General features: G+C 67.8%; 38 protein-coding genes (1 of these 38 cut by a window edge). 15 read left to right on the top strand and 23 right to left on the bottom strand.

From position 1 onward, the window contains the following. The first annotated feature begins 6 nt into the window (after window positions 1-6). A complete protein-coding gene (locus ON41_RS33265; RefSeq protein ID WP_063709997.1) occupies window positions 7-516 on the top strand; it encodes a carboxymuconolactone decarboxylase family protein in 510 nt (169 codons plus the stop codon). A 55-nt stretch (window positions 517-571) separates the two neighbouring features. Here ON41_RS33265 and clpX read toward each other — a convergent pair whose 3' ends face one another. The 6 genes from clpX to ON41_RS33235 form a co-directional block, all read right to left on the bottom strand. Continuing rightward, the gene (clpX, locus tag ON41_RS33260) at window positions 572-1,852 is read right to left on the bottom strand and encodes an ATP-dependent Clp protease ATP-binding subunit ClpX (RefSeq protein ID WP_040752249.1); all 1,281 of its coding nucleotides are present in this window, start codon (window positions 1,850-1,852) and stop codon (window positions 572-574) included. Between the two features lie 291 nt (window positions 1,853-2,143). After that, the gene (locus tag ON41_RS33255) at window positions 2,144-2,812 is read right to left on the bottom strand and encodes an ATP-dependent Clp protease proteolytic subunit (RefSeq protein ID WP_040752247.1); all 669 of its coding nucleotides are present in this window, start codon (window positions 2,810-2,812) and stop codon (window positions 2,144-2,146) included. A 29-nt stretch (window positions 2,813-2,841) separates the two neighbouring features. Further along, a complete protein-coding gene (locus tag ON41_RS33250) occupies window positions 2,842-3,429 on the bottom strand; it encodes an ATP-dependent Clp protease proteolytic subunit (RefSeq protein ID WP_051163064.1) in 588 nt (195 codons plus the stop codon). 198 nt (window positions 3,430-3,627) lie between these two features. Beyond that, window positions 3,628-4,998 (bottom strand): trigger factor, encoded by a 1,371-nt coding sequence (tig, locus tag ON41_RS33245; protein WP_083905820.1) that lies wholly within the window; start codon window positions 4,996-4,998, stop codon window positions 3,628-3,630. Between the two features lie 105 nt (window positions 4,999-5,103). Beyond that, window positions 5,104-5,667: an FKBP-type peptidyl-prolyl cis-trans isomerase gene (locus ON41_RS33240; RefSeq protein ID WP_246461712.1), complete on the bottom strand. Its 564-nt coding sequence runs from the start codon at window positions 5,665-5,667 to the stop codon at window positions 5,104-5,106. Window positions 5,668-5,921: 254 nt separating this feature from the next. After that, window positions 5,922-6,662, bottom strand: a complete 741-nt coding sequence (locus ON41_RS33235; protein WP_040752239.1) for a TetR/AcrR family transcriptional regulator — start codon at window positions 6,660-6,662, stop codon at window positions 5,922-5,924. A 94-nt stretch (window positions 6,663-6,756) separates the two neighbouring features. Between ON41_RS33235 and ON41_RS33230 the strand changes: the two genes are divergently transcribed. Continuing rightward, a complete protein-coding gene (locus ON41_RS33230) occupies window positions 6,757-7,458 on the top strand; it encodes an NAD(P)-dependent oxidoreductase (RefSeq protein ID WP_040752237.1) in 702 nt (233 codons plus the stop codon). Here ON41_RS33230 and ON41_RS33225 read toward each other — a convergent pair. Then, window positions 7,452-8,921, bottom strand: a complete 1,470-nt coding sequence (locus tag ON41_RS33225; protein ID WP_040752294.1) for a sensor histidine kinase — start codon at window positions 8,919-8,921, stop codon at window positions 7,452-7,454. The genes ON41_RS33230 and ON41_RS33225 overlap by 7 nt on opposite strands. 160 nt (window positions 8,922-9,081) lie before the next feature. Further along, window positions 9,082-9,555 (bottom strand): NUDIX hydrolase, encoded by a 474-nt coding sequence (locus ON41_RS33220; protein WP_040752292.1) that lies wholly within the window; start codon window positions 9,553-9,555, stop codon window positions 9,082-9,084. Between the two features lie 192 nt (window positions 9,556-9,747). On the opposite strand from ON41_RS33220, the gene ON41_RS42005 reads away from it, so the two are divergent. The 5 genes from ON41_RS42005 (at window position 9,748) to ON41_RS33195 (ending at window position 56,730) form a co-directional block, all read left to right on the top strand. Further along, window positions 9,748-11,403 (top strand): WXG100 family type VII secretion target, encoded by a 1,656-nt coding sequence (locus ON41_RS42005; protein WP_040752236.1) that lies wholly within the window; start codon window positions 9,748-9,750, stop codon window positions 11,401-11,403. Window positions 11,404-11,407: 4 nt separating this feature from the next. Continuing rightward, window positions 11,408-11,824, top strand: coding sequence for a YbaB/EbfC family nucleoid-associated protein (locus ON41_RS33210; protein WP_051163055.1), 417 nt, complete (start codon window positions 11,408-11,410; stop codon window positions 11,822-11,824). Between the two features lie 144 nt (window positions 11,825-11,968). Next, complete coding sequence (add, locus tag ON41_RS42000; RefSeq protein WP_157185726.1) at window positions 11,969-54,061, top strand: adenosine deaminase; 42,093 nt, start codon at window positions 11,969-11,971, stop codon at window positions 54,059-54,061. Between the two features lie 334 nt (window positions 54,062-54,395). Then, window positions 54,396-55,889, top strand: coding sequence for an MFS transporter (locus tag ON41_RS33200; RefSeq protein ID WP_040752233.1), 1,494 nt, complete (start codon window positions 54,396-54,398; stop codon window positions 55,887-55,889). Between the two features lie 175 nt (window positions 55,890-56,064). Further along, complete coding sequence (locus ON41_RS33195) at window positions 56,065-56,730, top strand: hypothetical protein (RefSeq protein ID WP_157185725.1); 666 nt, start codon at window positions 56,065-56,067, stop codon at window positions 56,728-56,730. 36 nt (window positions 56,731-56,766) lie between these two features. Here the strand turns inward: ON41_RS33195 and ON41_RS33190 are convergent, their stop codons facing one another. Then, entirely contained in the window at window positions 56,767-56,976 is a 210-nt protein-coding gene (locus tag ON41_RS33190; RefSeq protein ID WP_040752229.1) for a DUF397 domain-containing protein, read from the bottom strand. Continuing rightward, window positions 56,966-57,856, bottom strand: a complete 891-nt coding sequence (locus tag ON41_RS33185) for a helix-turn-helix domain-containing protein (RefSeq protein ID WP_040752289.1) — start codon at window positions 57,854-57,856, stop codon at window positions 56,966-56,968. The genes ON41_RS33190 and ON41_RS33185 overlap by 11 nt, the downstream gene beginning before the upstream one ends. Window positions 57,857-57,866: 10 nt before the next feature. Between ON41_RS33185 and ON41_RS41995 the strand changes: the two genes are divergently transcribed. From ON41_RS41995 to ON41_RS33165, 5 genes are all read left to right on the top strand, one after another. Continuing rightward, window positions 57,867-58,466 (top strand): hypothetical protein, encoded by a 600-nt coding sequence (locus ON41_RS41995; RefSeq protein WP_157185724.1) that lies wholly within the window; start codon window positions 57,867-57,869, stop codon window positions 58,464-58,466. Continuing rightward, window positions 58,463-58,669 (top strand): hypothetical protein, encoded by a 207-nt coding sequence (locus ON41_RS33180; protein ID WP_040752228.1) that lies wholly within the window; start codon window positions 58,463-58,465, stop codon window positions 58,667-58,669. Before ON41_RS41995 ends, ON41_RS33180 begins: the two co-directional genes overlap by 4 nt. A 92-nt stretch (window positions 58,670-58,761) precedes the next feature. After that, entirely contained in the window at window positions 58,762-59,445 is a 684-nt protein-coding gene (locus ON41_RS33175; protein ID WP_157185723.1) for a hypothetical protein, read from the top strand. 90 nt (window positions 59,446-59,535) lie between these two features. Continuing rightward, window positions 59,536-60,447 (top strand): hypothetical protein, encoded by a 912-nt coding sequence (locus ON41_RS33170; RefSeq protein WP_157185722.1) that lies wholly within the window; start codon window positions 59,536-59,538, stop codon window positions 60,445-60,447. A 273-nt stretch (window positions 60,448-60,720) separates the two neighbouring features. Beyond that, the gene (locus ON41_RS33165) at window positions 60,721-61,053 is read left to right on the top strand and encodes a hypothetical protein (protein ID WP_040752223.1); all 333 of its coding nucleotides are present in this window, start codon (window positions 60,721-60,723) and stop codon (window positions 61,051-61,053) included. Between the two features lie 353 nt (window positions 61,054-61,406). Here the strand turns inward: ON41_RS33165 and ON41_RS33160 are convergent, their stop codons facing one another. Further along, window positions 61,407-61,898, bottom strand: coding sequence for a hypothetical protein (locus ON41_RS33160; protein ID WP_040752221.1), 492 nt, complete (start codon window positions 61,896-61,898; stop codon window positions 61,407-61,409). A 219-nt stretch (window positions 61,899-62,117) separates the two neighbouring features. Further along, window positions 62,118-67,052 (bottom strand): NAD-glutamate dehydrogenase, encoded by a 4,935-nt coding sequence (locus ON41_RS33155; RefSeq protein WP_051163053.1) that lies wholly within the window; start codon window positions 67,050-67,052, stop codon window positions 62,118-62,120. Window positions 67,053-67,447: 395 nt separating this feature from the next. Between ON41_RS33155 and ON41_RS42810 the strand changes: the two genes are divergently transcribed. Further along, the gene (locus ON41_RS42810; protein WP_051163051.1) at window positions 67,448-68,428 is read left to right on the top strand and encodes a transglycosylase SLT domain-containing protein; all 981 of its coding nucleotides are present in this window, start codon (window positions 67,448-67,450) and stop codon (window positions 68,426-68,428) included. A 7-nt stretch (window positions 68,429-68,435) separates the two neighbouring features. Here the strand turns inward: ON41_RS42810 and ON41_RS33145 are convergent, their stop codons facing one another. The 3 genes from ON41_RS33145 to ON41_RS33135 all read right to left on the bottom strand — a co-directional run bounded on the left by ON41_RS33145 (window position 68,436) and on the right by ON41_RS33135 (window position 72,530). Next, window positions 68,436-70,970, bottom strand: a complete 2,535-nt coding sequence (locus ON41_RS33145) for a helix-turn-helix transcriptional regulator (protein ID WP_040752220.1) — start codon at window positions 70,968-70,970, stop codon at window positions 68,436-68,438. A 136-nt stretch (window positions 70,971-71,106) separates the two neighbouring features. Next, complete coding sequence (locus ON41_RS33140; protein WP_040752218.1) at window positions 71,107-71,676, bottom strand: dihydrofolate reductase family protein; 570 nt, start codon at window positions 71,674-71,676, stop codon at window positions 71,107-71,109. A gap of 122 nt (window positions 71,677-71,798) precedes the next feature. Next, window positions 71,799-72,530, bottom strand: a complete 732-nt coding sequence (locus ON41_RS33135) for a MerR family transcriptional regulator (RefSeq protein ID WP_040752217.1) — start codon at window positions 72,528-72,530, stop codon at window positions 71,799-71,801. 136 nt (window positions 72,531-72,666) lie between these two features. On the opposite strand from ON41_RS33135, the gene ON41_RS33130 reads away from it, so the two are divergent. Then, window positions 72,667-73,011, top strand: coding sequence for a DUF1707 SHOCT-like domain-containing protein (locus ON41_RS33130; RefSeq protein WP_051163050.1), 345 nt, complete (start codon window positions 72,667-72,669; stop codon window positions 73,009-73,011). Between the two features lie 7 nt (window positions 73,012-73,018). Here the strand turns inward: ON41_RS33130 and ON41_RS33125 are convergent, their stop codons facing one another. Next, window positions 73,019-75,460: a serine/threonine-protein kinase gene (locus ON41_RS33125; RefSeq protein WP_040752281.1), complete on the bottom strand. Its 2,442-nt coding sequence runs from the start codon at window positions 75,458-75,460 to the stop codon at window positions 73,019-73,021. A gap of 242 nt (window positions 75,461-75,702) precedes the next feature. Here ON41_RS33125 and ON41_RS33120 point away from each other — a divergent pair, with 242 nt between their 5' ends. Continuing rightward, window positions 75,703-76,773, top strand: a complete 1,071-nt coding sequence (locus ON41_RS33120) for an SPFH domain-containing protein (RefSeq protein ID WP_040752279.1) — start codon at window positions 75,703-75,705, stop codon at window positions 76,771-76,773. Between the two features lie 7 nt (window positions 76,774-76,780). Here ON41_RS33120 and ON41_RS33115 read toward each other — a convergent pair whose 3' ends face one another. The 7 genes from ON41_RS33115 to ON41_RS43255 all read right to left on the bottom strand — a co-directional run. Then, window positions 76,781-77,530 (bottom strand): hypothetical protein, encoded by a 750-nt coding sequence (locus tag ON41_RS33115; RefSeq protein ID WP_040752216.1) that lies wholly within the window; start codon window positions 77,528-77,530, stop codon window positions 76,781-76,783. Then, window positions 77,527-78,564, bottom strand: coding sequence for a hypothetical protein (locus ON41_RS33110; RefSeq protein ID WP_040752214.1), 1,038 nt, complete (start codon window positions 78,562-78,564; stop codon window positions 77,527-77,529). Before ON41_RS33110 ends, ON41_RS33115 begins: the two co-directional genes overlap by 4 nt. Before the next feature lie 126 nt (window positions 78,565-78,690). Then, entirely contained in the window at window positions 78,691-79,044 is a 354-nt protein-coding gene (locus ON41_RS33105) for a helix-turn-helix domain-containing protein (protein ID WP_040752213.1), read from the bottom strand. Continuing rightward, window positions 79,044-80,768, bottom strand: coding sequence for a type VII secretion protein EccE (gene eccE / locus ON41_RS33100; protein WP_051163048.1), 1,725 nt, complete (start codon window positions 80,766-80,768; stop codon window positions 79,044-79,046). The genes ON41_RS33105 and eccE overlap by 1 nt, the downstream gene beginning before the upstream one ends. Before the next feature lie 50 nt (window positions 80,769-80,818). Then, complete coding sequence (gene mycP, locus ON41_RS33095; RefSeq protein WP_040752212.1) at window positions 80,819-82,174, bottom strand: type VII secretion-associated serine protease mycosin; 1,356 nt, start codon at window positions 82,172-82,174, stop codon at window positions 80,819-80,821. Continuing rightward, the gene (eccD, locus tag ON41_RS33090; protein WP_040752210.1) at window positions 82,174-83,697 is read right to left on the bottom strand and encodes a type VII secretion integral membrane protein EccD; all 1,524 of its coding nucleotides are present in this window, start codon (window positions 83,695-83,697) and stop codon (window positions 82,174-82,176) included. Before eccD ends, mycP begins: the two co-directional genes overlap by 1 nt. After that, window positions 83,694-83,946, bottom strand: partial view of a MinD/ParA family ATP-binding protein gene (locus ON41_RS43255; RefSeq protein ID WP_040752209.1) — the 3' end only. Its footprint extends 1,253 nt past the window's final position; the window shows 253 of its 1,506 coding nt (coding positions 1,254-1,506); the start codon falls outside the window, past its right edge; its stop codon occupies window positions 83,694-83,696. The genes eccD and ON41_RS43255 overlap by 4 nt, the downstream gene beginning before the upstream one ends.

Raw genomic sequence — 83,946 nt, 5'->3', positions numbered from 1 at the left:
CGGTTGATGTACTGGTATATGAAGCGGCGGTTCGGGGAGGTGCCGGAGCCGTTCGCGGTGGCGGCCAATCATCCGGGGGTGATGGTGGCCAGTGCCGTGCACGAGGGGCTGGCAGAGAGGGCCACCGGGGCGGTGCCGTCTCACATTCGGGAGATCGCGGTGTATCGGGTGGCGTGGACGGTCGGGTGCTCGTGGTGCGTGGACTTCGGGGCCATGCTGATGCGGCTGGACCATCTCGATATCGACAAACTCGAGCACATTGCGGACTACGAGACCTCGCCGTCGTACAGCGAGGACGAGCGGGCCGCCATCGCGTACGCCGACGCCATGACCGCCACCCCCACGACCGTCACCGACGAACAGGTCACGGATCTGCGGCGGCGGTTCGGGACGGACGGGGTCGTGGAGCTGACCTATCAGATCGCCCTGGAGAACTCGCGGGCGCGGACGTATTCGGCGCTGGGGATCACGGCGCAGGGGTTCAGTACGGATTCGTGCCGGGTGCCCTGGGCGTGAAATGCCGTCAGCCCACCGCGATACACGCGGTGGGCTGACGATCGGGGAGAAAGACTCAGGCCGACTTCTCGCGGCGTTCCTGCGGCTGGCGCTTGCGCGGGACGATGGTGGGAAGCACGTTGTCGTTGACGGTGTCGCCGTTCACGACCACCTTGGCGACGTCGTCGCGGCTGGGGATGTCGTACATCACCGGCAGCAGCACTTCCTCCATGATGGCCCGCAGACCGCGAGCGCCGGTGCCGCGCAGGATCGCCTGATCCGCAACGGCTTCCAGCGCGTCCTGGGTGAATTCCAGGTCCACGCCGTCCATCTCGAAGAGCCGGACGTACTGCTTGACCAACGCGTTCTTCGGCTCCGAGAGGATGCGGACCAGCGAATCCTTGTCCAGGTTGGTCACCGAGGCCACTATCGGCAGGCGGCCGATGAACTCGGGGATCAGGCCGAACTTGATCAGATCCTCCGGCATGACCTCGGCGAAGTGATCGGCGGTGTCGATCTCGCTCTTGGAGCGGACCTCCGCGCCGAATCCGATGCCGCGCTTGCCGACCCGGTCCTGGACGATCTTCTCCAGACCGGCGAAGGCACCCGCCACGATGAACAGCACGTTCGTCGTGTCGATCTGGATGAACTCCTGGTGCGGGTGCTTGCGACCACCCTGCGGCGGCACGCTCGCCTGGGTGCCCTCGAGGATCTTCAGCAGGGCCTGCTGCACGCCCTCGCCCGACACGTCGCGCGTGATCGACGGGTTCTCGCTCTTGCGGGCGATCTTGTCGACCTCGTCGATGTAGATGATGCCGGTCTCGGCGCGCTTGACGTCGTAGTCGGCGGCCTGGATCAGCTTCAGCAGGATGTTCTCGACATCCTCGCCGACGTAGCCGGCCTCGGTCAGCGCCGTGGCGTCGGCGATGGCGAAGGGGACGTTCAGCATCTTGGCCAGGGTCTGGGCGAGGTAGGTCTTGCCGCAGCCCGTGGGCCCGAGCATCAGGATGTTGGACTTGGTCAGCTCGACCGGCTCGTTGCGGCTGTCGCGCCCCTTGTCACCCGCCTGGATGCGCTTGTAGTGGTTGTAGACCGCGACGGCCAGGGTGCGCTTGGCGGTGTCCTGCCCGATCACGTACGCCTCGAGGAAGTCCCGGATCTCCGCCGGTTTCGGCAGCTCGTCGAGTTTGACCTCGCTGGACTCGGCCAGCTCCTCCTCGATGATCTCGTTGCACAGATCGATGCACTCGTCGCAGATGTACACCCCTGGTCCCGCAATGAGCTTCTTGACCTGCTTCTGGCTCTTTCCGCAGAACGAGCACTTGAGCAGATCGCCGCCATCACCGATGCGCGCCATCTCGTGGGTCCCTACTTCCTTGTCCGCGTGCAACCGTCTGTCCAGCTGCCGACAAGCCGCCTTCCGAACAACGCTACCTGTCACACATCGATCGGTGTCCGACCCGATCGGATTTTCAACGAATTTCGGCAGTGTCGCTCGGGGGTTCGATCGTCTCGACAACCTCTGAGCAAAGGTCCCTAGAGTGACCGTACCCGGTCCGTCGGACGGAGGTCGACAACTCGAGCATGTTTCTCATGTGAGCCTTCCGCCGAGTGCGTGATTCGCGTCCGCGACGGAAGGCCGCACGGGTCACTTCTTCTGAGCGCTGAGCTTCCGGTACTCGAACACCTGGTCGATGATGCCGTAGTCCTTGGCCTCGTCGGCCGTGAGGATCTTGTCGCGGTCGGTGTCCTTGCGGATGGTGTCGGCGTCCTTGCCGGTGTGGCGCGCCAGCGTGGTCTCCATCTGCCGGCGCATGCGCTCGATCTCGGCGGCCTGGATCTCCAGATCCGACACCTGGCCCTGGATGCCACCCTCCAGCGACGGCTGGTGGATCAGCACGCGGGCGTTGGGCAGGCAGGCGCGCTTGCCGGGCGTGCCGGCGGCGAGCAGCACGGCGGCGGCGGAGGCGGCCTGGCCCAGGCAGACGGTCGCGACATCGGCGCGGACGTACTGCATGGTGTCGTAGATGGCCATCAGCGCGGTGAAGGAGCCACCGGGCGAGTTGATGTACATCGTGATGTCGCGGTCGGGATCCAGGGACTCCAGCACCAGCAGCTGCGCCATGATGTCGTTGGCCGAGGTGTCGTCGACCGTGGCGCCGAGGAAGATGATGCGCTCCTCGAACAGCTTGTTGTAGGGGTTGGACTCCTTGACGCCGAAGCTCGAGTGCTCGATGAACGACGGCAGGATGTAGCGTGCCTGCGGGCCGGCCGGGGCCGTTCCGGACAGGCCGGCGCTGGGTTCGATGACAGTCATCTTCGTCTCCAAAGTCGGTGTGGTGTGAGCTACTCGGCGGAGCCGTTGGCCTGGGACGCGCGGGTGATCACGTGGTCGATGAACCCGTACTCCAGCGCCTGCTGGGCCGTGAACCAGCGGTCGCGGTCGGCGTCCTGGGTGACCTGCTCCACGGTCTGGCCGGTGTGCTGCGCCTGCAGCTCGTTCAGCTCCCGCTTGGTGAGCGCCAGCTGCTGGGCGTAGATGGAGATGTCCGCGGCGCTGCCGCCGATTCCGGCCGAGGGCTGGTGCATCATGACGCGCGTGTGCGGCAGCGCGTAACGCTTGCCGGGGGCGCCCGCGGTCAGCAGGAACTGCCCCATCGAGGCGGCCATGCCCAGGCCGTAGGTCGAGATGTCGGACTCGACCAGCTGCATGGTGTCGTAGATCGCCATGCCCGCGGTCACCGAGCCGCCCGGGGAGTTGATGTACAGCTTGATATCGCGCGTCGGGTCCTCCGCCGACAGCAGCAGAATCTGCGCGCAGAGCCTGTTGGCGATGTCGTCGTCGACCTGGGTGCCCAGGAAGATGATCCGCTCCCGCAGCAGCCGCTCGTACACCGAATCACTGAGGTTGAGACCAGCAGTCGCGGATGTCATGACCGGCCCCGCCTGATTGATTGTCACGTATTCCTGCCCTCTCTCACCGGCTCGGTGCTGTGCGCACGGCCTCTTCTGATTCGCTGTCACAAACCCTAACGAAGCAGGGCGGCACCGAACTCCCGGTACCGCCCTCTTCTGCTCACAGCGCAACCCCGGCAACCATCGTGTCGAATGTCGCGCTGCGGTGGCACTCGGTTATTCGGCGCTCGCCTCGACCTTCTCCGGCTCCTCGGCCTCGGAATCGTCGGGGCTGCCGAACATCTCGGCGGTGTCCACGGTGTTGCCGTCGGTGTCGGTCACGGTGACCTGGCCGACGATCGTGGCGAGCGCCTTGCCGCGGCGCACGTCGGAGAAGATCGCGCCGAGCTGGCCGGCCTGCTGCACCTGCTGGATGAACTGCTCGGGCGACATGCCGTAGCGCTGCGCCTGGAACAGGATCCGCTCGGTGAGCTCCTGCTGGCCGACCTCGGTGTTCTCGGACTCGGCGATGGCGTCCAGCAGCAGCTGGGTCTTCACCGACTTCTCCGCGGACTCCTTGGCGTCCTTGTCGAACTCCTCGCGGGAGGAACCCTGCGCCTCCAGCGCTTCGGCGAACTTGGCCTCGTCGTGGTCGAAGCCGTGGACGGCGTCGTGCACCACGGCGTCGATCTCGCCCTGGACCGCGCCCTCGGGCAGCGGCACCTCGGTCTTCTCCAGCAGGGCCTCGAGCACCTTGTCGCGGATCTCGCCCGCCTGCTCGACCTTCTTGCCCTGCTCGACCCGCTTGCGCAGGTCGTCCTTCAGTTCGTCGATGGTGTCGAATTCGCTGGCCATCTGGGCGAATTCGTCGTCGGCCTCCGGCAGCTCGCGCTCCTTGACCGAGTTCACCTTGACGGTGATGACCGCGTCCTTACCGGCGTACTCGCCGGCGACCAGGGTCGAGGTGAAGTCCTTGGACTCCTCGGCCGACATGCCGGTCAGGGTCTCGTCCAGGCCCTCGATGAGCTGGCCCGAACCGACCTCGTGCGACAGGCCGGTGGTCGAGGCCTCCTCGACCTCCTTGCCGTCGACGCTGGCCGCCAGGTCGATGGAGACGAAATCGCCCTCCTGGACCGGACGCTCGACGCCCTTCAAGGTGCCGAAGCGCTGCCGCAGGGACTGCAGCTGCTGCTCGATCTCGTCGTCCTCGATCGAGATCGGGTCGACGGTCACCTCGATGCCGGAGTAGTCGGGCAGGGTGATCTCGGGGCGGACGTCGACCTCGGCGGTGAACGCCAGCTCCTCGCCGTCCTCGATCTTGGTGATCTCGATCGCCGGCTGGCCGATGACCTTCACCTCGGAGGTCTGCACGGCCTCGCCGTACTTGTTCGGCAGCGCGTCGTTGACGACCTGCTCGAGAATCGCACCCCGGCCCAGCCGCGCCTCCAGCAGCTTCGCGGGGGCCTTACCCGGCCGGAAGCCGGGGATGCGCACCTGCTGGGCCAGCGCCTTGTACGCCTTGTCGAAGTCCGGCTTCAGCTCCTCGAAGGGCACCTCGACATTGATGCGGACCCGGGTCGGGCTCAGCTGCTCGACGGTGCTCTTCACGGACATGCTCCTTGTTCGTTGTTCTCTGAATTGACGTCGTCGGTTCCCCCCGATCGCATCCCGCCCAGCCTAGTCGACCTGGGCGAGCGGGCTGCAATCGGACCTCTAGCCTCCGACCTTCACCGCATCGGTGACGAACACCAAGGTCTCGTTGGGCTTCACCCCGTTGCCGCCCCGGCCGTAGCCGAGGTCCGGGGGGATGATCAGCAGGCGGCGGGTGCCCTCGGTGATCCCGGCCAGGCCCTGGTCCCAGCCAGGGATGACCTCGCCCGCGCCGAGGGTGAGCGGGAACGGCTTGCCGCGATCGAAGGAGCTGTCCAGCTTCTGGTGATCCGACCAGGTGACCAGCGTGTAGTTCATGGTGACCGGCTGCTCCGGCTGCGCGGCCGGGCCGGTGCCCACGACCAGATCCTTCGTGATCAGCTGCTTGGGCGGATCGCAGTCGTCGGGGATGGTGATGGTCGGGGCTTCGCCGAAGCCGCCGGTGGTCTGCACGTCGTCGGCGGTGCATTCGCGGCCGTGCGTCTTCGGCGCGGCCTGCGCCTGCGAACTCGCCCCCGACGCGACGGTGGTCGTCGCGGTGTCGCCCGACTCGTCGTCACCGCCACAGGCAGCCAGCGCCAAGGCGGCGGCCGCGACCATTCCCGTCGACACGATCCTGCCCATCATGCGCATCCCGCGCTCCTCCTCAGTTCCGCAAGCCGCCACCGACGGCGGTCGCCGCCGCGCCGAACCTACACGGCGTGCCGTGGTGTGTGCAGTCCAGCCGGGGTTCCCGGCCAAAAGCATGCCGGGAAAACGAAAAGGGCGCTTCACGCGCGAGCAACTCACCTGATTCCAGCGGGCAACCCTCCCTATTCCCAGCGGGCAACCCTCCCTATTCCCAGCGGGCAACCCTCCCTATTCCCGGCGGGCAACCCCCTTCATTTCCCGGCATGCTTTTGGCCGGGATTCTCAGGTGGCGTCAACCCCAAGGCGCGGATGAGGTGGGTGATCTCCGTGCGGTAGAGCTTGTCGGGGTTGGTGGTCTGGGCGCGGAGGTGGCCGAGGATCTCCAGGGAGACCAGGCCGTGCAGGTGGCCCCAGATGCGGAGGGCGATCGCCAGGGCGGCCGGGGGAAGGCCGGGGAATTCCGCGCGCACGAGGTCCACCAGGTGTGGGTCGAAGTCCGACCATTCGAAACCGTGGTCGGCGTATCCGCTCGCCGCGGACGGCCACGCCCCGGCGGCCAGGCCGGCGAGTCCGGCGCACACCCGATGCGCGGCCTCGGGCGCCGCACCGCCCTCCGGCGCGCGGTAGCCCGGCACCGGATCGCCGTAGATCAGCCGGAAGCCCTCGGTGTTGGCCAGCGACCACTCGCGGAACGCGCACGCCCACGCCATGATCCGGCCCGCCGCGTCGTCCCGCGGGCGCTCGTCGCGGGCGGCGATCACCGCCTCCGCTAGTTCGTCGTACACATCCCGGATCAGCGCCGTGACCAGATCGTCGCGGGTCGCGAAGTAGCTGTAGACGGCGTTCGGGGTCATCCCCATCTCGCGGGCGATCGCCCGCAGCGTGATCGCGCCCGGACCGCCCTCGGCCATCAGCCGCAGGGCCGTCTCCTTGATCTCGGCCGTCGTCTCGGCCCGCCGTCGCTCCCGCCGAGTCGGCGCCACGCTGCTCACGCCGCAACCTTACCTGCCGTGAAATTATTGGGCGTTGCGCAAACACTTCACGCTGTATAGTTTTCTCACATCGTTAGATCTACTGAGGAGAACGATGTTCATCGGCATCATCGGCGCCACCGGCAATATCGGGCAGAAGGTCGTCACCGAGGCGCTCGCGCGCGGCCATCACGTCCGGGCATTCACGCGCGACCTCGCCCGCGCCACCACCACTCACCCGAACCTGACCTGGGCCGAACTCGACATCTTCGACAGCGCGGCCGTCGCGGCCCAGCTTCCCGGGCTCGACGTCCTGCTCAGCGGTTACCAACCGGGCAATGCCGCAAGGGATTTCGCGGATACGGTCGCGAGATCGGTGGCCGATCCGGGCGTGCACGTCACCGTCGAGAACTCGCTGCTGCGAGCCTTGCACACCCATCCCCGCACCCGGCTGATCGTGATCGGCGGCGCCGGGAGCCTGGAGTTCGAACCGGGACGGGTCCTCGCCGACCACGACGAACGCCTGCTCCCACTGCTCGAGAGCATCGGATTGCCGAAGGAGTACGCAGCGGCCGTGCGTGGCGCGCGCGACGGGCTGAACGTGCTGCGCACCTCGAATCGGCTCTGGACCTATCTGAGCCCGGCCGAGCAGATCGGCCCCGGCGAGCGCACCGGCCGCTACCGGGTCGGCACCGACCAGCCGGTGGTCGACGCCGACGGCCGGAGCCGGATCTCCTACGACGACGCCGCCGTGGCCCTGCTCGACGAGATCGAGGCGCCGCGATTCATCCAGCGCCGATTCACCATCGGTTACTGACGCCTCGCGGACTCCTGCGCCGACTCGCGGGGTAGCACCACGGTGAAGGTCGCGCCCGCGCCGGGCTCGCTGTGCACGGTGACGCGGCCGCCGTGGGCGGTGACCAGGGCCTGGACGATCGACAGGCCGAGGCCGGTGCCGCCGCTGGCGCGGGTGCGGGAGGTGTCGGTGCGATAGAAGCGCTCGAAGACCTTGGCGGCGGCCTCCTCGGACAGGCCCGGACCTTCGTCGGTGACGTCGATGCGTACCTCGTCCGCGGCGGGGGTGAGGCGGACCGTGACCGGCGTGCCGGGCGGGGTGTGGGCGAGGGCGTTGCCGAGCAGGTTGCCGAGCACCTGGCGCAGCCGGTCGGCGTCGCCCCGGACCTCCAATGTGCCGGTGCCCGAGGCGATGTCGAGGGAGATGGGACGGGACGGCGCGCCGGATTCGCGGGCCGCCATGGCCTGCGCGCTGTGCACGGCGTCCCCGGCCAGCGACAGCAGGTCCACCGGCTCCCACTGCAGCGGGCGCTGCGCGTCCAGCCGGGCCAGCATCAGCAGATCCTCGACCAGCAGGCCCATCCGCTCGGCCTCGGCCTCGATGCGCTGGAGCACCAGCCGCGGATCCTGGCTCGCCCCTTGGCGATACAGCTCGGCGAACCCGCGAATCGTGGTCAGGGGGGTGCGCAATTCGTGGCTGGCGTCGGCGACGAACTGCCGCATCTTGGCCTCCGAGCGCCGGGCCGCCTCCTCCGACGCCTCGGTCGCCGCGACGCCGTGCTGGATCTGCGCCAGCATCGAATTCAGCGACTGCGCCAGATGATCCACCTCGGTGTCGACGTCGCGCACGGGCACCCGGCGGCTCAGATCGCCGGCGGCTATGGCGGCGGCGGTCTCCTCCACCTGCCGCAGCGGCCGCAGCCCGCGCCGCACCACGACGTACCCGCCGACCGCGAGCAGCAGCAGCGCCACCGCGCCGGTGCCCGCCTCGAACACCAGCAGCCGCGTCACCGTCTCACGGTTGTCGTCCAGGGACAGCGCGATGGTCGTGGAGCCGTACTGGTTGGCGGTGGTGAGCACCCGCCACCGCGTCGACGAGCCGTCCGCCGACCCGACCGTCACCGGATCGCCGACCGGCACATTCGACAGGTCGGGCCCGTCCGCGGGCACCGGGCGGCCGATGTCGTAGACGGTGCCCTCGGGAGATTTGCGCAGTTCGTAGAACCGCCGGGGCTGATCGGTGGACAGCGGCTCCCGCGGGGGCGGGCCCGGCATATCGGACGGCACCCAGAGCGTCCCCTGATCGGTGGTGATCTGCCGCATGGGATGCGGCTGCGCCCAGCTGTGCGCCGAATCGTAGAGCTGCTCGTCGGTGCGCTGGGTCAACGATCGCGACAGCGCCGAGGTGACCGCCACCCCGGAGGCCACCAGCACGATCGCGGCCAGCGTCACCATGGCGACGACGAGCCCGATCCGCAGCGGGATCGCCGACACCCGCCGCGCCAGCGTCCGCCGCACACTCACCGGTCCGCCCGCGTTCTCCCGGCCGGGAGGACCACACCTGCACTCGTCACGCACCCCATCTCTACCGGGCGAAACTGGGAGATCGCTGCAAGTGGCCTGGGCGTTTCCTCCGTACCCCGGCTCAGCCGCCGGTCAACCGCTCGGCGAGGCGCTCCAGAAACGGCCGCTGCCCTTTACCCAATTTGTCCCGCGCGGTGTCCAGATCGAACCACTCGGCCCGATCGATCTCGGGGAACTCCTGCATCCGCCCGGACCGCGGCGGCCACTGCATCTCGAACGTCCCCGGATTCACCCGCGCCGGATCCAGCTCCCCCTCCACGGCCCACACCAGCACCTGCTTCTTACTCGCCCCGCTCCCGTACCGGACCTCCCCCAGCTCGATCCACGCCCCCTCCGGCACCGGCAACCCCAGCTCCTCCGTGAACTCCCGCCGCGCCGCCACCCGCGAGTCCTCGCTCTCCGGCTCGTACTCCCCCTTCGGAATAGACCAGGCCCCCAGATCCTTCCGTGACCACAACGGCCCACCCATATGCCCCAGCAGCACCCGCACCTCGGGCGCACGGCGGAACAGCAGGACTCCGGCGCTGTATTTCATGGTGGCAGTCTGCCGCATCGCTCGGGCGTCACCGGGCCGACATCTCAGCACATTCCCACGCACGAGAAGACGGGATATGCACGGAGCGGACACACCGGAGGACAATCGTCTCTCCGCGACATCGTCCGGATGTCCGGGACAAGCATCGGTACAGGCACATCCGCGGCGAGTGCCACGACAGCGGGAGCGCGTGTGGGTCAGTCGTTGCACGTCGATCCGGACGAGTTACGCAACGCCGCCGATGAACTCCGCGCGCTCGCCGACGAGACGGCACGGGTGGTCGCGGAGCTGAAGGCCGATCTCGCCCGCGAGGGCGAATGCTGGGGCGACGACGAACCCGGCAAGATGATCGCCGAGTCGTATGTGCCGGGCGCGGACCAGGGCATGGCGGGATTCGAGAACCTCGTTCAGAACATCGACGCTACGAGTTCGAACCTTCGCAGCACCGCCGAGACCTTCGAAACTCAGGATCGTAACGCCGGCAACGGCATTCGGAATTCGACGCCGGATGCCGGGGCTCCCGCAACGACGTATCCGTCCCCGACCAACCAGGCGAACAGCGGTAGCACGCCGGACCAGCGATCACCCGGCGCCGGGCAGACACCGGAACAGTCCGGACAGTCGGGCACCGGGTCGCCGACGCCCGGCGATGCCGCGGCGAACGCACAGCAGCCCGCCGCACAGCAGCAGCAACCCGCGGCACAACGTCCCGCGGACTCATCCGACGGCTCCGATTCCCCCGGTGACGATTCCGGCAACAACCCGGACAGCTCCGCTCCGAATGCGACCGGATCGGACAGCCCTGGCGGTGGCTCGGACCACAACCCCTCCCAGCCCGGAACGTCCGGCCCGAACCCCACGGCCGCATCGACACCGCCGACCTCACCCTCCGCGCCGTCGTTTCCGGGGGCCGGTGGAGGCGCAGGCGCCACGGCCACGCCGAGTTCCCGGCCGAAGAGTCCCTCGAAGGCGTACGGTCCTGCCGCACAACAGAATTCCGGCGCGCCGTCGCCGAAGTCCGGCACCGGAACGCCTTCGGAACAACAGTCACCGCCACGGCCCGCGCAGCCCCGACGTCCCGCCGCGCAGAAGCCTTCCCCGGCACCCGAGAAGCGCAAGAACCCCACACGGAAACCGCCGCCGCGGCCGCTCACCGACGACGAGGCGATGCGGATCGTGACGGCCATGGCGGTCCGGCACAACCTGCAGATCATCGGATTCGAGGCGGCGGCGATCTCCGTGCCGACGGCCCAGGAGATCGCGGACGCCGTCGACTCCGTACTCGGCAAGTACTCGATCGCGCTGCACGGCATCGAGATCGCGGACATCGCCTCCGCACTGTCCGGCGTCGAGAACCGGGCGGAGCCGACGGCGCCGGAGCCGGAGCCGTGGATCGTCCTGGAGCGTCGCGCCGTCGCGGATCCCGGCGCGCGTTCCGAGCGTGACCGCGTCCGGGCACTCCCGGCCGAGAAAATCCCTCGCCAGGTGTACGCACGGATGCTGCGTGAATTCGGCCGGGTCATCGACATGGTCGGCGGGTTGCGGGCGCGACGGACGGTACAGCGCGCGCTGATCACCGAGTATCTGCGGGTCACCGGCGCCGACCGGCGGACGCTGGCGCATGTGACGAACGGCTACCGGCGCTGGCGAAGCCAACTCGGCGACGGGTGCTTCAGCGACGGCGTGATCGAACCCGGCAGCGCACTGGCCGATGCGTTCGCCACCGTCGAGCAGGGTGGCGTCCAAGCACCCGGCCCGGCCAAGGTGCTGCACCGCTTGCTGCTGGTCATGGCGCGGTTGGACATGGGAAAGGCGAACGGGACGCCGTGGGATTCCGGAAAGGGATGAGCCGATGGACCGGTGGAAACGCGAGGGCCTGCGTTCGGCCAACAATGGATTGCGCAATCAGGTGGAGCAGCTGGTCGACTCCTACGAAGAGCAACAGTCTCGTCTCACCGAGATCCACCGAGAGCTGGAAACCCTTCGCCTGCAAGCGGGTTCGTCCGATGGATCGGTCGGGGCGACCGTCGACGCCAACGGCGTTCTCACGGATCTGTCGCTGACTCCGGCCGCACTCCGCAGGACACCGGACGAACTCGCCCGCTCGATCGTGCAAGCGACGCAGGAGGCCGCCCGACAGGCTCGGGAACGGAGCGAGAAGGCGGCCGCGCCGGTAGCGGCCGCACTCGACGACGAACCCGACCTCACCGACATCCTGGGCGAGGGGCCCACGCTCCGCGATATCCGCGAGTTCTTCCGGGGCCCGTGATCGAGGTGCCGGACGACGAACCCACCATTCCCGGAACTGGGAACACTCGCGCTCGGCAGGAGAATTCCGCTGTGCTGGTTCGGTTGACGGTGGCGGGGTCACGAACGCCCCTGCCCGCCGCCGGATAGCGGGACCGCTCCGGCGATGCCGCTATATCTTCCCTCGTGGTTACCCGAACAGGTCGTGACGTGCGTGGCCGGCCATTTCCCGGTCGGCGACGAAGACGCGATGCGCCGGCTCGGCGACTACTGGTCCGACAAAGCCGAATGGTGCCGAGAACAGGCGAAGATCTACGACGCCAAGGCCGCGCAGCGCCACCAGATCCAGGGACGTACCGGCGACGCGGTCGAGGAGGCGTACCAGAACCTCGCGCAGCACTTCCGCTCCCAGGCCGATCACATGGACACCCTGGCCGAGCAACAGTACGAGGGCGCCAACGGCCTCGAGATGCAGAAGTGGACGGTCATCGGATTCGCGGTGATCCTGGCCTGGACGCTGGCGCACGCCGCGATCACCTTCGCCGTCGGCGGAGCGATGGAGGCCTATGTCGCCAAGATGCGCACCGATACGGCGCTGCGGTGGGCCTGGTCGAAGATGTTGCAGTACCTCTCCGGGCAGAGCGCCAGGCTGGCCGCCGAACGCGGCGCACTCCGGCTGGCAGGGAAGATGGTGGTGATCGGCGCCCTCCAGGGCGGTGGCATCAACGCCGTGGTTCAGCTGAAGCAGATGGACGACGGCCACCGCGACACGTTCGACGGGAAGGCGGCAGGCATCGCCGGAGCCGCCGGTGGGCTCGGCGGCGGTGCCGGCATGCTCTTCGGCCGGTGGTTCGGAGGCCGTTGGGTCATACCGGCGACCACCGCCCTGGCCGAGAAGGCCGGCAGTACCGGCATGCGGGTGCTGGTCCAGGTCGGCGGCACAGCCGTGGTCGGCGCCGGTGGCGGCGTCGTCGGTGGTCTGGTGGGCGCCGGCGCGGCGCTCGGGTTGTCCGGTGAGGATCTCACCTTCGAGAATTTCACCGAGGGGCTGATGCCCGCCGTGACGGGTGGATTCATCGGCGCCGCCGCGCACGGTGTCGCGGGCATTCGCGCCGGCGCGCAGTCCGCCGCGGCCACAGCCCCACGGGTCGCGGACTTCTCGGAGGGCGACAGCCTCGCCGTTGCCTTGGCGGCGCGCGGGCTGGACGCCTCCGATCTCAAACCGTACAAACCGCCCCCGAGCGAAAAGCCGATGGGGCTCGAAGAATTCATGGCGCTGGCCGAGCCGGACGCCACCGGAAACCGGCCCGTCCAGTCTCCCGCCCTCAACAAACTCGACTGGAAACCGGCCGGACGGCAGAATGCACTGCCGGACAACGTGAATCCGGTCAAGAATGTCGACTATTCCCCCACTCCGACCGCGGAGGGGGCGAAGCCGGCCACGTCGAAACCATCGGCACCGCAACCCACTCCACTTCGAGACGCCGTTGCGGCGCATGTGGGGTCGGAGAACGGAAGCGCTCCGAAGCAGACTGCCGACGGCGCGGCGGTTACGGCTCCGGGCAATCCGCACCCGGCGGACGGCGAGGTGGGTGGCGCCCGTCCTACAGCCGACGGCGACGGCGCACACGCGGGCCCCGGAACCGTCACGGCGACGTCGCGTCCCACCGACTCGGAAACCGCACCCGGCGCCGGGCAGTCAGCCGGCCGCGCGGACACGGGTAGCGGCCAAGACGGCCCGGTGAGCGCCCCGAAAGCCATTGACGGTGCGGGACGTGCCGCCGAGTCCGCCGTCGGCGCCCCGGCCGACGCCGAGGCCGCCCCCGGCGCGGCACGAGGGCGTAATGACGGTGGTGCGAGCGAGATTCCCGGGCAATCCGACGAGTTGCCCTCGGGAGCCGGGTCGCCGATCCGCCAGCGCGAAGGCGCGGAGGAAGGCGGGGCGGGGACAAAAGAGGGATCGGCACAACAAGTTCCAGCCGATACAGAGAACTCGCCGGGCCTCCGCTCGGCACAGGAACCGACTCGGGTCGTCGACTCCGAACACACCCCAGCCGCGCAAACGGAAGGCACGACGCCGAAGGCGTCAGAGCAGAACCGGGCACCCACCGCAACGGCCGTGGAGGAGCCCGAGGTATTCGTGACGCAATCCGGCGAACCCGGTCGCGGTACCGGCGGCGAGCGGCCCGCCGCTGCCGCCGGGCAGCGATCGGCAGGGAAAGCGGCGCCCGGCGAAGGGCGCACCGCCGCCGGATCGGAGCCGGGCCCTGCCGCAGGAAGCGGCCGTCCACGTGTCTCCGCTCCGAAAACCACTGCGGGAGAACGTCCTCCGGCGGTAAAGCTCGAGGAGACACCGCCCGCCGGTGGCGCGAAGCGCGCGGGCACAGCTGAGACAGAACACGCCCGCGCGAAGGACGGGGACTCAGGGGCGAAGGCCAAGGATCATCCCGGCTCCACCGGCACACGCGAAAAACCCGAACCGGCGCCCAAACCTGCCGAAGAGGACGGTCTCGGGAAGCAGTCCAGGGACGAACCCGAGGCCACCGATACGGGCAAGGACACGAAGGCGGGACGCGCGGACGAGGACGGTGAACCCGAACCGCAGCACGCGCGCGGGGACGACGACGGCACTACGCAGCAGGGCGAAGAGAATCCCGATTCCGGCGTCAATTCGGCCAAGGCGCTCGCGGAGGCGTATCGAGCCGAGGCCGACGACATACTCGCGGAATACGGTTCCCGGGATTGGAGCACGGTCTCGGACAGGGAATTGCAGCGGATGCTGTTCGGCGCCGACGACCGTGAGGCCGTCCTGGCGGTGATCGAAATCATCAATCGCGGCGACGGCAAGGTGCTCCGGTGGACCCAGGTGATGGGAGTGCTGGCTGTACGCGACGGCCACGTGGGGAGAATGCAGGCGGGCGAGGGCAAGACGCTGGTATTTCAGGCCGGATCGGCATTGCGAGCCGCCCAGGGCAAACCGGTGCGGGTACTCACCACCCTCGACACCCTCGCCCTCGAGGCATACAACATCGGCCAGAAGTTGTTCGGGAAGTACGGATTCGACATCCGCCTCATGAACCCGGACCATCCTTACGCCGAGGTGGACGAGGGCAAAGCCACGATCTCCTTCGGCACCCTGAACGCGGACGGCTTCGGCGAACTGCGCGGCAACATCGCGCCCGGAAGAATCAAACAGGTCGACGAAATCGACGCGGCCGTGAAGGGTTCGGTCTTCATTCTGTCCGAGGGCGCCGGTGAATCGGCGCCTCCGGAAATAGCGGCGCGGGTCACGGACGCGCACGACTTCCTCCAGCGGGCCGTGAAGGCCGGGCTACTGAACGAGTCCGATTTCGTTCGCGCTGCCGGGGCGAGCGAGGACCACACCACGTTGACCGGAAGCGACCGCGGGAAAGTCGAAAACATCCTCGGTCGCGACCTCACCGGGAAGATCGAGAAGATCATCGGCCGTATGCCGAGCGAGGCCGAAGCGCACCGGATTGCCATGACCGCAACCGCCGAGTGGAGGTACACCGAGAACGACCATTACGTGGTCTGGCATCACAAGGACCTCGGGCCGAAGTACCTGACCGACAGCGCCGGTAATCCCATGATCCGCGACGGCAAGAGGGTGCTGAATCCGGAATCACACAAGATCTACATCATCGACCAGACCACTCACAAGGTGATGTTCGATGCGGAAACCTCGACCGAGAGTCGCTGGAACGGTGGGCTGGCGCAGGCCGTCGAGGCCAAACACGGCATCGAGATCCGGAACGATCCCGCCAGCTCCAAGTCCGTCACCGTGCGAGAGCTGTTCGCCTCCGAGAAATGCGACGAATTCAGCGGTCTGTCGGCTACCACCGACAACGCCGACGCAGAGCTGAGGCAGATCGGGACGGAATCCACGGACGGCGCAGGCAAGCCCGCGCGGCAGATCATCGATATCCCCCGCTTCAAGGAGTCCCAGCTGGTGGGCGCCGACCCCTCGAACGACATCGTCGTCGGCACCCAAGGGGAGAAGGCCACGGCGATGGCCGACAACATTGTCGGAATTCAGCCGGACCGCCGCCCGGTGCTCGCGATCTGCAACCGCAACAGCGAGGTGTCCGCACTCTCCGCGGAGCTGACCAGCCGCGGCATCGAACATGTTGCCGTCGATGCGAAATGGTTCCTCGAGCACGGTGTCACCGCCGAAGCCGATCTGCTGGCGATCTTCAAGAAGGCCGGTGAAGAGGGCCACGTGCTGGTGATCAACCGGCAGGGAGGCCGCGGCGTCGACATTCCCATCAGCCCCGAGGTCAACGACCGCGGCGGGCTGCACGTCCTGCTGTCCAGCCGGTCGGCCGAACACCGCGACATCGATATCCAGGCCGAGAATCGGACGGCTCGCAGCGGCGGCAAGGGCAGTGTTCAATACTTCACCGCCTTGGACGATCCCCTCTACGCCGGCAGTCCCGAGGCTCAGATCTCCGTCATCAGATACACCGCCGCCGCGGCCCAGCACGAGTCCGCGGTCGCCAAGCACGCGGCCGCGGTCGCCGAACACAACGCCGCACCCACGGCGGAATCCCGGGCGAGACTCGAGGCCGCCAAGAACACTCTCGACGCCAGCCGGAACAACCTCGCCATGGCGGAGAAGGACATTCGCGGGCTGGTGTCGAAGCTTCAGCCCTCCGGCGTTGTCCACCCCACCACCGACGCTGCCTCCGCCCATCGGCCCAACGCGCCACCTGCCTCCGGCCGGACCCCCGCCGACTCGGCCCCGGGGCAACGGCAGGATCAACCACCACAGCAACCACCACAGGTTTTCGCGGGTGCCAAGCCCGGCACGGGTGTGCCGGGCACGCCCGCCGTCGGTATGCCCGCAGCGACCGGGAACCCTGCGGTGAACATGCCGGCCCCCGCGACGGCCGCACCTGCCGCGGCCGTCGCCGCCGACGCGGCGAATGCGCCCGGGGCTCAGCGCGCCTCTGGCCCATTGGTGACGGCTATGGCCGATCAGCAGGCCGCGGCGGCTGCGGCAACGCCTGGTGCACAGGCCGATCCCGCGACCGTAGGCCCGGCAACCGGCAATCAGCCCGCCTCCGCCACGGCCACGAATGCGATCGGCCTCGCAGCGGGGACACCGGCGCCGCACACAGGCGCGGCGGACGCTCGTAATGCGATTGGCGACAGAGCCTTTCAGAATGTCCTCGGTGTGCTGCAGACGCCGGCCGAACAAGCGAATTCCCCCTTCGCACCGCTCGTGCAGGTCGCCAACTCGGCGGCGCACGCACATACCGGGATACAAGCCACCGGCAACGACGGCCTGTCCACGCCGGCGCGAAATTTGCTGCACAACAGCCTGAATCGCCTCGCCCCGGAACAACAGCAACTCGTCGCCGAGGCGGCGGAGACGCTGCGGCAGGGGAACGAACTCACCGCCGCCCATACCGCCGCCATCGCCCAGCTGGGCGGGCAGGTACAAACGCTGGTCGAGAGCGGTCCGCAGCACGCGCAGGATCTCTCGGCCGTCGAGGCCGAAGTACTCACCTTCATCGCGAACGATATGTCGCTCGACGGCATCTGCGCCGCACTGGGTACGACGCCGAAGGCGGTCCGCGGTCACATCTCCCGGGCGGGAATGAAGCTCGGTACCCGAGGCGCCGTCGCGACGATGGCCGCGGCGCTGAGCCGCGGGCAACTCGCCGTCGGCGCACCCGACCACAGCCGCCCGCTGTCGAATGTGGTCTCCCAGGGCATCCTCACCCCCCGCGAGGTCGAGGTGCTGGAGTTGGCGACCGTGGGCCTGTCGACCACGGCCATCGCCGACCAGTTGTCGATCACCAAGGAAGCCGCCGACGCCCACCTCGCACACGCCGGCCGCAAACTCGGTGTCACCGGGCTGATTCCGACCGTGGTGCAGGCGGTGCTGCAACGCGCCGTCGCCGGTGCGGTACCGGAGGTCTTCGCACCGCAGCCGCAATCGCGACGCGCGGCGCCCGCCGCCCCCGACGTCCCGAATCCCGCGCCGGTAGCGGAGACGGAGCAGCTCACCAAGCAAGCCATCGCCGCCGAACTGTTCGAGGCGTACGGCGTCGAGGTACTCGGCATGGACAAGTCGAGCATCTCCGTGGCCACGGCGCTGACGATCAGGAACGCCATCATGGACGCGTTCGACGAGGACCCGTCCATCCGTCTCGACGTCATCCTCGTAGCGGACATGGCGGGGAAGACCGGCGCTGTCATCTGGGACGCCGCGAGCATCCTGGACCAAGCCCCGGTCGTCATGGTGCTCAACGAGAATCTCTTCGGCCGGCCCGAGGAGTTCCGCACCGCCATGGACAAGCAGGTTCGCAAGGGACAGCTGAATGCGCCGACCGGTGACCCGGTGTACGACTCCATCAGCCACGAGATGTCGCACCTGCGCGACGGTGCCGCTCGGCTCGGCCAGTACGCGAAATCGGTGGAGGCGCGGGCATTCGGCTTCCTGTATTCGCATTTCAAGGACTTGCAGGCGGCCGGTTCCCTTCCCCGGGACGCCCAGTTCGACGAGTGGATGGACCAGCTCGACTCCTACAGCCGCGGCAAGAAAGCGCAGCGCCCGGACGATCGGCTGTTCGCGGCCTTCGAAGCCTGGAGAAACGGATTCGACAGCCGGCAATCCTTCGAGCGGTGGGCGCGACACGCGGGGCTGTCGCTCCAGGACGGCGAGGTCGAGCTCGAACCGCTCTACCGGACGTGGCTGCAACTACTCGACCCCGGCTCCTACGAACGGATACTCGAGGGTGAGCCCGGATCGAAAACGGACCTCGGCGAGAGGCCCGTCTTCAACCCGGCGGAGGCGCTGGCCGAGGCGAACAACGCCTTCGGCCGGAGCGCACCGAAGGACTTCACCCACCCGGCCTACGCCCTCCAGGCGCTGCTGCGCGGCGTCCCGGTCGCCGAGGTCTGGCGAAATGCCGAGCGCCGCAACGCCCTTGCCGCCAGGCGCGCGAACGATCCCGGCCTCGCCCCGGTCGCTTCCACCTTCCGGCCCAGCGCAGCCCCGGGCGGCACCGCGGAGCAACTCGCCCGGGCGTGGCGCGCCATGTCGGCCCAGGACCGCGAGGCTCGCGCCACCGACGCATACCCGTTCCTGAGACCCGGTGGGCCCCAAGGCTTCGTCCTCAACGAACTGTCCCGGCTCGAAGGTGAGCACCGCAAATCCATCGAACCCGCCCCTGCTCGACCGACAAGGAATTCGGCCGCGGCGAAAGCACAGGAGCGATGGAAGGGCAGGTCGGCACTTCCGCCGGAGCTGTGGGAGCAATCTGGTGTAACACCGACGCGGAGAATCGATCCCGCGGCCATCGACATCGGCGACGACTCCGAGGCGTCCGGCGTCGCACCGGCACCCGCCCTGGGATCGCCTGGCGCACGCGTGCCCAGAACCGCCTTTCGGCAATTGCTCGAGCGATACGTCGCACAGGGTCGCCGAGACGAGGCAATCGCTGTGCTGCGGCGCCAGTTCGGCGACAAGGTGTTTCGGTGGATATCGACAGCTTTCGCCGAACCGCGAGTGGCACAGGAAATCGCGGACGAAGCGTTTGCCGCCAGTGTCGATCGCCTCGCCCAGATCCCCGACCGGGACGTCGAGGCCTGGGTGGTGTTCATTGCGCGTAACCTCATGCCCAAGCACGCCGAGTTCGCGCGGCTGCGGCAGCGCATCCAGCAAATTTTCACCGAAGCCGGCGGCGCTGAGGAACTCCGGCAACCGCTGGCCGAGGCGACGACATCGGAACTGCGACGCGCCCTGGCGGCACTGAACGACACGCAGCGCGCGAGGCTTGGGCGCTTCCGGGCCGGCGATGCCGCACAACGGGTGTCTCCAGGCACCGTGGTGGCGCGGGACCACGCACTGTGGTCCGCCGTGCAGGCGTTCGTGGTCGCCGTCGCCGCCGAACAGGGTGTGCATTCGAGCCCCCGGGCCGGATCAGCGGAGCGCCACGAGGACGGCGGAGAACATCACCAGCTCACCGCACGGCAGGTCGAACTGCTGCAACTGCTCGCCCGAGGATGGGTGAGCAGCGCCATAGACAACCGGTGGCACGAACCACCCAAAACGGCCGAGCGAGAATTGGCTGCCGTGGCCAAGCAGTTCGGCGTACCGAGCCGGGGGCCACGAGTAGTAGCGGAGGCGATACGCAGAGGGATTGTCGACAGCCCGCACAGCGAATCGGCCGCAACCGAACTGAGCCCGAGAGATATCGCTCTCGTCGAGCTTGCGGCCGAAGGTAGAGCCAATCCTGAAATTGCGAAACTCATCGGACGAACACCCGCAGCAGTGGGAGAATATTTCAGAGACATTCGCGCCGTGCTGGGTGCGAAAACCCGTTCGGAGATGGTGGCTCTCGCCATTACCGAAGTCGACTCCCGAGTGGGAGAATCCACACCGGATCGCCGACAGGCAAGGTTACGGAAACTCTTTCCGCCGCCGCCACCCGTGCCGAGTAAGCTGCCGGACCCGGATGATCCCCGCTATACCTCGATCGGTCAATGGCTGAAGGCCCTGCGACGCTATTTCGATATGACGCAGGCAACATTCGGCGATCGCGCGGGAACAGCGCCATCCACTGTCTCTCGTATGGAACGGGGCCTGTCGAAGCCGCGAGTCGTCGCGCTCCGGACATTGCGGGACAACCTCGGACTCCCGAACAAGGTACTGGTAAGAGCACTCGAGCGCTTCTATGCGCGCCCGAATGCCAAGGTAGTCGATCCGGCGGTGCAGAACCTGTTCTGGAAATTGGTCGCCACCCGGCCGGGATCTCGCGAGGAAGGCAAACTCCAGGCTGAGATATTCAATAAATACGCGTGGATCGCCCGGGCCTCGGCTCCGGGCTGGGCCGAATCGAACGAGCACCGCAAAGATCTCGCGCAACTGGCCGCTCACGAAATATCCATCGCCATACTGAATTTCGCACCGGTCGACGATTTCAACGACCTGGCATGGTCGGCCGCCCGATATGCCTGCATGGACGACTATTTCGAGCGCCGTTTCCCGGACATGGACGCGAGCACCCGGAAGCTCGTCATCCGAGTGGAGAAGTACCTGCGGTCCTTCGACGAACCGGATTCGATCCCGGACACCCAGGCCGCGCAGTCGCTGAACCTCGAACTCTCCCAGATCTCCCGAGCGCGCGCGATTCTCGAACAGCGTTTGGCCGCGATTCAGCCACTCTCCGAGAGTATTTCGGCCACACTGCGCCGGGCGCTGTCGGATCTGCCCGACCACGAACTGGCGGAACACGTCGTACGATTGCATCTCTACGAGGCGCTCCCGCTGACACGGGTAGCGAGACGTCTGGGAATCTCATCGAAACGAGTCGAGGCCATCCTCGGCGTGGCCGTGCCGAAACTCCGGACCGCATTCGCCGAACTCGATCCCACCACGTCGGTTGACGAGGACCACGGGCGGACGACGCCCGGCCCCCGCATCGACCCCGTCGCCATCGATCTCGACGAAGACGACGAATCCCCGGGGCCGGATGTCCACGTCACAGATATCGTCGCCGGCGACAACGAGAAAGCCGAACTGGTGGAACACCGACTCGGCGCGCTGCTCGACGGCTGGTCGGAACCCGATTACATCCGCCGAATCGCCGAAGCCGTCTCCGCGTCCATTCGGTGGGGGCAGGGAAACATCTCCGTCGCCGCCGAACTCACCGAAGGGCAACTACACGTCCGGCTCGTCGACGTCACGGGTGACCGCAGTTACGTGCAAGTCGACTGGCGGCTCGGGCCGACGCCGGGTCCAGTGGAAAGGGCTGCTCGACAACCCGTCGCGAGGTCGTCGAAGGCGATCGATACCGATCGCCTGCTGGAGATGTACGGGGACGGCGAGACGACCGTGGAGCCGTCGGCAGAACCCGATCTCGACAGCCTGATGGAGGCATTCGGAGAAAGGACGGTGAGCGAGGCTCAAACAGACCAGCGCGGGCTGGACGAGTGGCGCGCGATCGCGGCACGGCTCGGCGAGGCGCATCCTGGACTCGGCCGCGACGTGCTCGACGCCGTGAGGTTGGCTGTCAGCGAATTGGTCACCAATGCCCAGACGCACCTGCGAAGCAACGCGCGCCGTCACAACCTCACGCCGGTGGAAGTCGTCGAGATCACCGTGTCCGGTACCGGGGCCGACCGCACGGTGAGTATCAGGGTCGAGAACGATATGGCGCCCGGAACCGCCGAGAAATTACCGCCATGGACCGACAGCGAACAGAATTCGGATCGCGAGGGCGGGCGCGGCACCCAGCTCGTGATCGCCATGAGCACCGTCGCCGTCCGGCGAATCACCTTCAGCAGCGACAAGAACACCATCGAGCACTCCGTCGAATACTGGGAGACGCCTCCCGCGGGTGATGTCGCAACAGCCCACAGCCGAGGCGCGAGAAAGAACGCCGCCACCGATCCGGGCTCGAGTTCCGGCCCCCGGATCGACCCCGTCGCTATCGATCTCGACGACACCCATGACAGCAGTTCCGGCCTAGCAGGTCCACGCGAGGGCGAGCCCGGCTCACCGATTGTGGGTACCGACCGAGATGTCAATCAGGCGATCGCCGCCCAGCTGTTCAAGACCTTCAAGATCGAAGTGCTGGGGCTGGACAAGCCCGGGATCACGGTCGAAACCGCCGTATCCATCCGTAATGCGGTGACCGACGCGCTGGGCGAGGATCCGCGCGCGCGTCCTGCGGCGATCGTGGTCACGCCCATGGACGAATCGACCTACGCCCTCGCCATTCCGGTGCTGGGGACCTCGGAACTCGTCATCTTCCTCAACGAGACCTACTTCGCCGATATCGAGCGTTTCGCGGCCACCAGAGCCGTCGATGTCGAGGAGGGCTTCGCCGCAGCGCCGACAGGCGATCCGGTCTACGACACCCTCCGCCACGAGCTGGCGCACGGACGAGACGCGGTCGAGACTCAGATGTGGATCCCGACGTCGATCGATCCCGCTCTCTACGCACAGCTTGTGGAGCAGCGACGTCGGGGAGCCCTCCCGGCGGACGCCCGGTTCGACCGGCGGGCAGACTATCGGAATCAGCTCGTCCCCAGAGCGTTCGGCTTCCTGCACGAATACTTCGTGGGATTGCGTAATCGGGGACACCTGCCGGCGGACGCTCGTTTCGACCACTGGTTGAACCAGCTCGACAAATACAGCACGGCGTGGAAGGAAGAGCCGAGAAACGCCGCCTACCGTCCCGGCGACGAACACCACCCGCAGCCGGATCAGTGGGGCCGCCGGGCGGTCTTCAATCCCGTGGAGGCGATGGCCGAGGCGGCCAATTCGTTCGGTAACGCCGCACCCGCCGACCCTACCCACCCGGTGTACGCGATGCAGGCGCTGCTGAAAGGCCGCACGGTCGACGAAGCACTCGACGACGGTCCATCGAACGCCGCGACTCCGCCCGCCGGTCGAGGTTCCGTTCCGGACGGTGCGGAAAGCGCCGCGAGTGTCGCCCCTGACGGTGTCCTCGCCACGGTGATCGGAGCGTGGCGCGCGATGGACCCCGATGCGCGGGCCGCGTACGGGGACTTGGAACCGGAGCTGGTGGTCACCACAGAGGACGGCTCGCCGATCTTCGTCCTCGACGACGTCGCGGAGCAGCTGGAACAGCAGTCGTACCGCCGTGCCGCCGAGGATCTTTCACCTGTCGATCGGGAGTACGAGGCGGCACTGCGGCGTCGGCGACCGGTGGACTGGAAGAAGTGGACCGCAGGCGCGCAGGTCGTGTTGATCGGCGAGGCCCATACGCATGCGTCCGGCCGGGCATTCCTCGCAACCCAGGCCGCCGCGATGCGCGCGGCGGGTGTGACCCATTACTGCATCGAGGCGCCACCGCATCCGGCCTTCGACGCGTTGAACGCCGGGCTGCCGGCCGACCTCGCCGGGGTCCAGGCAGGTCCCGGAATCAACAGCGGATGGACCGAGGTAGTCGCGGCGATGGCGGCGGCAGGGATCACGATCGTCCCGGTCGACGTGCGCAATCCGAGTTCGCCACACGGAAACCCGCGGCGGGACATTCGGGAAGCGCACATGGCCCGAACGATCGCCCGAATCGCCCGTGACAATCCAGGAGGTAAGGTCGCCGTCCTGATCGGATCCCTGCACCTGATCGATGACCAGCGGGTCTGGGCGAAGGCGACCGGCTGTTTCACGCCGTCCGTGAACGCCCGGCTCCGAGCCGAAGGCCATACGACGATATCGGTCGAGTTGCGCGGGTTCGATATAGACGGCCGGGGGGTCGTCGCGAGGACGGCGGAGCGGCTCGGCGTGCGCAACACGACCTTCGCCGCCGATATCGGCCGAAGCGAACCTCGACAATCCGGTTGGCGCCCCGACGCTGTACTCCATGTGGGGCAGGAATCCTCCTGGCAGGCCGGATCGGTTCCGGTCGGCTCCCGAGACGAGTCGTCGCCGCGCCCGTCTCGGCCGGGCCGGGTTCAGGCGGTACAACGGTCCGCGACCGCCGTCGGCGACCTCCGCCTGTCGATGCGGCCCAGTGGCGACGTCGCCACCGACGCGGAGCAGGCGAACGCGCTGCGCGATCGGATTCGGATCCTGATGCAGGGCTGGGCGAACCGCGAACACGCTCGCACCACCGTGCACATGGCCGGCTTCATCGCCTCGATGTACGTCACTCTCTGGGGCGGGGCCCAGTTCACGTTGGCAACCGAAGGCCCAGTCGGTAATCGAACGCTGCGGGTGTCCGTCGCCGACCCCGGAGACGCCCCGCCCTCGTCCACGGCGCAGTACTGGAAAGATGCTCCCCTGGGCCAGCTCCATTTCCTGGCGCACCGATACGGTCAGGAGGAGTCGGCCGGATCGACCGTGACCTGGTTCGAATTCGATGAGGCCGGGCCGGATTTCGCACCGGCCGGACTCGAGGCGGTACACGGCAGGGACAGGGAAACGACCGCCCCGGAGGCCTTCGATATCGAGCACCTGCTATCGATTCGCGCTGCTTTCGCCACGAGAGGCGCGGCGGCCGATCCGATGCTGGATCGTGTGGTCGGCCTGCTCGATGAGTTGCTGGCGGCGCGGCGCGGAGGGGACACGCCGGTCGCGGAAGAGCGGCTGCGGTGGCTCGAGCAGTTGGCGTATCAGGTGTCGGGGTGGCTGCGACGCTCGGACGAGGCGGCCGCCGCCGCGTACCAGGAGGGCCTGGGAGAAGGGACATCCGCCGTCCTGCGGGCGCGGCAGGAGGCCACGGAGATCCGGTTGGGAACGGCGCTCGCCGCGTTCTCGGACGTCTGGGACAGATTCCATGCGCCGCCCGAGGACAGCCCGGGACGGCCATCGGAAGACTTCCGCCCCGGCGAACTCCGGCGGCTGCGGGAGGTGGCCGAAGCGATCTTCGCGGATGTGGCGTGGGCGAGCGGTGTGGTCGAGAAGACCGATACCGCCGACCGCGAGACGCAGGCCGAGGCCACGCGGCGCTACGACATGTTGAGCAATATGTCGGAGCATCTGGAGCGCCTGCTGGCCTTCGCGGAGAATCCCGATCGAGCCAAGATCAGCCCGGCACGGCTCACACTGCTGGTCGATCACTTCCGCGCCGTCTCGGAACTGCTGGCGGCCGGGCAAGCCCGCGACGAAGCCGCCACCCGTGTCGCGGCGGCGACCGAGCGGGAACAACTGGTCGCCCAGGCCACCGAGAACCACGCGATAGCCGACCGCGCGATTCGCGATATCGCGGAAAGGCTCGGCGCACCACAGGATCACGCGCCTCAGGATCGCCCGGTCCAGCCGGTCGCCGAGGGACGGTCCACCTACGTTGCCGCCGATCCGGTCGCCGGAACCGATACGCCGACGCCGCTTACCGACACGGGCCGGACCTCGCGGCAGTACGTGGAAGCGAACCTGCGGCAAGAGAGCGTGGGTTCGGTTGCAGCAGTGAGTGATAAGGGGCTGCACGACAAGAACGAAGACGATTTCGCCCTGCTCACGACGACCGTCGGCGGCGAAGAGTACACCGCGATCATCGTGAGCGACGGCACGTCCAAACCGGCAGGCGGCGAACGCGCCTCCGCCGCCGCCGAGCAGGCCGCACACGACCACATCATCGCGGCCCTGCGGCAAGCCGATCGGGACGGCACGCTCGATCCGCCGGCGGTGGTGCGGGGAGCCGTGGCCGCCGCCCAGGACGCGGTCCTCGCCCTGGCGTCCGAGTACACGGGCGCAAGCAAGCCACCCGCCTGCACGATCGTGGTCACGCTCGCGGGAGCGGGCAAAGTCACGGTGGACTGGGTGGGCGACAGCCGCGCGTACTGGGTACCGCTCGACGGACGCCCGCCCGTCCAGCTGACCAGGGACGACTCGAAGGTCCAAGATGTGATGGCCAGTTTCGGGTGGTCGCGCGAGGAGGCGGAACACTCCCCGATCGCCCAGGGACTCCGCTACAGCCTCGGCCGACCCCTGGATGGGCTGGAGTCGCACACGAAGACGCTGGACGAGCTATCGGGCGAGGGCGTTCTCCTCGTGACGACGGACGGCATGTGGGGTGCGATCAGCCCGGACGACCCCCGGCCCATCGCCGCCGTCCTCCTCGAATCGCTGGCACGAACTCCTGGCGACCTGCCCGCAGCCCTCCGCGCGCTCGTCCGAACCGCCATCGAAGAAGGCACGGATGACGACATCACCGTCGCCGCCTCATTCGTCCGGGTCGCACCCCAACCGAACTCCCCAGCACCATCATCGCCGTGGAAGCAGGGCGGAAATTCCGGCCCCCGCATCGACCCCGTACCCATCGACCTCGCCGACGACGAGTCCGAGTCCGAGGATGCCTCAGGAGGCGCCTCTGCCACCGAGAACCCATGGAGCCGAACCACACCCACACAGAGCGACGGCGACACCACAACTCCTCCGCAGCGGCCGGACGATGCCGCCGCCAGGAATGCGCAGGACACGGAGGGGCCGGCTCGCGGCCGAGATCTGCTTCACCTGCTGAACTATCATGCGGCCGATTCCGAGGTCGCCGCCGCACCGGTCGGCGAAGAGGATCCCATCGAGGATCCGGCCATGACCTATATAGCCCGAGCCCAGGGATTCGATTCCTTGCCGGCATCGGCCGAACCGGGGGTGATCGATGCCGCCGTCGCCGCCGGGTGCCAGGAGTTGTTCCGCGGCATGCGCGATTCGCGCTACACCGAAGCGTTCACCGGCGGCCGCTATCTGACCGGCATACCCACCAGTTCTTCTTTCGGTACCGGCATCTATGCGAGCACCGATCGCGAAGTAGCACTCGGCTACGCGGACGAGCAACCCGAAGGTGTCACCCGGATGGCGTTGCGGCCGGGTGCGCGAACGATCGGATTTGCCGATCTACGGGCCGAGATGAACACGGAGATCGCCCTTCTCGACAGTGAGGAGAGCACACTCGCCGCTCGGGAACAGACCACAGATGTGCGGAGCCGCCGCGCGAGCCTGCGCACACAGCGGGAAATTCTCTCCGACCCAGGCCGTTACGCGGCCGTCCGCGGCTACGACGCGTATTACGTGCGCGAGTCGGGCGCGGCCGACGTCTGGGTCATCCTGAACCGGTCGGCAGTCTTGGTCGAAACAGAACCCGCCCCCACCCACGCCGCCGCGTCCCGTCCCCGCATCGACCCCGTCGCCATCGACCTCGACGATGACAACTCCCTTCCTTCGGCCCAGGAACTGGTGCGGGATCGGCGGCGGCTGGCCCGATTGCGCGCGGAGCGCGACAGTTTGCGAATACGGCTCGGAGAGTTGGGGGGCACTGCGCTGCGGCCGTTCACCGCGAAATCGCTCGAACTGCTCCACCTCGGCCTGTTGAACCAACGCCGCACCGGTGCGAGATCGGCGGCCGCGACCGATCACGCGATCGATTTGGTCGAGCGCTTCAAGGAACTCGACGCGCTTGTCTCCGCAGCCGACGAAAGCCTGCGCGCTCAGGGGGTCGAACCCCGTGCTCAGGAACCGCCGACCGGAACCCAGCGGTTCGACTACCGCCCTTCGATGTCCGACGAGGAATTCGACGCTCTCTCGACGGCGGAAAAACACGCCGTCGCGAAGGCCGAATTGTCTCAGGGCGCGGTCGATTTCGACGATCCCGCCGACGGGGTAGCCTACGCCAGGAAGACCTTGGACGTAGCCCGGCAACCGGCCGAGCGGGTCGACGCGGTGCGATGGGCCAAGCGGGATTCGACGGGAACCAGCCTGTTCGGCTATTCGACCGTCAACACCTATCTGGCCACGCCGCGTGAAGACCGGGCGGACGATGACACGACCGCCCGGAATGTCGTGCACATCGACACCGCGGTCATGGCCAATCAGACCCGCGACGACGTCTGGATCGTGGCCCCGTTCGAACCGGACGAGGTCGATCCCGAGAATCTCGCCGACATCCGCGGCAAGGTCCACACCCAGCACGGATACCTACACGGCGAGATCGGCACCGTCCCGTCGGCCCGATTGCAGGACTCCGACCGCCGTTACCTCCGCGTACCCGCCGGCACGCCGATGGTCGGCACCGAGGTCATCACGGGCGTTCCGGAGGTCCTCGCCATCCACGGCCTCCGCTACGTGATAACACGCGCCTTCGTCGACGACGGCTTGGTGCACGTGTACGGGTACGTCCTCCTCGACGAGATCAACACCGCCACACCGGCACCCGAGCGCCCGGACGGCGAGTCGAAGGGCCCCCGCATCGACCCCGTCGCCATCGACCTCGACGACGACGGCGAGGACACGACGAGGTCCGCGGACACCCCCTGGCAGCGGGTCGGCGCGGCGTCGCCCGCCACGCCATGGGGCGGATCCGCCGAACGCGGTTCTCCGGAGAACGGCGGCGCACGTGGTTCCGATCCCGAAGAACTGCTCCGGCAGATCAGGCGCCATCTCGACGCCGGTGCGCGGGATCGCGCCGCCGCACTGATCCGTACGGAGTTCGGGGCCGAGATCGGCCGCCACATCGAACGTTTCGGGCTGCAGGCGATACCGGGTGTGATGGACGACGTCTGCACCGCCGTGGTCGCGCGTTTCTCGCAGATCGGCACGCACACCGTCGCGGAGTGGACGGATATCGTCGCCCTGAACGTTCTGTCGCAGCAACGCGGAACCGCCGTTCTGTGGCGCCGCGTCCGCGACTTCCTCGCCCGCGCCGACCTGGCCGCCGCGGCTCCACTGGTGCGGGCCTGGGACGCGGCGCGGATAGCGGATGTGCGGCGGGCGTTGGACACACTGCCGGCGCATCGCAGACAGCGCCTCGTCGAGGCATTCGCGCCGGCACGGCGCAACGGTGCACAGGCGCCCACCAACGTCCTCGCGGACGACCCGCACGCGCTGTGGTTGGCTGTCCGGGAGCTGGGATCGGCGGTCGCCGCCGCCGCGGGCGTGCGGGCCGATCTCTCGACACCGCGCAGTTCGTCGTCGGCCGACACCGCGACCGTCACCCCGGTGGACGAGGGCGACGTGGTTGCGGTCGACCGGTACAGCCGTGAGAGAGCTGTCCTGAGCCTGATCTACCAGGGGCTCTCACACCGGCAGATCGCCGGAGAGCTCGGTCTCAGCACGTCGACGGTCGAGAAATACCAGAAGAGCGCGTTGGAGACATTCGACGCCGCCAACGTGATCGCCGCCGTGATGAACGCCAGGCGACAGGAAATGATCGACGAGGGCGCCCCGTCCCCTCGTCCGGCCGGTCCGGTCGGGCTCTCCCGCGAGCAGAAACAGTTGCTCCTGCTCATGGCGGAGGGGCTGACCGACACCGAAGTCGCGGCCCGCCTGGGCATCTCCGTGTCAGGGGTGGTGACGCGACGGGCAGCGATCGGCGAGAAACTCGGTGAGACCAGACGAATCCCGATATTCATGGCGGCCCTCCGACTCGGACTCCTCGAACCGGCCCTACGGGCGGGCATGCCGACGGTGGAGATGACCGACGAAGCGCGGTTGACGCTGATCGAAGCGGTGTGGGACCACGAGCCGGCGCTGCTGGAATCCGCCCTGCCGACGTCCGCCCGCCAACGGACCCTACTCGTGGACTACCTGATACAACGACGCTCGGTCTCCGACATCGCTTCGGAGACACGGAAGAAGACGAGGCAGGTTCGCCGGAGCCTGCATCGGCTCGCGCGCCGGTTGGCCACGGCGCTGTCCGAGGAGACAGTGGAGCGATACCTGAGCAGCGGACCACTGCGGCGGGCCACCTATGCGGACGTCGCCCGGGAGACCGGCGTCCACGAATCGACGGCCAAGAGTGTTCTCGGTGGCCGCCGCGAAACGAGCCCCGAGACGACGAAGCGGATACAGGAGGCGGCTCGCCGCCTCGGGGTGGGCCCGGGGCGCCCGGGAATCGTCGCCGACGGTGACGAGGAGTCGGCCGAGACCCCCGTTCCTATCGTCCGCGACGACACCGAGCGAGTCCCCTACCAGCGCCGTGGCAAGGAATTGCAGATCGTCCGCGCGGCGTCCGCCGCCCAGCTCGAGCGTCTGATCCCGGTCCTGAGCGAGGGTGACCGGGCCGTGGCGAAATCGTTGTTCCTGGGAGGGAAGTCGATCCCCGCTACCGCCGCGGATCTGGACAGGCCCGCCGCCTCCATCCAGCAACGTCAACACGACATCGCGGTTCTGCTGGCGGCACTGCTCACGACGACCAACTGGGAACTGCTCCTCGTCGAGGCGGTCCAGGCGCACGATCCGGGGGCGCTGGAACCGTCCTTCGCCACACTCACGCCGCTCCAGCGCTGGTACGCGAATCGCTATCTGGTGCGGGGAGAGTCGCCGGTCGATATCGCGACCGCCCGGAGCATCAAATCGGAAACGGTCAACAAACTACTGCGGCGCATAGCCCAACTGCTGGTCGCGGACCTCACGCCCGCGGTGGTGCGGCGTTACTTCGATCGGGGCCCGCTGCGCCGGGTGACGGTGGCGGATGTAGCGGATCGCGCCGGGGTAGCCGAGAGCACCGCACGGCGCGTGCTCGGCGGAGGCCACGCGGATCCCGCGACCGCGCAACGAATTCGGGCCGAAGCCGCACGACTCGGTTGGTCGAGCACAAGGCCCGGCGTCGTCGCCGACGGTACGAACGGGAAGTCGCCGGTTCCGGTGGTGAGCGACGGCATCGCCGGAAAAACGCGCCGGGGGCGCGCCTTTCGGACCATTCGGGCCGCCGACCCGGAATTGCTGGCGGAGTGCCTCATGCGGCTTCCCGCGGAACTCCGGGAGGGCGGCCCCCTGCTGTTCTCCGACGAGCTGAGCATCGAGGAGAAATCGCGCGCGCTGGGACTGTCCCCGGCTCGCATCGCCCAACTGCGTCAGATCGCCGCTCCCCGGTTGGCGACGCTGCTGTCCACCGGCGCGCTGCTGACCGACGGCTCGGCGTTGTTCCTGATCGAGGCGGTCGCGGCCCAGTCTCCGAACGTGCTGGCGGCGGGCTACTCCCAGCTGTCACCGATCGAGTGGCAGTGCGCCGATCTGTATCTCGTACAAGGTCTTTCACAGGCCGAGGTGGCCGCGGCGACAGGCCGCACCGAAAACGGTGTCAAGAACACGCTCTACCGGATCGCGCACGTCCTTGCCGGGGAACTCCCGCCGGAGGTGGTGCGACAGGTGCTGGACCGTGGTGTGCTGCGCCGCGTCACGCTCGCGGATGTGGCCGACCGAGCGGGGGTCAGCAGATCGCGCGCCGAATGGATCCTCAACGACCGCGGAAACGCGAATCCTGAAACCGCGCACCGGGTGCGGACGGCCGCCACGGAGCTCGGGTGGACGCCGCACCGCCGGGGCATCGTGATCCAGACCGAGGCAGGTGTCGAACCTACCGGCGTCCCCGCGTACGTCCGGGCCTGCCTGGTCCAGACGATCCGCGCCGCCTGGGCGGTCGGCTTCGACGGCGCGGCGATTCCCGCCGACGGCGCCGACACCTGGGACGACCTCGAACGGGGACTGGGCCGCTTCACCCGAATCCGCAAGTCGGGCCGCACGGTTCCGGTCGGCGCCCTCACCCGCGTCATCGATACCCTCGAAGATCCGGACAACGGCATCGGCGCTGTCGCCTTCGTCATCGACGATGGGCATACCGCCCACAGCTTCCTCGCCGTCTCGGAAGGCAAGGGCAAGACTCTCGTCTTCGACACCAATGTCCCCGCACCCGTCACAGCGCCCGGCGAGCGGCAACCGGCCCGGCGCACACCCCGCGTCCGCGATCTCGACCAATGGTTGCGGGACTTCCCCGGCACCTTCCCCACCATCGCCGACGCCTTCGCTCTCGAGTTCATCACGGACGCCGAGGGCCGTCTGCGGCCCGAACCGGCGAAGGTCCCGGACGGCCCCACCGACGAACAACGTCAGCACAGCATCCTGGGCAAACCCCGGGACGACGCCGACGGCGCGCTGCAACGGGCCCGCCGCAAGGACCCGGCGGCGTACCAGGAGTTGCGCGAGCGATACGGGCCGGAGTTGTTCGCGAAAGTCCGTGCGGAACTGGGGATTCCGAAGACCGCCGTACCGCCCGAGATGCGGCCGCTCCTTCGAGTGGCGCAGGGGCTCAACCGGATGGCGTTCCAGATCGCGGAGCGGCATCGGTGGCGTGTGGAGCGGACCGATCCGGTCGAGTGGTTGCACGGCATCGTCGGAAATCTGGTGGCGGGCTGGTTCGAGTTGAACGCCACGCAGCGTCAGCACGTCGCCGAGGGCCTCGCCGCGCAGCAACGCGGCGAGAACGTCACCGTCGTGCAACGGGGCGCTCTCGACAGGCTGGTTCAGGCCGGACAGCACGATCTGGAGGCCGAGGACAAGCATCCGAGCGGTGTCCGTCTGACCGCGCCGACCGACAGCGGCCTGACGAACCGTCAGTTCGTGATACTCCAGATGATCGCCGCGGAGCTGACAGCCGCCGAGATCGGGGAGGAGCTGGGGATCTCGACGAAAACCGTCGGCGTGTACACGGCCCAGCTCCGCCAGAGGTTCGGCGCGCGCACCCGTTCCGAAGTGGTGTACCTGGCCCTGAGCACGGGCGTTCTTCCGGCTTCGAATCCCGCCGACGCCGACTCACGGGTCGGCGCGGGGCCGCAGCTGAGCAGCCGGGAGATCCACTTGCTCACCCGGGTCGCCCACGGCGACACCAGCGACGACATCGCACAAGACCTCGAGATCCACCCGCGGACAGTGGATGATCAGATCGCCTGGGCCGGTCGCAAACTCGGCGCCGCCCGCCGGCCCGGAATTGTGCTGGCAGCCGTCCGTACCGGCCACCTCGAACTCGCCGACCCCGCCGACGCCGTCCCGGGCACCGCCCCGCTACGGTTGGCCAACTACGAAATCGATGTCCTCACGCGGGTCGCTAACGGCGAGACCAGTAAAGACATCGCCGAGGCGCGGGGCCTGTCCTCCCTCGTCGTCGACGACTACCTGATGCGCGTCGGTCGTAAGCTGCGGGTACACAACCGGGCGGCGATGGTGGCCGTCGCGATCCGCAACGGCCTGCTGCCCGGCAACACCGTCGCGCAGGGGCGGATCCCCGATCTGACCGCCGCCGAATACGACCTGATGGTACGAGTCGCGAACGGCGAGACGAACATCGAGATCGCGGACGGTCTCGAAACGACCTCCGGCAGGGTGGAATCCGCCCTCACCCGTCTTCGCCGCAAGCTCGGCGCCCGCAACCGTCCGGAATCCGTGGCGATCGCTTTCCGCACCGGAATCCTGTCGAGTACCGCCGAGACCGACGCGCCATTCGTGACGTCGGCGGAACTGCGCGAGCGGTACGGGCTCGACGTGTTCCGGCACATACTGTCGCTGCTGGGGGTGCCGACGGCGCCCGGCGGCCGACGCAGCGAACGGATCGCCCGCGCGGTGCGGCTGGCCATGGAGATCAACGACGAGGTCTTCGGATTCTCCGTGATCCGCCGGGACGGCGACATAGCCCGGGTGTGGAGTGCCGCACGGGCGATCACGGAGGAACTGTGGTTCCATCCACTGCGCGCGGAAATTCTGGCGATCCTGCGCGCCGACGGGATCGTGGAATCGGACCCTCGATATCGTCGGATGGCCGGCATGGACATCACCGAGCTGGGGCGGTACCTCGACCGGCTCGGGCCTACCCAGCGCTGGGTATTCCTGGAGGCCGCCGACCACCTGCGGTCGGGCCGGACCACCGATTCGCTGTCGCGCGCGGCGAAGAACGCGCTGGCGCGGGCCGCGGACGCACCGATCGAACCGGACGGCTCGGTCCCGCTGCCTTCCCGGTCCACCATCGCGGTGGAAAACCGCTCCACCACAGAGCATCCCAGTCTTTCCGATGATGAGATATCGGTGCTCGCCCTGGTCGCGAAGGGGCTCTCGCACAGCGAGATCGCCACCATGCTGACGCTGCCGCGCCGCCAGGTCGGCACCGTCATGCAGTCGATCGCGGCGAAACTCGGCACCTCGCAGTGGGCCGAGATGTTGGAGGTGGCTCGGACGCGGGGGATCGAGCTGAGCACCGACGCGCCCTCCCGGCCCGGGAGCGACAGCGCCGGCGGATTCGGCCTCTTCCGCGGCGCTCTCGCAAAGGCTCTCACAGCGGGAACCGTGACTGCGGGTCCCGCCGCGGTGCTGGCCGAGGCCACCCCCGAACAGCTCACGAAGGCCACGCTCCAGCTCACCTCCGCCGAGCGGAAGGTACTGGCAGCGCTGCGGGCCGCACAACCGCTCGGCCGGCATCCGGATGCCCGGACGGCGGTCGCGGCAGCCCAGCGTCTGGTAGCGATTCTCGCGACCGAGCAGCGAATACTCGACGTCCGCCTGGCACAGGCGGTGGCGGAAGCCTCCCAGCAACGACTGGAAGCAGCGATGGACCGCCTCGCACCGCAACGGCGCGGGGCTCTCCGCAGCGTGTTCACCGGCAAGCTGACCATCGAAACCCTGGCGTCCCGAGCCGGATTCCGCGACGAGACCGCGGCCGCGTTGTTTCTCGCGAGTTCCGTCCGGCAGCTCGGCAGACATCTCCTCGGCATGCCGGTCACCGAACCCACACGCGACGAACGTTCGCGTGCAACGTCTTTCGCGCCGGATACGGCACACCGACCGGCCGCCCGAGACCGGAGCGAGGAAACCGCCTTCCAGCGCGGCCGTCGTGAGGCCGAGGAGGAACGCCGGGCCGCCGCCCGGGGTGTCACCGACGCGGATATCGCTCTGCTGAGGGCCGTCCTGGCCCGGCTGTCCGCCTGGTCGGCAACCGAGCGTGGTGACACATCCGGACCCCGTATCGACCCCGTCGCCATCGACCTCAGCGAGGAGGTGCCCGAACCGACGCCGGCCGGAACGTCTCCCTGGCAACGAGCCACCCCCGAACCGGCCGCCACACCGTCGACCCGATTCGACGTGGACGAATCACACGTCAGCACCACTACTCGCCAACCCGACACCGATACCGCGCTGCGTCGCGCGCGGCGCAACGACAGGGATGCCTTCCGCGAGCTACGCGAGCGATACGGACGGCGAGCCCTCGCGCAAGTACTGGCCGAGCTAGGTCTTCCGCCGGCGGCCGTCACTCCGCAGGCACGGCCGCTGGTGCTGGTGGCGCAGGAGCTCAACCGCATGGCTTTTCGGATCGCTGAGGAACGCCTGTGGCGTTCCGATGCCGACACCGATGTCGAGGAATGGTTGCACGGCATCGTTGCCGACCTGGTGTCCGTGTGGTCCGGGATGGATGCCGCCCAGCGCCGGAACGTCACCGAGGCATTGAACGCGAGAGCGCGCGGCCAGGCCCCCACCGAGGTGCAACGCGTCGCGCTCGACCGGCTGGCCCAGGCCGGTCGGCACGTTCCCGCTGCCGAGGACACGCAACCGCTCACCATCGAGACGACGGCGCCGGTCGCAAGCGGCACAAACCTCTCGCCCGAAGGCCCCGAGTCCGCCTCGCCACCGCCTGCCGGATCCGCGGAACTGCGTGCGCGACACGGGCTCGACGTATTCCGGTATGTGCTGTTCCTCCTGGGGGCGCCGACGGCGACCAGTGGTTGGCGGAGCGCCCGCACGGCGCGCACCGTGCAGCGGGCACTGGGCATCAACGACGAGGTCTTCCGGCTCTTCGAGACGAGCCGCGAGGGCGATACCGTCGACCGATTGCGCACGGCCGCACACGACATCGTGGAGAAAACGTGGTTCCGTCCGCTTATCGCGGGGATTCTCGCGGCGATGGCTGCCGACGGAGTCGCGGAAACGGACCCCCGATATCAGCGCGCGGCCGAGATGAGCATGACCGAATTGCGGCAGCGTCTCGACAGCGCGGCGCCCAAGACGCGGTGGAATTTTCTGGAAGCCGCGGACCGCCTGGGTTCCGGCGCGACGGTCGACTCGCTGTCGGGCCGGGAGAAGACCGGCTTGGTACGAGTCGCGGCCGCCCCGTTCGAGCCGGACGGCTCGGTATCGCAGCCTCCTGCGCCTTCGAGCAGGATCGGCGAATCAGATTCCGCCACAGCGCGTCCCCGCCTTTCCAGCCGCGAGATCGAAGTACTCGCCCTGGTCGCGCAAGGCCTCGGCGGCAGCGAGATCGCGCGAATGCTGTCGCTCACGCGCTTCGGGGTACAAGCCGTGATGCATTCGATCGCGGCGAAATTCGGCACCGTCCACTGGGCGGAGATGCTGGAGGTGGCGCGCGGCAGGGGGATCGAACTGACCGCCGACACCGAAGCGAATCGTAGGCGCCGGCAGTTGATCGACGACTATGTCGCGCAGGGCGAGCCGGACCGCGCGGTCGAGTTGGTGTCCGTCGACGAATTGATCGAGGCGTTGGCCGAAAGCACCATCGTCGACCGTTTGCCACCGATCATCCGGGAGGCGCTCGCCAACGATGTGCCGGCGCTGAGGCACGGTATCGAGGAACTCTCCCCGGCGCATCGGCGGCTTCTCACCCTTCGTATCGGGCTCGGAATGTCGGTCGAACACACCGCGAAGGCATTGGGCCACACCACGGGCGTGGTGCGCGGGTCCCAGCACGTGGTTTTCCTCCAGCTTGCTCAGCTGATGGAGGCCCGAGCGGGCAATAAGCTGCCGACGGTGGTCCCGGAGACGCGGGGCGGGGATCGCGAATTGGTTCGGAGCGCCTCGCGGAAGGACCTCGTACTTGCCATCGCCGAACTCGACAACGCCGCCTATCAGCAGGCGCTGACACTGCGATTCGTACGCGGTCTTACCCGCGCGCAAGCCGCTGCCGAGGCCGGGACCGGAATCAAGAATTTCGATAAGCGAGAACTCCGCGCCATCCGTGCCGTCGCCCGACGACTGCCCGCAATCCCCACCGCCGCGGTAGTCCAGAACTGCGCCATCCACATGAGTCGCGTCCACCGCGCACTCGGACTCAGCACCACGCCCGAGCCCGACGACACCAACCAACGCTGGAACGCCCCCGACAACTGGCGCATCACCGAAGAAACCCTCGGCGCACAACTCCTGCCGATGGAGAACGGGACGACCGATCCCGTCGCCTACGCCGTCGAAAAGATCCGGGACGCGGACAACGGGATCGACAGAGCCGCAGTCACCGTCGGCAATCACATCCACTACATCGTCCAGGTCGAAGACCAGATCCTCGTCTTCGACACCCTGATCGACACGTCCGCCGACAACACGCCGCACGTCCGCAACTACGACGGCGACGAGACCGGCGAGAACAGGTGGGAGCCGACCTACGACCCCGGCGCACAAGCCTTCGCCGCCTTCTACGAGACCACCGACGGCATCCTGGCACCCGCCGAAGAGCAGCTTCCCGACCACGAGCACACGCAGCACCCCGGAAAGCTTCTCGGCCGATCCGGCGACGACGGGGAGGCGAAACCCGGCTCGAATCCGGCGAGCGAACGCGGCCGGGCCGACGCGCCCCAGCCCGGTTCGACTCCATGGCGCGAGACCCCCTCGCCCGCGCCGACGGGGTCCAGTCCCTGGAAGCGTGCTGAGCAGGCCCCGGCGCAGAACCGGGACAGTCACCCCGATTCGCCTGGGCGTGAGGAGGATTCGCCCACCGAAAGCATTCCCGAATCCGGTGTGCGCATCGATCCCGTTGCCATCGATCTCGGCGAGGAGGACGACGGCGTGGCACGGTCGGCCTCCACGCCGTGGAGCGGAACCCGTCCTCGTTCCCGGACGCAGCCGGGCGAAGCGGCTCCGGCCGATCAAGAGGCGGAAGGACGGCAGCTGCGGCACGGTGTCGCGTCCGCGTACCGAAGGCTCGAAAAGGTCGACACGTCGGATCCGGTCGCCGAAGCGCTCTCTCGGGCAACCGCTTCGCGATTCGACGAGCACTTCCTGCGGCTGAGCCCGATCCAGCGGCACACCCTGATGCTGCGCTACCAGCGCAGTCTGTCGCCCGCGCAGGCCGCTGCCGTCCTGAACGCGCAGCACCCGACAATCGCACCGCTCGATGCCCAGGCGGTGCGGACCTCGGCGGCAGGCGCGCTGCGCCGACTGGCCAGGTCGCTGGCGCACGAGAACGCTGTGCCGGGAACGCGCGACAACCTGACCGATCACGAGCTGACGGTCCTCCGATTGTTGGCCCAGGGATTGTCGAGGCCGGCCATCGGTGCCCGGACCGGCTGGTCGCTGCCTACGGTGGACGCACACACCGGGCAGATCGTGCGGAAGCTCGGCGTCGCGAATCGGGTTGCGGCAATACCGGAGGCGGTGCGCCGGGGTCTGCTGGATATCTCGGACCTTCCCGCGATGCCGGAACCGGCCATATCCGAATTGCCCGCCGTCACACACACAATGCTGAAACTGGCCGCGAAGGGCTTGTCGTCCCGCACGATCGCCCGATTGCACCCGGCTACCCGGAATCTGGTCAGGGGGAAGGACAACGTGCGGCGGCACCTGGAAGCAGCCGCAGGCCTGATCTTCGGTGTCAGCGAACGGGCCGGGATGGTGGCCGTAGGGATCCGTGAAGGCTACCTGGACATCAATGGTGAGGACTGGTCACCCGGGGCCGAAATCCGCAACGCGGCGCATGCTCTCCTCACCGCACAGCAATCTCGGATCCTCCACCTGGTGGCTATCGGGCGGACGGATGAGCATATTGCGATCGACCAGGGTATATCGACGGATACCGTCCGGCTTCATCTCGGGAAGATCTACTCCATACTGGGTGTGCACTCGCGTGACGACGCGGTACTGATGGTCTATAGCAGGGCGGAACTCGCTGCCGCGTTGCACGACGCCGGGAGCGACGATGTTCTGTCGATCATCGAGCAAACTACCTCCCGCCCGGAGACAGCTCCCGCGAACTGGCGCGACGAGCTGGTGCATGCGCTACGCCATTCGATACTGACCGGCGGATTGCGAGAAGGCTGGTCACTTCCCTCGGCGCGATTGCTGACGGGGCTGTTCGAACCAGCTCAGGTGGACGCCGCCGAGCGCGCGTACCGGTCTCTGCGCGACGAAGGGTACCTGGTTGTCCGCTCGAGCCGCCATGCCATCACCCATACCGTCACCGACCGAAACGGCTGGCCGCCCGCCACCGCCGACATTGTGCGAGAACACTTCGGCGACAAGATATTCGAGCTGGCGGCCGCCGAGATCGGAGACGCGTCGGCACAGGCGATCGTCTCGGAAACCTGCGAGCGGGCGGCCGGCGCCGGGCGCCGCGCCTGGCCGACTCCGGAGCAGGTCGATGTCATCGCCCGCAACGTGATCACGGAACACCGCATGGCCGCCGAATTCCTGCGCCAGTTCCGCAATTTCGTGATGCGTGGCGCGGGACTCACCGACCGCGACATCGTCGCGCAAGTCTTGGCCGGGGTCTCCACTGCAGAACTGCGCCGCGATTTCGCCGCGCTCTCGCTCAGGCGGCAGGTGCGTCTCACCCAATTCTGGCCCGCCCGGAATTCCGCGGAGATCCCCACCGATCCCAGGGCCGAATCGCCGGAGCTGTGGGCAACCGTGCGGGACATGGCTCTCGCATGGGTCGAGCGCCGAGGCGTCACCGCAACGCTTCCGACGGAGCCCACCGGCCACCTGCCCTGGCGCATACTCGACAACCCGGTGCGCAAACCGGCCACCCGTCAGCCGCCGGTGGGCCTGCGCCTGACGCCGGAACAACGGGCACTTCTGCGTCTGCTCGCCCAGAACCTGACTACCCGGGAAATCGCCGCCGAACTGGGCGTCTCGGTACATGCGGTGACCTCCCGGGTGACCGCTCTGACGCGCGAGATCCCCGGCGAGGGTCGAGCCGAGATCGTCGAGATCGCCAGGGGCTGGGGCCTGCTCGACGACGCACAACCGGATTCCGGACGGACCGCCGCCACGCCACGACGCCGGCCGGAGCCTTCGGCACAACAGCCGGAGACACCGCCCCGTGCGGGCCTGACCAAACGCGAGAGCCAGATCCTCACGCTGTCGGAACAGGGCCTGTCGAAGCGGGAGATCGCCGCACAGCTGAGTGTTTCCCCGCAAACCGTGGAGAACTATCTCGGCAGCGCACGGCGCAAGCTTCGCGAGCTCGCCGCGTCGTCGGAGACGCCCCCGGAGCAAGGCACTCGCGACGGCGGATCCCCCCGCATCGATCCCGTCGCCATCGACCTGACCGACGACGAAGAACGGGGCACGTCCGGCACCGGCTTCGGGGCCGGGACGGAGGAAACGGGCTTGGCGCATACCAGACGGCTGGCGGAAGCAGCGCTGGCCGGGCTGCGCGAAAAGCGAGACCTCGCCGCCCTTCTGCTGAAAGTGGACCCCGAGAGGAGCGACAGCGCATTGCTGCGCGAGATCGCGGCCACTCATCCGTTGGACGACGCCTACCAGGTCCGCACCGGCCCACGAGGCAGGGAACTGACCGGCGACATCGAGCGGCACCTGATCGCCGAGGACCAGGTCCGCCGCTTGGCGGGCGCCGCCACCCAGCTGCTGCACGCCCAGGTCGCCGCGGCGCTCTACGGCGGAAACGCCCACGGGGAGACCGCCCGGGTGACGGGAATCCTCCGGGAGACCCGCAAGAGCGGGGGCGTGCTCGCCACCGCCCGATCCGTCCCCTACGACGGGCGCGCAGCGGCTGCCCGCATCGTCAACGATCTGTATCGGGCGGATGTGATCGCGGATCGTCCCGGGAGCCCGGCCGAGATCACCGTGGCGGACTTCGAAGCCATGTCGGGAGGCAGGTTCACCGAACCGGTCACCCAGCATCGCATCGACGCCGTACTGAGGCAGCTCGGGGACGATGCCTCGGTGGTCGTCGACAGTGGAGGCGAGCACGCGCGGCCGTTCGTCCTGCACCGCTACGACAACAAGGTCGTACGGATCGACCCCGGCGCCGACGACGGGGTGACTACGTTCCGCGCGGACGACCAGGGCCCGCCTGCCCGGGCCCTCTTCTTCGACGGCAACGGGGAACCGGTGCCGCCACGCTTGCTGGACTGGATCGACGCCACCTACAACCTCGAGCATCCGTTCCGGCTCGCCGCCGACCCCGGGGTTGCGGGTGATAAGGAAGTCGCCTCCGGCGTCTGGGGAGAATTCGGAGCGGCAGGCGTATTGATCAGGCATGTCGATGACACCGGAACCGCCAGGTACCTGGTCGCGAAGTCGGCAGTGGGCTATTCCCAAGGAAAATGGCAGCTTCCAGGCGGCGCGTTGCATTCCAAGGAAACTCCCGCCCAGGGCGCCACCCGCGAACTCATCGAAGAACTCGGCGTGCGCGAAATCGAGGCTCAGAACCTGCGGCTCATCGATATGTCGGTTGGCCGCGCGGCTCGGGGAAGGCCCAAGAACTGGGCCTACACCACCCTGCTCGCCGATACGCCGGAACGGTTCGACGTCGTCTGCGACGGCGTAGAAACCGAACACGCCGCATGGCTCACCCGCGACGAGTTGGAGGCGCTGGCGGCCCGGGGGGAGGTTCATTCGGCACTCGCCGCGGAACTTCCCGATCTCTTCGATCGTCTGAGTTCTCAGCCGCTTCGCCGGCCCTGGAGTCCACTCGCCGCGTTCCGGAACGTGTACGACGCGATCGGCGACGACTACTACGTCCACGCGGAGGCGGTGAAAAGGAACCATCCAGGTCTCGACGAGCGGTTGCTTCCCGGATACGTCGCGATCCGCACGTACACCGGCAATCTCTACTACTGGGATATGAACGCCGCTCTCCGGTCCGGCGATCCCGCACGTATCAGCGAGTACCACCACCTGATCCACGCCATCACCGCCGCGCTGCACACACTTCCGCTCCACACCGGCGTGGTGGAACGGGAAATCAACGTGTCGCCCGGCGCGCTCGTCAAGCTCTTGGCGAGGTATCGCCGCACGACGGTCGTCACCGAGCCCACGGTCGTCAGTGCCAGCACGGAGCCGGGCGCCTTCACCGGAAACGTGAAGTTCGTCATCCACTCGTCGACCGGTCGCGATATCTCGAAGATCTCGGAGAGTTCGAGCGAAGCCGAAGTGCTGTTCCCCCCCGGCTGCCACTTCCAGGTCCTGCGCCGGACCCGGAAGAAGGGGCAGTGGGTTATCGAACTACTGGAAGTCGCCGGTCCTACGCATGATCTCGGAGATCACGACAACCACAGCGCCGCATCCGGCCCCCGCATCGACCCCGTCGCCATCGACCTGGCCGACGACGACGAACCGGACACCGGTACTCCCGAGCCCGCGGCGGACGAGCAGCGGCACGTCGCCTCCGCTGTCGAGAAGCTGACCAGGCGGCTGGGGACCGGAGCGACCCTGAAGTCGCTGTTCACGCGGGTCGACCCGGATCGGGTGACCGAGGCCGCCCGGACTCGCGCCCTGCGCAACGCGGAGTGGTGGTTCTCGCTGACCGACGACGAGCGGCGGGCACTGGCGGTGGTACATCCGGAGCTGATCGGCAATGCCGACGGCGTCCCGTACGCCGTGCGCGACGACGCGAACCGCCGCTCGATGACCCGGCAGCTGGCGCGGTTCGAGCAGATCCGATCGGGACGGAAACTCACCGCCGCCGAGCGGGCACACCTGCGCAACCTGGAGGTGACGCGGGACCAGCTTGCCGAAATCGAGCGCCAGGCACGGGATTTCGGATCTCCTCCGGTGCAGCTCATCGCCTTCGATCCCCTGAAGTACGAGGGCAACGGCCGGATCACCGTATCCATCGGAGATGCCGATACGGCCACGAATGTGACACGCCAGATCGGCGGCTTCGGCAATTCGATGCGGACGCTGCTGAAGCGATTCCGGTTCGCCGGGCCGCAATACCAGATGACCTCACGGTACGCACCCGGCGAGACGGTGGCGGCCATCATCGATATCGGGTACCACCATCCGCGCAACCTGGTGAAGGGCACGGCGCAGACCCTGCCGCTGGAACCCGCGCAGACCCGGTTCGCCGCCGTCGGCGGTTACGTGGTCGCGCGGGAAACGGTGTCCTACAACGCTACTCGCGAGGCGCTCGCCCGGCATCGGGGGATCGCGCCGCCCCGGTCACGCACGCTTCTCGGGCACAGCTACGGCTCGACGACGGTGTGCTATGCCGGACAGGGCCGCCGGCTGGCGGGCGAGATCGACCGAGTGATCCTGACGGGCTCCCCCGGGGCGGGCCCGCTGACACACGCCTCGGACTTCGGCATCGGCGCGGAGAACGTCTACGTCCTGACCGCGAGCGGCGATCCCGTCGCCAAGCTCGGTGCCGACAACCCGGACCGCCACGGCCGGTATCTCAACAGCGGACTGGGCGCCGACCCCGCCAACGAGTCCTGGGGTGCGATCCGACTCACCGCGGAACCCCCGGCTACCAAGAGGTTCCGCAATGGCATACAGGTTCATCAGGGTTACAACTCTTTCGCCGACAACGAGACCCTGGAACCGACGGAGTCCCTGGACAATATCGGCCTCGTCACCGCGGGCCGCGGTGACGAGGCGGCCCGTGCCGTGCACCGGCCCGCGGACGCACGACGCGGGACCCGTTGGCGGCCCGCGGATCCGGAGCGGCAGCGCGCCGTCCGGGCCCGCGCCCTGGCCGCCGGATTCTCCCCCGAGGAGATCGCCGAGATCGAATATCTCATCATCGAATTGGGCGACGTCCAGGGCACCGACGGTGGCCACCCCTTCGACTACATCGAGAACTTGCCGATACCGAAGCCCGGCGAGCCGCGCGGGGCGGACTGGATCGGCAACCGGCAGGGCTGGTTCCGCGCGCTGTTCGACGGAAACCTCACCAAGCTGCGGGATATCGAACTCACCGAGAAGGACTTCTTCGAGCTGAAGCGCTTCCTGCGCCGCTCGCCCCTCTACCTGACACTCGGGCTCGCCGTCGCGGCCGGACTGAAAGCCGAACAGCTGCTGGGCCTTTCCGACCCGGGGCCCCTCTTGTTCAAGCAGGAGAAGCGGGTCCAGGGCGACGATACGATCACCGTCTGGAAATTCCGGACGATGCCCGAAGACACGCCGGAAGAACCCACCGGCGGCGACGCCGCCGACCGGTCCAGCCCGGTCCAGCAGCTGCTGCGCAGCACTTCGCTGGACGAGCTGCCGCAACTGCTGTCGATCGCCGCCGGAATCATGTCGTATCTGTCGGGCCGCCCGATGCTCGACGGCGATCGCGATCGGATGCGGGCACTGCTCGCACCGGACGAGTACGAATTCTGGAATCGTCACCTCAAGAACGATCTCTGGTCGGCCCTGCACTTCCCCGGCTGCCGCGGCCTCGACCGCGAGTCACCGGAGTACCTGCGCACCAGATACCTTGCCGCCCGGCTCTATTCACTGATCGGCAGCCGGTCGGTCGACGAGTACATGCTCAAGACGATCGACCGGTATCTGCTGAGCATGGTCGGCGTCGAAGGGCGCGAGCTGGCCCGCAACCTGGTGAACCACCTTCGCGACCGCATCCTGGGGACGAGCACCGAGCAGGCCACGGAAGCCGTCGTGGCGGAGGACCCCCTGATCGACCTGATCAGCGACGTCAATCCCCTCGGTAACAAAGACAATTGCGCCGAATGCAGCATCGCCACCGACCTCCGCCTCGGCGGGCGGACCACCATGGTCGCCATGCCCTCCCCCACCGGGCGAACGGGTGGGACCGACGACAGCGGACAGTTCCACGTCCCGTTCCTCGAGGCCCACTACGACGGGGCCTTCCACCACGTGGACGACTGGACGGCTGTCGAACAGGAGCTGCTCGACGCGGGTCACGGCGCTCGCGGCATCATCGCGTATACCCGGACGGACAGCGGAAGCCGGCCGGGGCACACCGTCAACGTGGTCAACCACCACGGCGTCATCCGGTACCTCGACGGCCAGTCCGGCCGCGACGTCACCAAGGGGATTCACGCCCTGACCAACCGGCTCGACGCCCACTTCCTCCGGACGGACGGCCGCTACACCGGATTCCGCCGCGGCGCACCCGGTGTCGCACAACCGATCCCCGGCATGCCCACCGTCAACGGACCCGCTCGCGACGCACAGGAGTCCGATACCGCCGGGACGGCGCTGTACGACGGTGCGGAGATGAATTACCGTCCCGAGCTGAGTGAGAGTCGGGACGTCCCCGTCGTCATCCTCGAACAGGACCACCGTGGTCGCTTCCTCGGACCCGGCCGGAAGCCGTACAGCACGAAGGGCAAACACGGTGACGTATTCTTGATGCTCCGTGACGGCACATTCATTACCAGCCGTGACGGCGAGCATCCTCACTTGGTCAAGGCATATATGGCCAAGCACGCCGATGCCGACGAACGGCGCGCGAGCGAAAGATATCCGGGACCGAGTATATTTGCCGGATTCGGATACTGGCGCCTGGTCGATGGTGTACCGGAACATGTCAAACCGTTCGGCGGACTGTTCAACGATCACGCCACGAGGACGTCGAAATTCTGGATACAACTGCGACATCGACTCGGCCTGAACTTCGATCTCTCGACGATCGACTTCGATTTGGCACACCAAAATGTCGGGAAGGCATGGCGGAGCCCTCCGGAAAACGACGGCGAACATTCCGCCGCGGAATTGATTCCGGAACCGGGAAGCCTCAGAAGCCGCTACGCCCTCACCAAAAAGGTGTCCGAACATCTCCGCGGCGGTGATGGCGACTTCTGGTTCGAGGTCGAACAGGTCCGGTTCCCCTCGGGCGGCGGTCTGTCGATCGATGTGATCATCCATCCGGTACTGGGCGTCCCCGCACGAGCCACGATCGAGGTGGACCCGGCCAGTACAACGGCAATGGCTCGATACCGTGCCTTCGATCCCGGCCCGCAGCCCAGCCGGACCCATCCGGCTCTCCGCACCTCGCACGGCGTGCTGACGGAGTGGCTGGCCGCATCCGGCTTCACCTGGGCAGAAGGCACCGACGAGATCCTCACGCCCGCCACCGATACCGGAAAGACCCGCGGCAATCGCATCGACCCCGTCGCGATCAGCCTCGAGGACGACGACGCCGAGGATCACTATCCCGTGTCCGGCCGCATGATCGTCGAGACGATTCATTCGATCACCGGTCCGGCCAGAAACAGCACGGCCGGAGCGGTAACGGATGTCGATCCCGACAGCGGCCCGGATTCCCTGGTGCTGCACGCGGTCGAGGCTCGGGGAGTGTCACACGACCACCTGTTCGACAAAGCCGGGAGTCCGGACGTCGTCGCGATCGAAGTCGAGGACCTCACAGTCCGCTGCGGCATCCGGTACCGGGATCCGGATGACGGACGGGTCCGGGTGTGGGTGAGCCACAAGGAACCGCAGATCGACCACCCCCTGTTCGGACACGTTCAGAATCTGATCTATGCCGCCCTGCTGCATCACTTCGAGGGCAGGGATATCGAACTGGAGGAGAATTTCGAAGGCCGCGCACCCCACGAGAAGAGAATGCTCGCGCCGAGGGCACGATCGACCGCGACCGCAGAGGCCCGCCCCACATACGAGGCGATGCCCCTGCCGGCGGCGCTGCTCGAGAACCTCGAGGATGTGGATGGCCTCGACATCGAACTCGTGTGGCCGGAGGTGGATTCCCGCGGCCGGTTCCTCGGAACCGGCCGGCGGCCTCATCACACCGTGGGCATCAACGGCGACCCGTTCTTCCTGCTGACCGACGGCAGGCTCGTCACCGTCGACGCGACACACGAGTTCCTCCTCGCGGCGCTCCTGGAGGCGGGTATCTCGCCGGACGAGATCAGCGGCTTCGGTACCTGGCGGATCAGCGGCCGGTTGCGAGCTCTCGACGCGTTCAGCCAAGGCTTCGAGGAATGGAACGGGGATCCGATGAATCCCGCGCAGATCCTCGATGCGCTCGAGCACAGCGGCGCCGATCTCGGTGTGTGCGAATTCGACACCGGGTTCGGTGCCGAGCATCAGGGCCTGCTGTGGCTGGACACGGCGGCCGAAATGCCTGTCGCGCAGGTGTTGAACCATAAGGGCGACGTCTACAAACTGCTCTCCGGCTACTCCGTCGCCGTCGACGGAGCCGGCCACCGCATCGTGTTCTGGATCGACCTTGTCGCCTGGGAGTCCGCCGCCGACGGGGAGTCGATCACCGTACGGGTCACTGCGACTCACGGCGAACCTGCCGAGGGCACGTTCACCGTGCGGACCGACGGCGGCTCCGGCACCTCGCACTACACCCGCCTCCGACTCGGACCGGACCGAGCGCGCACCGCGCCGGCGTGGGCGGTCGTGCACGACACACTGACCTCCTGGTTCGCCGCATCGGGTGTGTCCTGGGCAGCGGGCAGCGAAACACCCCCCACCGCAGACCTTTCCGCCCCGGCCGCCCCGACCCCCGGTGCCCCGCGACGGTCCGAGCGAGTCGTGCGCGCCGAGCCGGAGGGACCGTACAGTCCGCACGCCCCCGCCGAAGCCGCGTCCTGGCTGGCGGATCAGCTCAGCGGCTGGCCCACCGACAAGGTGAACCTCGCGTGTGCCGAACTCACGGCCATGGTGATCGATGCCACGGAACACCGCCGCGGCACAGTCCACCTCGTGGCGGAGACGACCGACGACCTGGTGCGAGTCACACTGCTCGATACACACGCCGCCTCGATGCCGAGGAACGCGCGAGGCGGCATTCCGACCCGCTCCGGTCTCGCAATTCTCCCCGGCCCCACCACGGCAGCGGGGAACTCGACGCCGCTGCGTTCCGGCGTCGAACTCTTCAAACGCCACGAGGACGGCTGGCACCAAGCCGTGTGGTTCGAACTCCATAAGCCCGACCGGGACCGAAACACAATCGCATCCGGGTCATCCGGCAATCGCATCGACCCCGTCGCGATCGATCTCGCCGACGACGAGCCCGAAAGCAGCGATTTCGTCGTAGCGGAGCAAGTCGGCGGTGCCCTGGGCGGGCCGACTCCTGACGCGCGGACGTTCAACGAACTGCGGCCCATGTGCATGGCCAAAGAAGACAAGATGATCGAAATCTTCGGGCACGGAACGAGAATCGCCCGATACGACGCGCCGGGCGGAGGTCATATCTGGTACGACGCCCGAGAACACAGCAAGCATCCGAACAACGGGCAGTATCCGCTGATACGCAGCGCGTTCGAAGAGTTCGTCCGCGGCTTGGCCGGACGCGACGGCATAGTCTACGCCGAAACGGTCGTCGTTTCCGACGACAAGGTCAGGCACTGGAGCTTCGACGAAGCTGTCCGAAAGGGTGACAACCGGGCGACGAAATGGCTCGCCTTCCAGCACGGCGTGCCGTGTGCGCTGGCGGACATCGACTGGCTGACGGCGTTCCCGACCACCCTGAATCCGGAGGGGGAAATTCTCCACCACCTACGGGCATTCCTCAGTGAAGTACGACATTTCCAACATGCCCTCCTGGAGGCAGACGAGGAGACGTCGCCAGACGAGGTTCTCGCCCGGCTCCGCGATGACAACGAGGAGTTCTACGCCGCGATGCGAACGATCGCAGCCGCAAGGGACGCGAGTCTGCGCAGGACCGGAGCGTGGCCACACCCGACAGGCCCGCAGGAACATACCTTGGAAAATCTGCTCGAATGGTATCGCGACGTCATGGGCGAACCGTTCGATCCCGGCGCGAAGGCCGTCGACATATTCAACCCCAACCGCACCGACAGCGATAATCCGATACGCGACATCACCCGCTACGAGGTGAACTGCCGCGAAATCGCCATCATGGACGCGATCGATCAATCGTTCGCACGTGGCGCCGACATATACATCGGTTACGGCTACAGCCACTACACCCTGCAAAAATACTTCCTGCACGAGAAGTACGGCGAGCCTGTCATATACCGGCACGGCCGGATGAGCGGCAGGCTACTCATCGGAGATGAGGAAATTGCCCCCGGCCGGATACGCGCCGAAATTACCGACATAGCCCAGCGCATCGAACAATTGGGCGACGACCCGATCGCGGTCGAACTCTGGTCCGAGGAACTACGGACGCTGGAATACGAACTCGCCCAACGACTCCCGGAGTCGGGAAGTACCGAGGTGGAGCGCGCTGCCCCGTCAGCCGCAGCGGCCTCCGCCCCCACCGATGGTGCCGGTGATCCGACAGTGAGACGATCCGAGTCTCCGCTGCTGGGTAGGGATCTCGATGAGTTCAAGTCGCTACCGTGGGATGAGTTGCGGGCCGAGGACTTCGTCCCGGCGGCCGAAAAGGCCATCGCCGAGCACAATTCCGAGATCGAGGCGATCCTCGCGAACACAGCACCCGCGACGGTCGAGAACACCCTGCGGCCCCTTTCCGCGTCCGGGGCGCGGATCGGCGTGCTCTCGAACCTCCTGAACATATTGACCGACAACGCATCCGCTCTCTATCCGGGCATCGAGGAGGCCGCGACGGAGGTCCGGAAGATGTTCGAGGCTCACCGGACCGCGGTTCATACGAACCGGGGGCTTTACGACCGGATCGCGAAGTTGCAGGCCGACACTTCCGGGACGGAGTTGGATCCGGCGTCCGCCGCCCTGCTGGCGCGCAAGCGCGAGGACTTCCGGACGGCCGGTATGCACCTGTCCCCCGCCGACCGCGAGGCACTCGCCGCGGTCAGGGCGCGGCTGGCGGCCTGTCGCCAGAAGTACCAGGAGAATCAGAACAAGGCCCGAGAGGAAACCGCGGGCGTATGGGTCACCGACGAGGACGAGTTGGAGGGGCTGCCGGACGATGCCCGTAGGGCCGCGAAGGCGGCGGCCGTCGAACGAGGACGCCCGGAGGACCACTTCATCAAGTTCTACAACCAGATGAGCGGCAATTGGCAACCGCTCGCCAAGTCGATCAAGTCACGCGCACTCCGGGAGCGGTTGCTGGGAGCGACCGCCGAACTGGCCCGTGCCGGACAACGCGACAACTCGCGCCTCGCGCTCGATATCGTGCGGTCACGGGCCGAGATCGCCGCACTTCTCGGCGAACCCCATTACGCGGCGTTGGCCGGACGCGGTGAGCCGATAACTCCGGAACAGACGGAGGAGTTGCTGAGGAGGCTGGCTCCCGCGGTGGTCCGGGAATTCGAATCACAGCTGCGCAGGGGAGCGGAGTTGCTCGGCCTGCCGGAACTCGAGGCGCACGACGTGCCGTTCGCGCTGGAGCAGCTGCGCAAGCGGGATCTCGGCATCGACCTCGAACCGGCACGGCAGTTCCTGGAGCTGAACACGGTGCTGACCGACGGCGTGTTCTGGTTGATCGAGAAATTGTTCGGTATCACGATCACCGAACGCGAGGACCTGTCCGCCTACCACCCCGACGTCCGCACGTTCGACCTCGCCGATCGAACCGGACGGACGATCGGTCGTGTCCTGTTCGACCCGCACACGCGACCCGGGAAGTTGGGCGGCGGGCGCACCCAGCAGCTGGTCGACAAATTCGACGGGGCGGGCCAGTTGCCGGTCAATGTCGTCTCGATGGACGTCGAGCCGACCGACGGCGATCCGGTACTCCTCACCTGGGAGGAGGTCGGCGCCCTCTTTCACGAATTCGGCGGGCACGCGGTCAATTTCACCCTGGCCGGCGTGCTGGAACGAACCGGTGCCCAGATCCCTCGCAACTGGGTCGAGTTCGTGGCGGTACTGGTCGACAAGGCATTCGCAGCGCATCCGGCGGTACTGGGCAATTACGCCAAGCATCACGACACAGGCCTGCCGATGCCGGCCGAACTCCGCGATCAGATCGCGCGGCTCGCCACAGCTCCGCAGGGCGCGTCTGCCGCCAACAACCTGACCTTCAGCTATCTCGATCTGAAGTGGCACCAGCTGACCACCGGCCAGGTGCCCACCGGGACGGACCCCCGTGCCGTAATCGCGGAGTTCGAGGAATCGGTACTGGCCCAGGTCGGGCTCGACCTCCCCGGTCTGCTCGCCGCCTTCCCGATCCAGCAGATGGGGCATACGAATTGGCCGGGCTGGGATTACGCGGGTGTGCTGTCCTGCTATCAGGTGATGGAAGTCGCGGCCCAAGCCGCCGTGAACAGGCTCGATCGCCAGGAAATCACGGCCGAAGATGGCGAGCTGTTGTACGAATTCGGCTATCTGCTCTCGGAATTCGGTCTTTCCGAAGCGTTCGAGTCCCTGCTGGGCTGCCCCGTCCACGAAGCCGACCTCGGCCCGTACCTGGAGTCCGTCGGCATCACCCCGGCTCCCGCGGAGGACGCGCCGGCCGAACGGTACCCGGAATCGGCGATCGCGACCCGGCGGCGCATCGACAGCTGCGTACAACAGACCGTCCGTGTTCTGTCCGCCCTCGGCGGAACCGGCGAACGGGATATCGCCGCCGGACCCAAGAAATACCGAGACCTCGAACAAGCCACCAAGGCCTACCTCACCACGGGCACCGAGACCGTCGCCGAAATCCTGCACAAGGTCCGTCACGGCATCGACGGCATCGACACCGCCGTAATCCTCATCGACGACGCCGAGAACGACACCATGCACTCCTTCGTCGTCACCAACGTCGCCGGCACCCTGCTTTTCTTCGACACGAATATCGACCACGGCGAGACCGATCCCACGCTCACCGACACCGAGCGGGACCTCATTCCCCGCGCCCAAACCGAAGAAGAATGGCTCCGATCGTTCTCCGGCGCCCACATCACCGAGACCTCGGTCGCCTACTTCACCGCCGACGAGAACACCGGAGAACTCACCCCCACCAGCTCACTCACTCCGGACAGTGCACAACCACAACCTCGCCCGCGCGACGGCGACATCACCGGCCCGCCCACCGCGGACGTCGCCGACCAGGTTCCCTACCCGAAGATCGAGTTGCACGTCCATCTCGAGGGCACGGTCCGGCCGCAGGCGCTGCTGAACATGGCGCGGCGCAACGGGATCGGGCTGCCCGCCGACAACGTCGAAGCGCTGGAGGAACTGTACGAGTACACCGATTTCAGCCAGTTCCTCTCGGTGTGGCGCATGACGAACAACGCGATTCAAACGGCGGACGACTACCGCCGGATGGTCCTCGATTACGCCGCGGAGGCCGCGAACCATCGCGCGGTGTACGTGGAGGCCAGCCTGTCCCCGATCGCGCGGGTGCAATGGCACGGCAAGACCTGGCAGGAGATCTTCGCGGGAGCGACCGACGGCATCGCCGAAGCGGCCGAGAGATACGGCGTCACAGTCCGATTGACGCCCAGCTTGATCTGGGGTGGCGACCCGGAGTACGCCGAGCAGCTCGCGCGCTGGGCCGCGCGGTACCGCGATCGCGGCGTGGTCGGCCTGGACGTCGGCGGGGACGAACTCGCCCGCGGTGACGTATCGATGTTCGACCGCGCCGTCGCCATCGCCACCGACGGCGGCCTGGGTATCGCGCCGCATGCCGGGGAGTCCGGGGGCATCGACGCCGTGCGAGAAGTGTTGCGCTGGAACCCGAAGCGGATTCGGCACGGCATCGCGGCCGCGGACGATCCGGACCTGATGGCGGAACTCGTCGAACGCGGCATCGTCCTCGACGTGGCCCTCACCTCGAACCTGCGCACCCGTGTGGTGGCCGACGCCGAGCGGCATCCGCTGTCGCGTCTGCTCGCCGCCGGTGTCCAGTGCACCATCAGCACCGACGACCCGCCCATGTTCGGCACCGACCTCAGCGGCGAGTACGTGCTGCTGGAACGGCTGGGCGGGAGCGGCGCCGCCGCCTTCGAGGCCGGTATCGCGGGAGCGCTCGGTGGGGAATCCGTTCGGGAGCGGCTCCGGGCGGTCGGCCGGGCGGCATTCGGCGGCGAGCCCGAGGGCGAGTCGGATACGTCCGAACCGACATTCATCGTGACCCCGGAAGCGTCGATGCTCGCCAATCCCGTGCTTCGTAGCCTGCGCCCACCGGAGGACTACCCACACCTCGGAGGGCCCGTCGGCACGGCTATGACGCGAGAAGAAGCGCACGCGATCTACGCGCACAACACGCGGCACGGCGAGGTCATCTCCGGAACTCAGAAGAAGGTCTATCTGGCGGAGAACAACGAATTCGCGGTTCTGGAGCCCAGGAAGTCGGTCAATACATTGGACTTCGTACTGTGGCCGGACGAGTCCGAGACCCTGCAGGCCGTCGCTGAGGCAACTCCGGACGACGAGAAGCTACTCCTCCCGCGGGTGCTGTATGTGGAACGGGACGCCGATGGAAATGTCTTGTGGGACATCCGACCACGGATCCGAGGAAGGCACGTGGAATCAATTTTCGAACCCCGCGCGATTCCGGTGTTGAGGGCAGCACAGAGTCAGATGGAGCGCGTACGTCTGCAACGTGACTCGAGCCCACGGCGCAGGGGACACATGCGAATCCCCGCGGATTATCCGACAACATCGGTCGATTACTTCTCCATGCAGGCGCAACACCTCGAAGACGTATATCGGCACTACGCCCCGCACGAGCCTTATCGGACCATGTTCGAGGCGGTCGGCATCCGCGGTTCGCTGACCGCCGGCCTGGCTCGGTACACCGATAGGATTCGACACCAACCGCTACGGTCGCACCACGCCGATATCACTACGGGGAACGTCATGGAGACCGACGCGGGGCAGTACGAGGTACTGGACGTCGGGCTGGCGCATCCGACGCCGGCGGATCACGAACTGGCCGTTCATTACCAACGAAGCCCGGGAGACCGCCCCGACGAGGTCGCCCTGGAATATCTGACACCCTGGCTTGCCCTTCTCGACACCGGACGAGTCCTGATCGACACGATTCGCCTCGTCGACCTACTGATCGCACAGGATGCCGACACGAGCGGGAAGCACAGGATGGTGGAGAGTATTACGTGGGCACTCGGCCGCGCGTACCCGGGCTGGCACGACTCCATGGAGTCGATGCCGACCCACAACGATATAGTCCGAGCCGCCGACGAGGTGCTCGCGCGCCTACGGTCGGGCATGACGCCCGAGAACCCGGGACCACTACCTTCGCCGTGAACCGACTGCGGCGTGTGGGCGGGCGCGCCGCCGGGCATAACTGCGGACCGACCGGTTTGAAAACCCCTGCCGGACAGAATGTTTCGGCAACCCCGTCTTACCGGAAGTATTCCGAACTTGTTACATTTTCTAACGGTACGCCGTACTATGTCTCAATGAACGGTGTATTACGTCTCCGTGGCACCGAAGTAACCGTGCCGCGTATCGGATGCCGCGAAGCGGCGCCGGATCACGGAGATCGAGACACGATCGGCACCGCGCTGTCCTGAGTCGCGCCGCGGTGACGCGTGCCCGCGAGTGGATAGACGTTTCCGGAAACCGAGGTGAGCTTTCGATGTCGACGCAGACCAAGATCATCCGAAGTTTGGTGCCCGCGCGGATGGATCGATTGCCGTGGACGAGATTCCACTGGCTGATCGTCGTCGGGCTGGGCGTCTCCTGGGTGTTGGACGGCGTCGAGATCCAGATCGTCAGCAGCATGGGCGGGCCGTTGCAGGACGCCGGGGCGTTGAATCTGACGCCGGGGCAGGTCGGCGCGGTCGCCTCGTGGTATCTGGCGGGGCAGGTCGTGGGGGCGCTCGTGTTCGGCCGGCTGACGGACCGGCTCGGGCGGAAGAAGCTGTTCATCCTGACCCTGGCGATCTATCTGATCGGCAGCGGGTTGGCCGGGTTGTCCTGGGGCCCATGGTCGCTGTATCTGTTCCGGTTCATCGCGGGAACCGGGATCGGCGGTGAGTACACGGCGATCAATTCGGCGATCGACGAGATCATGCCCGCCAAATACCGGGGGCGGGTCGATATCGCGATCAACGGGACCTACTGGGGCGGTGCGGCTTTGGGTGCGGCCGCGAGCCTGGTCCTGTTCAACGAGAACCTCATCCCGGTGGGGTGGGGCTGGCGGATCGGATTCTTCCTCGGCCCGGTCCTCGGGATCATCATCATCTTCCTGCGCCGGCACATTCCGGAGAGCCCGCGCTGGCTGCTCACCCACGGCCGGGCGGACGAGGCCGAGCGGACCGTCGACGAGATCGAGGCGCGGGTGCGCAGCCAGGGGGTCGAACTCCCGCCGGTGGACGAGAGCAAGGCCCTCGACATCACCGACACCGATCGGCTCTCCTACTGGCAGATGGGTCGAATCTTCTTCGGCAAGTACCCATCTCGGTCTTTCCTCGGCTTCACGATGATGGCCACCCAGGCGTTCCTGTACAACGCCATCTTCTTCACCGTCGGCATGGTGCTGACGAACTTCTACCACGTGCCGTCCGACCACACGGGCTACTATTTCTTCCCCTTCGCCATAGGCAATCTGATCGGCCCGCTGGTACTCGGCCCGCTGTTCGACAGCGTCGGCCGCCGGAAGATGATCTGCGCGACCTATGTCGGTTCCGGTTCACTGCTCTTCGTCTCCGCGTGGGCGTTCAACGCGGGCATACTGACCGCCACCACGCAGACGCTGCTGTGGTGCGTCATCTTCTTCTTCGCTTCGGCCGGAGCGTCCGCGGCGTATTTGACGGTGAGCGAGATCTTCCCGCTGGAACTGCGCGGTCAGGCCATCTCGTTCTTCTTCGCGATCGCGCAGGGTGTCGGCGGCGTCATCGCACCGTTCCTCTTCGGCCACCTGGTCGGCGGGGCGGACAATCCGGATCCCGACCGCTTCCCGCTGACCGTGGGTTATCTCGTAGGCAGCTGCTTCATGATCGGCGGCGGGCTGGTCGCCTGGTTCTTCGGCGTGAACGCCGAAGGAAAGTCCTTGGAGGACATCGCGGATCCGTTGTCCGCGGCGAAGCCGGAACCCGCCCCCGACCCCCGCGCGGCCCTCAGTGAATGAAGGATCCACACCCATGTCTCAGCCCACCCCCTGGCAGTCCGTAGAGGCTCGCGACCCGCAGCCCTCCTCGGAATCCCTCCGGGACCGAGCTGCCCGGACCCTTCGCGCCGCGACTCGCGGCCTTCGCACCGCAAACCGGAACTTCAATGCCGTTACGGCGAAGGCCGGCGTGCATATGCGGCCGTTGCTGCCCCGGCTCGGCGGGAACTGGGGATACCTGGCCGCCGCCGTCGGGTGCGCCATAACGTTCGTCCTGATGTTCGAGCCATGGCTGTCCACTTCAGGGCCCGATGGCACTGTGTGGAGCAATGCGTTCGGACAAACGCATATCTCCACCACCCTCGTGGGGCTCTGGTCACAGCATCCGCCGAATCACTCGAATCTCAAAGGCAAGTGGGCGGTTCTCGCGGCCATCGCGATCTTCCTTACCGTGCCCACCGCCGTGATCAACGTCTGGACACGCATCACCTCGATGACCTACCTGACCACCGGTGCGGCGGTGGCGGTGGCGCTCTTCATCATCTCCACCCTGATATATCTCAGCGGAGCGGGCCCGGAGCTACGCAATATGGTCGGCTCCGGCCCGCCGACCGAGCTGGGCGTGCAGGCCGGGTTCATCATCCGGTGGGCGACAGGCCGCGGGGATTACCCGTGGCCCGGCGGGCAGAAGGCCGTATTCGAAACCGCGAAGCTCACGGGCACCGCGATGACGGCCGGCGCGATGGCGGTGCTGTCCGCCTCGGCGGCCATCGCGCAGACGTTGTATCAGCAGAAGATGCGTCGTCGCTCGGTCGAGACCGAAGCGCAGGCTCCGATCGAGATCGAGGGAACCCAGGGCTGAAAAGCCCTGGGCCACCCGGGAGTACGGCTGTGGACCTCAGCGCGGTCGATCGAGTCGGCCGTCGCGCACGCCCGCCGCGAACGCATCCCACTCACCGGGCGTGAACACCAGAGCCGGACCGGCAGGGTTCTTGCCGTCGCGGACACCCACACGGCCGCCGTCGAGGAACGCGACCTCGACGCACTCCCGCTGACCGCTACTCCGGCTGCTCTTGAACCACTGCGCGGTGGGTAGATCAACGCTCACGGTCGTACTCCCTCGCTACCCGTCTGAGCAGGCCCCTACTGGTTACATCGTCCAGCGCAGCGTCTGCGATCGCCCCACAGGCCCGATGGTAGCGCTCCACCGCCTGCTTCTTCTCCAGGTATATGTCACCGAGGTAGCTCTCCACATAGACCACCGAGGGTTCAATAGGGTTGCCTCGCTTGTCTTTTCCGAACTCGAGGATCACGCACGGACCGACCAGCTCTCCGAGTGGCATTCCTGCCGAGAGCGGCAGCACACGCACAGTGATATTGGGCAGCGTGCTCATGTCGGCGAGGTGTCGCAGTTGGGCACCCATCACCCTCCGGCCGCCGACGATATTCCGCACGGCGGCTTCGTAGATCACCGCATCGAGCGTCACCGGATGCAACTTCCGGGTGATCAGCGACTGCCGACGCACTTTGAGCTGCACACGCCGCTCGACCTGTTGTTCGTCCTCATCGGGATCGGCCGCGCACGCCAGGGTCCGCGCGTATTCCTCCGTCTGTAACAGACCGGGTACCAGGAACGGCTGCACGGTCGTCATTGCCCGGACCGAGGACTCCAGGCCCACATAGAGATTGAAGCCGACGGGTATCAGGTCGTCGTAATCGTGGTACCACGATTTCGCACCGGCTTGCTGTGCCAATACGGCCAGCGCCGCGGCGAATTCCTCGTCCAGGTTGTACAGCTGGCACAGCTGCCGGACATCGTGTGTCCGGATCTTTTCGAGCTTGCCTGTTTCCAGCCGTTGCAGCATGGCCTCGCTCCACTCCATCAGCCTCGCGGCCTCGGCCAGGGTGAGGTTGCACGCCTGCCGCCCTTCGCGCAGGTAGCGACCCAGCTGGCGGCGAGGGACCGTCGAACCCGGGTCAGCGGCCATGGGATTCACCATGAATCTTGTCGATCTTCGTCACGAAGACCGATGTGTTTCGGGGCGAAAAACGCTCTGGGACATCGGAAAAGCTGCTTCGAAGATTCATGTCACGATTGTGAACCACAGTCGCTCGTGGTGTGCTCATTTCATCGGACATGCCGAACGAGTTCCGAAGGGCCGCGGGCCATTTCGGATCTTCCATTTCCGATATCCAGAATCGGACCACGACAACATTCCGGGTGAAAACAATGAATTTCGGACGAGCATGAGTGCGTGGGATATCGCGTGGAGCATCGTGACCACCCTCGGCGGCTGCGGGGTAGCGGGGACCGCCGCCGGGTGCGCCTGGCCGGGCACGGAGCCCCGGCGGCGGGCTGCCGAAACCGACCAGTCGACATCAGCAAATATTCAGCTAAAATCGCTGGGGTGGCCCAGAGAGTGGACATGCACCACACCCGCCCAACAGGTTTCGCTCGACGACGCTCACCGCTGGATGCAACTGCACCGCGAGCACGATTGCGCTCGCAAACGTGCCGCCTTCGCCGCGCTGGTCGCCGCCGGGCACATCACGCCCGATTCGTCACGCCGACACCGACCCGTGGAGCGCCCCGAGTGACAGAGTCCGACAAACCATCCCCGCCGGGATCCGCCCCCACCACGCCTTTCCGGTTCCTGGCCGCCCGGGCCGCCAGAGCCGGCTATCGCCTGGTCCGCGGCGACGCACCACCGCACCCGTGGCTGCTGCTCGACGCCGAGGACGGGCAGCCCTTGCACACCGCGACGTCGCTGGACCAGATCCAGCAGTGGCTGAACAGCTGACGTTCTAATGCCCGGAAGTCGTTGCGCCCCAATCGTTCGAGTACTCCCGCCAGTGAAAAATCGGGTGCTCGCCGGTGCCCTACCCTTACTACATGACGGAGCCGAGCACGCCGTGGTCGAGCCAAGCTCGGACACCCCGGCTACTGGGGCAGGCAGCCGCCGGACCCACGCGGCAATTCCTCGCCGAACCCACCACACAGCAGTTGCTCTCCCACTCCTCCGCACAGCAGAAGGTCGCGGAGCAGACCACGCGCTCCGAACCACGACCACACCGGCGGCTCGTATCGGAACAGATCCGCGACAAGGCCCGCCGCGTCGTATCCGACCTGCGCGAGGTCGACCTGCCGCCGCTGTTCCGGGTCGGAATCGTGCTCACCACCGGGATCGTGCTCGCGGTCCTCATCGTCTCGGTGCACAGCCTGTTCGCCTCCGGACCGCCGCGCACGTCGCCGCCGTCGGCGCGCGGCGCCACCACGAGCACCGCGTCCGAGGCGTCGGTCGGCTCCTCCACGAACCCTGCGGGTAACAAGGGCACCGGATTCGCCGTCGGCAGGGTGCTCTCGAACAAGAACGAGATACTCCAGCTGGGTGGCATGTTCGGCGGTTCGGTGACGATCCGTACCGATAAGCGGACCCGGGTGCTGATTCTGCTGGGCACCAGGGTGTCCGATATTCAGACCGGTGGCACGATCGCGGTCTACGGGGACAGACAGGCCGACGGCGCCATCGTCGCGAGGCTGATTGTGGGAGTATCACCGCGCGGACCGGCCGAGTGATCCTACGTCGCGGGCACCCCGGAAAACCTTCCCACACACGGGGATCTTTCGGGCGGCAGCGCCGACCTGACCGGCGCATACACTCAGGCCATGGTGCAGCCGACGCCCTGGCAAGCGACGGGAAACAGTCCCGACCCACCGGATCCTCCTGATCCTCCCGATCCACCGGATCCCCCGGATCGACGAACGCGTGTCGCATACAGCTGGCCCGACCTGAAGCCGTACCTCGGCACGCTGCGCGGTCATTGGGGCTATATTGCCGCGTCGCTCAGCAGCCTCATCACCCTGATATTGCTGTTCCAGCCGTGGTTGTCGGCACGCGGGCCGAACGGGACCGCCAGCGTCAATCCTTTCGGCCGGATCACGGCGACCACCGCCTTCCTCACCGCGTGGTCACATCAGCAGCGGGGCGCGCCCAAGATCATGGGCCTCTGGGCGATCCTGGCATCGGCCGCCATCATCGTCATCTGCCTCACGACGGCCGCCAATCTGCGCATACACAGCGACAGGCTGGCGCGGATCGTCACCGTCACCGCCGTCGCCAACGCTTTTCTCGTCATCGTGACGCTCATCTACGTCAACTCCAAGACGGCCGAGCTGAAGGCCATGACCGCACGCAGCTACGACCTCGGCGGCCAGGTGGGCTCGATGATGGCCTGGGCCTTCGGCAACGGCACCCTCGCCATACCCGGTCTCGCGAAAACCCAGTACTCCAGCGGGGGAATGACCTCGATCGCTCTGCTCTGCGGGGCGACGGCCGTCGTCGCGGCGGTCTCCGCGGTGATCCAGTGGGTTCGTGATCACGGCACGACCAGCCCCATCGGATGGCAATTGCGCTCCCCCTTCGTGACGACCACCAAATCCGACAAATCCGACGAGGCTCGAGTCGCCGAAAAATCCGAGCCTGCCGAGCCCGAGCGGTCCGAGAAGGCCGAATCCCCTGCGGAGCCCCCGCAGGCCGAAAAGCCCCCGCGCTCCGAGGAATCCGAGCAGGGCGACTGACCGCCCCGCGCCCCTCCTCATTCTCCTGATCCGATCGCCCTGACTCTCCGGCACAGCCGGAGAACTCACATCTACGGCGCAATCGTCGATCTCATGTTCCCGGCACGTTTTTGGCCGGGAACCCCCTCCGCGGCAAGTCCGGAAAAATTCATGCCCTCTCCCTGTTTTATGTGCCATCGTTTGGCGGTACACTAGGAGATGTACAGGCTGAGGCCCCGATCACAGCACAGGTCGAGTGGTGGCAAACAGCATGAAACGGAGATATCGAGCGTTATGAGCGGCAACCACAGGACAAAGAAGATCGTCGCCGGCACCGTCCTCGCGGGCTTGCTGGTCGCAGGACCCGTCACCCTCGCGAGCCAGGGCGCGTTCGCCGGCTCCGGCGGCAGCCGTGGCCACAGCAGCAGCCACGACAACGGGCGCGGCGGCTACGGCAACTACGGCGGTTTCCGCGACCGCGACCGTGGTTCGAACAACGCACCGGACAACTCTAACCGGCGCGTCGAGGACCAGGACGGAAGCGTTGCGGCGCAGCGGGATCCGGACTCGCGCTACTCGAGCCGGTACCAGGAGGCCAACAACTTCGGCCCGCACGGCAACCACTGACCCTCCCAGACGTCACGGAACCGGCTGCCCGGCACGCCGTCCCGCGGGTCGTTTCCCACATCCTCATCGGGCCCGCGCTACGGCCACCGCCCGGCACCCCCTCCGTGACCCCGTCACCCCCGGAATCCACTTCCACACGATGGATTCCGGGGGTGACTCATTTGTGCCCCCGGAACAAAAGACGTTCCGGGGAACAGTTATGGACTGACGTTCCGGGGGAACAACGAAGACTGACAACCCGGGGGAACAACGAGTGGGGCAATCCGGGGAACAATGAAAGTGCGGCGACAACGATTATGGGCCCGCACGTTTCGTGCGGGCCCATCGTTATCGATACGGGAACGGGTGGCGGATCAGGTCAGCGAACCGTCGTGGCAGAGGCCGGAGGAGCGCCAGCTCGGGCCGGGCTGCGCGGCATTGTCGAAGGACCAGCCGGAGGCGGGCTCGGCGGCCTTCCAGAACACGAAACCGGTTGCGTCCGAGGCGACCTCGTAGACGGCCTCGCGGCCCTCGATGAGCTGGTTGCCGACGCAGTAGTCCATGTAGTCGGTGCCGTACTGGCGGGCGCCGGGGCTGAACCGGTGCGCCGGGTTGCCCTCGGTGCCCGGGTTGGACACGGTGCTGCGCTGTCCCACCCCTTCACCGGGGTACCACCGCGGGCCACCGAAAAGGTCTGCACCGCACGTGTATGACCGGCCACCCGCGACGACGGTCGACCCCTTGTGGTGGATTCCGCCGTCCCATACGCAGGCGACGCCGGGGTCGGCGGCGGCCGTCGGCATAGCGCCGAAGCCGGCACAGGCGATGGTGGCCGCGAGCAGACCGAGGGCTCTGTACTTGATCATGGACTTCGCTCCGAAACTCGTCCGTCTCCGCCAGCCGACACGGCACCGGCTGTAGCGGAGTGTGTTACGCAAATCAATGTACCGCTAAATGATGGCGCATAACACACTGGCTGCTGCCAGGGCTGGGAACAGATGTTGCGCCCGGACCGGCCCCGAACGCGGCGCGGGCCGCGACGGTGGTTACCGTCGCGGCCCGCGCCGCTGGAGAATCCGGTGGGATCAGGACGAGACGGTCGAAACCGACTCCCCGCTGCTCACCATCCCGCGCACCTGCTGCGCGGCGACCGACAGCGTGGCCAGGTCGTGCGCCCCCGCGGTGAAGATCTCGCCGAGGGCCGCGCTGGCCCGCGACAGCCGGGACCGGTTGGTGGACTCCCAGTTCGCGATCTTCTCCGCGGCGGTCTCGGCGCTCTCGCTCGCCATCAGCACGTCGACCGTGAGCGAGCGCAGCGAACCGTAGAGATCGTCGCGCAGCGCCAGCCGGGCCATGGCGTGCCAGCGATCGCCGCGCTCGAGGCTGCCGACCATGGTGAGCAGCCGCTGGATCTCGAAGTGATCGTCGAGGGCGTAGTACAGCGCCGCGACCTCGGCGGCCTCCCGCTCGCAGATGTCGGCGACATCGATCACGTCGAGCATCGGGAACCGCTGGATGAGCAGGTAGACCTCCTCGGCCAGCTCGTTCGGGGCGCCGCGCTCGATGGCCGGCTGCGAACGGCTGATGAGGTCGTCGGCGCGGTGCCCGGGACGCCAGGCCGGCACCTGCGACACCACGGCGCGCACGCCGTCGCGGTAGCGGGCGATATCGGCCCCGATCGCGATGGGCTGCGGGCGGTTGGTCAGCAGCCAGCGCGAGGCGCGGTCGAGGGTGCGTTCGGTCTCGAGTTCGAGCAGGTCACGGGCCGCTGTCGGCATCGGGGTCGTGCGAATCCGGTGCCACAGGGCGCGCAGGTCGAAGATCTCTACCGCGACGGTGAACGCGCGCACCGCGTCGTCGGTGCTGGCCCCGGTCTCCTCCGCCAGGCGGAACGCGTAGCTGATGCCGCCGTAGTCGATCATGTCGTTGACGACCCGGGTGGCCACGATCTGACGGCGCAGCGGATGCCGCCGGATGGCCACCGCGAAACGCTCCCGCAGCGGGGTCGGGAAGTAGCCCGAGAGCACCGAGGTGAACGCCGCGCTGTCGGTGAGGTCACCGGCCAGCAGGTCGTCCTTGAGCGAAAGCTTCACGTGCGCCATGAGATTGGCCAGTTCGGGCGAGGTCAGCCCGCGGCCCTCGGCGGAGCGCCGCTTCATCTCGGCATCCGAGGGCAGCGCCTCGAGACCGCGATCCAGGCCGCGGCGCGCCTCGAGGTCGGAGAGCACCCGGCGGTCGACCGCGGCCATGCCCTTGGCCTGCGCCCGCGAGAGGCCCATCCGGAAGTTCTGCGAGATGTTGTCCGCCAGAACCAGTTCCGACACCTCGTCGGTCATGGTGGCGAGCAGTTCGTTGCGATCGGCGACCTGAAGATCCCCTGCGGAGATCGCCGCATCGATCAGGATCTTGATGTTGACCTCGTGATCGGAGCAGTCCACACCCGCCGAGTTGTCCAGCGCGTCGGTGTTCATCCGGCCGCCGGCGGTGCAGTACTCGGTGCGGCCGAGCGCCGTCACGCCCAGGTTGCCGCCCTCGCCGATCACCTTGACCCGCAGCTGATTCGCGTCGACGCGCACCGCGTCGTTCGACTTGTCGCCGACGTCGGCGTTGGATTCGGTGCTTGCCTTGATGTAGGTCCCGATGCCACCGTTCCACAGCAGGTCGACGGGCGCCAGCAGGATGGCCCGCATCAGTTCCGGCGGGGACAGGGTGGTGACGCCGGCGGGCAACCCGAGGGCGGTGCGCACCTGGTCGCCGATCGGAATCGCCTTGGCGGTGCGGTCGTAGACGCCGCCGCCCGCACTGATCAGCGACGTGTCGTAGTCCCGCCACGACGACCGCGGCAGGTCGAACATGCGCCGGCGCTCGGCATACGACCGCGCGGCGTCGGGGTTGGGGTCCAGGAAGATGTGCCGGTGGTCGAAGGCCGCGACGAGGCGGATGTGCTCGGACAGCAGCATGCCGTTGCCGAAGACGTCGCCGGACATGTCGCCGACGCCGACGACCGTGAAGTCCTCTGTCTGCGTGTCGATGTCCATCTCGGCGAAGTGCCGCTTCACCGACTCCCAGGCGCCCTTGGCGGTGATGCCCATGGCCTTGTGGTCGTAACCGACCGAACCACCGGACGCGAAGGCGTCGCCCAGCCAGAAACCGTAGCTCTTCGCGACGTCGTTGGCGATATCGGAGAACGTCGCCGTGCCCTTGTCGGCCGCCACCACGAGGTACGTGTCGTCGCTGTCGCGGCGCACCACCCGCGCCGGCGGAACCACCTCGCCCGACACGTGATCGACGTTGTCGGTGAGGTCGAGCAGCCCCGAGATGAAGGTTCGGTAGCAGGCGACGCCTTCGGCCTGCATCGCCTGCCGGTCGACCGCCGGATCACCGGTGGCGGCGGGCGGATTCTTCACCACGAACCCGCCTTTCGCGCCGACGGGCACGATCACGGCGTTCTTCACGGCCTGTGCCTTCACCAGACCCAGGACCTCGGTGCGGAAATCCTCCAGGCGGTCGGACCACCGCAGCCCGCCGCGGGCCACCGCGCCGAACCGCAGGTGCACGCCCTCGACGCGGGGCGAGTACACGAAGATCTCGAAACGCGGACGCGGCCTGGGCAATTCGGTGATCGCGTGCGGATCGAACTTGAACGACAGGTGGTCCGGCACGGAGCCGTCAGCGTTGCGCCGGAAGTAGTTGGTGCGCAACGTCGACCGCACCAGGCTCAGGATCGCGCGCAGGATGCGGTCGGTGTCCAGGCTGACCACGGCGTCGATCTCGCTCTGCAACCGCTCGGCGATATCGGAGGCGCGCATCGAGGCCACCGGTCCGACGCCCTCCGGATCGAAGTACGCGTCGAACAGTTCGGTGAACAGGCGTGCCAACGCCGGATGCGTGGACAGGACGCGCGAGATGTTGCCCAGCGTGTAGGCGAAACCGGCCTGCTGCAGGTACTTCGCGTAGGCGCGCAGCATGGCGATCTGGCGCCAGTGCAGGCCCGCGCGCAGCACCAGTTCGTTGAGGCCGTCGACCTCGGCCCGGCCGGACCACATGGCGACGACGGCCTCCGAGAAGCGCTGTCGCACACTCGTTTCCGCCGTGCTCTCGGTCTCGATGCCGAGATCGGACTCCATATGGGGGTCGACGGCGTCGCGCAGCAGCGCGGCCGGCACCCGCAGGCCGAAATCGTAGATCCACTTGCGTGCCCCGTCGGCCAGCGTGATCGGGTACGGGCGCTCGTCGACGACCTCCACGCCCAGGCTGTGCAGGACGGGCAGCACCTGGCTCAGCGACAGACCCTGGCCCGCGACGTAGAGCGTGAACCGCCACTCCCCCGACGGCGCGTCCGCGTGCCGGTACAGATGGGTGTCGATGTCGCCGTCGGCGAGTTTGTGCAGGCGTTGCAGGTCGATGAGCGCGCGGTCGGGTTCGTAGTCCTGCTGGTAGCCGGCCGGGAACGCCTCCGCGTAATCCTTGAGCGCCGCCGCCGGAACGGCCGGTGTCGCGCCGGCCTCGGCCATCAGCCGGTCGCCCCAGGTGCGGGTGGTCGCGAAGAGCAGTTCCTGGATCCGCTCGCGGTTGGACTCGGAGATGTCGGCCGCCGCCGCATCGGCCGCGCGATGGACGGTGAAATACACGACGGCCAGCTCGGATTCGGTCGCGCGCGCCGAGTAGGCCACATGCTCACCGTCGAATTCGGTGCGCAGGATCTCCTCCATGCGCAGCCGGACCTCGGTGTCGTAGCGGTCGCGGGGCAGATAGACCAGGCAGTAGACCGAACCGCTGTGGTTGTCGCGCCGGATGAACAGCCGGATCTGCCGACGCAGGCCCAGATTCATGATGGCGGAGACGGTTTCGAACAGCCGCCGCGCGTCGGTGGAGAACAGCTCCGCCCGGGGGAACGACTGCAGCATCTCCAGCATCGCCTGGCCGGAGAAGGAATTCAGCTCGAAGCCCGCCCACTCGATGACCTGGCGTACCCGCCGGGAGATGACCGGGATGTCGAGGATGTTCTCGTGCAGGCCGGTGACGGTGAAGGTGCCGACGAAGACGTGCTCGCCGCGCAGCTGCGCCGGACCGCCCGCCAGCGCGGCCGGCGCCGGATACTCCGCGCCGTGGTCGGCGACGCTGACGACGTACAGCTCGCGCGATCCGGGGATCAGCGAATCCATCGACCCGCCGGCCAGCCGCAGCACCGGGCGCGTGGCGTCGGGCACCGGGGCCTCGATGGCGAGAGCCGATCCGTTGCGCAGCACGCCGAGCGCCGTTCCGGGAAGCTGCCACGATTCGGTCCCGCCCGCGCCGGGCACGCCCGATTCCCGGAATCCGTAGTAGCCGTAGCCCACGACGGTGAAGTGGCCGTCGGCCAGCCAGCGCAGCATGGCGGCGGATTCGGGGATCTCGGCGTCGCCGTCCTCGGTCACGGCGCGGTCGAGCTGATCGGCCAGCGCGCCCATCGCCTGCAGCATGGTCGGGGTGTCGTCGACGACCTGGCGGAGGCTGCGCAGCAACGCGGGCAGCTCCCGCTCGATGCGATCCAGCAGCTCGGTGTCGACGGACGGGTTGAGCTGCACGTGAATCCACGACTCGGGCCGCGGGCGGCCACCCTGGTGCTGCTGCTGATCGCGCGCCGCGCCGGGGCTCTGCATCGGCGCCATCGCGCGCAGCCGGCCCCGGCCGTCGCGCACCACGTCGAACACCGGGTGGACGACCTCGACGGCGGTCACGCCCAGCCGATGCAGTGCGGCGGTCACCGAGTCGACGAGGAGCGGCATATCATCGTTCACGATCTGAATGGCGGCGCCCAGCCCGCTACCGTCGTCCGGGCGGTACGCCCGGGTGATGGCGGTGCCCGGCGCGCGAACCGCGGCCAGCTCCAGGTGATTTCGGAAGATCCGCTGCGCGCGGTCGGTGATCGTGGGGGCCTCGGCGCCCGGTTGGATCCAGCGGAAGTACGCCGCCTCGAGATCGGTCGGGTCGTCCCGGAATCGTTTGAACGAAATGGTCTGCTGGGTGGTTGCCACCATCGGTCTCGCGCCTTCCCGAGATCTGCGCCGCACTGTACAGAAAGTTATGTTACATGAGTAATGAGCCGTTGTATAGCGGCACGTTAACGGATGTAGTAAGGTTGTCGCTGGTCAACGACCTGGCGATGAGTAGGAGACAACCGCACCCGATATCCGCGGCCGGAACATGTCCGGATGGTAGTGATAGCACGGGATGCGGAGTGTGACGCTGTTCCCAATTCGGGGAAGCGAGAGCGGGTTTCGTCGTTCCCAAGCGCGGGAAGACAACCGCCGAAATGCCGTGTGAAATCCGGTTATGCTCCGGTAACTCCGCTCGGACGGGTGCCGGCGGTATGGGATTCCTCCAGGTGAGCGGAGACGGAGAGCATGGCGCGGCGCGCGGCGGAAGGTGGGCCATGGCCAAAGAGGCGATAGAGCTGACTGCGCGCCCGGACGCGCCGGTCCTCAATACCTATGTCGGGCACACCCAGACGGTGCTGAACAAGGTGCTGAAGGCGATCGGCGACGGCACCGCCGATTCGATCACGGTCGAGAAGCTCGACGACCTGGACAAGGCCGACGAGACCAACAAAGGCGATTTGGCCGAACAATTCGGCAAGCAAGAGGGCAAGGCGAAGGAGTACCGGACCCACCTCAACGGCCTGGACGTCGGTGTCGCGGATATCGCGGCGAAATCGGCCGGAGTCTCGAATACGGCCCACCGCGAAGTGATGGATCTGAAGGACGACATCCAGGGGATCATCGGGGCCGTCCCCCAGGATCCGCCCCTGAGTCGCCAGATGGAGGCCATCAGCGCCATCGACAAGGCGGTCGGCGACACGGAACATACCGTGACGAACGCGCACAACCAGCTCTCCGGCAACTCCTTCAACGTGCCCAGCCACAGCTACGGCGCTCCGAGTTCGAGTGCGATCCCGCACAACAGCTCCGGGGGCTACAACAGCGGCTACACCGACAAAGTCAGCAGCGCCAGCGGAAGTAACGCGAAGAACGTCCTCAGCAAAGAGGAACTCATCAAGCACATCGGCGAGGCGCTGGACGCACTCGGCATCACCGATCCGGCGGCCCGCGCTCGCTGGACCGAGGGGTATCTCACCCTGATCCAGCGTGAATCCGGCGGAAATGCCGGATCCATCAACAATTGGGATTCCAATGCCGCGGCCGGGCACGCCTCCCAGGGGCTCACCCAGACCATTCCCTCGACCTTCGAGGCCTATCACGTCAAGGGAACGTCCAACGTCATCACCGATCCCACGGCCAATATCGCGTCCAGCATGAACTATGTGATGAGCAGATACGACGTGTCCCGGGACGGCTCCAACCTGACGGCCAACGTCCAGCAGGCCGACGCGAATCGGTCGCCCAAGGGTTACTAGTCCCCCGCTACGCCCGCGCCTTGCGGCGGGGGCGATGGGCGGCCTCGTGCCGGACCCGGTCGGTCAGGTCGCGTGGGACGTGGCGGACGATGTCGCGGCGCGAGGAGATCATCAGCTTCTGACGGACCGTCGCTATCTGGGCGTCGACCGTGCGGACCGAGCTGGACCGCCGGTGGGCGATGGCGCTGTTGGACCAGCCCGCCGCCGCCAGCACCGCTACGTCGCGCTCCGCTCGGGACAGGGTGTCCCAGTGCGCCTCGACCGGCTCCGCGACGTTCGTATCCTGTTCCACCGCAGGGGGTTTCGACACGCAGACGGAGTCGCCGGCCATCGGGTGCGCCCGCAGGTAGTCCCGGATCGAGCCGAAGTCCGGTTGCAGCCGGGCGACGGCCGATTCGGCCGCAGCGTATCCGTCCGCGCCGAGGATCCCGACGGCCGCCGCGGCCGCCGCGTCGATCAGCGAGGTGAGGTGTGCGGCCGTGTCGATCTCGGTGATCATGGCACGATGGCATTCGCCCAGGATCGCGATCAGGCGCGCAATCGCACCCGCCGCCTCCGCGGCGGCGGCGCCGTCGCCCGCGGCGGTGTATTCCCAGGAGGCACGCATCGCGACCATGATTCGCGCGCCGATCGCCCAGCTCATGGTCCACAGGTCGCCCTCGATGAGGTAGCGGTCGAGCACGCTGTCGGTCATCACGGCGGCCTCCGACAACCCGCCGTGCTGAACCAGGGCCACCGCGCGCGCCAGCCGAGCCCATCCCTGCGACAGCACCGAACGCGCGTCCGAGCGTTCGAGGAACTCCCGCGTCTTCTCCAGTGCCTGCTCCGGGCCGCCGACGAAGCCGTATGCCAGGGCGACGAAGATGCGGCTGAGTTCCTCGCCGACGACGTCGTCGTCTTGCACACAGCGGCGGCACGCCCGTTCGAGGACGGTGATGGCGCGCGGATCCGAGTGCACGAGAAGCAGTTCCAGCCCGCGGATCCACTCGACCGGCGCCGGCAGTCCGAGATCACGCTCGGGGTCGTCGCGCCACGACGCGGCATCGCCGGTATCGGCCAGGCAGACGGCGGCGCATTCGTCTAGCAGGAGTGCGGTATCCGCACTTCGGCCCTGCCACATAGCGATCCAGGCCAGCAGCGCCTGGGCGCGCACGCGCAGCTCGGCGGTGTCCGGGTCCGATTGTGTTGCGGCGATGGCGTTCTCGGTGAGCCGGGCGAGCGCGGGGCCGCGGGCGGTGGTGAACGGGATCCACATCGACAGCAGGGCGGCGGCCGTCTCGAGCCCGACCAGCGCCTCGGCCGGCTCGGTGAGGCCGCCCTCGATAGCGATCAGGATGTTGTCCCAGCCCGACCACACCCGGTCGTGCCAGGACTGTGCCTCGGAATCGTGCCAGATCGACTGTGCGGCAACGACTCGGTCGCGGAAGTAGCGGCGATGCCGGGCCGCGGTGCGCGCCGCCTCCAGCCCGCCGCGGCGGTCCAGGCAGTCGCGCGCGAAGACCCGCACGCTCTCCACGAGATACCAGTGCACGGTCGTGGTGGTCATCCGCACCGAGACCAGTGACTGCTCCGTCAACCGCTCCAGCAGGGGTTCGATCGTCTCCGGCGGCAACTCGTCGTCCGCGCAGACCGCGACGATCGCGTCGAGATCGATGCCGTTGCGCAGCGACTGCTCGTCGTCGGTCTCCCACCCCGGCGCGAAGACCGACATCCGTTCCAGCAGCAGGCGTTCCTCGGGGCCGCACATCGCGCACGACCAGGCGATGACATCGTGGACGCCGCGGTGCCGCGCCTCGACGCCCACGCGGGCCTCGGCGGGCCACTGCAACCGTTTGTCGTCCGTATCGCCGGTGAGTTCGTGCAGCACGGTCGCGGGCGGGCGGTGCCGCAGCCGGGCCGCCGCCAGCCGGATGAACAGCGGATTGCGATCGACCCGCCGGCAGATCCGCGCGGCGATACCCCGCTGGAGCGAGTCGTCCGAAATCGGCCTGCCGGTGAGTTCGGCGCGCTGCACGAAGAGTTCGAGCGCGTCGCGCGCGGACAGCGGCGGCACCCGCAGGATGTACTCGTCGACCCAGCCGATCGGCTTGCGGCTGGTGATCAGGATGGTCAGGTCCGGCTCCGAGGCCAGCAGGCCGGTCACGATCGGCGCGACGCTGTCGACGACGTGCTCGCAGTTGTCGAGTACCAGGACACGGTGCTCGGGCAGTTCGGCGCCGGAACCGTCGGCGGGCGGCGCGCCCCGTCCCGGACGCCCCGACGGGCCGACCCTGATCGCCGAGCGCACCAGATCGTCGGTCACCGATCCGGGGCCGAGTTCGGCCAGGCCGACCCAGAACACGGATACCTGCCGCGTCCGGTGCACCCGCCGTAGCACCTCGGCCGCCAGCCGTGTCTTCCCGATGCCGCCGGGCCCGACGAGTGTGACCAAGCGGGGCCCCTTGGCCAGGAGTGACTCCAGGCGGGCCAATTCCGCTTTTCTGCCCAGGAATTCGCTGACGGGCGGCGTCGGCGGAGCCCCGGGTTCCGAGACCAGTGTCATACGAGACAAAATTAATCCAGTTGGCAGCAAGCCACCAGCGGATTGGGTGGTTTCCGGCCGAAAGCATGCCGGAAACAGGAGCGGGCGTACCGGAAACGTAAGACGGGGCGCCGGAAACGTAAGTTGGCGGGCCGGCTCAGGCTGCGGATGCCTGCTGGTAGTGCATCTGGACCACCGCGCTGTCGAAGGTCATCACATCGATCAGTTGCAGGTCGGCGGTCTCTAGCGGGGAACGGAACAGCGGGACGCCGCCGCCCAGCACCACCGGGTGCACGAACAGCCGGTACTCGTCGATCAGGTCGTTCTCCAGGAAGACCGACGCGGTCTGCGCACCGCCGAAAAGCACCATGTCACAGCCGGGTTGCGCCTTCAGCGCGGCGATCTCGTCCAGCATGCCGGGCACCACCCGGGTGTTCCAGTCCGCGTGCCGCAGAGTGCTGGAGAAGACCACCTTAGGCGTCGCCTTCCAGCACCGGGCGAAGTCGACGTAGAACGGGGAGATCGCGGGATCGGCATCGGCGTAGGGCCAGAACGACGCCATGATCTCGAAGGTCCGGCGGCCGTACAGGAACAGGTCGTAGGTCCGCAGTTCGTCGAGGTAGCTGCCGCACAGTTCCTCGTCCACCACGGGCCAGTGCACCTGCTGGTCGGGCCCTTCGGCGAAACCATCGAGCGACATCTGCATCCACAGTGTCACGCTGCCCATCACTCACACCAATCTGCCAGTAACCGATCAGGTTGGATTGTGATCTGCGACAACCGCGGCGCGCATCGGTACCCGCTGCGGGAGCTACTTAAGTAGCGCGTCACCCCGTGGTACCTGCGTGTTCAGGTTCCGGGCAGCACCTCGGCGAGTTCGGTGTCCTGGTCGAGATAGTGCGCGACCGACCGGCCGATCAATTCCCGGGCCGCGCGTTCGGGACCGGTGCGGGTCGCCGTCAATCCGGTCACGAGTCGTGCCAGATCCGTCGGGCCTCGTTCGGAGCGGCGGAAATCGTTCCACGTCGTCCGCTCGAACAGGTCGACGAAGCGGCGTGCGATGCGGTCGCAATCCGCGCGCAACCGCTCCAGTTCCTCGAGGATCGCGTCGTCGGGCATACCCGCCGCGGCGAACTGTTCGGCGATGTCGAGCAGTGTGCGATCCGCCACCGAGTACGTGACCGCGTCGACCGGTTCGTACAGTCCCAGCCCGACCACGCGGGAAAGCCCTTGCGGCACATCGCGATAACGCTGGGCGAGTTCGGCAGCCGTGAGCGTGTCGGCCGACGGCGTCGCGGCGGCCAGCTCCTCCCCCGTGCCGACGCCGAGGATGTCGCCGAGATCGTCGCCGCGGTCCCACGCGTTGATCAGTTCCTTGATGCCGTTGAGTTTGATCCCCCGATTCAGCAACCTGCCGATCACCCGGACCCGATTGAGATGTTCCTCCCCGTAGAAGCCGGTCCTGCCCTTCACGCGCGGCGGCGGCAGCACGCCCCGCTCGTGGTACACCCGTAGACTCCGCACGGTCGTGCCGGCGGCATGAGCCAGCTCATCGATCGTGTACTCGGTACCGGCTGTCATATATCAAGGAAACCACACCGAATCCGATGCGAATGCGCCCAACTGAAACGGACGCTGTCCGGTGTCTCACACACTTCCCGGCCCTGGATATCGGCGGAAGCCGGGCCCGGCACCTGGGCGTTCTACTCTGCACGGTATGACGGAACTTCCGGAATCGCGGCTGAGCGAGGCCGACCGGGAACGCGCGTTGCGCGAACTCTCGCAGCATCTGAGCAACGGCCGGCTGTCGCTCGCGGAGTTCGACGAACTCAGCGTCGCCGCGACCAAGGCCACCACCAAGGCGGAACTCGCACGGGTATTCGTGGACCTGCCGGCGGCGGCACAGCCGCCCGACCGCCCGGAGTACCGGCCCCTGACCCGGGCCGAACTCATCTCCGCGGCCATCGCGGTATTCGCCCTCGTCTGCGCGATCGCCACCGGCACCTGGTGGTGGCTGCTTCTGCTGCTGGCGATCCCGGTGGTGTTCCTGCGGCTGCGCTGAACGCCGCTCACCACCGGGTGCGCGGCCGCACCTGATTGGCGAGATCGACCAGCCGATAGCGGTGCATGCGATCCGACGCCGTGCGCGCCAGCGCCCGGAGGCAGGATTCGACGCCCTCCCGCAATCCGTCCACGGTGAGCCGGAATCCGAGCAGTTCCGCGCCTCGTTCGCGCGGCAGCCCGCCCGCGCGCAGCCACTCCAGGGCCGCGCCCACGACGACGACGCGCAGCGGCAGCGCGCGCGGATCGTCGGACTGCGCCTCCAGGCGCTGCGCGGCCTGGACGAGATCCGCCTCGGTCACCTCGCCGACCGGCCGGGACACCAGCAGCAGGCAGCCGGTCAGATGGGCGACGCTGTGATGGCGGGATTCCGCGGGCACCTCGTCGAGTACGGCGACGGCCTGCGCGGTCTCGCCGTCGGCGGCCAGGCGGCGGGCCAGGCCGAAGGCCGCGCTGACCATGCCGTGGTTGGTGCGCCACACCCGGCGGTAGAAGTCGGCGGCCGCGTCGTGCCAGAACTCGACCTCACCCGACTCGTCCAGGTGCTGCAGGACCAGTTCGGCGGTGGCGGCCAGGGCCAGGGCGGGGGCGATCTCGCCGGGCAGGGTCGAATGCACCACGTCGAAGTTGTGGTAGGCCCGCTCGAACCGGCCGTCGAGCAGGGCCGCGACGCCCGCGTACCACTCCAGCCGCCAGTCCGCCTCGTACTCCGGGCGCAGTTCGGCCAGCAGGCGGAGCGCGGGCGCGATCTGGTCGAGTTCCAGATGCGCGCGGACCGCGGCGAGCGTGCCCTCCAGCCGGAACGACGCGGGCTCGGCGACCGTGCCGGCGGCGATGCGCTCGCGCGTGCGCCGCAGCGTGTCGAGGGCGTGGTGGGGATCGCCGTGCAGCAGCGTCGACAGCAGGTCGGCGCTGGGGTCCTCGCTGTCGATGAGGGGCACCGGCAGCACCCGGCACACGTCCCGGGCCTCGAGGCTGGGCACGTGATAGGTCCCGTCGACCATGCCGTCGGTCTGCCCGATCACGGTGTCGATCCCGAAATCGCCGCGCATCGAACCGAATTCGACCGATGCCTGCGGATATTCGCGTCCGGTCTCGCAGGCCAGGACCATTCGCAGTACGCCGGTGAGCTGGCAGTACATCGAATAGGTGGACGGGAACCGGCGTTGCGGATCGGAGTGCGTGGCGCGGCGCAGGAGCCGGTAGAGCGACGGATGCCGCCGCATCAGCGGATGTTCGTCCGGGGTGGGGATCTCGGTCGAGAACTTGCCGTCGGGCCGGTGCGGCCCGAGGATCAGGATCGCCAGGGTCCGGCCGACGCTGTAGATGTCGGAGACGACCGTCGGACCCGTCTCGGTGATCTCGGGGGCCTGGTATCCGGGTGTCCCGTAGATGCTTCCGTAGGACTCCATCGCCGCGACCGCGCCCAGATCGATGAGCTTGACCTCGTCGTCGCTCACCATGATGTTGTCGGGCTTCAGATCGTTGTAGGCCAGGCCGAACGAATGCAGATAGTCCAGGGCCGGAAGCACTTCCATGATGTAGGCGATGGCCTCGGCGATCGGGATGAGCTCCGGCGCCCGCTCGTCGAGCACCTTCTTCAGCGATTTCCCGCCGACGAACTCCATCACGATGTAGCCGTCTTCGACGTCTCGCCGCGAGCGGTGCTTGACGAAGTTGTGGATCTTGACGATGCCCGGGTACGCGACCTCGGACAGGAACTGCCGTTCCGCCAGCGCTACTACGTGCGCCTCGAAATCCTGGGGGTTCTGCAGGCCCTTCAGCACCACCCAGCGGTCGCTGACGTTGCGGTCGACCGCGAGGTACACCCAGCCGAGTCCGCCGTGGGCGAGGCAGCCCTGGACCTCGTACTGGCCGGCGACCAGTTCACCGGCCTCCAGCAGGGGCCGGAAGTTGAAGGGCGAGTTGCACTTCGCGCAGACGCCGACCGCTTCGCCGGGCTCGCCGTCGCTCGACCGGCCGACCGGCGATTCGCATTTCCAGCAGAAGCGCTTCGATTCGGCCACCTCCGCCGTGTCCAGCACGGCGGAGCGCGGATCGACCGACGTCACCTTGGGCATCTCCACCATGCCCTCGCCGAGCCGGCGCGGGCTGGGGCGCGACCGGGCGCTGCGGCCCGAGCCCATATCGTCGGCCTCGGCCAGCAGGCGCAGTTCGGCCTCGGTGGCCGACAGCTCCTCGAGCGGTGGCTGTTCGGGGGCGGGCGGCGTACCGCGCCGCACCGGATGCGCGGGCGTGCGCGGAAGCGGTTGTACCGGAGCGGTTTCCGCGACCAGTTTGCCGGTGTGCGCGCCGAATCGCTGCGGCGCCTCCACCGGCCGGGGCGCGGACCAGGGATGCGGTTTGACGGGTATCTCCGTGCCGCGCATGCGCCGGTTGGCCCACGGGTGCGGCAACGGGTGTTCGGACGTCCCGGACCGTTCCGACATGAGCAGCCTCCCGAAGCCGCGGATGAATCGCGCCCTCATTCTGGTCCGCCGTTCGATACTCGTGACGTGGACCATTCCCCCCGTTGGGAATACGGGGGCGGGCTACCCGGAGCGATCATCGGTCGTACCCCTTCGAGTGGCGCCGGTCATACCATCGATTAATGTACCGCCAATCGATGGCACCGACAATAGGGTCGCCGAGCGGTACACTGGACAGCGGGATCGCCGGATGGAGCGTGGATATGGCGTGGTTCGAACGGGAATTCATCGCCGTCCCCGAGGACGGCAAGAACCGAATGGTCTACAAGTGGCCGGATGTCAACATCCGGCGCTTCTCCCGCGCGATCGTCAATGCCGACGAGATCGCCCTGTTCGTCAAGACCGGCAAGGTCGTGGCGGCGCTCGGCCCCGGCCGTCACCGGATCGACGCCCAGGAACTTCCCGTCCTCGGCGCGCTGGTCGACGCGGTCAGCGGCGGGAACTTCTACCGTGCCGAGCTGTACTTCGTCTCCACCCGCGAGTTCCCCGGCATCAAGTTCGGTGGACGCCTGGCCGACATCATGGATCCGGTCAGCGAGCAGGTCGTGACGCTGCGGGCGTTCGGCGAATTCGCGCTGACCGTGCGGGATCCGGCGGAGCTGATCACCTCGCTGGTGGGCACCGCCGATCTGGCCAGCCCCACCGGGGTGCAGACCTGGAGTTCGGACCTGCTGCTGAAGGCCATGAGAGTCGCTGTCACACAGGGTATTTCCGGTGGCGAGTGGCCCATCCTCGGACTACCGGCGCACCTGCGGTCGATCGAGGACGCGGTGCTGCGCCAGACCAATCTCACGCTGTACGAATACGGGCTGCGGATCGCCCGGCTGGGCAATTTCGACATCACGCTCGCCCCCGAGGACGCCGACCGGCTCAAGCGCTTGGCCAAGGACATCACCTACATCCGGATGACCGGCGATTTCCAGCGGTACGCCGCCGGTGAACTGGCGCTGGGCGCGAGCGCCGGCCTGGCGCACGCCGGCGACGCGGGCGGATCCGGCCTCCTCGGTGCGGCCCTGGGGTTCAACGCGATTCAGCCGCACACGGCGGTCCCGCAGGCCACGGCGGGCGGGGCCACGGCCGACGAGGGTCAGCGCAGTTTGCCTGCCGCCCAGCAGAATTGCGGTTCCTGCGGGACCGGCAATCCGGCGGGCGCACGCTTCTGCATGAGCTGCGGCACAAAGCTTTCCGAGCAGCGGCACTGCGGCAGCTGCGGGTCGGAACTCAGCGCGGGGGCGCGGTTCTGCAACTCCTGCGGCGCCCCTGCGGGGGGCTGAGCACCCGCTACCCGGCGAGGCCGGAACGTTGCAGGAACGTCCTGGCACCGGCCTGACTCGAGAACGCCCCGGTTTCGATGCGTGTGCCCGTGCGGGTGTCGGCGTAGTAGACGTTGGCCGACGAGCCGATGGCGGCGAAGATGTCGCCGCTGGTGACTACCGATGCGCCTGCCGAGCGCCAGCGAGAGATGGTGGAGGCCAAGCGATCCGGCTGTTCGGTGTGCACTGAGAAGGACAGGGCGCGGCCGCTCGTGATGCCCGCCAGGAGCGGCGTGCCGGCCTCGATCGTGCAGTCCTCGGTGGCGTGCGAGGGGTCGGCGGAGCGGCAACTGGACGCGGCGCGCAGGGGGCCCGGCAGCGATCCGGCCGAGGACGACGATCCGCCGCCACCCGCGCCCAGTTCGCCGATGGACGGCAGATCCGGGCTCGATCCGCCGCACGACCGTATCGCCAGGAGCGCGAGGATCACCATCGCCACCAGGATCGCGAGCGCCGTGCGCCACGACATGTTGGAGAGGCGTTCGGTGACGACCTTCGCGACGTCCTTGGAGACTTCCTTCCCCGCGCCCTCGACGGATTTGGCGACCTCCCCCACCGCGTGCTCGGCGCCGGTGAGCACCCGGTTCGCGTCACCCTGCAACGTATGGTGGGCCGGCTTCGCGGCCGCGGACAGGGGTGCGCCGCAGTGGGCGCACCGGCCCTCCGCGCCACTGTTGTGGTGCGAGCAGTACTGGCAGATCAGATGCGGGAGAGTCAATGTCCGGTGATCACAATCGATGAGATGGCGGTGATGTTGACCGACGGGTCACCCTTCGACTCGAGCACCGTCAGCGTGATCTTCGACGCGCTCACCGCCGGTTTGATCTCGGTGTTCACGACGTTGCGCTGGTCGAGGGTCTGCTGGGTGTAGGTGGTGGCGGTGGCGTCGTTGAAGCGGTAGGAGACGCGACTGACCGTGCGGTACTTGTTCCACTGATCCACGCCGTCCGGACCGACGGAGTCGAAGCCGGGCACGATCCCGATCGATTCGATGTCGTAGGTCTTGCCGAGGTCGATGGTCAGCACCTGACCGTCGACCTTGTACGCGCGCGGGCACCGCCAGGCCTTGCCCGGCTCCCCGGAGAACGCGTCCATGCCCTCGGTGGCGCCCTTCGGGCAGTGTGCCTGAACGGATTTGGGCTGGATGGGTGACGGGCCCGGCGCCGCCGGAGCCGACGACGGCGGTGCGGTCGCCGCCGGAGCCTGGGTGACCATCACCTTGTTGCTCGGCTCGTCGCCGTCGCCGGTGGACAGCAGAGCGATGATCAGCAGCACTATCAACACGGCGGCGACGGCGAGCGCCACCTTCGGCCGACGCAGATAGACCACTGCGGTGTGGCCGAGTTCGCCCACGCTGGTGGGGCGCGACGACGCCGCGGACGACTCCGGCTTCGGCGCCGGCCCGGCTTCGGCGTCGTTCTCGGTGGTGGCGTTCGATCCACGCAGGCGCGCCGCGGCCGCCTCGGAATGGTCGGCGCCGAAATCGAGCCCGCCCGGGGAGTCCTGCGATTGCCCGTTCAGCAGGGCCAAGATCCGGTCGCTGGCCTTCGGTCCGGTGGACGTGCGCCGCCGGCCTTCCGACGGCATCGAATCCGGTTCGCTGCCGAATACCTCGGTCGCCGTATCGCCCGAATCGGCGCTGTCGCCCGAAATCGGTTCGGCGAGTACGGCCGTGCCGGTCGCTACGGACGAGCTGTCACCGGCCGAGACCCCGGAGGGTTCCAGCGCGGGGTCGGCGAGCAGAGCGTCCAAAACCGCGCCTCGGTGGCGAAGAAATACGTCTCCCGGATCCTCGGCGGGCATGATTCGGATGTTATCGGTACCGGTCCCCGGTGCGGCGGGACCGCTCTTCCCGGTGATGAGAAGACCCGTATCGGATCAGGAATTGTCTTCCGCGGTCACGAAATACTCGGGCGGCACGTCGAAAACCCTGGCCAGCGCGATGATCAGATCGAGACGCGGGATGGCCTCACCGTGAATGAGGCGATACAGGCCCGACTGGGAGACCGGCACGTCCGGATAGGCCAATTCCAAATGCTGCGCCAGGGAATACAGAGTCAGCGACCGTGTCGAACCGTCCTCGGTCGATACCACCGATTCCGAGATCAAATCCGACAACCGCCGCGAGAAGATCGCCGCGGCGGATTGCCGCGGTGTGAGTGCGTCCCCTTCATTATGTTCTTGACGTGTGTCGCCTTCCGGCCGGGAGTCCGCTACCACACCGATCAACATTACCGACCCATCTCTCCCTGACCTATTTGTCCTCCACCTACCGGCGGGTCACTCGGTGGCACGATCGGCGGCACGGGCCAGTGCCCGTTCTCCGCCGTGGCCACCGGTGGCGCATCCGGAGGCGGACCACCCGCATCCGGGTAATCCAGATACCGCATCTCACCGCGCGGCTCGATCAGTTCCACCCGGACCGTCCGCATCGGGATACCGACGTCGACCGCCGTCGCGCTGACCTGATCGATCGCCAGATCGGCCGCACGCTGGCGTGGGCGTCCCGGATCGCTGATGGTCACGGTGGTGGGCGCGGCCGAAACCCGCGGCGGCACTTGGTCGAAGACCGCGACCATGGCCTGCGACACCGGTTCGGTGGCGGGGTCCGGACCGCCCGCCTGCTCGTCGTGCACCAAGCGCAGCGAGGCCGGATCCCCGACCGCGGAGACCAGTTGTTCCCAGCGCTGCGGCCGCGACGAGTACACCTCGACATCCGCGCCGACCACCATCGCGCGCAGCACGAGCTGCTGGGCGACCGGCAGATCCGCACGCACGTCGATGGTGCGCCGCTGCGGGTTGTACAGGGACGGATCGAACAGCGGCAACGCCAGGGTGTGACGCGGCTGCCCGCTGATGGAACCCAGGATCTGGCCGCTCGGCCCGATGGCCATGGTGAGATCGTCGAGGGTTTCGGCGGGCGCGATATCGCTGCCTTCCTCGTCGGCCGGGATCGCCCCCACCGAGATGCCCGTCGGCAACGACGCGAGCAGGGCCGCCGACTGCCGGCCGCCCAGCGGCAACAGGTAGTCCACGGGGGTCCCGGAAATCGTCGGGCCGACATACCGCACCAGGCCCCGGGCGCCGACGGCGCCGCCCGCCAGGCTCACCACGACGGTGGTGCGGCCCCGATTCCAGGACCAGCAGTCGTCGAGACCGGTGTCGCCCAGCCGGTTCCAGTCGATCAGGAAGCTGCTGACGCTGCGGCTGGCCACGGACGATTCCAGGTGGCCCCACTTCTCCCGCAGGTCCGACAGTTCCACGCCGGCGTGCAGCAACCGCGACGCCTGCCGTAGCGCGTCGGCCGGCAGCGGCTGCGCGTTGATGCCCTGTTCGCGCAGCCGGCCCGCGATCCGGTGCGCCGCACTGGCGAGAGCCTTGGGCGCCACCACATCCAGTGGTCCGCGGCGGCTCAGCGCGATCAGATTTCGCTCCTGATCCAACCGGACCACCAGCCAGGACATCCGATTGCCGACCACCGGGTGCGCGCCGAGCAACTGGTCGTACAGCATGCTGTAACTGCCGCCGGGACGGACGCGCTGGCCGGTGGTCACGATATCGATGTCCACGGCGATGCCGTACTGATCGAGCAGCGGCAACAGGGTCTCGACGCCGATCGTGTCCTCGGTGTAGACGGTCCGCTCCGCGATGACGGTCGGCAGATCCAGGTCGGGGGCCAGCTGGATCATCGCCACCAGGACCGCGTCGTCCTCGTGCACGCCGCACACCCCCGCGGCCACCTGCACGTCGCGAACGTGCCACGGCCGGGACCGCTCGCGGGCCCGCGCGTCGCGGCCGGTCCGGAAGGCCACCCAGTCGAGCAGCCAGCGCACCGCCGTCCGGCGGCCGAACCGGACGGTCACCGTGACGACGAGGACGCCGACCACCACCGCCAGCACCCACCACGGGGTCACGGTGGACGCCCCTGCCAGCATCGGCCCTCCTGCGACGACCATCACGGCGAACGGACCACGTTCGACACCGCCGATCCGAACACTCGGAAAACTCACCGACGCCTCCGCAGCACACCGTCCACACCCACGCCCAGCAACACCGCCGCCACCGCGATCGCCGCCGACACCACGAGCGGCTTCAGGTCCCGGGGCCGCGGTGGCGTCGGTTCCACCAAGGCGACCCGGCGATACAGATCGTCCGGCGGCTCCGGCGGCGTCCGGTAACTCAGCGCGGCCAGCGGATCGATGACTCCGGCGCCGACGATATTGTCGATCCGGCGGGCCGGCGCATGCGCGCTCGCCTGCAACCGGGCCATGATCTCGGACGGGGTCTCGGAGGGGAATCGGGAGCGCAGCAGAGCCGCCACACCACTGACATAGGCTGCCGCGAACGAGGATCCACCGACCGGTACCAGCTTGCCGTCGGACGCCACGCCGTTGATGAGCGAGGTGCCGCCGGGGCCGAGCGATTCGATTCCGGCGCCCGGAGCGCCGACACCGACCCACGGACCCATCAGCGAACCGGACATCGGCGTACCCGAGGCGGTGGTGAATCCGACGGTGAGCACATCGGGCGCGAACCATCCCGGTGTGGAGATCGTCTTCACATCCCGCCAGTTGCGCGGATCGCCCGGTCGGCCCGGATCGAAGTCGGGGTTCTGCTCGCAACCGTTGCCGCTGGTGTTGCCCGCGCCTGCCACGATCAGCGAGCCACGGACATGGACGGCGTAGCCGATGGCCGCCGACAACATGGACTGATCCGTCCCGGCATCGGCCTTCATGCAGATCGGAAGCCCGACCGTGATCACCTGGGCGCCCAGATTCGCCGCATGCGTGATCGCTCGCGCGAGCGTCCGGATATCGAGGGCGTCCTGGCTCGTCCCGCCGGAGTCCTTGGGGTTGTCCGGACGGAACGCGCCCGAGCGGTACCGGATGGAGGCGATCGTGGCCTCCGGCGCCACGCCGACGAACTTGTCCGCGGGATCGGATGCGGCGCCGATGATTCCGGCCACCAGAGTGCCGTGCGCGTCGCAATCGGACAGCCCGTCGCCCCCGGCCTGAACGTAGTCCCCGCCGCCGATCACGTTGGGCAGCCGCGGGTTCGGCGTCACCCCGGTATCGATGACGCCTACCGTGATGCCGGCGCCGCGGCTGAGCGCGCGGGCGCGGCCCAGATCCAGTGCGGTCTCGGGCGGCGGCGCCTGCGTCACGTCGCTGTTGGGCAACAGCCCGGTGGCGAGGCAGCCGTTCTCCTGTTTCATCGGGATCTCCGGGCCGGGCGCGCCGTCCGGAGGCGTCGCGCCGAGCACGACCTCCGGCGGCGCGAGCGCGGCCGCGGGGGCGGCCGGAACCGCCAGGATCAGTCCGGCGACCACCGCTGCCCGGATCCGGACGCCGGCGAGCTTCATCAAATCCCCCGCATTGCTGTGTAGATCCCCATGATCCAGAAGGCGAGAACCGGGACGACGAGAATGAGGGCGTATTCGACGAGATCGATGACTCGGCGGGTCACCGGCGACAACCGCCGGCCGGGCAGCCGCAGCGCCGCGACACACGCCGCCACGCCGAGGGCCGCGACCACGGCGGCGACCACCAGGCGGGCCACCGCGGTGTCGTAGGCGCCGATCAGCACCCAGCCCACCCCGGCGACCGTCACGGCCGACGCGGCGACGAGTGCGATCGCCTGGATCCGGTCCGGATACCACCGTGACCGCAGCGCGAGAATTCCGGCGACCGCGGCGCCCATCACGATCTCGCGCACCCCGCCGGGACTGGCGGCCGCCGCCAGCACGGCGGAGACCGACAGCACCGCCGACGACGCCACGATCAGGCCGCGCAGGCTGGTGACCGCGAGCCGAGCGCGATCCTCGATGCGCAGCGAATGGCGGCGGTCGTCTTCGGTGCGGTCCGGTCCGGGATCGTCGGCCGTGGCGGTTTCGGCGTCGAAGATGTCGGTGAGTGTGGCCGCGGCCACCTCGGTCCCCGGGTCGGGCAGATCGGGCGGACGAATTCGCGCGGCCACCACCGAGAATCGCGGCGCCGCGGTGAGCAGGATCAGGCCGACGAACACCGCGCCCCCGGCGGTCCGGGCCAGCGACACATCCAGGTACGCCATCGGAATCGCCGCCACGGCGACGGTGATGCCGAGGACCAGCACCGCGGTCAGAACCGTCGTGCTGACTCTGGTCAGGCGCAGCGTCGTCGCCGCCGCGACGGCGGTCAGCGTCGCGCCGGCCACGATATTCGCCGCGGCGAACGGGCCCGGTTCGTCATATGCCGCGGGCACCAGCATCGCGCCGCCCGCGAACAGCAGCGGCAGCGCGGACAGCACGAGCCCCAGGCACAGCGCCGGTTCGTCGGTGTTCCGGCGCATCGCCAGGCCCGCGCCCCAGCACAGCAACCCGAGGAGCAGTGCCGGCAGCGCGCACCACACCATCGATCCGGACCGCATCCAGGACCAGGACAGCAGCACGGCCGCCGCGACCGCGCCCACGCCCAGCGCGGACACGCCGGTGATCGCCGCGGTGCGGGCGTCGAACTCGGCGAACTCCCGCTCGTTGATCAGGGCCAGCGCGTCGGTGATGTCCTCGACGACCGGCGAGAACACCTCCGACGACTCCACTGCCGCCAGCATCAGGACGGTGCCGTCGACGACATCGTGGTCGGCGAGGCTGCGCCAGCGCGGGATCGGCTGTTCTCCCGGCCGGGCCAGGCTCCACTGCCCGTTGGGCGGCGTGTAGTCGACGCTGTCGTCGTTGATCGCGTGCGCGAGCACGGCCAGCAGATCGTCGATGAACGTCTCGACAGTGAACTTCGTGGGCACGACGACGTCGACCTGATAGGTGGACACCATCACCGCGATGCGCGCCCGCGACACCTCCGCCGAAGTTTGAGGCGCCGCCGACGCCGCGCCCGCCACCGCTGTGGTCACCGGCGTCCTCCACGATCCGCGGTGGGCTGGTTACCGAAGCCGTCGCCGAGCGTCGCGGCCACCTCCTCGAACGCGAGCACCGTGTCCTTGTCGAGCAATCGCAGGTCGATCTCGCCACCCTCGGCGAGGTGCTCGTCGTAGGGCAGCTGGAAGGTCGGCCGCTGCGCGGTCGCGAACAGCTTCTCGATCTGTTCGACCTCCACCATCGGCTTGGCGGCGTGCTGGTGCACGATCGCGACCACCGAGGTG

It is taken from the genome of Nocardia transvalensis NBRC 15921 (assembly GCF_000308875.1).
In the GTDB taxonomy this organism is placed as follows: Bacteria; Actinomycetota; Actinomycetes; order Mycobacteriales; family Mycobacteriaceae; genus Nocardia; species Nocardia transvalensis.
Note: the sequence above shows the minus strand (reverse complement) of the source record. Positions and strands in the feature narration are given on the sequence as shown.

What these genes read in the sequence shown, in the direction of transcription:
- ON41_RS33255 (WP_040752247.1), bottom strand. Translation starts at nt 2,812, where the DNA reads ATGACTGTCATCGAACCCAGCGCCGGCCTGTCCGGAACGGCCCCGGCC.
- ON41_RS33175 (WP_157185723.1), top strand. Translation starts at nt 58,762, where the DNA reads ATGACGGAGCCGAGCACGCCGTGGTCGAGCCAAGCTCGGACACCCCGG.
- ON41_RS33130 (WP_051163050.1), top strand. Translation starts at nt 72,667, where the DNA reads ATGACGGAACTTCCGGAATCGCGGCTGAGCGAGGCCGACCGGGAACGC.
- ON41_RS33105 (WP_040752213.1), bottom strand. Translation starts at nt 79,044, where the DNA reads ATGTTGATCGGTGTGGTAGCGGACTCCCGGCCGGAAGGCGACACACGT.
- clpX (WP_040752249.1), bottom strand. Translation starts at nt 1,852, where the DNA reads ATGGCGCGCATCGGTGATGGCGGCGATCTGCTCAAGTGCTCGTTCTGC.
- ON41_RS33220 (WP_040752292.1), bottom strand. Translation starts at nt 9,555, where the DNA reads ATGAAATACAGCGCCGGAGTCCTGCTGTTCCGCCGTGCGCCCGAGGTG.
- ON41_RS33140 (WP_040752218.1), bottom strand. Translation starts at nt 71,676, where the DNA reads ATGGGCAGCGTGACACTGTGGATGCAGATGTCGCTCGATGGTTTCGCC.
- ON41_RS33195 (WP_157185725.1), top strand. Translation starts at nt 56,065, where the DNA reads ATGCGGCCGTTGCTGCCCCGGCTCGGCGGGAACTGGGGATACCTGGCC.
- ON41_RS33240 (WP_246461712.1), bottom strand. Translation starts at nt 5,667, where the DNA reads ATGATGGGCAGGATCGTGTCGACGGGAATGGTCGCGGCCGCCGCCTTG.
- mycP (WP_040752212.1), bottom strand. Translation starts at nt 82,174, where the DNA reads ATGAAGCTCGCCGGCGTCCGGATCCGGGCAGCGGTGGTCGCCGGACTG.
- ON41_RS33120 (WP_040752279.1), top strand. Translation starts at nt 75,703, where the DNA reads ATGGCGTGGTTCGAACGGGAATTCATCGCCGTCCCCGAGGACGGCAAG.
- ON41_RS33200 (WP_040752233.1), top strand. Translation starts at nt 54,396, where the DNA reads ATGTCGACGCAGACCAAGATCATCCGAAGTTTGGTGCCCGCGCGGATG.
- eccE (WP_051163048.1), bottom strand. Translation starts at nt 80,768, where the DNA reads ATGGTCGTCGCAGGAGGGCCGATGCTGGCAGGGGCGTCCACCGTGACC.
- ON41_RS33250 (WP_051163064.1), bottom strand. Translation starts at nt 3,429, where the DNA reads ATGACATCCGCGACTGCTGGTCTCAACCTCAGTGATTCGGTGTACGAG.
- ON41_RS33145 (WP_040752220.1), bottom strand. Translation starts at nt 70,970, where the DNA reads ATGACACTGGTCTCGGAACCCGGGGCTCCGCCGACGCCGCCCGTCAGC.
- ON41_RS33230 (WP_040752237.1), top strand. Translation starts at nt 6,757, where the DNA reads ATGTTCATCGGCATCATCGGCGCCACCGGCAATATCGGGCAGAAGGTC.
- ON41_RS33165 (WP_040752223.1), top strand. Translation starts at nt 60,721, where the DNA reads ATGAGCGGCAACCACAGGACAAAGAAGATCGTCGCCGGCACCGTCCTC.
- ON41_RS42810 (WP_051163051.1), top strand. Translation starts at nt 67,448, where the DNA reads ATGGCCAAAGAGGCGATAGAGCTGACTGCGCGCCCGGACGCGCCGGTC.
- ON41_RS33265 (WP_063709997.1), top strand. Translation starts at nt 7, where the DNA reads ATGTACTGGTATATGAAGCGGCGGTTCGGGGAGGTGCCGGAGCCGTTC.
- ON41_RS33125 (WP_040752281.1), bottom strand. Translation starts at nt 75,460, where the DNA reads ATGTCGGAACGGTCCGGGACGTCCGAACACCCGTTGCCGCACCCGTGG.
- ON41_RS41995 (WP_157185724.1), top strand. Translation starts at nt 57,867, where the DNA reads ATGAATCTTGTCGATCTTCGTCACGAAGACCGATGTGTTTCGGGGCGA.
- add (WP_157185726.1), top strand. Translation starts at nt 11,969, where the DNA reads ATGCCGCTATATCTTCCCTCGTGGTTACCCGAACAGGTCGTGACGTGC.
- ON41_RS33155 (WP_051163053.1), bottom strand. Translation starts at nt 67,052, where the DNA reads ATGGTGGCAACCACCCAGCAGACCATTTCGTTCAAACGATTCCGGGAC.
- ON41_RS33210 (WP_051163055.1), top strand. Translation starts at nt 11,408, where the DNA reads ATGGACCGGTGGAAACGCGAGGGCCTGCGTTCGGCCAACAATGGATTG.
- ON41_RS33135 (WP_040752217.1), bottom strand. Translation starts at nt 72,530, where the DNA reads ATGACAGCCGGTACCGAGTACACGATCGATGAGCTGGCTCATGCCGCC.
- ON41_RS33160 (WP_040752221.1), bottom strand. Translation starts at nt 61,898, where the DNA reads ATGATCAAGTACAGAGCCCTCGGTCTGCTCGCGGCCACCATCGCCTGT.
- ON41_RS33170 (WP_157185722.1), top strand. Translation starts at nt 59,536, where the DNA reads ATGGTGCAGCCGACGCCCTGGCAAGCGACGGGAAACAGTCCCGACCCA.
- ON41_RS33185 (WP_040752289.1), bottom strand. Translation starts at nt 57,856, where the DNA reads ATGGCCGCTGACCCGGGTTCGACGGTCCCTCGCCGCCAGCTGGGTCGC.